91 protein-coding genes and 5 tRNA genes are annotated in these 115,343 nt (G+C 47.0%); 53 read left to right on the top strand and 43 right to left on the bottom strand.

The genetic code is table 11. The features are described 5' to 3' along the window. Window positions 1–135: 135 nt before the first annotated feature. The 4 genes from pheS (at window position 136) to lpxM (ending at window position 4,856) form a co-directional block, all read left to right on the top strand. Window positions 136–1,119 (top strand): phenylalanine--tRNA ligase subunit alpha, encoded by a 984-nt coding sequence (gene pheS, locus SHD_RS11680; protein ID WP_039978242.1) that lies wholly within the window; start codon window positions 136–138, stop codon window positions 1,117–1,119. Window positions 1,120–1,133: 14 nt separating this feature from the next. Next, window positions 1,134–3,521 carry a phenylalanine--tRNA ligase subunit beta gene (gene pheT / locus SHD_RS11675; RefSeq protein WP_023267301.1) on the top strand — a complete coding sequence of 796 codons (2,388 nt, stop codon included), beginning with the start codon at window positions 1,134–1,136 and terminating at the stop codon, window positions 3,519–3,521. Between the two features lie 3 nt (window positions 3,522–3,524). Continuing rightward, the gene (ihfA, locus tag SHD_RS11670; protein WP_011716870.1) at window positions 3,525–3,821 is read left to right on the top strand and encodes an integration host factor subunit alpha; all 297 of its coding nucleotides are present in this window, start codon (window positions 3,525–3,527) and stop codon (window positions 3,819–3,821) included. A 96-nt stretch (window positions 3,822–3,917) separates the two neighbouring features. Continuing rightward, a complete protein-coding gene (lpxM, locus tag SHD_RS11665; RefSeq protein ID WP_039978212.1) occupies window positions 3,918–4,856 on the top strand; it encodes a lauroyl-Kdo(2)-lipid IV(A) myristoyltransferase in 939 nt (312 codons plus the stop codon). A 116-nt stretch (window positions 4,857–4,972) separates the two neighbouring features. On the opposite strand, the gene hypA is transcribed toward lpxM, so the two are convergent. The 7 genes from hypA to fdhD form a co-directional block, all read right to left on the bottom strand. Then, window positions 4,973–5,329 carry a hydrogenase maturation nickel metallochaperone HypA gene (gene hypA / locus SHD_RS11660; RefSeq protein ID WP_023267299.1) on the bottom strand — a complete coding sequence of 119 codons (357 nt, stop codon included), beginning with the start codon at window positions 5,327–5,329 and terminating at the stop codon, window positions 4,973–4,975. Further along, complete coding sequence (hypE, locus tag SHD_RS11655) at window positions 5,329–6,348, bottom strand: hydrogenase expression/formation protein HypE (protein WP_023267298.1); 1,020 nt, start codon at window positions 6,346–6,348, stop codon at window positions 5,329–5,331. The genes hypA and hypE overlap by 1 nt, the downstream gene beginning before the upstream one ends. Next, on the bottom strand, window positions 6,341–7,480 hold the full coding sequence (hypD, locus tag SHD_RS11650; RefSeq protein ID WP_023267297.1) for a hydrogenase formation protein HypD: 1,140 nt from the start codon (window positions 7,478–7,480) through the stop codon (window positions 6,341–6,343). Before hypD ends, hypE begins: the two co-directional genes overlap by 8 nt. A gap of 60 nt (window positions 7,481–7,540) precedes the next feature. Continuing rightward, a complete protein-coding gene (locus tag SHD_RS11645; protein WP_023267296.1) occupies window positions 7,541–7,786 on the bottom strand; it encodes a HypC/HybG/HupF family hydrogenase formation chaperone in 246 nt (81 codons plus the stop codon). After that, on the bottom strand, window positions 7,786–8,547 hold the full coding sequence (gene hypB / locus SHD_RS11640) for a hydrogenase nickel incorporation protein HypB (protein ID WP_039978211.1): 762 nt from the start codon (window positions 8,545–8,547) through the stop codon (window positions 7,786–7,788). The genes SHD_RS11645 and hypB overlap by 1 nt, the downstream gene beginning before the upstream one ends. Window positions 8,548–8,751: 204 nt before the next feature. Further along, window positions 8,752–11,073 carry an FdhF/YdeP family oxidoreductase gene (locus SHD_RS11635; RefSeq protein WP_039978210.1) on the bottom strand — a complete coding sequence of 774 codons (2,322 nt, stop codon included), beginning with the start codon at window positions 11,071–11,073 and terminating at the stop codon, window positions 8,752–8,754. Continuing rightward, on the bottom strand, window positions 11,057–11,917 hold the full coding sequence (gene fdhD / locus SHD_RS11630; RefSeq protein WP_023267293.1) for a formate dehydrogenase accessory sulfurtransferase FdhD: 861 nt from the start codon (window positions 11,915–11,917) through the stop codon (window positions 11,057–11,059). The genes SHD_RS11635 and fdhD overlap by 17 nt, the downstream gene beginning before the upstream one ends. A gap of 161 nt (window positions 11,918–12,078) precedes the next feature. Here fdhD and SHD_RS11625 point away from each other — a divergent pair, with 161 nt between their 5' ends. After that, window positions 12,079–12,957, top strand: coding sequence for a LysR family transcriptional regulator (locus SHD_RS11625; protein WP_023267292.1), 879 nt, complete (start codon window positions 12,079–12,081; stop codon window positions 12,955–12,957). Window positions 12,958–12,961: 4 nt separating this feature from the next. Here the strand turns inward: SHD_RS11625 and hypF are convergent, their stop codons facing one another. The 6 genes from hypF to hyaA all read right to left on the bottom strand — a co-directional run bounded on the left by hypF (window position 12,962) and on the right by hyaA (window position 21,509). Further along, a complete protein-coding gene (hypF, locus tag SHD_RS11620; RefSeq protein WP_023267291.1) occupies window positions 12,962–15,481 on the bottom strand; it encodes a carbamoyltransferase HypF in 2,520 nt (839 codons plus the stop codon). Window positions 15,482–15,553: 72 nt separating this feature from the next. Beyond that, window positions 15,554–17,401, bottom strand: coding sequence for a hypothetical protein (locus SHD_RS11615; protein WP_023267290.1), 1,848 nt, complete (start codon window positions 17,399–17,401; stop codon window positions 15,554–15,556). A 3-nt stretch (window positions 17,402–17,404) separates the two neighbouring features. Beyond that, the gene (locus tag SHD_RS11610) at window positions 17,405–17,962 is read right to left on the bottom strand and encodes a HyaD/HybD family hydrogenase maturation endopeptidase (RefSeq protein ID WP_023267289.1); all 558 of its coding nucleotides are present in this window, start codon (window positions 17,960–17,962) and stop codon (window positions 17,405–17,407) included. A gap of 7 nt (window positions 17,963–17,969) precedes the next feature. After that, window positions 17,970–18,644, bottom strand: a complete 675-nt coding sequence (gene cybH, locus SHD_RS11605; RefSeq protein WP_023267288.1) for a Ni/Fe-hydrogenase, b-type cytochrome subunit — start codon at window positions 18,642–18,644, stop codon at window positions 17,970–17,972. A gap of 21 nt (window positions 18,645–18,665) precedes the next feature. Next, window positions 18,666–20,369, bottom strand: coding sequence for a nickel-dependent hydrogenase large subunit (gene hyaB, locus SHD_RS11600; protein WP_023267287.1), 1,704 nt, complete (start codon window positions 20,367–20,369; stop codon window positions 18,666–18,668). 3 nt (window positions 20,370–20,372) lie between these two features. Further along, entirely contained in the window at window positions 20,373–21,509 is a 1,137-nt protein-coding gene (gene hyaA / locus SHD_RS11595) for a nickel-dependent hydrogenase small subunit (protein WP_023267286.1), read from the bottom strand. Between the two features lie 346 nt (window positions 21,510–21,855). On the opposite strand from hyaA, the gene SHD_RS11590 reads away from it, so the two are divergent. The 10 genes from SHD_RS11590 (at window position 21,856) to SHD_RS11545 (ending at window position 33,860) form a co-directional block, all read left to right on the top strand. Next, on the top strand, window positions 21,856–22,323 hold the full coding sequence (locus tag SHD_RS11590) for a TlpA disulfide reductase family protein (protein WP_023267285.1): 468 nt from the start codon (window positions 21,856–21,858) through the stop codon (window positions 22,321–22,323). 3 nt (window positions 22,324–22,326) lie between these two features. Next, on the top strand, window positions 22,327–22,548 hold the full coding sequence (locus tag SHD_RS11585) for a DUF4266 domain-containing protein (RefSeq protein ID WP_023267284.1): 222 nt from the start codon (window positions 22,327–22,329) through the stop codon (window positions 22,546–22,548). A 76-nt stretch (window positions 22,549–22,624) separates the two neighbouring features. Then, window positions 22,625–23,971 (top strand): DUF3570 domain-containing protein, encoded by a 1,347-nt coding sequence (locus tag SHD_RS11580; protein ID WP_023267283.1) that lies wholly within the window; start codon window positions 22,625–22,627, stop codon window positions 23,969–23,971. A 123-nt stretch (window positions 23,972–24,094) separates the two neighbouring features. After that, window positions 24,095–24,997, top strand: a complete 903-nt coding sequence (locus tag SHD_RS11575; RefSeq protein WP_039978208.1) for an FAD:protein FMN transferase — start codon at window positions 24,095–24,097, stop codon at window positions 24,995–24,997. Window positions 24,998–25,007: 10 nt separating this feature from the next. Continuing rightward, complete coding sequence (locus tag SHD_RS11570; protein ID WP_039978206.1) at window positions 25,008–25,667, top strand: response regulator transcription factor; 660 nt, start codon at window positions 25,008–25,010, stop codon at window positions 25,665–25,667. 79 nt (window positions 25,668–25,746) lie between these two features. After that, complete coding sequence (locus tag SHD_RS11565) at window positions 25,747–27,177, top strand: ATP-binding protein (RefSeq protein ID WP_023267280.1); 1,431 nt, start codon at window positions 25,747–25,749, stop codon at window positions 27,175–27,177. A 398-nt stretch (window positions 27,178–27,575) separates the two neighbouring features. Next, window positions 27,576–29,213 (top strand): glucan biosynthesis protein G, encoded by a 1,638-nt coding sequence (locus tag SHD_RS11560; protein WP_023267279.1) that lies wholly within the window; start codon window positions 27,576–27,578, stop codon window positions 29,211–29,213. Window positions 29,214–29,236: 23 nt separating this feature from the next. Beyond that, the gene (gene mdoH / locus SHD_RS11555) at window positions 29,237–31,420 is read left to right on the top strand and encodes a glucans biosynthesis glucosyltransferase MdoH (RefSeq protein WP_039978203.1); all 2,184 of its coding nucleotides are present in this window, start codon (window positions 29,237–29,239) and stop codon (window positions 31,418–31,420) included. Between the two features lie 187 nt (window positions 31,421–31,607). Beyond that, window positions 31,608–33,188 carry a L,D-transpeptidase family protein gene (locus SHD_RS11550; protein WP_039978201.1) on the top strand — a complete coding sequence of 527 codons (1,581 nt, stop codon included), beginning with the start codon at window positions 31,608–31,610 and terminating at the stop codon, window positions 33,186–33,188. 123 nt (window positions 33,189–33,311) lie between these two features. Then, window positions 33,312–33,860 (top strand): DUF882 domain-containing protein, encoded by a 549-nt coding sequence (locus SHD_RS11545; RefSeq protein ID WP_039978199.1) that lies wholly within the window; start codon window positions 33,312–33,314, stop codon window positions 33,858–33,860. Here SHD_RS11545 and SHD_RS11540 read toward each other — a convergent pair. After that, window positions 33,811–34,245 (bottom strand): hypothetical protein, encoded by a 435-nt coding sequence (locus tag SHD_RS11540; protein ID WP_039978197.1) that lies wholly within the window; start codon window positions 34,243–34,245, stop codon window positions 33,811–33,813. The two genes, SHD_RS11545 and SHD_RS11540, sit on opposite strands and share 50 nt — an antisense overlap. Before the next feature lie 311 nt (window positions 34,246–34,556). Between SHD_RS11540 and rplY the strand changes: the two genes are divergently transcribed. After that, window positions 34,557–34,844, top strand: a complete 288-nt coding sequence (gene rplY, locus SHD_RS11535; RefSeq protein WP_039978195.1) for a 50S ribosomal protein L25 — start codon at window positions 34,557–34,559, stop codon at window positions 34,842–34,844. 153 nt (window positions 34,845–34,997) lie between these two features. Here rplY and SHD_RS11530 read toward each other — a convergent pair whose 3' ends face one another. Continuing rightward, the gene (locus SHD_RS11530) at window positions 34,998–39,191 is read right to left on the bottom strand and encodes a translocation/assembly module TamB domain-containing protein (RefSeq protein ID WP_023267274.1); all 4,194 of its coding nucleotides are present in this window, start codon (window positions 39,189–39,191) and stop codon (window positions 34,998–35,000) included. Next, on the bottom strand, window positions 39,188–41,044 hold the full coding sequence (locus SHD_RS11525; RefSeq protein ID WP_039978192.1) for an autotransporter assembly complex protein TamA: 1,857 nt from the start codon (window positions 41,042–41,044) through the stop codon (window positions 39,188–39,190). Before SHD_RS11525 ends, SHD_RS11530 begins: the two co-directional genes overlap by 4 nt. A gap of 120 nt (window positions 41,045–41,164) precedes the next feature. Here SHD_RS11525 and SHD_RS11520 point away from each other — a divergent pair, with 120 nt between their 5' ends. Continuing rightward, window positions 41,165–42,196 (top strand): isoaspartyl peptidase/L-asparaginase family protein, encoded by a 1,032-nt coding sequence (locus tag SHD_RS11520; protein ID WP_023267272.1) that lies wholly within the window; start codon window positions 41,165–41,167, stop codon window positions 42,194–42,196. Window positions 42,197–42,735: 539 nt separating this feature from the next. Here the strand turns inward: SHD_RS11520 and SHD_RS11515 are convergent. Next, window positions 42,736–45,447, bottom strand: coding sequence for an acetate--CoA ligase family protein (locus tag SHD_RS11515; RefSeq protein ID WP_039978190.1), 2,712 nt, complete (start codon window positions 45,445–45,447; stop codon window positions 42,736–42,738). A 274-nt stretch (window positions 45,448–45,721) separates the two neighbouring features. On the opposite strand from SHD_RS11515, the gene SHD_RS22390 reads away from it, so the two are divergent. From SHD_RS22390 to SHD_RS11465, 10 genes are read left to right on the top strand one after another with little or no spacing between them, the layout of a single operon-like run. Then, window positions 45,722–46,864: a methyl-accepting chemotaxis protein gene (locus tag SHD_RS22390; protein WP_023267270.1), complete on the top strand. Its 1,143-nt coding sequence runs from the start codon at window positions 45,722–45,724 to the stop codon at window positions 46,862–46,864. 14 nt (window positions 46,865–46,878) lie between these two features. Next, a complete protein-coding gene (locus SHD_RS11505) occupies window positions 46,879–47,163 on the top strand; it encodes an STAS domain-containing protein (RefSeq protein ID WP_023267269.1) in 285 nt (94 codons plus the stop codon). Between the two features lie 7 nt (window positions 47,164–47,170). Further along, window positions 47,171–48,847 carry a SpoIIE family protein phosphatase gene (locus SHD_RS11500; protein WP_023267268.1) on the top strand — a complete coding sequence of 559 codons (1,677 nt, stop codon included), beginning with the start codon at window positions 47,171–47,173 and terminating at the stop codon, window positions 48,845–48,847. 3 nt (window positions 48,848–48,850) lie between these two features. After that, window positions 48,851–49,216: a response regulator gene (locus tag SHD_RS11495; RefSeq protein ID WP_023267267.1), complete on the top strand. Its 366-nt coding sequence runs from the start codon at window positions 48,851–48,853 to the stop codon at window positions 49,214–49,216. A gap of 15 nt (window positions 49,217–49,231) precedes the next feature. Next, the gene (locus tag SHD_RS11490) at window positions 49,232–51,352 is read left to right on the top strand and encodes a chemotaxis protein CheA (protein ID WP_023267266.1); all 2,121 of its coding nucleotides are present in this window, start codon (window positions 49,232–49,234) and stop codon (window positions 51,350–51,352) included. Between the two features lie 14 nt (window positions 51,353–51,366). Then, window positions 51,367–51,879, top strand: a complete 513-nt coding sequence (locus tag SHD_RS11485) for a chemotaxis protein CheW (protein ID WP_023267265.1) — start codon at window positions 51,367–51,369, stop codon at window positions 51,877–51,879. 5 nt (window positions 51,880–51,884) lie between these two features. Further along, window positions 51,885–53,849, top strand: coding sequence for a methyl-accepting chemotaxis protein (locus SHD_RS11480; RefSeq protein WP_023267264.1), 1,965 nt, complete (start codon window positions 51,885–51,887; stop codon window positions 53,847–53,849). Further along, a complete protein-coding gene (locus tag SHD_RS11475) occupies window positions 53,850–54,701 on the top strand; it encodes a CheR family methyltransferase (RefSeq protein ID WP_023267263.1) in 852 nt (283 codons plus the stop codon). After that, on the top strand, window positions 54,682–55,302 hold the full coding sequence (gene cheD, locus SHD_RS11470) for a chemoreceptor glutamine deamidase CheD (protein WP_023267262.1): 621 nt from the start codon (window positions 54,682–54,684) through the stop codon (window positions 55,300–55,302). The genes SHD_RS11475 and cheD overlap by 20 nt, the downstream gene beginning before the upstream one ends. 3 nt (window positions 55,303–55,305) lie before the next feature. Beyond that, window positions 55,306–56,364 carry a protein-glutamate methylesterase/protein-glutamine glutaminase gene (locus SHD_RS11465; RefSeq protein WP_023267261.1) on the top strand — a complete coding sequence of 353 codons (1,059 nt, stop codon included), beginning with the start codon at window positions 55,306–55,308 and terminating at the stop codon, window positions 56,362–56,364. A 16-nt stretch (window positions 56,365–56,380) separates the two neighbouring features. On the opposite strand, the gene SHD_RS11460 is transcribed toward SHD_RS11465, so the two are convergent. Then, on the bottom strand, window positions 56,381–58,030 hold the full coding sequence (locus tag SHD_RS11460; protein ID WP_039978187.1) for a diguanylate cyclase: 1,650 nt from the start codon (window positions 58,028–58,030) through the stop codon (window positions 56,381–56,383). A gap of 354 nt (window positions 58,031–58,384) precedes the next feature. On the opposite strand from SHD_RS11460, the gene SHD_RS11455 reads away from it, so the two are divergent. Continuing rightward, complete coding sequence (locus SHD_RS11455; RefSeq protein ID WP_023267259.1) at window positions 58,385–59,542, top strand: DUF1570 domain-containing protein; 1,158 nt, start codon at window positions 58,385–58,387, stop codon at window positions 59,540–59,542. Window positions 59,543–59,645: 103 nt separating this feature from the next. After that, entirely contained in the window at window positions 59,646–60,095 is a 450-nt protein-coding gene (locus tag SHD_RS11450) for an SRPBCC family protein (protein WP_039978185.1), read from the top strand. Between the two features lie 158 nt (window positions 60,096–60,253). On the opposite strand, the gene SHD_RS11445 is transcribed toward SHD_RS11450, so the two are convergent. The 3 genes from SHD_RS11445 to SHD_RS11435 form a co-directional block, all read right to left on the bottom strand. Continuing rightward, the gene (locus SHD_RS11445; RefSeq protein WP_039978183.1) at window positions 60,254–61,846 is read right to left on the bottom strand and encodes an ABC-F family ATPase; all 1,593 of its coding nucleotides are present in this window, start codon (window positions 61,844–61,846) and stop codon (window positions 60,254–60,256) included. 232 nt (window positions 61,847–62,078) lie between these two features. Then, complete coding sequence (locus SHD_RS11440; RefSeq protein WP_023267256.1) at window positions 62,079–64,019, bottom strand: phytase; 1,941 nt, start codon at window positions 64,017–64,019, stop codon at window positions 62,079–62,081. A gap of 24 nt (window positions 64,020–64,043) precedes the next feature. Continuing rightward, on the bottom strand, window positions 64,044–66,881 hold the full coding sequence (locus SHD_RS11435) for a TonB-dependent receptor (RefSeq protein ID WP_023267255.1): 2,838 nt from the start codon (window positions 66,879–66,881) through the stop codon (window positions 64,044–64,046). Between the two features lie 630 nt (window positions 66,882–67,511). Here SHD_RS11435 and SHD_RS11430 point away from each other — a divergent pair. The 8 genes from SHD_RS11430 (at window position 67,512) to SHD_RS11395 (ending at window position 76,870) form a co-directional block, all read left to right on the top strand. Beyond that, complete coding sequence (locus tag SHD_RS11430; protein ID WP_023267253.1) at window positions 67,512–68,477, top strand: GGDEF domain-containing protein; 966 nt, start codon at window positions 67,512–67,514, stop codon at window positions 68,475–68,477. After that, entirely contained in the window at window positions 68,477–69,631 is a 1,155-nt protein-coding gene (locus SHD_RS11425; RefSeq protein WP_023267252.1) for an AraC family transcriptional regulator, read from the top strand. The genes SHD_RS11430 and SHD_RS11425 overlap by 1 nt, the downstream gene beginning before the upstream one ends. 393 nt (window positions 69,632–70,024) lie before the next feature. Further along, the gene (cml, locus tag SHD_RS11420) at window positions 70,025–71,233 is read left to right on the top strand and encodes a CmlA/FloR family chloramphenicol efflux MFS transporter (RefSeq protein WP_023267251.1); all 1,209 of its coding nucleotides are present in this window, start codon (window positions 70,025–70,027) and stop codon (window positions 71,231–71,233) included. 376 nt (window positions 71,234–71,609) lie between these two features. Next, a complete protein-coding gene (locus tag SHD_RS11415; protein ID WP_039978182.1) occupies window positions 71,610–72,578 on the top strand; it encodes a helix-turn-helix transcriptional regulator in 969 nt (322 codons plus the stop codon). After that, window positions 72,575–73,780 (top strand): EAL domain-containing response regulator, encoded by a 1,206-nt coding sequence (locus tag SHD_RS11410; RefSeq protein ID WP_023267249.1) that lies wholly within the window; start codon window positions 72,575–72,577, stop codon window positions 73,778–73,780. The genes SHD_RS11415 and SHD_RS11410 overlap by 4 nt, the downstream gene beginning before the upstream one ends. Window positions 73,781–73,820: 40 nt before the next feature. Then, window positions 73,821–74,078 carry a hypothetical protein gene (locus SHD_RS11405; protein ID WP_133178233.1) on the top strand — a complete coding sequence of 86 codons (258 nt, stop codon included), beginning with the start codon at window positions 73,821–73,823 and terminating at the stop codon, window positions 74,076–74,078. Further along, window positions 74,068–76,002 (top strand): ATP-binding response regulator, encoded by a 1,935-nt coding sequence (locus SHD_RS11400; RefSeq protein WP_023267247.1) that lies wholly within the window; start codon window positions 74,068–74,070, stop codon window positions 76,000–76,002. The genes SHD_RS11405 and SHD_RS11400 overlap by 11 nt, the downstream gene beginning before the upstream one ends. A gap of 85 nt (window positions 76,003–76,087) precedes the next feature. Then, a complete protein-coding gene (locus SHD_RS11395) occupies window positions 76,088–76,870 on the top strand; it encodes a CLCA_X family protein (RefSeq protein WP_023267246.1) in 783 nt (260 codons plus the stop codon). Between the two features lie 10 nt (window positions 76,871–76,880). Here SHD_RS11395 and SHD_RS11390 read toward each other — a convergent pair whose 3' ends face one another. Continuing rightward, window positions 76,881–77,834 carry a hypothetical protein gene (locus tag SHD_RS11390; RefSeq protein WP_023267245.1) on the bottom strand — a complete coding sequence of 318 codons (954 nt, stop codon included), beginning with the start codon at window positions 77,832–77,834 and terminating at the stop codon, window positions 76,881–76,883. A gap of 327 nt (window positions 77,835–78,161) precedes the next feature. Continuing rightward, complete coding sequence (locus tag SHD_RS11385) at window positions 78,162–78,542, bottom strand: hypothetical protein (protein WP_023267244.1); 381 nt, start codon at window positions 78,540–78,542, stop codon at window positions 78,162–78,164. A gap of 199 nt (window positions 78,543–78,741) precedes the next feature. Here SHD_RS11385 and SHD_RS11380 point away from each other — a divergent pair, with 199 nt between their 5' ends. The 3 genes from SHD_RS11380 (at window position 78,742) to SHD_RS11370 (ending at window position 80,738) form a co-directional block, all read left to right on the top strand. Next, entirely contained in the window at window positions 78,742–79,911 is a 1,170-nt protein-coding gene (locus SHD_RS11380; protein ID WP_023267243.1) for a PepSY-associated TM helix domain-containing protein, read from the top strand. Next, window positions 79,911–80,375: a hypothetical protein gene (locus tag SHD_RS11375; RefSeq protein ID WP_023267242.1), complete on the top strand. Its 465-nt coding sequence runs from the start codon at window positions 79,911–79,913 to the stop codon at window positions 80,373–80,375. The genes SHD_RS11380 and SHD_RS11375 overlap by 1 nt, the downstream gene beginning before the upstream one ends. A 96-nt stretch (window positions 80,376–80,471) precedes the next feature. Next, window positions 80,472–80,738: a hypothetical protein gene (locus tag SHD_RS11370; RefSeq protein WP_023267241.1), complete on the top strand. Its 267-nt coding sequence runs from the start codon at window positions 80,472–80,474 to the stop codon at window positions 80,736–80,738. Window positions 80,739–80,904: 166 nt separating this feature from the next. Here SHD_RS11370 and nth read toward each other — a convergent pair whose 3' ends face one another. From nth to SHD_RS11320, 10 genes are all read right to left on the bottom strand, one after another. Continuing rightward, entirely contained in the window at window positions 80,905–81,546 is a 642-nt protein-coding gene (gene nth / locus SHD_RS11365) for an endonuclease III (protein ID WP_023267240.1), read from the bottom strand. Window positions 81,547–81,612: 66 nt separating this feature from the next. Continuing rightward, window positions 81,613–82,311 (bottom strand): electron transport complex subunit E, encoded by a 699-nt coding sequence (locus SHD_RS11360; RefSeq protein ID WP_023267239.1) that lies wholly within the window; start codon window positions 82,309–82,311, stop codon window positions 81,613–81,615. Next, window positions 82,304–82,942: an electron transport complex subunit RsxG gene (gene rsxG / locus SHD_RS11355; RefSeq protein WP_084294871.1), complete on the bottom strand. Its 639-nt coding sequence runs from the start codon at window positions 82,940–82,942 to the stop codon at window positions 82,304–82,306. Before rsxG ends, SHD_RS11360 begins: the two co-directional genes overlap by 8 nt. Before the next feature lie 55 nt (window positions 82,943–82,997). Beyond that, window positions 82,998–84,047 carry an electron transport complex subunit RsxD gene (gene rsxD, locus SHD_RS11350; RefSeq protein ID WP_039978180.1) on the bottom strand — a complete coding sequence of 350 codons (1,050 nt, stop codon included), beginning with the start codon at window positions 84,045–84,047 and terminating at the stop codon, window positions 82,998–83,000. An 80-nt stretch (window positions 84,048–84,127) separates the two neighbouring features. Next, window positions 84,128–86,740 carry an electron transport complex subunit RsxC gene (gene rsxC / locus SHD_RS11345; RefSeq protein WP_023267236.1) on the bottom strand — a complete coding sequence of 871 codons (2,613 nt, stop codon included), beginning with the start codon at window positions 86,738–86,740 and terminating at the stop codon, window positions 84,128–84,130. A gap of 3 nt (window positions 86,741–86,743) precedes the next feature. Then, entirely contained in the window at window positions 86,744–87,325 is a 582-nt protein-coding gene (gene rsxB / locus SHD_RS11340) for an electron transport complex subunit RsxB (protein WP_011626120.1), read from the bottom strand. After that, complete coding sequence (rsxA, locus tag SHD_RS11335; protein ID WP_023267235.1) at window positions 87,326–87,904, bottom strand: electron transport complex subunit RsxA; 579 nt, start codon at window positions 87,902–87,904, stop codon at window positions 87,326–87,328. It abuts the gene before it with no gap. Window positions 87,905–88,029: 125 nt separating this feature from the next. Beyond that, a complete protein-coding gene (locus SHD_RS11330; protein ID WP_023267234.1) occupies window positions 88,030–89,934 on the bottom strand; it encodes an EAL domain-containing protein in 1,905 nt (634 codons plus the stop codon). Window positions 89,935–90,141: 207 nt separating this feature from the next. Further along, window positions 90,142–90,217, bottom strand: a tRNA-Asn gene (locus SHD_RS11325). A 47-nt stretch (window positions 90,218–90,264) separates the two neighbouring features. Then, window positions 90,265–90,340, bottom strand: a tRNA-Asn gene (locus SHD_RS11320). Window positions 90,341–90,964: 624 nt separating this feature from the next. Between SHD_RS11320 and SHD_RS11315 the strand changes: the two genes are divergently transcribed. Then, complete coding sequence (locus SHD_RS11315; protein WP_023267233.1) at window positions 90,965–91,168, top strand: hypothetical protein; 204 nt, start codon at window positions 90,965–90,967, stop codon at window positions 91,166–91,168. Window positions 91,169–91,862: 694 nt separating this feature from the next. Then, window positions 91,863–93,884 carry an excinuclease ABC subunit UvrB gene (gene uvrB, locus SHD_RS11310; protein ID WP_023267232.1) on the top strand — a complete coding sequence of 674 codons (2,022 nt, stop codon included), beginning with the start codon at window positions 91,863–91,865 and terminating at the stop codon, window positions 93,882–93,884. Between the two features lie 424 nt (window positions 93,885–94,308). Here the strand turns inward: uvrB and rrtA are convergent, their stop codons facing one another. Together rrtA and queC are read right to left on the bottom strand one after the other, a co-directional pair. Continuing rightward, window positions 94,309–94,911, bottom strand: a complete 603-nt coding sequence (gene rrtA / locus SHD_RS11305) for a rhombosortase (protein ID WP_023267230.1) — start codon at window positions 94,909–94,911, stop codon at window positions 94,309–94,311. Next, window positions 94,908–95,627, bottom strand: coding sequence for a 7-cyano-7-deazaguanine synthase QueC (gene queC, locus SHD_RS11300; protein WP_023267229.1), 720 nt, complete (start codon window positions 95,625–95,627; stop codon window positions 94,908–94,910). Before queC ends, rrtA begins: the two co-directional genes overlap by 4 nt. A gap of 188 nt (window positions 95,628–95,815) precedes the next feature. Here queC and queE point away from each other — a divergent pair, with 188 nt between their 5' ends. Next, complete coding sequence (queE, locus tag SHD_RS11295) at window positions 95,816–96,484, top strand: 7-carboxy-7-deazaguanine synthase QueE (protein WP_023267228.1); 669 nt, start codon at window positions 95,816–95,818, stop codon at window positions 96,482–96,484. 173 nt (window positions 96,485–96,657) lie between these two features. Here the strand turns inward: queE and SHD_RS11290 are convergent. From SHD_RS11290 to SHD_RS11280, 3 genes are all read right to left on the bottom strand, one after another. Beyond that, window positions 96,658–96,742, bottom strand: a tRNA-Tyr gene (locus SHD_RS11290). Window positions 96,743–96,872: 130 nt separating this feature from the next. Continuing rightward, a tRNA-Tyr gene (locus SHD_RS11285) sits at window positions 96,873–96,957 on the bottom strand. A 39-nt stretch (window positions 96,958–96,996) separates the two neighbouring features. After that, a tRNA-Tyr gene (locus SHD_RS11280) sits at window positions 96,997–97,081 on the bottom strand. A gap of 125 nt (window positions 97,082–97,206) precedes the next feature. On the opposite strand from SHD_RS11280, the gene SHD_RS11275 reads away from it, so the two are divergent. From SHD_RS11275 to SHD_RS11265, 3 genes are all read left to right on the top strand, one after another. Further along, entirely contained in the window at window positions 97,207–97,695 is a 489-nt protein-coding gene (locus tag SHD_RS11275) for a VC2046/SO_2500 family protein (RefSeq protein WP_023267226.1), read from the top strand. Window positions 97,696–97,872: 177 nt separating this feature from the next. Beyond that, window positions 97,873–98,160 carry a DUF406 family protein gene (locus SHD_RS11270; protein WP_023267225.1) on the top strand — a complete coding sequence of 96 codons (288 nt, stop codon included), beginning with the start codon at window positions 97,873–97,875 and terminating at the stop codon, window positions 98,158–98,160. Window positions 98,161–98,348: 188 nt separating this feature from the next. Further along, the gene (locus tag SHD_RS11265; RefSeq protein ID WP_039978178.1) at window positions 98,349–100,532 is read left to right on the top strand and encodes a sensor domain-containing phosphodiesterase; all 2,184 of its coding nucleotides are present in this window, start codon (window positions 98,349–98,351) and stop codon (window positions 100,530–100,532) included. 81 nt (window positions 100,533–100,613) lie between these two features. Here the strand turns inward: SHD_RS11265 and SHD_RS11260 are convergent, their stop codons facing one another. Beyond that, window positions 100,614–101,108, bottom strand: coding sequence for a YchJ family protein (locus SHD_RS11260; RefSeq protein WP_084294875.1), 495 nt, complete (start codon window positions 101,106–101,108; stop codon window positions 100,614–100,616). Between the two features lie 27 nt (window positions 101,109–101,135). Then, window positions 101,136–101,714, bottom strand: a complete 579-nt coding sequence (locus SHD_RS11255; RefSeq protein WP_023267222.1) for a YybH family protein — start codon at window positions 101,712–101,714, stop codon at window positions 101,136–101,138. A 132-nt stretch (window positions 101,715–101,846) separates the two neighbouring features. On the opposite strand from SHD_RS11255, the gene smrA reads away from it, so the two are divergent. Then, window positions 101,847–102,437 carry a DNA endonuclease SmrA gene (gene smrA / locus SHD_RS11250; protein ID WP_039978177.1) on the top strand — a complete coding sequence of 197 codons (591 nt, stop codon included), beginning with the start codon at window positions 101,847–101,849 and terminating at the stop codon, window positions 102,435–102,437. A 143-nt stretch (window positions 102,438–102,580) separates the two neighbouring features. On the opposite strand, the gene SHD_RS11245 is transcribed toward smrA, so the two are convergent. Continuing rightward, on the bottom strand, window positions 102,581–104,443 hold the full coding sequence (locus tag SHD_RS11245) for a M2 family metallopeptidase (protein WP_023267220.1): 1,863 nt from the start codon (window positions 104,441–104,443) through the stop codon (window positions 102,581–102,583). Between the two features lie 218 nt (window positions 104,444–104,661). On the opposite strand from SHD_RS11245, the gene SHD_RS11240 reads away from it, so the two are divergent. Both SHD_RS11240 and SHD_RS11235 read left to right on the top strand, forming a co-directional pair. Further along, window positions 104,662–105,300, top strand: coding sequence for a TetR/AcrR family transcriptional regulator (locus SHD_RS11240; RefSeq protein ID WP_039978175.1), 639 nt, complete (start codon window positions 104,662–104,664; stop codon window positions 105,298–105,300). A 15-nt stretch (window positions 105,301–105,315) separates the two neighbouring features. Beyond that, window positions 105,316–107,595 carry an acyl-CoA dehydrogenase gene (locus SHD_RS11235; protein ID WP_023267218.1) on the top strand — a complete coding sequence of 760 codons (2,280 nt, stop codon included), beginning with the start codon at window positions 105,316–105,318 and terminating at the stop codon, window positions 107,593–107,595. 135 nt (window positions 107,596–107,730) lie between these two features. On the opposite strand, the gene pyk is transcribed toward SHD_RS11235, so the two are convergent. Further along, on the bottom strand, window positions 107,731–109,170 hold the full coding sequence (gene pyk, locus SHD_RS11230) for a pyruvate kinase (protein WP_023267217.1): 1,440 nt from the start codon (window positions 109,168–109,170) through the stop codon (window positions 107,731–107,733). A 185-nt stretch (window positions 109,171–109,355) separates the two neighbouring features. Beyond that, window positions 109,356–110,210 carry a MurR/RpiR family transcriptional regulator gene (locus SHD_RS11225; RefSeq protein WP_011622810.1) on the bottom strand — a complete coding sequence of 285 codons (855 nt, stop codon included), beginning with the start codon at window positions 110,208–110,210 and terminating at the stop codon, window positions 109,356–109,358. Between the two features lie 312 nt (window positions 110,211–110,522). On the opposite strand from SHD_RS11225, the gene zwf reads away from it, so the two are divergent. Genes zwf through SHD_RS11205 form a run of 4 tightly spaced genes read left to right on the top strand, consistent with a single transcriptional unit; the run spans window position 110,523 to window position 115,204 of the window. Beyond that, window positions 110,523–111,995, top strand: a complete 1,473-nt coding sequence (gene zwf / locus SHD_RS11220) for a glucose-6-phosphate dehydrogenase (RefSeq protein ID WP_023267216.1) — start codon at window positions 110,523–110,525, stop codon at window positions 111,993–111,995. Between the two features lie 9 nt (window positions 111,996–112,004). Then, window positions 112,005–112,703: a 6-phosphogluconolactonase gene (gene pgl / locus SHD_RS11215; RefSeq protein ID WP_011622808.1), complete on the top strand. Its 699-nt coding sequence runs from the start codon at window positions 112,005–112,007 to the stop codon at window positions 112,701–112,703. Between the two features lie 12 nt (window positions 112,704–112,715). Then, window positions 112,716–114,542, top strand: coding sequence for a phosphogluconate dehydratase (gene edd, locus SHD_RS11210; RefSeq protein WP_023267215.1), 1,827 nt, complete (start codon window positions 112,716–112,718; stop codon window positions 114,540–114,542). 20 nt (window positions 114,543–114,562) lie between these two features. Next, window positions 114,563–115,204 carry a bifunctional 4-hydroxy-2-oxoglutarate aldolase/2-dehydro-3-deoxy-phosphogluconate aldolase gene (locus SHD_RS11205; RefSeq protein ID WP_011622806.1) on the top strand — a complete coding sequence of 214 codons (642 nt, stop codon included), beginning with the start codon at window positions 114,563–114,565 and terminating at the stop codon, window positions 115,202–115,204. Window positions 115,205–115,343 lie beyond the last annotated feature (139 nt).

Below are 115,343 nucleotides of genomic sequence, written 5' to 3'. Positions count from 1 at the left end.
TTTCTCTCCTTTTATTTCGTTATAGCTAGCAAAGCGTCTGGCATTAACGCCCGATAACCTGAGCACCCAAATAGCCTGAAAGTTTGGCGCCCATAGCACTTGTTTATCAAGCGCGACTATGCAGTGGAAGAGAAAATGCAGCAGTTAACTGAGATCGTAGAACAAGCCTTAGTCATTATTGACCAGGCCAGTGATCTAAAAGCACTGGATGATATCCGTGTCGATTACCTGGGTAAGAAGGGTAAGATCACCGACATGATGAAAATGATGGGCAGCTTAAGTCCTGAAGAAAAACCCGCTTTTGGTCAGGCGGTCAATGATGCGAAGCAGGCCATTCAACAGAAATTAACTGAGCGCATCGACGGCCTGAAAAGTGCCGAACTGGAAGCCAAGTTAATTGCCGAAAAGATTGATGTGACACTACCTGGCCGCACTATCGAAATCGGTGGTTTACACCCAGTGACGCGCACCATTGAACGTATCGAAACCTTTTTTGGGGAATTAGGGTTTTCGGTAAAACAAGGCCCTGAAATCGAAGATGATTTCCATAACTTCGACGCCTTGAATATCTCTGAGCACCACCCAGCGCGTGCCGACCACGATACGTTTTATTTTAATCCTAAGCTGATGCTGCGTACCCAAACCTCGGGCGTGCAAATTCGTACTATGGAAACGGAAAAGCCGCCGCTACGGATTATTTCACCGGGTCGTGTGTATCGTAACGACTACGACCAAACTCACACGCCAATGTTCCACCAAGTGGAAGGTTTGCTAGTGGATGAGAACGTTAATTTCGCCGAATTAAAAGGCGTGTTGCATGACTTCCTGCGTAACTTCTTTGAGGAAGATTTGCAGGTGCGTTTCCGTCCTTCTTATTTCCCATTCACTGAGCCTTCAGCTGAGGTGGACGTAATGGGTAAAAACGGTAAATGGTTAGAAGTGTTAGGCTGCGGTATGGTGCACCCAAATGTGCTCCGTAGCGTGGGTATCGATCCAGAAAAATACTCTGGTTTTGCTTTTGGTATGGGCGTTGAGCGTTTAACTATGCTGCGTTACGGCGTAAACGATCTACGTGCGTTTTTCGAAAACGACCTGCGTTTCCTGAAGCAATTTAAATAACGGAGCTGTATAGCATGAAATTTAGCGAATCTTGGCTTCGTGAGTGGGTCAATCCCGCCGTTAGCCGTGAAGCATTATCCCACCAGATCACTATGGCTGGTCTTGAAGTCGATGGCGTAGATGCCGTGGCTGCCGAGTTCAGCGGCGTTGTGATTGGTGAAGTAGTCGAATGTGGCCAACATCCAGATGCAGACAAACTGCGCGTGACTAAAGTCAGTGTTGGCAGTGGTGAGCTTATCGATATCGTCTGTGGCGCACCTAACTGCCGCCAGGGCCTGCGTGTTGCCGTTGCCATGGTCGGGGCTGTATTGCCTGGCGATTTTAAAATTAAAAAGGCTAAGCTGCGTGGTATGCCTTCAGAAGGCATGCTGTGTTCATACAGCGAGCTGGGCATCGACATCGACAGCGATGGCATTATCGAACTGCCATTAGATGCGCCATTAGGCACAGATTTACGTGAGTATCTCCAGCTTGATGACGCTGTGATTGAAGTGGATTTAACCGCTAACCGTGCCGACTGTTTAGGCATGGTGGGTCTGGCCCGTGAAGTCGGCGTGTTAAACCGTGCTGCTGTGACTGAGCCACAATGGCAAGCCGTTACGCCAACGATTGATGCCAAAGTGGCAATCAATGTGAAGGAAACCGCAGCGTGCCCTCGCTACTTAGGTCGTGTGGTGAAGAACGTGAACGTGAAAGCGGCTACGCCATTATGGATGCAGGAAAAACTGCGCCGCAGCGGTATCCGTTCTATCGACCCTATCGTCGATATCACTAACTTCGTGTTAGTTGAATTCGGCCAACCTATGCACGCCTTCGACCTTGCCAAACTGACTGGCGATATCCAAGTGCGTTTAGGCAATGGCGAAGAGAAAATCACTCTGCTCGATGGCAGCGAAGTGACCATTCCAAGCGACACCCTTGTGATTGCCGACGATGCCCGCCCATTAGCGCTTGCTGGCGTATTTGGTGGCGAATATTCAGGTGTGAGTGACACCACGCAGGACATTCTGCTGGAATGTGCCTTCTTTGCACCGTTAGCGATTATGGGTAAATCACGTCGTCTAGGTTTGCACACTGATTCATCGCACCGTTTCGAGCGCGGCGTTGACCCTGAGATGCAGCACAAGGTTATGGACCGTGCGACTCGCTTAGTGCTGGATATTTGCGGCGGTGAAGCGGGCCCTGTGGTTGAAGCCAAATCTGACGCTGACTTACCAAAGCCTGCGCAAATTCTATTGCGTCGCAGCAAGTTAGATAAAATTCTAGGTCACCATGTTCCCGATAGCGACGTGGTTGAAATCCTCGAACGTTTAGGTTTCGGCGTCGTTGCAGGCGAGGGTAGCTGGCAGGTCACGACCGCCACTTACCGCTTCGATATGGCGATTGAAGAAGACTTAATCGAAGAAGTGGCCCGTATTTACGGTTACAACAACATTCCAAACGTTGCGCCTGTGGCGTCACTACGGATGTCAGATCATAAAGAAACCGACTTAAGCCTCAAGCGCGTACGTTCGCTGTTAGTGGCCCGTGGTTTCCAAGAAGCCGTGACTTACAGTTTCGTCGATCCTAAGCTGCAAAATCTGGTTCACCCTGGTGAGCAAGCCATGGTGTTACCGAACCCCATTTCCAGCGAAATGTCGGCCATGCGTTTGTCTATGTTCACAGGATTATTGACTGCGGTTGGCTACAACCAAAGCCGTCAACAGGGTCGTGTGAGACTTTTTGAAACTGGCCTGCGCTTTGTTCCTGATATTAATGCAGAATCAGGTGTAAGACAGCAAGCAATGCTCGGTTGCGTCATTACAGGGCTTCAAAATGACGAACATTGGGCTATGGAATCGAAAACTGTTGATTTTTTCGACCTTAAAGGTGATTTAGAAGCAATTATCGGCTTGACAGTTTCCGCATCAGAATTTAGCTTTAGAGTAGCGACGCATTCTGCTCTTCATCCAGGGCAATGTGCTGAAATATTGAGAAATGATCGAGTGATCGGTCATATAGGTGCTATCCATCCTAGTTTGGAGAAGCCTTTTGGACTCAATGGTAAAACCATCGTTTTTGAGTTGGAATTGGATGCTTTATTGCATACCAGTTTACCGCTAGCCCAAGCTGTATCTAAGTTCCCGGCTAATCGTCGTGACATCGCAGTAGTCGTAGATGAGAGTGTATCTGCAGGCGATGTAATGAAATTGATAAGAAAAGTTGGCGAAAATCAGTTGGTTGGCATAAACTTGTTCGATGTATACTTAGGTAAAGGTGTTGAGCCCGGCAAGAAGAGCTTGGCGATAGCACTTACATTACAAGACACTACTCGTACACTTGAGGAAAAAGAGATCGCTGAGACAGTAGAATCAGTTGTTTCTGCCCTGAAGACCGAGTTCAACGCATCGTTGAGGGATTAAAGTATGGCACTTACCAAAGCCGAAATGGCAGAACATCTTTTTGAAACACTAGGCATTAACAAACGTGTCGCCAAAGAGATGGTTGAGTCGTTCTTTGAAGAAATTCGAGGCGCACTTGAAAGTGGTGAGCAGGTCAAGTTATCTGGCTTTGGCAACTTTGACCTTAGGGATAAGAATCAAAGACCGGGAAGGAACCCAAAAACTGGCGAGGATATCCCGATTTCCGCTCGCCGTGTCGTGACCTTCCGTCCCGGCCAGAAACTGAAAACTCGCGTAGAAGCAGCTAACGCGGGCAAGTAATTTCTTAAAGTTTGATAGGAAAGCCACTCCTTCGTGAGTGGCTTTCCTATTTTCTTCCTTTAGTAATTCAGTCTGTTACTGTCTGAGGTGATTTCTTTGTCAAGACAGCCAAAATATTTCGACCGTCGCTTCCAAATGGCCCTATTGCACCCTAAATATTGGCTCACTTGGTTGGCGATTGGCCTATTAGTCATTTTTGGGATCATGCCCGCGTGGCTGCGTGATCCTATCGCCAGAACCTTGGCCAAACTGGTGGCACCTATTGCGAAAAAGCCTATAGGCATCGCCAGAGCGAACTTAAAGGCTTGCTTCCCTGAAAAATCTGCCGCCGAAATCGAAGCTCTAATTCACGATAACGTAGAAAACTTTGTGTTAGTACTGTTATCACAAGGTGAGCTATTGGTGCGCTCTAAGGCGCATTTACGTCGCCGTGTTAATTTAATGGGCTTTGAGCATGTACAAGCGGCGCAGGCGGTAGGGCAGCCTGTGATATTTATCATGCCCCATGTGTGGCCCATAGATTATGCGGGACTAAGATTAAACCTCGACTTGCCTATGGTAACTATGGCTAAAGCCCATAAAAACGCATTATTTAACTGGTTTAACAATCGGGTACGTAGCAGCTGCGGTGGCCATGTTTATATGCGAGAAGCGGGCATTCGCGCTTTATTGGCCGAGCTTAAGCAGAACAATAGCTTTTTCTACCTGCCAGATGAGGATTTAGGTCCAGATCAAAGCGTGTTTACCCCGTTTTTAGGCACAGTTAAAGCGACATTACCTGTGGTTGGTCGATTAGCCCAAGCAGGTAATGCGCAGGTGCTACCGGTCAAAATTGGTTATAACCAAGTAACACGTCAGTTTGATTTAACCGTAATGCCCGCCATTGCCGCCGAAGATATGGTCGGTAAAGAAAGCGAAGCACTGGCACTGAATAAAGCAGTGGAGCAAGTGATCCTCGCTTACCCTGAGCAGTATATGTGGTTCTTAAGACTGCTTAAGACCCGTCCCGAAGGGCAAGCTTCGATTTATCAATAGCGACTGCTCCATATAGTGAAAGTCGCCGCGAGTAGACCAATAAAATGGGCTTTAAGTGGAATACTTAAAGCCCATTTTATGACGAGCGATGGCTTGAGTTAGAAACTCACAAACACTCAGCGCTCGTCCTCTTGCTCCATTTCAAGCTGCATCAGCAACATATCTTCGCCGTCCAATACCTGAGTTCGGTAACTATTGCATGCCGGACAAACGATAGAACGCTCTGCAAGCACAGATTCTTGGTGGCAGTCTAAGCATTTGATCACTAAGGGCTGCAATGTCATGCAAAGGGTTGCTTCACGGCAGATCCCATCGAGCTTAAAGGTTTCAAAGGCGGTCTCGAGCAAGGTGGGTTCGACACCACTCATCACCCCGAGTTTAATATCGACGCGAGTAATTTTTGTCGCTTGATTTGCTCTAGCATGTTGCTCACATTGCTCGATTAAGGCGCTGACAATGGAATATTCGTGCATTAACAAATCCTTGGTAGCAGTTCGCCTTGAGGTAAGTCTAAGTAGCGTTTGGTATTCCAAGGCGTTCTTAAGACCACTTTTCCTGGCAATTCGTCGCTGACGGTGCCAATTATTGCCGCTCGTTCACAGTGACCAAAGCGTTGCATAATTTCTAGTGCACCAAGGGCAATATCATTTGGTACGGCGAGGATAAAAGTACCTTCATTAGCTAAATCCATGGGCTCAAACCCGTAGAGCTCGCACAAGCCCTTGACCTCATCGCAGACTGGTATACTGGCTTCGTTTACTGTGATCCCCACATTGGCTGTCGCCGTCCATTCATTTAATACGGCCGAGAGTCCACCTCGAGTTGCATCGCGCATAGCATGAATCGGAATATTCGCCGCAATGAGCTGCTCAACCACGGGCCAAAGGGTGGCACAATCGCTTTGTAAAGCCGATTCGAGGGTCAGGCCTTCACGCGCCATCAGAATTGCGGCGCCATGGCAGCCGACATCACGGGAGACGATAATCGCATCACCGGGTGCAACATTTGCTGCCGAGATATTCGGGCGTAAAATGCGCCCAACGCCTGAGGTATTGATAAACAAGCCATCGGCGCAGCCCTTAGGCACGACTTTAGTATCGCCACAAACGATTCTTGCGCCGCTTTGTTTAAGTTCCTTCGCCATGCTGCGCACGATAGTGGTCAAGTGATTGAGCGAGAATCCTTCTTCGATGATTACGCTGCAACTTAAATACTGTGGCTCGGCACCCATCATAGCTAAGTCATTGACAGTGCCAGCAATTGCTAGCTTACCTATGTCACCACCAGCAAAAAACAGCGGCGAAACAGTAAAGGAATCTGTGGTAAAAGCAGTGGCGCCCTGTAGGTCAAGTTTTGCTGCGTCTTCTTCGCTACGAAGAATAGGATTATCGAACTCAGCAAAAAAAAGATCGCGGATGAGTTTGTTCATCTCTTTGCCGCCACCACCGTGGCTGAGTTGAATTGCTTTATCTTTGGTCGGGAAATCAGCCATGTTGTGGCTCCTTGCTATCTATGCCTTGATAGCGGTAATAAGCATTACAAGCACCTTCTGAGCTGACCATGCAGCTGCCTAAAGGGGTTTCGGGATTGCAGCCGCGGCCAAAGACTTTACAGTCTTTTGGTTTGGCGAGTCCACGGAGAATATCGCCGCACTGGCACGCCTTGTGATCGTCAATTTCTTTGACGGGTAATCTGTCTTTAAAGCGCAGTTCTGCATCTCTGTGGGCATATTCATCCTTTAATTGGAGTGCAGAGTTAGGAATTGGCCCCAGACCACGCCAACGAAATTGCGGCCGAATTTGGAAGAACTGATTCACTTTGGCTTGAGCGGCAAGATTGCCTTCCTCGGATACGGCGCGGCTATATTGGATATCGAGTTCAGCCTTGCCTTCGGCCTTTTGACGCACGATGCGCAGGATAGACTCCATGACATCCACTGGCTCAAAACCGGAAACGACTAGTGGTGTACCATATTGCTCAACCGCGGCGCGATAGATTTTGGCGCCACTGATCACGCTGACGTGTGCAGGGCCAATAAAAGCATTCACTCTAGCATTAGGATCGTGCATCACAGCATCAATTGCGGGCGGGACTAGGACATGGTTGATATGAAAAAACAAATTCGCCAGCTTTTCCTGTTCGGCCAGTTGCAGCAATACCGCAGTCATTGGGGTGGAGGTTTCAAAACCGATCGCGAAAAATACCACGGTTTTATGTGGATTATCACGGGCAATTTTGAGTGTGTCTAAAGGGTCATAGATAGGGCGGATATCACAGCCCTTGGCCCTAAAACTGGCTAATGAGCCTTGGGAGCCTGGAACGCGGATCATATCCCCGAGGGTTACTAAAATCACATCTTCCTGCTGAGCAAGCACTGCGGCTTGGTCGATCCGCTCCTTAGGCATGATACACACAGGGCAACCGGGACCGTGGATAAACTCGATATTCTCTGGCAGTAAATCCAATAAGCCATATTTCATGATAGTGTGGGTATGGCCACCACAGACTTCCATAATATTAATTTGTTGCTTGAGCGAGCGGGCGATTTTAGCAATATCATCCGCAAGTGAGGCTATCGTTTGAGGATCGCGAAAGCCTTGGTAAAGTTGTTTTAATTCAAGCATGTTCAGTCCTTGTCGCAGCAATACTATATCGTTGTTATTGCGTTAAACTGCGGCTATTGCTTACTGCATGGTTTCGTTTTCAAGCTTTGAGACTATCTCTTTATAGAGTTCAAGGCTTTGCATGGCATCTTCGGGATCAATCTTGTTCATAACAAAACCGATATGGATGAGTACATAATCGCCAATCGCTAAGGGTTCCGTCATTAAATGGCTGCTGACATCGCGCCTGACCCCTAAGGTGTCAACGGTGACCGATTGGCCTTCGTGGTCAACGGCAACGACTTGTGAGGGGATAGAAAGGCACATTATTGCGGCTCTCCCACTGTGGTTTGACGAAGATTCGTTTTTAACCAGGCGGCGACAGCTTGCATGGATTCGCCCTGTTTTATTGAGACTTCCAAAATCTGCGTGTCAGGATTGAGCTTTTTCAGCTGTGCTTTGGCTTCTTCAACATCGAAATCAAAATAAGGTAATAGATCGCATTTGGTGATCAGTACTAGATCGGCGCGGCGGAACATGACGGGATATTTCTCAATCTTATCATCGCCTTCGGGAACGGAGAGCAATACGATATTTTTATGTGTGCCCACATCATAGCTAGCGGGGCAGACTAAGTTGCCGACGTTTTCGACAAAGCAGATATCTAAGCCTTCCAGCGGCAGATGATGTAAAGCGCCATGCACCATAAAGGCGTCAAGGTGACAAGCGCTGCCCGTTTGAATTTGATGGGCTGTAATACCCTTTGCGATTAAACGGTCAGCATCGCGGGAGGTCTCTAAATCTCCTTCAATCACGGCGTAATTAAGCTTTGTGTATTCTTTTAAGTGCTCAAGCAAGGTCGTTTTACCGCTGCCAGGACTACTCATTAAATTGAAGGCGGTGATATTGTGCGCCTCAAAATGGGCGCGGTTATGGGCGGCTTCAACATCATTTTTATCGAGAATTTTATGGATCACCGACAAGGTTTTTTTATCATTGAGTTGAGGATTAGTGTGCAATTCCTGGTGATGCAGATGGCTGTGATCGTGGGAATGGCGGGGTAGAGAGCAACCGCAGTCTTTACACATCTTGTATTTCTCCTTGTCCAAGGTACGGTTTTTTATCGTTTACCTGACAATTTGGTCATGCTATCGAATAGGGTTAATTTGATTACGCTAATGTTAAGTGTGATACAAATCCTTAAAGGAATCTTTGATGTTCGTCAGGTTTATTAGTAAACAAAAGGCCAAAGAACATTTCTTTGGCCAGTGGGGATAACGCGCTTATGTGGCTTAGCGTTGAAGGATGTTAATTCTGTTGCTGCTCGCGGGGGTTAAGATAACGGGAACCGATTTTGAGGTCGGGGTGTAGGAACCCACGCCCACACTGTCGATGGCGACTAAGGGATTGGTCTCGGGGTAATAGGCGGCGATATTGCCCTTGGGGATCTCGTAATAAATCACCATGAAGTCATACACTTTGCGCAATTTCCCATCATTAGTAATCGATCGGATATCGACTAACTGGCCGTCGCTAAAGCCCTGCGCCTTGGCATCTTCACTGTTCATAAATAGCACATTGCGCTTGCCCTTAATGCCGCGGTATCTGTCATCCATACCGTAGATGGTGGTGTTGTATTGATCGTGTGAGCGAAGACTCTGCAGCAGCAACACTGGCAGCGTACTGGTGAGGGCCTGACTCGAACAATCGGCGAGGATGGAGTCGGGTAAAGCACAGGCGCTAAATTCTGCCTTGTGGCTTTGGGTATGCCAGTCGAGCCGCGCTGCATTATTGGTTAAATGGAATCCCGCAGGGACGTTAATTTTTTGATTGTAGTCTTCAAACCCTGCAATGGTTTGCTCAATCAAATCGCGGATCAGGTTGTAGTCATCCCTTAGGGCTAACCAGTCAATTGATTTGGTATTAGGTGTACTCATTGATGGTGGTTTCACCGCCAAGGTGGCATGCGCCATGCGCGCCACAATATCGATTTCCGACAGGCACAATGGCGAGACGGGCTCGTTCATCCCAGTAGAGGCGTGCACCATGCTAAAGGTATCTTCGACGGTGATTTTTTGAATGCCGTGTTTTTGCTTATCGAGTTCTGTGCGGCCAAGACAAGGTAAAATCAGTGCATCTTTGCCGACCTGCAAGTGGCTGCGGTTGAGCTTAGTGCTGATTTGCACATTCAACTGCGTTTTTCCCATGGCGTTATAGGTAAAGGCGCTGTCGGGCGCCGCTGCGGCCAGGTTTCCGCCAAGGCAAATTAGCACTTTGCTTTGCTCACTATCTAAGGCCTTTAAGGCTTCAACCACGTTATGACCCGCACAGCGGGGTAATTGGCAGCCCAAATACTGCTCTAAACGGTCAATAAACTCGGCTTTGGGTTTTTCGTTAATTCCCATAGTGCGGTTCCCCTGCACATTGCTGTGACCGCGCACTGGGCAGAGCCCTGCGCCAGCTTTACCTATTTGGCCGCAGAGTAGATGCAGGTTGATGATTTCGCGAATGGTATCAACCGAATGTTTATGCTGAGTGATGCCCATGGCCCAGCAGCTGATCACCGTTTTGCTTTGGCTAAAGACTGTTGCGGCTTGAATAATATCGGCCTTAGACAAGCCCGATTGGGCTTCTATTTGTTGCCAGTCGGTGTGACGAACACTCTGCTCATAGTCTGCGAAAAAGGCGGTATGGGTGGCGATAAACTCCCGGTCGATACACTTTGAGTTCGACTCAAGAATATGCTTTGCCATGCCGCGAATGGCTGCCATATCGCCGCCCAGCAGCGGCGTGAGGTATTGATGACTAATGGTAGTCGCGGCAGGGGTTAATAACTCCGTTGGGCTTTGCGGGCTGGCGAATCGCTCCAGCGCCACTTCCTTTAAGTTATTGAAGGTGACAATTTTACACCCCTGTCTCGCCGCTTTACGTAGGGCATTCATCATCCGTGGATGGTTGGTACCGGGGTTTTGGCCGAAGACAAAAATCGCCTCGGCTGCATCGAAATCGCTTAAAACGACAGTACCTTTACCGACACCAATGGCTTGGTTCAGTGCAACGCCGCTGGCCTCGTGGCACATATTAGAACAATCGGGAAAGTTATTGGTGCCGTATAGTCGGCCAAACAACTGATAGAGATAGGAAGCCTCGTTATTGGCGCGGCCCGAGGTGTAAAACTCCACTTGATTGGGATCGCTAAGGCCATTGAGCGTATCAGCAATCAGCTGAAAGGCCTCATCCCAGCTGATGGGCTCATAGTGATCGGTCGCGGCGTTATAACGCATGGGTTCGGCCAAGCGGCCCTGATATTCGAGCCAATAGTCGGTTTGTTTGGCTAACTGACGCACCGAATACTCCGCAAAAAAGTCGCGATCGACAATCTTGCCCGTCGATTCCCACGCCACGGCCTTGGCGCCATTTTCGCAAAACTGAAAGGCGCCTGCTTTGTTATCGCCCCAGGCACAACCTGGGCAGTCAAAGCCGTCGGTTTGGTTTACTCTCAGTAGGTTTTTGATATTTTGCTGGGTCTTTTGGCTGCGCAGCACATGCTTTAAGGTCGATTGCAGTGAGGGGAAGCCGCCGGCTTTGGTCGGTTTTTCAATATGAACAGGCATAAAATTCTCCGCTATTGCATTGGCATGCAAGGCTTTCATTAAATATGGAGTAGTGGATTGGCGGATCAAACTTAGGAATATGGACAAGGTTAAGCTGATATTTCAGCGCAAGTTTCACCGCGAGCTGGCTGGGTGACGCGAGACTTATCAAATGATTGGCACCATAACGCACCGCCTTTTGGATCAACTCGCTGCTGCAGCGACTGGTCATCAGCAAAGCCTTGACGCTGCACTTTTGCCGCAGTAGCGCGCCAATCAGCTTATCTAACGCATTGTGCCGACCGATATCTTCACGGCACTCAAGGATATTGCCAGCCTCATCCAAAGCAAAAGCCGCATGGATAGCGCCGCTGCGCTGCGCCTTAAGTTGACGTTCATGTATTTGTTGTTTGAGGCGGTCGACATGCTCAAGCACTAAGGGGGCGCAGGCAAGTAATGGCGGTAAATCTGGAAGGGCATGACCTAGGGCTTCCACACCGCAGATCCCGCAGCCCGTCGCGCCGACGAGCCGTCTTTTACGTTGTTTAAGGGCGATTAAATAGCGATTGGCCAAGGTGACATCGAGCATTACGCCGTCTTGGACGGGAGTGATATCAATCTCATGCACATCTTGGTCATGGCTGATAATGCCTTCGGCGAATAAGAACCCAATCACAAAGTCCTCAAAGTGATCGGGCGTTATCATCATGACCGCATAGCTGATGCCATTGAGGTTGATGGCGGCAGCGACCTCTTCAACCAGATGCGAGTAGCGGGCACTAGCATGTTGAGCCGCGTTTGGGCTGTATTGAGATTCAGGGCAGAGTCTTGGATCGTTCGCCGAATCGAGTGGGTGAGTTAGCACGCATTTCAACCTGAAATTGGATGTTGATCACATTCTAGGGAGGGTTTGCGCGCTAGGCCAATCAAACTATTTTATGGATTGATAGAAGATTTCTATTAAACTATGGATACCAATAGGGTTTGATTTTTCAGATTTGTCTAAAACACTATATCGAAAGCACTATGAATATTCGCCACCTACATTACTTCCAACAACTCGCGCAATTACAGCATTTTGCCAAAGCGGCGAATGCCTGCCATGTGACGCAACCGACGCTCTCTGCGGGGATCAGCTCCCTTGAAAAAAGCCTTGGCACTGAGCTGGTGGTGCGGGGTAGCCAGTTTGTGGCGCTCACGGATGCGGGACAGATCATGCTGCAATACGCCGAGAGAATGTTGCAGGAGCAGGCAGCGTTAAAGCAGGAGTTGAGTCTGTTTCGCGGCCAGCTCACGGGTTCGCTACGGATTGGCATAGTGCCGCAATCGAGCATCGATATCATGCCGTTGATTAAATTGTTTAATCAGGCTTATCCCAATATCAGCATCAAGTTATCTGTGATGACCAATGGGCAATTGATTGAAAACCTGAGCCTGCACAAAACCGATATCGGCCTTGGATTTGATGAGCAGCTCACCGAGGCTAATCGGCGCAGCTTTGTGTTTTATCCGCAGCGGGCCAATCAAATGGCACTGTTGTCCTGTGATTCGGTTGATGACAGTGCAAGCCAGTCCTTGTCTTTAGATGACATTGGCACGCGTCCCTTAGTGCTGCTGAGTCAAAATATGCAGTTTAGAAAATACATAGATAATGCAATGGCGCAGGCGGGGATCGATTTTAATCTGGTGCTGGAAACCGACTCATTATTCCACCTAATCGGCGCGGTAAAGCATGGCTTAGGCAGTGCTATCGTCAGCCGCGGTATTGCCGAGTCAGTATCGCAACTCTTTGGGATCCCATATCAGCTTTTGGACGGTGTCAGTACAGGGCAAACGGTCTTTATGACCCGTAAGCACAGCATAACACCCGCAATGAAAGCCTTTATGTGTCAGCTTGAGTCTTAAACCATCACTGGTTATTGTTCACGTTTTGATGAATACCATACCAAAGCTGCCCGAGGGCGATACCGCCATCGTTGACGGGAATATGTTTGTTGGGCAGCACGGTATTGCCTTGTTCGTGCAGTTTACAGAGGCAATATTCGAGCAAATATTGATTTTGAAACACTCCGCCGCACAGCACCACGGGCAGGGCTGGAAAGCGCGCGGCATAGCCACAAATGGCATCCCCCACACTATGCAAAAAGGCGCGGGCGATCTGCTCTTGCCGATGATTCGTGAGCCGGGCTTCGGTAATCAGCGTGATTATCTGTTTAAAGAGTTGGCTACTGCGCCAGATATGCGGTTCGCGTGCCGAGCTGTCACTGGATTGATGCGTCGTGTCCAAGGGCAAATCGAGCATCAGCGTGGGCAATTGCTGCGTATCGGCCCGTCTTGCCGCCGCCTCAATTAACATGCCCGCTTGACCTTCAAATTGGGTGGTGTCGATAAAGCCTAGGGCGCAGGCGAGGGCATCGAATAAGCGCCCCACCGAGGAGCTGTTAATCCCATGGCCGTTTTGCCAGATCCGATGCAGGTTGCTTAAAGTTAGCGGTGTCAGGCTTTTTAGGATGGGCAAATCTAAGGCTTGTACCGCCGCTAAACTCATTTGTTCAAATAGCAAAGCGAGCAGTAATCGTACAGGCTGCTTAATTGCCTGTTCTCCACCAAGCAAGGGTATGGCCTCGAAATGGGCAAGCCGCTCGGCACCGTTAAGGGTGGTGAGTAAGACTTCGCCGCCCCAGAGGCTACCATCATCACCTAGCCCTGTGCCATCGAAACTAAAGCCTAACACTGCATCCTGATATTGATTGATGGCCATTACGCTCAGCACATGGGCGTGGTGATGCTGCACACTAAAGGTTTGGATTGAACGAGAGTCTTCACGCAGCGTATCAAGGCGTTGCTGTTGCTGCGCCTCTGCCCAGCGCGATGGGGCATAGTCTGGGTGCTTATCGTGGACAATCAGCTCGGGGCTGAAATGATACAGGCGGGCAAAGGTCGCCAAAGTGCGCTCGAAGTACTGCTCGGCGCTGACACTAAAGAGATCGCCAATATGTGGGCTTAAAAACACATTCGAGCCAAAACCTAAGGCAATGGCATTTTTTTGTTGGGCGCCCACGGCAAGTATGGGGTGACTCAGCGGCTTGGGTAACGGAAAGCTTAAAGGCGCATATCCCCGTGCTAAACGCAGCACTTGCACCTGTGGCGCACAGCCGTTTGGCGGTTGGATAAGTTGCACTACGCTGTCATCACAGCCATTGAGGATGGGCCGATTGTGATCGACGATGGCATCGACCACATGGCCTAGTTGACTGATAAGCTCATCGCAATGGGTGATAATCGGCTCGCCCGACAGATTCGCACTGGTCGCAACTAAGGGCGCATTAAATAGCCCGAGCAGCAAATGATGCAGGGGAGTGTAGGGTAAAAAGATCCCAAGTTTGGGGATGTTAGGCGCAATCTCAGGGCTTAGATCGTGCTTATGCTGTGCTTGCATCAGTACGATGGGCCGCTCCTGCGAGCTTAAGGTTTGCCACTCCGCCTGTGTGCCCGTTACATAGTGCTTTGCCATTTCGATAGTTGGCATCATCACCGCTAGGGGCTTAGCCTTGCGTTGTTTACGTTGCCTTAATTGACTGACCGCCTGAGTGTTTCTTGCATCACAGACTAAATGGAAGCCGCCAAGGCCCTTAATCGCCAGAATTTGCCCTTGGGCAAGCTTTTCGGCCGCAGCCGACAATACCGCAAGGCTGTTATCTTGCGAAGCAGACAAGGAGTGAGGTGCGAGTAACTCGCCCTGCGGCGATTTTAAACTTAATTGAGGGCCACACTTAGGGCAACTCACAGGCTGGGCGTGGTATCTGCGATTTAGTGGATCTTGATAGGCTTTAGCGCAGTCGGGACACATGGCGAAATCTGCCATGGCCGTATGATGGCGATCGTAGGGTAAGGCATTGATAATAGTGTATCTTGGGCCGCAGTTGGTGCAATTGGTAAAGGCATAGCCATAGTGGCGATCCAGCGGATTGTGCATATCGCCTAAGCAGTCCTGACAAGTACTCTTGTCGGCCGATACGGCAACCAGCGCTGCTAAGTTATGCTCACCAGAGTCATTACTTTGGTCATCACGTTGGCTATCACTTTGAATAATACCGAAGCTAGTCTCTTCAAGCTTTACCGCTAACAGACTATGGCTAATCTGATCGATACGCGCCAGTGGCGGCGGATTGGTGGTTAGCTCGCGCACAAAGCAATCCAACTGTGCTGCGGGGCCTTGCAGCTCAATCATCACGCCATTGGCATTATTCAGCACAGTGCCGGTTAACTTAAGCTCAGTTGCCCAGCGGTATACAAAAGGGCGAAAGCCCACGCCTTGCACTATGCCCGTGATATGCAGTTGGCGGCGTTCTAGTGAAGCGCTTTGGTTAGCGGATGAGGCGGCTTTTATCAATCTCGGTCTTCTTCGCTTATCTGGTTGCATCTGCATGGAAGATAAAACACTTTATCCTCCATGCGTTAGTGCTATTTGACTATAACACTCTGATGCTTGCAGGTTTTACTAAAGGCTATTCAATTGTCGTTGTTTCACATAAAGCGCACCAACTGCAAGATTATCGCCCTCTAGCTCGAGGCTGCGATTAAGCAATAGCGGGAAGTTTTTGCCGAGTCGTAAGCTAATACGCTTGCAGAGGGTTTCGTTGGCTAACTCATTGCCAGCTAAGGCAATGTTGTGTACACCGATATTTAAATCAATGTGTTCTAACCAATTCGCGAGGTAGTCGGCAAGAGAGTCTTGCATTGCAAAGGCCAATTGCGCCGGATCGCTGTGTCCCGCAACGCGAAAACTGAGCAGTGTACCAAGGGTTTTACACCAATTTAGGCTTCGATGTGCCTCTCCTCTAGTTAGGGGATAATCGATACGCGGCGCATTTGCGCCTTGGTAACGCATGGCTGCGGCCATGAGTGCATCACTCAAATAGTCTTGTGTTTGGGTTTCTTCCTGCGGATTCAAACCAATCAAAATTGCTGCAATTGCCCATAGGCTTTGGAGATTATCTCGTCTGCCGTGAAGTTTTAGACTGAGCAGTTTTAAGTAGTCATCAGGAAACAGGCTCTTAAACTTCTGCGCGACGGCCTTTTGCGGGCTACTATCGAGTCGATGGAAAATCTCATAACCATTATCGGGCAGCTCGGGCAGGGCGAAAAACAGCGAGGTTTCCCCCTTATTATCACAGGTGGCAATTTGGCTTGGATGAGCATGGCTTAAGTAAATTACCGCCGCATTTTTGGCCTGCTTATGAGTGGTCAATTTGCCATTGAGAAGCGCAGCGAACAAGGCTGAATCGGCAATAACGTGGTCATCTTCATTGCCTTGATATTCAGAGGTATTTTCCACCCTAGATAGGGATTGAACGCTCAGTAACCCTTGGTGTGAACGGGTTTTCTTATTAGCTTGCCATTGAGCCTTGAACCCTAAAAAACGTACTTCTTCCCTTAATGGCTCTGGCGCATTGAATTGCTTAATAATAGGTAATTCTGCGTGACGAGTGTCTTGACTAAAAAGTTGAGCCCAAGCACCATCGACCCAAGCTAATTGGGGTCTGTGGTGTTGTCCTTGTAGGTAAATCCAATCGATACCTTTTTGTCGCAATACTTCGGCAAGTACCAGTACCACACGACTGTAACCAAAGCAGATATCGTATAGCGGAGCGGTCAGCTTATCGTGCTCTTGGGTAGGTCTTGCGCAAATCAGTGGTTTTTCGATACTTGATAATGCCAGGACTTGATGATCTTTCAGGCAAAAATGGGCATTGAGTGTGTTGGGGTTACAAATGAGCAACTGTGGTCTTGTTGATGAATCGGTAAAGGGGGTGAGACTGAATTGCACGTCTTCGCAGGTTAACTCCAGTGAGCCTTGGCTGATAAGCTGCGTTGCCATGGCCTTGATATCCGATAGCGTAAGCGCTTTTTGCGCGCTGGTTAAGCGCTGCTCACCGTGGCAACAAGGGCAAGTTAAATCGAGCTCGCCAAACTGCGCCGCCTGATTATCACCAAAGAGGGGATAGCACTGCTGGCAAAAAGCTGCGACGGATTTATCCGCTGGCGTCGCTTCTGCAGGCAAAATCTCCAATAATGTTCGTTGGCCTTGCGGCTCATCGATCACTTTAATGCCTGAATCGACGAGCCAAACAGAGATCAAAAAGTCTGCAGCAATCGCATCGGCCAATTTCTCAAGCTGTGTTTGTTCGCCTTGCGCTTCAATAAAGTAGGTTTGTGGGCCAAAGTCATTTTGGCTTTCGCAACCGATACTGATATTCAGTTCATCATAATTTAGGTATTGATTACATAAGTGCGCATACAAAGGCACCTGACGTGAGCAGGTAAAATCAAATCTGATGTTTTTCATCTTCTATATACTTTCACCAATTGTGACGCCACGTTTATAGGAATTTGGGATCAGCGAGTCGATACTATGCTCGGCAATGCGTGTCGCGGTGAACCCAAGGGAGGCTAAGTGGGATAACAAGGTTTGTTCCATCAAAGGTACTGCATCAGCAACCTTAGGTGTTAGCCCTAGTGTCATAGGTTCTAGCACGGTTGGCGTCACGCCCAATACAAAGGTTTTGGGTCTGTCGCCAACCATTTCCATCATATTGAGGGTTTGCAGCATTTCGACTTCATGGGCGCTGCCTTGCCAGTCGATTTCCTGCGGGGCTTTATCAAAATCAAAGAAATACACTTCGCCAGCTTCAACCCCGTTTGCATTCACGGTATCGACGACGATCAAATAATCGTATTGGCAAATAATCGGAATGAGTCCCTGAGCCAAGGTGCCGCCATCGAGCATCTCTAGCTGGTGGGACTCGTGTGTAAACTGATAATTTTCAGTGATGTAATTGACAAAATGTACGCCGATGCCTTCATCGGCGTACAGGACATTGCCAATACCTAGTAGCAATATCTTCATTGGACTCCTAGTGGTGTGAGTCTGGTTTTGGATAGTCATAACCAGAGACGATTGAGTCAACTGAGTTATGTTTGAAACGTATTCCTGACCAAACCGCCATATAGACGTGGATTACCACAAAGATAACGAATGCCCAAGTGAGGTAGTGGTGCCAAATTCTCACCTGTGCCAGTCCACCCATTTGTGCTGTGATCCAAGCTGCACTGCTCCAAAGCATACCACCCAAACCTTCGTGGTAGACGTTGGCATACAATACGAGACCCGTTATACATATCACAAGCGCAACAAAGGAGATTGCTACATAAGTCACAAATTGCAGTGGTCCGTAAACACCTGCTTTATGCAGATGTCCCATCCAAATGTAAGATTTCAGTTGGGTAATCCAGCTTTTTACGCTCATCACATCGCGAAATGAGCGTCGCTCGATATCACTACGACTGAAAAAATACAGGTAGAAGCGAGCCAAGGTGACTGCGGTAAGAACAAAACCGCAGATCAAGTGGGCAAAACGGATCCAACCTTGTACCAATACATCCGTGCTTTCGGGTGCCACAAGAAACGGCCAAGCAATATAGAATCCGGTGATTACTAGCACTAAAATGGTCAGCGCCCGTAACCAGTGGAAAATCCGTATCGCGGGACTAAAAACCAGTGTCCGAATGCGGGTTTCAGAATGGTTCATACTGTGTTCCCTCCCTCGTTGTTATTGACCATTGGGGCTGACACGGAACTCGCTCAATGCTTGACCTTTGAAATCCATTACGTGTACTGAACACGCCATGCAAGGGTCAAATGAGTGAATAATACGTATCACCTCAAGGGGTTTAGTGGGATCTTCCAGTTTTAAGCCAATCAAAGAGGCTTCATAGGGGCCAATCTTACCGTTCGCATCGACTGGACCTGCGTTCCAAGTCGTTGGCACTACGGCTTGATAGTTTTCAACGACGCCATTTTTAATCCGGATCCAGTGGCTCAACATACCGCGTGGCGCTTCAATCATCGCGTGGCCCACATATTCCTTATTCGGATCAATATGGGGTTTCACGTAGGTGGTTTCGTCTGATTGAATATTCGTTAACAGCGCATCGAAAGTTCTGAGACCTTCCTGTGCCACAATGACTGTTTGTAACATACGCGCAGCGGTACGACCTAGGGTGGTGAACAGTGCTTCAACTGGCAGACCTGTGCGGGCCAATAACGCATTCACTGCATCCACAACCACTTTATTACCGCGGGCATAACTGACTAACAGGCTGGATAATGGGCCCACTTCCACGGGTTCGCCTTGGTAACGTGGCGATTTTACCCATGAATATTTACCATCACCGTCTAAGGTTGGCAGTTTGCCGTAAACCGTATCCCGCTCTACAAAACCAGTGTAGTTAGGAATGGTTGTACCATCGTAGGGATGCTGCGGCGCATCTGCACTGTACCAGGCATGGCTGACGTCTTCGGCAATTAAATCTGGGTTAATGTCGCTTACGCCTGCCAAGTCGCCTTTCATGATCACGCCTTGGTCGAACAGGTACTCACCATTAGCCAGAACAAAATCGTTGGTTGCCATGAAGTTTTTAACATTCACGCCGCCAAGAACGCTGGCCTCAGTGCCGAACGCTTCTGCTGCCATCACGATATCCGCTTGGTAGGCTCGCAGGATAAAGTCGGTCACTATCGCGTGTTTTTGTTTCCATTCTTGCAGACGTGCAGGACTTAACATATCGCGAACAGAAGTCACACCACCGACAACTAATGATTGCGGATGGGGTTGTTTACCGCCAAAAATGGCGAGCATTTCAGCAGCAACCCTTTGTACTTCAAGCGCTTTCAGATAATGCGATACGGCAATCAGGTTTTGCTCTGGGGTAAATTTATAGGTGCCATTGCCCCAGTAAGCATTGGCGAATGGGCCAAGTTTGCCGGTTTCAACAAAGCCTTTAACACGCTCTTGCACAGCTCTTAATTCACCTTCACCCGCAGCAATGGGTTTATCGGTATATTTCAGGGCAACCTGCGCCGCTTTAGCGGGATCAGCACTTAAGGCGGAGACTACGTCAACCCAGTCTAAACCGTGTAGATGGTAGAAATGTACTATATGGTCATGCATATAGAGCGAGGTTTGCATTAAAGAGCGTAGATACTTAGCGTTTAATGGAATTTGTATGCCTAAGGCATTTTCCACCGCTTCAGTACCGCAGCGATAGTGCGAATAAGTACATACACCACAGATACGTTGCACAATTAGGCCCACGTCCATTGGCGTACGGCCTTTCAAAATCACTTCAATACCGCGCCACAGGGTAGAGGATGACCATGCCTTATTGATGACATTATTCTCATCAACTTCAACTTCGATACGTAAGTGACCCTCGATACGAGTGATAGGGTCGATAACAACGCGCTTGCTCATGGGTTATTCCTCCAGCGGCTTGGCAAAAATACTGGCAACGGCGTGGGCTCCAATGCCAACGACTGTCGCGCCTAAAATCACCGCACCGACGGTGTCTGCGGTCGCATCCAATCCATGGAGAAGTTGACGACCAAGCGGTTTTTCAAAATCGGCCATATCATCCCAGAAGTTAGGTTCTGAGCAGCCCATACAACCGTGGCCTGCTAACACGGGCCAGCTGGTATGATGGTTAAAGCGTTCGGTTGGGCAGTTGTTATAGGTATAGGGTCCTTTACAGCCCACTTTATAGAGGCAGTAGCCTTCTTTTGCACCGTGATCGCCAAACTCTTCAACGAACTCACCGGCATCAAAGCGACCACGACGTTCACAGTTATCGTGTACCCGTGCGCCGTAGGCCCATTTAGGACGGTTGAACATGTCCAGCGCAGGTAATTTGCCGAACATAATGAAGTACATCAGAGTGCCAACAATGTTTTTCTCACTTGGTGGACAGCCACCTAAGTTGATTACAGGTTTGCTGACCACTTCGTGTACGCCTTTCGCTCCAGTAGGATTGGGATAGGCAGCTTGCACACCACCGAAGGAGGCACAAGTCCCTACAGAAATAATCGCAGCAGCGCCATCGGCAGCATGCTTGATGATTTCTAAACCCGTATGACCCTTACAGCCCACGGTTAAGAAACTGCCGTTATTGGCGGTGGGAACTGCACCTTCAACGGCCAGTAGATAACGGCCTTTGTATGCTTCAAGAGCATGCTCGAGGTTTTCCTCTGCTTGCCAACCCGCTGCGGCCATCAGAGTTTCATGATATTCCAACGAGATATGATCGAAGATCAATGAATCTAAATTGGGAGTATCAGCACGAACTAAGGATTCAGAACAGCCTGTACATTCGGCCATGTGCAACCAAATTAAGGGGACACGATCGGCGAGTTCGGCGGCTTCAGCTACTAAGTTACTAAAGGGGAGCGGCAGGGCGAGCATACCTGTCACCATGGCACTCCATTTCATAAAGTCACGGCGGGTAATACCGTGTTGTTGTAATTTTTCTATCAGAGTCTGCTGTTGACGGGGAGCGAGTTGGCGCAGTTCATCTAAACGCGCCTTTCCCTGTTCATAGAGGGCTGCATGTGTGTCCATGGGTCAACCTTTTGTTGTTGGAATGTAAATTGTTAAGGGTTTACATAATTGACAGTTGAAGTTTAGGCGGTAAGCGGCTGAAAATTATTGATGTGTATCAAGAATTTCTAAGAGATGTGATGAAACTGATTTTGACATTTAATTAACATGATTCAGATCTAATTTCGGTTTTGCTAATGGGACAAAATGTCCCATTTTTGGTTTTTTTATCGCTTTGGTTCACTTTGTAATCAATGGATATGGGGGAGGATAAACATAGCGCGAGCTTAATTTATTCTTTGAAAGTTTAAGAAAACCTTAAGATTGAATTAATAAATTCAAGCTAACTGTGGCAGATGGATAGCATATGAGAAAACTATTTTTGTTCCTTAGCTTATTGAGTACAGGCGTGTTTGCCGCACCTTCGCTTGATCATCAAGTTTTTGATTCACAAAACCAAAGTGTTTCCCTCAGTGAATTTAAAGGCAAAGTCGTCTACGTGGATTTTTGGGCTTCTTGGTGTGGTCCCTGTCGCAAGTCATTTCCTTGGATGAATGCGATGCAACAAAAGTATCGCGATCAAGGCTTAGCGGTGGTGGCGATCAATCTTGATACCGACAAAGCCCTTGCTGAGGAGTTTTTAAAACAAATGCCAGCCCAATTTAGTGTGCGATTTAATCCTGAGGGGGATGTGGCACGTAGCTTCGATTTATTAGGCATGCCCAGCAGCTTTGTGTTTAATCGCCAAGGTCAGCTCGTCAAAAACCATGTGGGTTTTTATCAAGACAATGCTGCCGATTATGAACAAGAACTTGTGAGTCTTTTGAAGGAATAATGTATGCGCAAAATCACCTTGATTGCGGTTTCGTTGATAGTGGTGGGATTAACCGGTTGTACTAATTTAGGCGTTCAGCCTTGGGAAAAAGGCCAGCTAGCCCGTAGCGATATGGCGCTGGACAGTGAAAAGCTCGATCAAGCATTAGATGATCATATTTACTTTAGTAAAGAAGGCAGTAGCGGTGGACGAGCCTTTGCTGGTGGTGGATGCGGTTGTAACTAAACCTTAATTTAATAATCGCTAATACCATAGGTTTTTCGTCTAAATAAGCTTCAGTGACATAAAGGTGTCGTCAGTCATGATAAATAATAACAATAAGTTAGACTCAATACCCTCCCAAAGAACCGCTTCTAATCCACAGACAAAGAAAATCGCCAGTGCTTTAGCCTTTGCAAGCTGCGGTTTGTTCGCATCAAATGGTCATGCAACCGAGCTGGTTAAAAACGTCGATGACTGGAAAGTCGATGCAGCGCTCATGTATTACGGTGAACAGGACAGAGTGCAAGCGATAGAAGCCATTGGTAAGGCGCAGAAAAACTTTGGCGATGATAGTGTACTTGACCTTAAGCTGGTGGTTGACAGTTTAACGGGCGCGTCGGCATCCGGTGCGGTAGCGCAAAGTGATAGCCAAACCTTTACCCGTCCTTCAGGTAATGGACAATATAAAGTGGCTGCAGGTGATACGCCGCTCGATGATACCTTCCACGATACCCGAGTGCAGGGGAGTGCCAATTGGTCGCAGAAACTTAATCCCGATTGGAAAGTGAGTGGTGGTGTGTATGGCTCGAAGGAATTTGACTACATGTCTATGGGCATTAATGCGGGAGTAGAGCGGGGCTTTAACAAAGACAATACCACACTGTTTTTAGGCACAGCTTACAGCTTTGATGTAGTGGATCCCGTTGGTGGCCGGCCCGTAGCCTTATCTTCAATGGCTATTCGCGATAATTTTACCAGCGATGAAGCTTACCGCACTGCATTTGATGCCACGCGTCAAAATGGTAGTGATGATAAACAAACTGTCGATTTGATGTTAGGTATTACCCAAATATTGAACCAACGTTGGTTACTCCAGGCGAATTATGGTTTATCGAGTGTTAGTGGTTATTTGACCGATCCTTACAAGGTGCTGAGCGTTGTAGACAATAATGGTACAAGCCAAGATATTGTTTATGAAAATCGTCCAGATTCTCGCTTAAAACACAGTTTTTATGTGATGACCAAAGGGGCGTTAGATTCCGGCGTTGTTGATTTTTCCTATCGCTACAATACCGATGATTGGGATTTAACTTCGCATACGTTAGAAACACACTATCGCTATTACTTCAGTGGCAGTTTCTACGGGCAATTGCACTTACGTTATTACCAACAGTCGGCGGTGAATTTCTATCAGCCGTTCCTGCTTGCTGATACGCCGCTACCCGAGTTTGCTAGTGCCGATTACCGCATTGGTGATATGAGTGCCTATACCATTGGCGTTAAGTTTGGCCACCGTCTGTCTGGCGGCCATGAGATGACATACCGCTTGGAATACTATCAACAAGATCCGAAAAATAATGGCACCGAGCTCCCTGGTCAGTTGCAAAACTATGATCTTTTCCCAACTCAAAAGGCGATAACTGCACAGTTTAGTTATTCATTTTAAAGATAAACTATGCTACTAAGAGATTGAATAAACCTATAGTTATGGGGAGCTAAGCTCCCCATATTTGCACTCTACATAGCCATTAGGTTGAACATGTTAGTCGCCTTCAATAAGGATATAAAAATGCCAGCAGTTTCCCCTAATCAGCAATATCGACTCCTGCGTCGTGATTGGGGCTATTTAGGCGAGTTTAGGGCCATGGCGAGTCCGTGCGAGCTATTAATTGCCAGCCATGATGAGGATATCGCCTATGATATGCTCGATATGGCGGCCCGTGAGGCGCTTAGAATTGAGCAAAAGTACAGCCGTTTTATTGAAGGTAATTATTTATGGCGTTTGAATCATGCCGCGGGTAAACGCCAATCAATCGATGAAGAAACCTGGCAACTGTTAGCTTTTGCGAAACAATGCTTTGAGCTAAGTGATGGGCTATTTGATATTTCGGCATGCCCTTTAATGCAAGTGTGGCGTTTTACGCAGGACGCTAAGATGCCCGCCAAAGCGGATATTGAGGCTGCGCGAGCCTTAGTCGGCTTTGCGCGTATTGAGTTTAATTCCCAAGAGTTGCTGATGCCCCAAGGCATGCAACTCGATTTTGGTGGTATCGCCAAAGAATATGCGGTTGATAGGGTCGCCTATGAACTTGCTGAGTCCTATGCTGGTATTTCGGTATTGGTTAATTTTGGCGGTGATATTGCTTGTCCGGTGGCCAATGCTGTGCCTTGGCAGGTTGGGATTGAAGATCCAAATCAGCTCGACCATGCCGCCAAAGTGCTGGCAATCACTCAGGGGGCCTTAGCGACCAGTGGTGATACAAGGCGGTTTATTGAGGTCGAGGGTCAACGTTATGGGCATATTGTCGATCCGCGTACAGGCTATCCAGTGAGCGGAGCGCCGCGGTCGGTGACCATACTTGGGCCAAACTGCGTTACCGCAGGCATGTTAGCGACTATGGCCATGTTACAGGGCGAGCAGGCTGAAGCTTTTTTAGCCGAGCAGTCGGTGCAATTTAGTATTTTCCGATAGGGCATTATCAATGCGTATTATGTTAGTGGAAGACAACGAGTTACTGGCCCAAGGGATCTGCTTGAGCCTTGCCAAAATGGGGATGCAGGTTGATCACTTGAGCAGCTATCAACAGGCGTTAGTTGGGATTAAAAATGAAACCTTTAGTGCGATAGTTTTAGACCTAGGGTTGCCCGACGGCAATGGTAAAGATCTACTCAAAGCTTGGCGAGCTCAAGGCGTCTCGATCCCGACGATTGTGCTCACGGCCAATACTGACTTTGATACTAAACTTGAATGTCTCGATATCGGCGCCGATGATTATTTAGGTAAACCCTTCGATGTGCGCGAGTTAGCCGCACGGATCCGAGCAATTGTCCGCCGTCAATATGGTCTTGATAATAACAGCTTGAATATCGGAGCATTAAGTATTGATCTTAATACTCGCGAAGTGACTTTCCGTGACCAAAATGTGCCACTTTCTCGCCGAGAATTTCAGTTACTGCTTGAATTAGCACAATCAGCAGGCCGTGTATTAACCCGCAATCAGTTAGAGCAGTTAACCTACGGCTGGGATGAGGTTGGCAGTAACTCGATTGAGGTCCACATCCACCATTTACGTAAAAAATTAGCCAACGACTTGATTAAGACGGTACGTGGCATTGGCTACACCCTAACCGAAGTCAATTAACCCATTAAAATTGACACTCGCGCAAGGATTTAAGTGACAAACTCGGCGTTTATCGGTATTTAGTAACAGCCTTTTAGGCATGTTTACTTCCACCATAAATGACGGGGACTATGGGGTGAATCGACTCAAGGTGCTGGATGTGTACTCATTACGATTGTTATTAACCTTGCTGATGCTCTCGGGGATCTCGGTTTCTGTGGGCATTTCAAGCTGGTTCAGCACCCGAGATTCTAAGCATCAAATCGAAGAGTTGTTCGATGCGCAAATGTTGCAAACCGCAAAAATGTTAGAGCTGCTCTACCACGATGAGGCTGATTTTAAGCGCCCGCAGTTGTTGCCGCAGATCCTCCATGTACCCGATAGCCAAGTTAGTAGCTTTGCAGAAAAAGCGGATGCGCTAAAGTTGGCCTATGAGCATAAACTTGCTTTCCAGCTCTGGAGCGAGGCAGGGCAAGCGTTAGTGTTTTCGGACAATATTGGTCGTCAACCCATTACCAAATTTGTCCAGGGTTACAGTAAAAAAGTATTCGAAGGCGAATTGTGGCATGTGTTTAGCTTTTTTTCGGTCAAACACAAAGTGTGGATAGTCACCGCCCAGCAGGATGAAGTGCGCCAAGAGTTGGTTTCGCAAATTATGCATAATGCAGTCGTGGTGCCACTGATTGTGGTGCCATTAACACTGCTTATTGTCAGTTTGTTATTTTACATACTGTTTAGACCATTGAAGTCTTTTGAACGCGAGTTAATGACGCGCTCGCCTAACGATCTCACGCCACTGACCATGTCACTTCCTAAGGAACTTGTGCCTGTGCGTCGCGCGTTAAATCAGTACATTAGCAGCATTGCGCGTTTTATTGCGAGGGAACGACGCTTTAGTGCCGATGCGGCCCACGAGTTAAAAACGCCTTTATCTGTAATTAAGTTACATCAACAGGGGTTAGAGGGATTAGTGGGGGAAGGGGATGCGGAGCGCATCCACCTTGCCGCCATCGATGCCGGAGTGAAGCATATGAGTCACACAGTTGAGCAGCTTTTGCTGCTCGCACGGGTCGACTCGATTGCCGAATTGAATGTACAGTCTTATCCGCTACTACCTATGGTGGAGGATGCGCTGAACCAATTAATGCCACTGATCACTGACTATGAATGGAATATCGATGTTGATGCCGCATTAACCCTCAACTGTGATCGCTTTTACTTACTGATAGTGCTAAAAAATATCATTGAAAATGCCTGTAAATACAGTCCGGCAGAAACTGAAATTTGCATCAGTGCCGAGCAAATCATTGCAGGAATTCAAATCACGATTGCTGACCGTGGTCAAGGCATGACCATGGCGCAAATTGCTAGCGCTACTGAACGTTTTTACCGTGTAAATGAAAACGAGGGCATTGGCGCTGGATTAGGTCTATCCATCTGCCACCACATTATCGATTTACATCAAGGGCAATTAACGCTAACTCCCCGTGAAAACGGTGGTTTAGTTGTTACTCTATTTTTACCCCAATAGCGCGATTGACTGCGAGCTTGGTGCAATAAATTTTGTTGCAACATGCTCGCGTATTGGCACGTATCACCTAAGATTATTGTCAGTAGTAAGTTTGCAAAAACGCTGATTTTGTTTCTGTAATGCGAACTAGATAGCACTTTACTTACAAGCGTTACTTTTAAAGATCAAATTGGTATGTTAATTCGAATTTGATATTCTTTATTGATATAAGTATATTGCTAAATAGTATCGTGCAAAAGGAGTTAACTGCATCTTTATTTATGAGTTTTTTACTCCTTCTGATATCTTTCGCGATATGTAACAGCATGTGTTTTTTTACCATCAAACAGCGGTAAAAAAATTTCACTGTGCAAACAAAAAACGTTGATTTCTTAGTTTATTTTTAGGTTACCTATCCTATGGTTAGCTTGTTGCGTTGCCAATCGTTTAAACCTTCTTCTTCAATTATTTGCTCACTGGCACTTAGCGTAGCATTTGCGCTAGCAAGCCCTGCATTTGCTGAAGAAACAAAGCCTGCTGAAAACAAACCCGCCACACCCGTGGTGAGTCCACCTAAGGCGACGGCTCAGCCGGCGAACAAAAATCAAGTGAGATTTACTAAAACGGGCACCTTTGATGGCGATTCGGTAATGAAACTAGCGCGTAAGCTGGCTTCAAAGCCCTATGTGGCGCTCAAAGATCCGCTGCCTGCAGGTCTTGCCAAGTTAACCTACGATGAATACCGTGACATTCGTTTTAACCCGATTTCGTCTATTTGGCGCGATCAAGGTTTACCATTCCAAATGCAAATGTTTCATCGTGGCTTTTATTTTCAAGATTTAATTGAAATTGCCATCGTTGAAGCTAACCAAGCAACTCACTTAGCCTACGAGCCGAGATATTTCACTGCAGGCGAGGTTATTTCGCAGGCGTTGCCAAATGATGACATTGGCTACTCAGGATTTCGTATCCACAATCAGCTAAACACTAATGGTGTATATGATGAGCTGATGGTGTTTCAAGGGGCGAGTTATTTCCGCGCGCTTGGTAAGGGTAACTCCTATGGTTTATCTGCCCGTGGTTTAGCCTTGAAAACCGCAGACCCAGAAGGGGAAGAGTTTCCAGTTTTCCGCGCGTTTTGGGTTGAGCGTCCCTCCTACGATAGCAATCTGATTGTGGTACACGCACTGCTGGATAGCCCAAGTGTGGCGGGGGCGTATCGTTTCTCTGTGCGTCCTGGTGACAATACCCAAATCGACGTTGAAGCGACCTTATTCCCTCGCGTTGAGTTAAATAAAGTTGGACTGGCCCCAAGCACGAGCATGTTCTTGCATTCACTCAATGGTCGCCACGATACCGACGACTTTAGACCCGAAGTCCACGATTCAGACGGTTTGTTAATGTTCAACGGCCGCGGTGAGCACCTCTGGCGTCCGTTGGCAAATCCACGCCAATTACAGGTAAGTGCGTTTTCTGACAACTCGCCTCAGGGCTTTGGGTTAATTCAACGTGAACGCAATTATGCCTCTTATCAAGATCTCGAAGCCCACTATGAGCGTCGTCCTAGTTTGTGGATTGAGCCTGTAGGCAATTGGGGACAAGGCGCGGTGGTTCTGACAGAAATTCCAACAGAATCAGAAATTCATGATAATATCGTGAGCTTCTGGAAGCCGCGTCAGCCGATCCCTGCGGGCAGCGAATATCATTTTGCTTACCGTATGAGCTGGGGCGAGGAGCCAGTGGCGAAAACCAATTCCGTCGTGGTGAGTCGTACAGCGAGTGGTCGTGCTGACATCGCTAAAGCGACCCCAAGACGTTTGTTTGTTGTGGATTATCATCTTAACGGTGCCATGCCCGATGAATTACCGCTTGCGAAGGTTGAATCTTCTGGGGGCGTGATTTCAAATGTGGTTATTGCCCGTAATGCGGCAAACAATGGTTATCGCCTCGCGTTTGAGTTAGAGCCAGAAGATAAGGAACTTATCGAATTACGTGCTGAACTCAAGTTTTCTACACCGCGTCAGGTTGAAACCTGGCTCTATCGCTGGACGCTTTAAGGTCCATGACGGAGCAACTTAATATGACTTTATCCGAGAATTCGGTTCTTGAGACTGAAGTGCTCGTGGGTGGAAGCGCCATGCCTAATGAAAGGCCTGGCGCGATGGAGCCCCAAAATTTAAGCCAAATGCCTGAAGGATTCCCACGCCGTAGCACAGTGGCTAACGGCGTGCGCTCAAAAGTATCCCGTCGATTTTTGGTTGTGGGCGGCGCCTTGGCGCTGTCCGCTTTTGCTATCTATGAAATGGCTGCAGTATTCAGTATCGGAGGGATCACTCCACTCGAATATCTGATGTTGGTGCTGTTTGCGATTAACTTCTGCTGGATTGCCTTGGCGTTTTGTAGTGGTATCGCAGGCTTCGTCATGTTGCTGAAAAAGCCTAAGCCAAACGAGCTTGAGCAGACTGAGCTACATACCCGCACTGCGATTTTGATGCCCACCTATAATGAGTCGCCTGATAGGGTGTTCTCTGCGGTATCTGTGATGGCAGAAGCCTTGTCGCAAACTGGGCATGGCCATGCGTTCGATTGGTTTATCTTAAGTGATACCACAGATCCTGAAATCGCCCTGTTAGAAGAACAGGCGTTTTTAGTGTTACGCCAAGAAACCCATAAACATTCTCGCGTGTATTACCGCCGCCGTCGTAAGAACGTGGCGCGTAAAGCGGGTAACGTGGCGGATTTCTGTCGCCGTTGGGGTTCTCGTTACGATCACTTACTGGTGCTCGACGCCGACAGTTTGATGGAATCATCGACCATCACAGGCTTAGCACAACGTATGCAGGCCGATCCTGATGCCGGACTTATCCAAACCATTCCTTCGCTTATCAATGGCACCACCTTAATGGCGCGTTTGCAGCAGTTTGCGGCGCGTATTTATGGTCCTGTGATTGGTACGGGACTTGGTTGGTGGGTACAAAAAGAAGGTAACTTCTGGGGCCATAACGCCATTATTCGTACCGAAGCCTTTATGGGCGCGGCGGGTCTGCCAAACCTTAAGGGTAAACCGCCATTTGGTGGCCATATTCTAAGCCATGACTTTGTCGAAGCGGCGCTTATTCGCCGTGCGGGTTGGAGTGTGGTGATTGCTTACGACTTACCGGGCTCTTATGAAGAATGTCCGCCATCGATTGTCGATTTAGCCGTGCGCGATCGCCGTTGGTGTCAAGGTAACTTGCAGCATTCCCGTATCCTGCCGACCAAAGGCTTACACTGGGTCAGCCGTTTACACTTAATGACGGGCATTATGGCGTATTTGTCATCGCCATTCTGGTTGTTATTGATTTTAACTGGTTTGATGCTCGCCTTGCAGGCACACTTTATTCGTCCTGAGTATTTTACCGACCAATTCTCCCTGTTCCCGACATGGCCTATCATGGACTCGGACAGAGCATTGAGATTGTTCTATATCACCATGGGCGTGTTGTTTGGACCTAAAATTTTCGGCGTATTATTGCTGCTAAAAGATGGCAACTTTGCCCGCAGTGTCGGTGGTCGCATCAAGGCGATTTTGAGCGTGATATTTGAGGTGATCCTCTCGGCACTAATCGCTCCTATCATGATGTTCATCCACTGCGGAGCGGTGATGTCGATTCTGATGGGACGTGACAGTGGTTGGTCTCCACAGCGCCGTGACGATGGCAGCATGCCTTGGTTAACCCTGATCTATCGCCACCGCTGGCATATGCTGGCGGGCGTGATGTTAGGTTATGCGGCCATTTTGGACTCCTTAACATTGCTCGCGTGGATGAGCCCAGCCTTGATTGGTCTGTGGTTAGCCGTGCCGATTTCGGCGTGGACGGGTTCAATTAAGATTGGTGAGTTCTTCAAACGCATTGGTATTTTGGCCACGCCTGAGGAGCGTAATCCTGCGCCTATCTGCATCCGTGCTCAAGAGGCGCGTGCCGCCTATCAGGCGCATATTGAGCAACCTTGGACATTAGCCCAAGTGTTAAAAGATCCAGCGTTAATGGAACTGCACTTGGCTATGGTTGATAAGCAGCCACTGCGTGCGGCGGGTACACCCATAGAACCGGTTGAAGCCATTGTGCACGTAAAAGTGCATGAAGCGCAGTGCCAACAGAGTGCTTTGGCGTTATTTAACCGTCAGGAAATGGCGCTGGTACTGGCTAATCCGCTGATGCTGCGAAGTTTACAAAAGCTGCCCGAGCAGTTTGTACCGGAAGACTTAGTGTCTTTCTGCTAGTACGAACTTCAATCTAGCGTTATTTAGCTAACTTGATGAAATGCCACTGATGTCTGTCAGTGGCATTTTTGTTTTATCCCTCTGCGCATCTGCATTTCGTTAACGGCTTCAGCTATATTGAAATGAGTACTGGTGTCAGTATTCGCGGTATATTATTGCTAAGTCGATGCTGTAAAAGGGGATGTTTATGGTGATTGTCAGTCGATTAACGTCTAATCCTAATATCCAAAATTACTGCTTGATTTCTATTCGGCGAGGGTTCCTACAGATGTTGCTCATGGGTCTTGTGCTAGCGAGTACAAACGCTCCAGCACTTGAGCCTTCCGCACCGAGTGTCTACCAACTATCCGAGCAAGACTCTGCCCTTGAGCAAATATTAGGGCAAACGTTATTGCTGAGCCTTGCCAATGTTAGCCCTATTTTTAGTGCTAATTATCACCAACTGGTTGAGTGGCGGCATAAAACACTCAACAGTGAGGAGCGAGATAAACTGAGTCAAATGCAGCAGCAACTCGATCATTATTGGCTGTATCTCGATACTCAAGCTGAATGCAATACGCCTTGTGTGTCCGCAGCAAGTATTCCAAAAGATCAATATTACCTGGCTGTGATAGTCAAGCTTAAACAGTTGATGCAACAAGCGGAAAGCACTTCTTGGGACACGCTCATCCTCGAAGATAAGCTAAGTCCGGGACAGGAGAGTCCGCTTATCGAGTCGATTAAGTGGCGCCTTTTCGATTTAGGCTTTTTGCCTGATAAACTGAAAACGAGTTCTGAGTTAACCACTGAGTCGGAAACGATTTCGCCACAGGCAACAACTCATGCAGAATCAATTGCCCGACCAGAGCTTGCTGAAAGTGATAACAATCTTAAGCGTTATGATGATGAACTGGTTAGCGCAATTAAAGCGTTTCAACGTCAACATGGTTTACTGGATGATGGTGTAATTGGTAAGCAGACCCTGTATTGGCTTAATCAATCTCCCTTTGTTCGAGCCCAGCTACTGGCCAAAAATACCCTTAGACAGCAGATTTTTACGCGAACTTTACCCTCAAACTATCTGTTGATAAACATTCCGGCATTTGAGTTGCAATTGGTCGAAGAAGGGAAGGTGACACTCGATTCTAGAGTGATAGTGGGCAAAGCATCGCGACCAACACCCCTGTTAAACAGTCAAATTGCAAGTGTCGTGTTAAACCCACAGTGGCGAGTACCTCGTTCTATCATCAATCGCGATATTTTGCCTCATATTCGTCACGATGGTCATTACCTGCAGGACCGCGGGTTTGATGTGTACGATTATGACGGTACGCGAGTAGAGCATTCGCCGCAGGAATGGCAAGCCTTAGCCGCTGCAAATTTTCCCTATCGTTTAGTGCAACGTCCAGGGGAGAAAAATGCTTTAGGCCGATATAAATTTCATTTCGACAATAGTTTTAGTGTGTATTTACACGGAACTTCTGAGCCAAGTCTCTTTAAAAAGACCAATAGGGCCTTATCATCGGGTTGCATTCGGGTTGAAAAGGTCGAGGAGTTGGCACGCTGGTTTCAGACTCATTTAGTGAAAGATACGCGCCTTTGGGACAAATTAATGTCCAATACGACTCAATCTCAATGGTTCGCTTTGTCTGAGACCTTGCCTGTTTACACTGTTTACTGGACGTCATGGCTTGATGAGCATGGCAAAGTACAGTATCGGAATGACATTTATCAATTAGAAGCAGATTTTAATCTCGCTGTAACGGCATCAATTTTTCACATACTCTAACGGGCTGAACTTTTTAGGGATTTAGATATCTGAAACAGAGTGTGTTTGCCAACGCTTGATCTGAGCGGCAATTCAGTATAATTTGCGTTTTTAGTGTTCAAAAAGAGTACAAAAGGTGATCATGTGACGTTACTTTGTCCTGCCCGTAGGCAGTTGTTGTTAGGCCTCAGTGGTGTGGCATTGTGTTCTTTGATTCCGTCTAAAGCTTTAGCCAGTCGCTCTACTAAAGGGGTTCGCGAGCTGAGTCTCTATAATCGTCATACGGGTGAACATAATAATGGAAGTTATTGGATTGACGGTCATTATCAGAGTGAAGTATTGAATGATTTTAGCCAGTTACTGCGTGACCATCGCCAAAATGTTGCAGCGCCTATGGATAAACGTTTATTCGATCTACTGTTTTCACTCAAGAGTACGTTAAATACTGATAATGAGATCCATGTGATTTCAGGCTATCGCTCGCCCAAAACCAACGCGATGTTGGCTAGCAAGAGCGGTGGTGTTGCTAAGAAAAGTTACCATATGCAAGGGATGGCAATGGATATTGCTATTCCAGGTGTGAACTTAAAGACCCTTCGCGATGCGGCGTTATCGCTTAAATTAGGTGGAGTGGGTTACTATCCTAAGTCGGGTTTTGTGCACGTTGACTGTGGTCCCGTTCGCCACTGGTAGTCTGCTCGTTTTGCAGTGAGAGCTGCTGATAAAACTGCAGCTCGAGTGCTTGAATCTCCTGCAAATAATGTCTTAACAGCGGTAAAAATTGCTGCCCTAGCTTGTTCATTTCCCTGCGCTGTTGCCAGTCGTTAACATGTTGATTGAGGCAATGAGAAAACTTAAATTGTCTGATCCGTTGCTCTTCAACGGCCGAGGACTCACAAAGCTGCATTAACATCAGCAAACTTCGATTTTTTTGTTGGGTACAAGCAAGCAGTTCCAACAATTTCAACTCGATGGTGGTTTGTTGATAGGGGACAGTTTCGATCAGTGAGACGAGTTCACGGGCTAATTGGCAGGAGAGTCGATTGTCTTGTTGCAATAAATACAGCTCGTGACGCATGTTTTACAAGGCTGAGATGACAAAATTTGGCAGAGCTTAACAGGCATCGAATGGCTTAAGTGTGATCAAGATCGCGTGTTATTTGATTCAGATCAAAGGCGTTTCGCCTATGTAACAGGCCGCAAACAAGTTTTCCAATTCAATAAATACTCTTTGTGATTTATAACGATAGCCGTTCAGTACCGTTTATGCTTAAGAGTGGTGCTGTCCTTGTACCTGCCGAGTAACTGTGTTAGTATGCGCGCGCTTTATATGAGTCACCATTGGTCGAAAATGGTGGCATTTTTACTCTAAATTTAAGTGAGAAACACATGTCTTACACTATCCCAGCACAAACCCGCACTGAAATAGGGAAAGGTTCGAGCCGCCGCCTACGTCATGCAGGTCAAGTTCCTGCTGTTATTTACGGCGCAGGCAAAGAGCCAGTTTCAATTGTTTTTGATCACAAAGACATCATTAACATTCAAACTAACGATGATTTCTACACTTCTGTACTGACTATCGTTTTAGATGGCAAAGAAGTGAATGTTCGTGCACAAGCGATGCAACGCCATGTGTTCAAACCAATCATCGAACACGTTGATTTCGTTTACGCTTAATTGTCGTGATTGAAGCAAAAAGCGCCTTAATGGCGCTTTTTTTGTCTCTATTGACTCGCCTCAAATGCGTTAACATGCCCTAGTTAGGTGCTGAGTCCTAACTTTGAAACAGCCGCGAAGCATAACAACGCGGCTATGTCGTTTTTAATTTAACTATTTGATATTAAAGTTGTAATAAATATCTAGGGATTGGCCTAAGGTGCCTGATACCGTCTCCAAATAGAGCTGGGATAACAGATAATATCTCACTGTCATCTCATAACCAGGGTTGAATACGCCAACGCCGTATTTCACCATTAAGTTATCACCAATAAAGCCGCTGATCGCCACGCGACCTTCATCGTTAGTGTCGAGCTGTACGTTGGAGAAACCGAATTCTTCAATAATCCCAGCAGCGGTGTTGCCAATATTATTGATAGCGCCACCGCCGCCTACCTGTGAACTTAATCCGAGTGCTGCGCCCATCATTAATGAGTTATTCTGCTCGTTATTACTGCTGTTAAAACCGCTGCCTTTGATAATGTAAGACAGGATCTCCGCTTGCTCCTTCGCAGGGTTTGAGAACAGCGTCACAACGGGGCGAGCAGGTGTGCCAGTGACACGGACACCGGCAACTAGATCCTCACTCTTAATTTCACGAATAGCTTCAATATTTAAGTTAGGGACTGAGGTTGGGCCGACAAACTGGACTTCACCGGTGCGGATCTTCAGGGTTTGTCCCATAAACTTATAGCTGCCTTGTTTGACTTTAATATCGCCAAAAAGCAAGGGGGGACGGAATGCCTGTTGTTGAAGTTTTAAGGTCCCTTGCAGCTTACCTTTAAGGCCCATACCATCCACTTTTAAGTCGTTACCGACATTAATATTCAGATCCGCCACAATCGCATAGGGACTGGCTTTAGGTTGCGCCGCGGCAATCGAGTCATCGAAGACCACATCTTCCGACAGGGCAACACCACCTTCGGCGAGTTGGACTATCTTGATATTACCCGAAGGCACATCGACAACCCCTTTGACTTCAAGCTGTTGACTACTAAAGGCGATGGTGAGATCGGGTGAGACATCGAGCAGTGCCAAGGGCGGTTGGATCACGGCTAATTTGTCACCCTTTATCGCAAGCTCGCCACTAAATTGGCCTTGAGGCCAGCGCATATCACCCGTCACTCGACCTAATCCCGTACCCATCATCCAACGGCCTTTGAGGGACGCCTGTTGACCACCAAGATCCATCGACATATCGATTTTATTGACCAAGGTTGGGTTTGCGGTTAAGGCGAGGGCACCTTGGGTGAGGGACACATTGCCCGATACCTCTGGCGCATTTAAGGTGCCAGCAAAGTTTAATTTGCTGGTCAGTAAACCTTCGAGGGTATTGAGCTGTGGGAAAAACTCGCCTAAGGGTTGTAGGTTAATTTGTTTGATATTGGCATAACCTGACAAAGCCCTGTCTGGGGTCACGTTAACGGTAAATTCACTCTGCCAACTAGCAACTGCTTCTGATTCAAAGTTAATCGTTGATGTAAGGCGTTTAGCATCCAAATTTGCCTTTAACGCGAGCTGTTGATACTTGATGGTGACTTCACGGTTTTTAGCGCGTTTAAGCTTGATGCTACCGGGAGTAAAATTAAAGTCGACATTAGCGGTGGGTTTACGTCCCGCCGCCCAAGCAAAGTTTGCTAAGAGTGAAGAACTGCCGTCCCATTGCATATTGTCTGGTAATACAGGCACTAACAACTTACCTAAATTACCTACATAGCTGATCTGGGCATCGCCAGTTTTGCCAATTGTGACTTGATTATCGAGGCAAACCTGACTGTTGGGGTTCACTAGACAGAAAGGGCTAATATTACCTTTGGATTTGTTTTGGTCCCACGCAATAAAAATGTCCTTATCAATTTCCCAGCGACCAACAGGGGTTGCCAAGTTGATTTTATTCACTTGAGCTTTTAACTGGGATTTTTTCATATCGTATTGGCTGCTCACGCCAAGCTCGAGTCCTAAATCCCCTGTGGCACTCAGCGTGAGTTTTTGGTTTTGAATATCACCCTTACTGCCCAAGATGACAGTATCTAGACTCTGTGAGCCGAGTTGTAGCGCCTTGGACTTGAGTGAAAGGGCAAACTCGTGTGCATCCAAAGGTTTATAGTAAGCCTTGAGTGTTGACTCCCTGAGTTTAATATTTTGATGCACCAGATCGACCAGTTGCGCGGTTAGCTCAAGTTGTGGATGTTTTTCATCCCCAGTGACATTGATATCTGCCTGCAATTGGCCGCTGGCTTGGGGTAGCCATAAACCGAAATCGGGGACTTGCAGCTTGCCCTCAATGTTCCAGGTTTTGTTGGTTTCGCCCGCTAAGGTTAAGGTTGAACCCAGTACCTTAGCATTGACCCCTTTGGCGCTGATATACAGTTTATCGTTTATGCTGACATCGGCTGTGATATCAAACGGATAACTCTGCATTGTGCCTGACAGTTGAGTGTCTGTTAGCGCCACTTGCCACTGTTTATCTAGCAAACGCCCAGTTGTCTGTAATTGTCCCGAGATTAAACTGTTTGGCAGGCTGCTCGTTGCACTTGTAGCGGCTGTTGTTGTCGTTGGCGCTGGCGTATTTGTTGTGGCAGGCGCGGACTTATCGGTATTTGTGCTCGGCGCTTTAGAGTCCTTTTTAGCTGTCGTTTCAGGCGTCTGTGCGGTTTCCGGCAGGGTGATTTCCTGTAATTTCAGGTTATCGAGCAATACCTTGGCTTTCCAAGTGATCGCCTTAGCGTAATCTAGCTCACCGGTGACATCGACCGAACCTAGCTCGCCCTTTGCAATAAACTGCTTAATATCGAGCTTCGCATCCTGATGATGGAGTTCACTGCTGATGGCTAAGACTTTATGGAAAGGTGTGGTGACATTTCCATTGAGCGTCGCCGCTTGCTGCGTGAGGGAGCCTTGGGTGTCGAGGTTAAGGTCGCTGACGAGATACTCGGCATGTTGCAGTGGCCATTGTGCGCGGGCTTTCTCTAGTTTGACCTTGTAGGGCAGCATGGGATCTTTGAGGGTCAATTGTCCATTGAGACTAAAATCGACATCCCCATTGGCAAGGGCATGGATCCCAAGCTGTCCGACGCTTTGGCTAAGCGTTAGGTTTAATTGTTGATGGGTCAATTCAGGCAACTCGGCAACCTGAGTCACATTGGCCTTAACCTCAAGCGCGAGCGGATAGTCCTGTTCGAGGGCGAGTTGGCCCACCACAGAAACTTCGCCATAACTATGGGCAAGCAGCAGTTTTTCTAGAGTTAACTGATACTTGGCAAATTGACCTTGAAGCTCAATATGGCTAAATAGATCTTCGCGCGGACCAATCTGTAAACGGCTGTTGTCTAAACTGAGGTGCTTGACATCCACCGGAAAAGGCATAAAAACCTGTGGTAAATGGGCAAGAGCCCATTCCTCTGAAGATGCTTGCTTGTTGGCGTTTTCATCCGTTTGTTTATCTGCAATGGGTTTCTCAGTGGAAGCTTTAGCGCTTGTTGCCACCACTGCGGTTGCTGATTTTTCTGTCTCAGGCTGAGGAGGCGTAGCCGCTGCGCTCGTGGTTTCTGCCGCTGTAGTTGTCTCAGTTGCCTTGGTGTCAGTAACTTGTATGCCTGCGCCTTGAGGAGTTGTGGCTGGTGTGTCTGGCACAGAGCTGTCGTCGGTTGGAATTAACACGGCCAAGCCTTCACTGCTAAGCTGCTCGACTGTCAGTCCTTCGGCAAACCAAGTAGCGGCGGTCTGAATATGATTTGCCGAAAAGCGCATCTTATCGACCGAAATATTGATGTTATTCAGTTCAGCGCTGTCGAGTTTGATGCCAAAGGGCAGAACCAGTTCACTCGGCTCATCATTTTCGGGGGGGACGTCGACTTCTGCACCGCCGGCGCTTAAGGTCTCGGTATCGATATTGACATCGATTTGGCTCGCCGTTAGAGCATTCACGCACAGCTGTTTTTGTAGCAGACATGTGGGTTGCCATGCCAAATGTAAATCCTTGAGCTCGACCTTAATCCCATCCATCGACCAACTGGCGTGGGCTAAGGTGAGATCTTTATTTAAGGAGCCAGAAGTGTAGGTGAGCGCCAGATCGGGCACAAACTTATCGGCTAAACCCACACTTATCCGCGAGCCAATTTCAGTCCCTAGCAGTAATGCGGTTAGCACCAAAAGACTTAAGGGAACGTAAACAATAATCCGCGTGCAGAGTTTAAATATTTGCCAAATGCGCAGCTTAAGCGTTTTGGGCTGCACGCATGTTGGATTTTGCTCTAAAGAGGATTGCTGCTCAGGTGCATTAGGTTCATGGATAGGGGGCTGACTCATAGCTCTGTCCCCATGGTTAAGTGAATGCGCCATGAGCGGTCAATGGTGTCTGTCTCTTTCAAACCAACCCCTAAATCTAACTTAATTGGGCCAATGGGGGAGATCCAATGGATACCTCCGCCCACTGAGACCACAGGTTCAAACTGGTTGTTATCAAAGGCGTTACCCGCATCGACAAAGGTGGCAACACGCCAAGTCGGGGTGACGTAATATTGATATTCCAAACTGCCAACCATGAGATAGCGCCCACCGATAACCTCACGATTAACTTTTCCATCTGCATCGAGGTAATCGAGATAAGGACCAAGCTCTTGATAGCCATAACCACGTATGGTTTGGTCGCCACCGGCAAAGTAACGTAGCGACGGCGGGATAAAGGCCAGCTCATTTTCATTGGCTAGGTTGGCGGCGAGATCCATACGCGCCACAATTCTGTGGTTATCAAAAAAGGTATCAATCCACTTAAACTTGGCCTGTAAACGGGCAAGGCGGGTTTCTGAGCCCAAATAAGGATCGGCATAATCTAAGCTATACATTTGCCTAAAGCCGGACTTAGGATCGAGTGAGTTATCACCACGGGTGGTTTTAGAAAAGTTAATTCCCGCCAGATAAAAACTAGGGCTGTAATCGATGTCAGATTGAGTATATTCCTCGCGAATCGCATCGAGGGAATAACTCATGAGCCATTGATTATCTAAGCGTTGTTGCCTAAGTAGCCCGAGCAAATACTTGGTCGACTCCAATTGCCCTGTGTTGCGAAAATCGCGGTTTTCTGGCTCGTAAATCTGGGTAACCCCGTATTTATCTCGCAACAAGCCTAAACGAATTTTGAGTTGATCGTCTAAGGGATGCGTCAGTGGAATCGTATAAGTAGTTAAAAACTTGGGCCTATCAGGAGACCACTCCAAACTGGTCTCCTGAGAATGACCGTACTTATTGACTTGTGGTGTGCGCCAAGTGACCCGCACCCTAGGGTCGAAGGTTTTATCGGCGCTTTGGCCTATATCGCCACCGAGACCTAATTCAATCGAGTGGCTGGCTTTATTGGTGAGTTCTACCTTTACTGGCAGTTGATTATCCTTTGCCTGATCGACCTGAGGGATCACTTTTATATTGGCAAAATAACCCGTATCCAACAACTGGCGGTTAAGTGCACTGACACGGCGGGTCGAATAGGCCGCATCTTCCTTAAAGGGAATAAGCTTAGTGAGGATATCCGGCTCTAAAGTATGTCCATCAAAACTCACTTGACCAAAGTGGTAACGTGCGCCGGAGTTAAAATGCAGGCTAATTTGCGCCGTGTTTAAATCGCGGTTGATTTTGATTTGCGACTCGGTGAATTCGCCATCGAAATAACCTCTTGCCAGGGCAAGCGTCACCAGTTGGGATTTCACATCGGAATACACCCCATGGTTGAGCGTATCTCCTGGCTTGATATTCACCTCCGCCAGCCACTTATCGAAGGCGCGGTCGTCGAGCATATCGCCGGAAAAATTAATGTCGACCCATTGAACTTTAACTGGCTCACCCGCTTTGACCGTGAGTTTGAGCTCCCACGGGCCTTTGTCCTTTTCGACTAACTGTTCTTCCACTTCGCCATGGTAATATCCCATGGACTCGAGGGCGGTGGTGACATTGTCTTCGACGTTAAATAAGAAGGCTCGGCGCTGCACTTCGGAGTCTGGCATCGCGCCTAAGTGGGCGAGAATGTTACGCTTTAGGGCTTCGTCGACCCCGTTGACAGAAAGCGTTAAAAAGTTATCGGCGGCCATAGTCCCCGATGTGACTAAACTCAGGCCAAGAAGCAAATGAAGACGAAAAGATAATGACGTTATTTGCAAGAATCGCTGCACTTTATAATCCCTGTGATGTGAGTTCATTGTCGCCAGAATGGAGGTAACAGGCAAGGAGATGATTGAAATTAGTCATTGAAATGGTTACAAAGGACGCTACTGTTTAAGGGGATGTAAATAATGAAAATAAAATTAGCCACCTTTAGTTTAATTCTCTCGAGTGCACTTTTTATGTCACAAAATACCCATGCGAATGAAAAACCTTTTGCCATTGCGATCCACGGTGGCGCGGGCACGATTTCCAAGGCTAATCTCACACCTGAGCTGCGCCAGGCCTACAAAGACAAACTCAAAGAAGCCGTTGATAAAGGCTCCAAAGTGCTCGAGCAGGGTGGCGATAGCTTAGTTGCGGTGCAAACCGCCATCAATGTATTAGAAAATAGCCCGCTGTTTAACGCCGGTGTCGGTTCGGTTTACACCTATGATGGCGGCCATGAGTTAGATGCCTCCATTATGGATGGTAAAACCATGAATGCGGGCGCCGTAGCGGGCGTGCGCCATATCGCTAATCCTATCGATTTGGCCCTAGCCGTGATGAATAAGTCCGAGCATGTGATGCTCTCGGGCGCAGGGGCCGAGGAGTTTGCCTTAACCCAAGGTTTTAAACTGGTACCTAACAGCCATTTCGATAGCGATGCACGTTATCAGCAATTACTCGATGCCAGGCAAAAACTGCAGGCGGCTGAAAAATCAGACCAAATTGCGGGGATTGAGATGAAAGATCTCGATTATAAATTTGGCACCGTCGGCGCTGTCGCCTTAGATAAAAACGGCAACTTAGCGGCGGGCACTTCTACTGGTGGGATGACGGCTAAGCGCTTTGGTCGGATTGGGGACTCGCCCGTGATTGGTGCTGGCACCTATGCCGAAAACGGCGTTTGCGCTGTATCGGCTACTGGCCATGGTGAGTTTTTTATTCGCTATCAAGTGGCGGGCGATATCTGCGCTAAGGTGAAGTACCAGCAAAAATCCATTATTCAAGCGGCAGATGAAGTGATTAATCAACGCCTTATCACCGCTGGCGGCTCTGGTGGTGTGATTGCGGTCGACCACAGAGGCAATATTGCCACGCCATTTAATACCGAAGGTATGTACCGCGCTACCCGTAGTAATGGCGAGCCAGCCCAAGTGATGATTTGGCAGGATCAATAGGCCTGTTTCCGATAAGAACGCTTAGATTAGCCTGATGACACTGACGGTATTGGCTTGGTGTTTTCACCTTGTTTGCCCCGATATGTCGAATAACAATGCAGTACTGACCTAACTCTGCATAAATGCCGAATTGTTGAAAACTCCTGAATGGTCATTAAATCCTATTTTTATTGGCTAATTTATTGAAAATTTTTAATTTTAGCTTTAGTCGCCCAACGAATAAGTGCCACAATGGTGGCACTTATGCTAAGTCATATTGACGTTTCTGGTTTTTTTGCAGCAATTTGGCTGGCTTGTATACAAGGCTGAGTCCGTGCAGTGTCGTTATTCTACATAAACGGACGATAACGCAGCAGAAACGCCAGCCAAATGCTGCCCGAAGAGTTCGTCTGGCAAGCCCTTGCTATCATAGCCGCTCGTCATTTGAGTAGAATAACGACACATCATTCCTCGTTTCGCGAGCATGTGCTTGCCAGAACGAACAACACCAAATCTCGAAACGTCAACGCGCCCTAGGTTAACCTAATATATTAAGCCCATCAGGAATGGGTTGGGGTATCACTTTTCAAATCCATATGCATTTTGATCAAATGTTCTTCCATATCGAAGGTCACTTTAAAACCTAAGCTCTTGGCAAGGCTTGCCATATTGCGGTTTTCAAACATGGTAAAGCCGGTTAGCACAGGTGTGTCATTGGCTTGATAGTATTTAATCAATTTTTCGAGCAGTAATTTACCCAGCCCAATACCTTGGTGATCGCCCCGCACCGCCATGGCAAATTCGGCTTCAGTATTGTCGGGGTCGATGGAGGCCCTTACCGCACCTAGGGTTATGTCATCACCGTCCGGCCCTTTAGCTGTGGCGATAAACGCCATTTCGCGGGCGTAGTCGATTTGGGTCAGTACCGCCATTTCCTCGTGGGTCATCTTAGAGCGCACGCCAAAGTAGCGTTTGTACCTATCTTCATCGGAGAGGGAATTATCGAAGGCCAAATGCTTGGGCTCATCCTCGGGCAGGATGGGACGCAGCATGACCTTAAGGCCATTTTTAAGCTCGGCAAATTCCTCTAATTCTTTGGGATAGGGCATGATGGCAAGACGCGAGGTGTTATCGGTATTGGCATCGTGCAGACGGATATTCACATCAAGCAGGGTGATGTTTTCCCCCGCCGCTAGCACAGGGTTAAGATCTAACGATGCTATCTCTGGGCAGTCAATGACGATGTGGGAAATTTGCGTCAGCATTACGCACAGGGCGTTCATATCCAGCCCCAGCGGTAAATGCCTGTCCTTTAACTTATGGGTCTTTAAAGCTTGGATCACCATGTAGCGGGCCAGCGCCATATTGAGTGGGGGTAAAGCCACGGCCGCGTCCCTTGTGGGATCCCACTCAGAACCGCCTTCACCTAAACAGATGGCCGGACCAAAGACGGGATCGCTGATTACGGCGACCCGAATTTCCTGCGCGCCCGCGGTCAATGCCATCTTTTGCACTATCATGCCCTCGATAATCGCGTCGGGATTGGCCTGATGCACCCGCTGAGTAATCGCATTAGCGGCATGGCGAATATCTTCCGCCGAGGTGAGGTTAAGCATAACGCCGTGGACATCGGATTTATGCAAAATATTCGGTGATTGCACCTTGAGCGCGAGGGGATAACCCGCCTCATTCGCAATGGCAACGGCCTCATCGGCGTCTTTGACAAACCAAGTGTCGATAGTATTGAGGCCATAAGCGCGTAAAATCGGGCTGGCTTCGTGGGTTTCAAGTACCGCTTTGCCCTTTGCCTGCGCCGCTTGCAGCAGTTTTCGCGCCGTTTGGCTATCGGTTGGAATATTGTCGGGGATAGACTGCGGCACTTCCTGCAGCAGTTTTTGGTTACGGCGATATTCTACCATATGCATAAAGGCACCGACCGCACCTTCGGGGGTGCGATAGGTGGAGATGCCACCCTTGGTAAAGCGCTTGCGGGCCTGGTAGGCCGAGTCTTCACCGCTCCAGTTGGTGAGGATATTTAAGCGGTTTTTCTTCGGATGCGCGTGGATCACCTTAATTAAGGCATCGGCAATTTCGACACTTTCGCCAAGGGCTGAGGGCGAGTGCAGCACTAAGATTGCGTCTAATTCTTCACTATCCATCAGGATATTAAGTGCGCTGGCGTAACGGCTGGCGTTGGCATCGCCGATAATATCAACGGGATTTTGTTTCGACCAAGTACTGGGCAGCACGGCATCGAGTTTGGCGATGGTCTCTTGGGATAACTCCGCCAGTTTACCGCCGCGCAGAATAAGTTCATCGACGGCCAATACCGCAGGGCCGCCACCATTACTGATGATCCCTAATCGCTCGCCTTGCAATGGATTAGAGTGGGCGAGGCTTTCCACTGCGGCAAAAAGTTCAATCAAATCATTCACCCGCAGCATACCAGCGCGCCTAAAGGCGGCTTCGTACACGGCATCGTTACCGCCAATGCCACCCGTATGCAACTTGGCAGCACGTACTCCTTCGGCGCTGCGGCCTGATTTAATCACTAATATGGGCTTATTGCGGGAGGCGGCGCGGGCGGCGGAGAGGAAATGGCGTTTCTCATTGACCGAATCGATATACAACATGATGGCGCTAGTACGGCTATCGCGGCCGAGGAAATCGAGTAACTCATCGAAGTTAATATCGGTGGCATCGCCAAGGGAGATAAAGGATGAAAAGCCAATACCTTTGTTGTTTGCCCAATCCAGCACTGTGGTACAAATCGCCGCCGACTGCGACACAAAAGCAATTTTGCCGGGCAGGGCGCTGGCGTGGGCCAAGCTGGCATTGAGCCCTAACGGCGGCAATAAAATACCTAAACTGTTGGGACCAAGGATACGCATACCATAGCGTTTAGCGTGTTGCATGGCTAAGTCGAGCAGGCTGACACCTTCTTCATTCACCTCCTGCGCCATGCCGGATGCCATGATAATCGCCACTTTACAGCCGAATTGGGCCAGAGTTTCGACGATGGCGGGTACACGAGTGGCGCGGGTACAAATCACCGCTAAATCGGGCTTTATCGGTAAGGCTTCGATATTGGGATAGGCAAGTACCCCCATCACGGCACGGTATTTTGGCGTCACGGGCATGATGGGGCCAGAAAATCCGCTGGAGAGCAGGTTTTTCATCAGCACATTACCGGCGCGTTTCTCACTATTGGAGGCGCCAATAATGGCTACGGATGTGGGTTTAAATAAGGAGTGTAATGTACGTTGACTCATAAATGATCCCATCCCAGTCGAAGACATCGCCAGTGTAACCTAGGCTTATGTGACTGCCCAGTTTAGATTTGAGTAATCAGAAGTCAGTTTATTAGTAAATCATCAAGTTAACTGGGCTGGCTATCATACTTTTATGCCAAACTTAGCTTTGTGCGCATTAAATCAATGCTTTTTAGAACTATGTTCTAACAAAGATAAAAATTTCTTTATCTGTTTGAAAAGCCCTGAATATCAAACTACTTTTTAATCACAGAACAATTCTCGCGAGGAAAGTATGGAATTTAGGGATGGTGTTATTGCTTTATTAGCCGTTGCAGTTGGATACGCGATTGGTTTGATAACCTTCTGGGTTGTGAGTCCGATCCTATCCGTTGCAATCATGCTTTTGTGGCAAGTTTACCGAAATAGGCAAACTCAAAAGGCGTCAGTCTCTACTCAAACTTCGCAAGATAAAGCAATAAACCTCGATTGGCATACTCATATGCAGCTCTACCAAGAGGCCATTGCTACTGTTGATGAATGTGAAGCCAATATCAATAATGTTCTTACCGTTCAAAATGATGCTGTAACTTTGCTCGGAGATTCGTTTGATGGACTGGGTCGTTTAATGACGGAGCAAACAGGCTTTATTTCCGATCTTGTCAAAAGTACTGATGATGCAGAAATCTTTCACTCTGAACAAATGAAACAGTTCGCTAATAACACCTCGCAAACACTTGAGCGCTTTATCCAATCCACTATTGAAATGTCAGCTTCAACGATGGAACTACTTGAAAAAGTAAATCTTATCTATGAGTCAATGCCTCAAGCAATGAAGGCACTACAGGACATAGACCAAATCTCTTCACAGACAAATTTATTGGCATTGAATGCCGCAATTGAGGCTGCTCGTGCGGGGGAGGCGGGCAGAGGATTTGCAGTTGTTGCTGATGAAGTGCGCGCGCTTTCAAATCGAAGCGCGGGTTTTAGTGATGGTATACAAAAACAACTACGATCCATTCAATCGCAAATTGAGCAATTAACTCAGCATGTGAGTAAAGTCGCAGCGCAAGATATGAGTTATATTATTGATGCTAAAAAAGATATTGATACAGCGCTCAAACAAATCATCATTAAAGCAGAAAAGGACTCAAAGGTCATTGCACGGATAGATTCGTCAGCACATGAACTTGAAACTGCTATCTCAGATACAATAAGAGGTTTGCAGTTTAGCGATATCACTTCCCAAAGTCTCACCTATACCAATCAGTCATTGCATCATTTAAAAGATGCTCTCAAGCAAGTCACCACAATGTCACACGAAGAATTTGGCGTTGCAGGTGAAGCTGTGACTGAAAAAATAGGCCAGCGCCGTAATGAAAAACATAATCCTGTTTCAAGGAATGAAATAACGAGTGGTGAAATAGAACTCTTTTGAATGGATAGCAAGTTATGTCAAATATTCAGATTATAGTTTTACCAGAACGTTTTGATTTTTATTATCACAAAGCGTTTACGAGTGACTATCAGCATGTTTTAAGTCTTAAGGATATTAATCACATCATTCTCGACTTTAGCCGAGTGCTATACCTTGATAGTTCCGCACTTGGCATGATGGTGTTACTTCACCGCAAAGCACAAGAGCGGGGATTAACCACAGCGATAAAGGGCGCGCATGGCCAGGCGGAAGAAATTTTAAAAGTCGCCAACATGCAAAAAATTTATATAATTGAGTAGTATATCTATGTCAGGGCATTTAGCGATAAATCATTTTGTATTGGTAGTTGACAATGATGCTGTTGTTAGCCAATCCATTAGTGATTTTATTCATAGCAAAGGTTATAGCGTGATTGTCAGTGACAACCTTGAAGATGCTTTTTTTGAAATATCGCTGAATAAAATTGACTTAATTCTAGTGAATTATTTCCAACCTGATGGAACAGCGATTACGCTACTTGAACATCTAAAGTCTTTGAATAAAGAAATTCCAGTAATTGTTATTAATGATAAAAAAGATCCGCAAGCATTTTTAGGCTGTTTTGAAATGGGTGTACTAGATTTTGTTGTTAAACCCATTAATGTTGAGCTTTTTTGGTATAAGGCTGAATGTTTGTTAACTCGAGTTCAACTACAACAAAAAGTTAAACAACAAAGTAGTGAACTTGAGAAAATGCTCTATGAAAAGGCTAGGGAAGAGCAAATGGCTCGCCATATTTTTGAGCATTTGGTCAATATCGATAATAATCATTTCGATTTTATAAAAACTTTTTGTCAGGCAAGTGCTAATTTTAGCGGCGACATTCTATTAAACGGTGTTTCCCCTAATGGGAATTTATTTTTAATGCTTGCGGATTCTACCGGGCATGGTCTCAGCGCTGCCATGCCAATTATGCGCGTGGCGAGTACCTTTAGAGCAATGGTTTCAAAGGGATTTTCATTAGTTACCTTGATTTATGAACTCAATGAAAAAGTGTATCACGAGAATCCAGAAGATAGGTTTGTTGCTTGCATCATTCTTGAGGCGGATTTTTTTAGGAATAAATTATATGTCTGGAACGGGGGGATGCCCCCCGTTTACCTCCATTTAGAACATGAATTAAGTAATGATAAGGCATTCAACTCGACTAATATGGCATTAGGTATTCTTCCCCCGAATACTTTTGTTGCGGATATTTTCTCTATTGATTTACCAAATCATGGATATGCATGTTTATTTAGTGATGGGCTTATTGAACAGCATACATTAGAAGAGCAGCCATTTGGCATTGGTCGACTACAGTCTTTGTTTGACGAAAAATTAGGTGATTTAACACACTATCTAACCGATAGTTTTGAACAGTATTTTCAAGGCAAACACATAGCCGATGATATTACTGTTTGCACTCTTGATTTTGAACGTTTGTATCAATGGCATCAAACTCGGGATTTTAAAGAGTTAACTTCAAACCTGAATGGTGAGTTTAGTTGGGATATTAAAATATCAGGCGCGATGTTATTGAATGCTGATTATCTCAGTACCCTAAACCAATTCCTAAGTGTGTTTGGTTTTGCCACTAATTTTTGCCAAAGAGTGTTCACTGTAGTTGCCGAACTATTTAGTAATGCAATAGATCATGGAGTGCTAAAATTAGACTCTAGACTAAAGAATGATCCTGAAGGCTTTGAATTGTACCATAGTATAAGAGATGGCTATTCAGAGCGTCTTAGTGCGGATGATTGGGTAAAGGTGAGTATCACTTGGAATCATATGAGCGAGCTAGTTATTACTGTTGCGGATAGTGGTAAAGGTTTTACTGGCTTCAACAGAAGTATATCTGGTTATCCCGAGCTTTCGGGTCGAGGGCTATCATTGGTGAAAACCTTATGTAAACAGTATGAGTTAATTTCACCGGGTAATATCACTAGAGTAGTAATGGAATAGCGCATGAGTAAAAAAATATTAATTGTTGATGATTCGGCCGCCATTAGACAAATGGTAGAAGCGACGTTGAAATCGGCGAGTTATCAGGTCACTTTAGCGAAAGATGGTCGAGAAGCTCTCGATTTATGCGCAAGCCAGCGCTTTGACTTTATTTTGACCGACCAAAATATGCCGCGTATGGATGGATTAACTTTGATTAAATCCTTACGGGGAATGCCTGCTTTTATGAGAACGCCCATCATAATGTTAACTACTGAGGCGGGGGATGATATGAAAGCACAGGGTAAGGCGGTTGGCGCTACTGGGTGGATGGTTAAACCCTTTGACCCGCAAAAGTTACTAGCCATCACAGCCAAAGTGCTGGGTTAAGGTAATGGGGGCACTATGTCCATTAATATGGCTGAGTTCCACCAAGTGTTTTTTGAAGAAAGCCATGAGCATCTTGAAAACATGGAGCAGTTGCTGATTGCCTTAGACATTCAGTCCCCAGATCCTGAGGAATTAAATACCATCTTTCGCGCGGCGCACTCCATTAAAGGGGGGAGTGGTATTTTTGGGTTCACAGCTTTGACGAGTGTGACTCATGTGATGGAAAATTTGCTCGATAAAATCCGAAAAGGGACTTTTGAGTTATCTTCAGGGATCATTGACTTGCTTTTGAAGACGGTTGACACCTTGTCCCATATTCTTAGCCTTTACCGTCAGGAAGCGCCAATTGACTGGCAGCAGGTCGAATTTGCCAAAAATCAGCTCGTAGCTGCATTGAATGGAGAGTCTTTTTCGGCAGTAAGCCCTAAAGACTTGTCAACGCCTGTGATTCAAGCCATCACCACAAATTCAAATCAACTCGAAGAAGCGCGCACGAACCAAGCCCCAGAGGAGGATATGGGTTTTGGTTTTTTTGAAGAGGATGTTGAGCTCAGTCTTGCGGTTGAAAATCAAGATTTTGGCTTTTTCGATGAGGCTTATACCGCTAAAGAAATTGGTATTGACTCGCTTTCGCAAACCAATGTCAGGCCCGAACCCATTTCCACAGCAGCGGATGACAACGACTTAGGTTTTGGTTTTTTTGAATCTTTAACGCCTGATAGCATTGACAGTGAGCTTGATGCGATAGTCCAAGTGCAAACCGGTAAAACCCCGCCTGCGGCTGACTCCACTACCGCGCAGACGAATCATGTATCGGCATCAAAACTTCCACAATTTACTGGAAAGAATACTGAGAAGGTAAAAGCGGAAGCCTCAGTGCCAGTCAATCCTATCCAACCATTAATGCAAGAACCCGCGACTGCGACCAAACCAATTCATCTCCAAACGGTGGCAAAAAAATCAACAGCTACTAGCCAAGACGCTACATTAAGAGTCGAAACATCGAAAATCGATACATTAGTCAATCTAGCGGGTGAATTAGTCATTACGCAATCCATGCTAACTCTGATTGGTAACGAGTTAACTGGCGAGTTAGGCGAGAGACTCAAAGCCGCACTGATGGAACTAGAGCGAAATACCCGAGAGATGCAAGAGGCAGTGATGTCTGTCCGTATGCTGCCGGTTTCTTTTGTATTCAATAGGTTCCATCGTCTTGTGCGGGATTTATCGGAGCAGCTTGGCAAAAATGTCAATCTTGTGATTGAAGGTGGTAACACTGAAATTGATAAGGGCATGATTGAAAAGCTAGTCGACCCGCTCACCCATCTTGTGCGTAATAGCCTAGACCATGGAATTGAAAAACCAGAGGTCAGGCAGTCGTTAGGAAAACCTGAGGTGGCAGAGTTATCACTCAGAGCAAGCCAACGGGGGGGAAGCATTGTTATAGCCGTGCATGACGATGGGGCGGGCTTAGACCGCGAAAAAATCTTACAAAAAGCCCGTGAGAATAATATGCCCGTCGCTGACAACATCAGCGACAAGCAGATATGGCAATTAATTTTCACGGCAGGCTTTTCGACTGCTAAGGAAATTACCGATGTGTCTGGGCGTGGCGTCGGTATGGATGTGGTACGTAAAAATATAGAAGCATTAGGTGGCCGAATCGATATTGATTCCGTTGCTGGGCAGGGAGCGACGTTTGAAATCCAATTACCACTAACCTTAGCCATTGTGGATGGCATGAGTGTGAGTGTTGGTAATCAAATTTATATTTTGCCTCTAGTGCATATTATTGAGTCAATACAGCCACAACCTGAGCAGCTTAAGTTTTTGTCACAAGAGAGATTAATAAGGGTACGCGAGGAATATTTACCCTTATTGAACCTCTATCAATTAATGGAAATTGAAGCAAAGGCGAAGCGACCCGAAGAGGGCATAGTGGTGCTACTCGAAAGTAATAATAAGCGTTTTGGACTATGCGTCGATGCTTTGGTAGGTCAACAACAAGTCGTTATAAAAAGCCTAGAAAAACATTATCGTCGTATCCCCGGCGTCTCAGGTGCGACCATCATGGGAGATGGCAGCGTTGCTTTGATACTCGATGTCGAATCACTTTCACAACAAATTAAGAATTAACTGAGGACTATCTCATGGAAAGCCGCGCATCACTCTCCGCTAAATCCGAGTTAAGTGCCCATGATGAAGTAGAGTTTTTAAGTTTTGTTTTGGGCGAAGAGCATTATGCCTTGGACATCATGTCAGTAAAGGAAATCAGGGGCTATGAACCCGTGACAAAAATAGCTAACGCACCCAGTTTTATCAAAGGGGTACTTAATCTGCGTGGCGATATAGTCCCTATTGTGGATCTAAGGATGAAATTTAATGTCGGCACAGTCACTTATGATGAATTTACTATTGTCATCATGCTGAATGTCTGCGACCGAATCGTAGGCATTGTGGTCGATGCAGTCTCTGATGTGATTAAGCTGTCGAGTGAAGCCATTTTACCTGCACCGGAATTTGGTGCTGCCTTTGATAGTCGATATCTCAAAGGACTCGCCACCGTTGAAGAAAAAATGATTATTTTAGTCAATATTCAGGCGCTTATCAGCAGTGATGAGTTGGGGCTAATTGATACAAACAGTCTTTCAGATCAGGAGTAAACATTATGGGTATCCTTGATATTTTTGGTAATACCGAAGAGCGCCAACGTAGAGATGAAGAGCGCCAACGCTATTTCCAATTACTCGATAATAGCGGTAATAATTTTATGATTGCCGATAGCGACCGCAATATCATTTACGCAAATAAAGCCGTGCTGAGTATGTTGTCAGAGGCGGAGGCCGATATCCGTAAGCAGTTACCGCAATTCTCGGTTGCGAAGATCGTTGGGAGTAATATTGATATTTTCCATGTAAATCCTGCTCACCAGCGCAATATGCTTGAAAGACTTTCGCAGTCCCACACGGCGCAGATTAGCATTGGTAAACGCACCTTTAAATTGATACTTACACCTATTATTTCCCGTGAGAATAAACATTTAGGTACGGGTGTTGAATGGATTGACCGTACCGAAAGCATTGAAGCTGAGCGCGCAACGCAACGAATATTAGAGGCGCTGAACAATACCAGTACCAATGTGATGATCGCCGATGCGAGTCGCACGATCATTTATATGAACCGTTCGGTAGAAGCGATGCTACGTCGTTCCGAGAGTGAGATTCGCCAGGTGTTACCTCATTTTTCGGTGGATAAAATCGTCGGCAGTTCAATGGATATTTTTCACCGTAATCCCGCCCATCAGGCGAACTTACTCGATAAACTCGACCGCAAGTATGAATCACAAATTCAAGTCGCCAGTTGTCATTTTCGTTTAACTGCCAGTCCGATTATTTCTAAGTCGGGTGAACGCTTAGGTTCTGTGGTGGAATGGCTAGACCGAACAGAAGAAGTCCAAGTTGAGCAAGAAATTGCCCGAATTGTGGCCGCTGCCGCTGCAGGTGATTTTTCAAAACGCGTTGATAGTCAAGGTAAACAGGGCTTTTTCTTAATGCTTGCAAATAGCCTTAATTCCTTGATTGAAACCTCGGATCGTGGGCTTCAGGATGTCGCGCGTGTGCTTATGGCGATGGCAGATGGGGATCTGACGACCCGCATCTATAATGAGTATGAAGGGACCTTCAATGATTTGAAAAATTATTCAAATCAAACGGCTGAAAAATTGTCCTTCATGATAAGAGATATTCAAAAAGCGGCAGATACCATTAACACCGCATCTTCAGAAATCGCTCAGGGTAATGCCGATCTGTCTAGTCGAACAGAGGAACAAGCCTCTAGTCTGGAAGAGACGTCAGCCAGCATGGAAGAGCTAACCGGCACTGTTAAATTAAATGCGGATAATGCAAGCCAAGCAAATGCTTTAGCTTCTAAGGCGGCTGATGTTGCCGAAGACGGTGGTGAACTGATCCAGCAAGTGGTGCAAACCATGGCATCGATTAACGAATCGGCACGTAAGATTGCCGATATTATCGGTGTTATTGATGGTATCGCCTTCCAAACCAATATCTTAGCACTTAACGCTGCGGTAGAAGCGGCAAGGGCGGGTGAACAGGGGCGGGGTTTTGCTGTCGTCGCATCTGAAGTACGAAGCTTGGCTCAACGCTCTGCAAATGCCGCTAAGGATATCAAAGCCTTGATTTCTGACTCTGTTAGCAAAATTGAGAGTGGTAATAGCCTGGTTGGTAAATCAGGCGACACCATGAAGGAAATTGTCATTGCCATTAAACGTGTTAACGACATTATGGCAGAAATTGCCTCTGCATCGAATGAACAGGCAATCGGCATTGATGAGATAGGTAAAGCCGTCGTACAAATGGATGAAATGACGCAACAGAATGCTGCTCTTGTGGAGGAAGCCGCTGCGGCTGCAGAAAGTATGCAATCTCAAGCGCAGCAACTGGCTGATAGTGTATCGAATTTTAAAGTTGACGAAGAAAGCGATGCTGCACCCCGTGCCAGTGAGTTAAAAAAACTCACGGGTAAATCTTCAGCTTTAGCGCGGGTCTCCACAAAACCAAAGGCAATGGCGCCAAGGATAAGTAAGGCTGATCAAGATGAATGGGAAGATTTTTGATTGAGTGAACTTAGACCCTTAGGCAAGGAATACATTTTTACTTCGGCTCATTTCAATACCGTGAAATCGCTGCTTTATCAATTTGCAGGGATAAAGTTAGCCGAGAGTAAAGATGCCATGGTGTATAGCCGATTAGTTCGGCGGATCAGGGCTCTCAAATTACCGGGTTTCTCGGATTATTTTGACTACTTGCAAGCCAATGAAAGTGAGCATCAAGAGTTTATAAATGCGCTTACCACCAATCAAACGGCGTTTTTTCGTGAACCGCACCATTTTGAGGTGTTAAAACGCCATTTGCAGGCCCATCCGCAAACTAAACGAATTTGGTGTGCGGCGAGTAGTACAGGTGAAGAACCCTATTCAATTGCAATGGTGGTTGCAGAGCATTTTGGTCGATTTAATACGCCAATTGAGATTATTGCTTCTGATATTGACAGTGCTGTATTAAAAAAAGCGCAGTTGGGGATCTATCCCATAGAAAGAATAGAGACAGTAAGTGACGAGCGGAAAAAGATGTTTTTCCAGCGAGGTAAAGGGGCACAACTCGGTAATGTTCGCGTTGTACCCGAATTAAGGCAAATGTTGCAGTTTACGCGCATCAATTTAGTTGACAACTTTTGGTCAATAAAGACGCCGATCGATATTATTTTTTGTCGAAATGTAATGATTTATTTTGATAAAGCAACGCAAGAAAGCATTTTAAAACATATGATGCTTTCGCTTGCTGAGGATGGATTATATATCGCGGGACATTCTGAAAATTTTAATATGTTTCCGCAAATTATAACACCAGTGGGACAAACGACTTATAAAGCCGTAAAGGGAAGTGTGAGTGCAAAAACCGAATATTGAATATCCAGCTGCGGGCCCTAATCGGTATTTTGATCACTTGTTTGACTGTGAAGCGGTGAAAATTCTACCTGGTGAGTACTATGCTACGCGTGAAGACACCTTGATTGTTACCGTTTTGGGGTCATGTATTTCCGTTTGTCTTTATGATCTTGAACGGAAAATTGGTGGCATGAATCATTTTTTATTACCCAATGACAATGGCCATGGTACTGGTATTTTAACTGATTCAGCCCGTTATGGTGTTTATGCAATGGAGTTACTTATCAATGAGTTACTAAAGTTAGGTGCTCGACGACACTTTCTTGAAGCCAAAGTTTTCGGCGGTGGCAACATGTTATCAGGGTTAACCGTTCAGAATATTGGTGAACGTAATGCCGAATTTGTTCTTGAATATTTGCGGATGGAGCAAATTCCGGTTATCGCGGCGGACTTGCTCGATATTTATCCGCGGAAAGTCTACTTTTTTCCTGATTCTGGACTCGTTAAAGTAAGGAAAATTAAGACGATGCATAATAGCACTATCATGGACAGGGAAAGTGAATATCGCTTACGGATTAAAAATCTTCCTCGGGGAGGAGATGTTGAACTCTTTGGTGATTAAAAGATGACGATAAAGGTCTTAGTGGTCGACGATTCTGCGTTAATTCGCAGTTTATTGGGAAAGATGATTGAGTCTGATCCCGAGATGTCTTTGGTCGGTATGGCTGCGGATGCTTACATGGCCAAGGACATGGTGAATCAATTTCGCCCAGACGTGATCACCTTAGACATTGAAATGCCAAAAGTAGATGGGCTGACTTTTCTTGATCGATTAATGAAGGCAAGGCCAACTGCGGTGGTGATGATTTCAGCGCTCACCGAAGAAGGCGCAGATGCAACCTTCAATGCATTGGCTTTAGGCGCAGTAGATTTTATACCTAAACCTAAATTAGATTCGCCGCAGGGATTTAATGAATATCAGGATTTGATCCTCGAAAAGATCAAATCGGCAGCCAGAGCCAAATTGCTTAAAGCGCCGCAAATACCTGCCACTAATGCACCTAAATCGAGTATTAAACCCGCTCTAAGCCAGCGCACTGTCAATACCCAGTTGGTCGCGATTGGGGCTTCAACGGGGGGCACTGAGGCGATTTTATATCTTTTACAGCAATTACCTGCCGTGATGCCACCGATTGTAATCACCCAACATATGCCTGCGGGCTTTACGCGCACCTTTGCAGAGCGACTAAATAAGCTCACTCGCCTGAAGGTTAAGCAAGCGGAAGATGGGGAGAAGTTGTTACCCTGCAATGCCTATGTGGCGCCGGGGGATATGCATCTCGAAATCATTAAGGTTGGAGGTAGTTTTAAAGCAAAGCTTAGCCAAGGTGAAAAAATCAGTGGCCATAGGCCGTCAGTGGATGTGCTATTTAATTCGGTAGCCCAATATGCAGGGGCCAATGCCACAGCCGTTATTTTAACAGGGATGGGAAAGGATGGTGCCGATGGGATGGAAGCAATCGCAAAACATGGTGGCAAAACCTTTGCTCAGGGAGAACAAAGCTGTGTTGTGTTTGGCATGCCAAAAGAGGCTATTAAACGTGGCGTGGTTCACCAGGTGGTTGAACTGCCACAACTTGCAGACAAGCTATTGAATTACCTTGCCTCACTCAGTCGTGACTAAAACTAAGATGCTTCGCTTAGATCGACTCGCTATTTTTTATTAAGGTAGTAACAAGGCGGTTTCTGCCAGTTCGTTTAGCTTCATATAGATTTTTATCAGCTAGTAATAAACAGTCCTGAAACTCTTCACACTCTGTTGAAAATGCCAAGCCACCGCTTAACGTCACCTTAAACTCTGCGCCTTCTTCAACAAAAACAATATGGCTGAAACTTTCGCGGATCGCATTGAGTTTTGCAATGGCAAGTGGGGCGGGCATATCCGGTAACACCAGCATAAATTCTTCACCTCCATATCGCCCCATAAAATCCGTCGGACGTAGGGATTGTTGCAACAAATGTGCAAAGGCTAAGAGCACTTTATCGCCGCCGGAATGGCCGTAGGTATCGTTGACTTGTTTGAAGTGATCCAAATCCAGCATGGCAATACACACAGATTGATTAACGCGTTTGGCGAGATTAACACTACGGCGAGCCGCAACGAGAATTTGGGTGTGGTTGAGTAAGCCCGTTAAACTATCACGGCTCGCGGAACTTCGAATATCATGGCCTCGCTGGGCACGGGAAATTACCTGGGTCACAAACAAACTCGGTGCTGTTTGTTTAGAAATTAAATCATCAGAACCTGCTTGAATAATACTGACCTTGTTTTGCATCGTGTCATCCGAGCTCAATACTAAAATTGGGCTCGAAGTATATTTATCTAGCTGACGGATCATTTTCGCGAGTTCTAATCCATTTACCTCTGGCATATAGAGATCGAAAATAAACAAATCTGGCTCAAATTGCTCAAGTGTCGGTAAAACTTGTTCAGGTTTAGTCATCCCCCGTACCATCAGACCATGGCTTCGTAATAGGCTAGAAAAATAGTCCACCATAGATTGTTGATCATCCACTAAAAGTACTTTTAGTGGCGGTTTTTCGGACATTTTTAACCATTGATGAATTTTGCGTACTAATAACGTAGTTTCAGCTGGCTTGACAAAATATTCACTGATATTGGCGCGGATCGCTAATAAGCGCATATCAAAATCACCGCGGGAGGACAGTACAAATACACGAGTATTATGTTTCTCAAACTCAGTTGCGGCTTCAAATAAAGCTTCTTCGGTATAATCGGGCAAAATGAGATCTAACAATATTAAGTCAAATGGCGTTGAGTATTGCACCTTGAGAAAATCGGTAAAGTTCAAAAAATGCTGCACATTAAAACCAAATTCATGCAGTTGTTTAGTGATCATGGCCCCGACATTACTATCGTCTTCAATAATGGCGATACAGTATTCATGCCGTGCTTTTGAGGGTTTATAGGGACTTTGCTGCATATTGGCTTCGACTACGGGCGCAGCAGGTTGATACTGTAGATTATTTTGCAGTAACTGGTGGAAAAGCGTATCTAGGCCTTTGATCACATTTAGCGTGGGCGCAGGGGTGTCGAGAAGATTTTTTAATTGAAGCTCAAGCTTACCAACAATATCTTTGGTTTCAGTTAAACCAAAGGTTTCACAGGAGCCCTTCAAATTATGCACTTCACGGTACACTGCCGACAGCATATGGCCTTGCCAGTTTTTACGGAGTGAGATCCATAACGTAATGATTTGTTTCTTTTTATCTGGTAAAGCATGTAAGTACTGACGTTTTAATTGTTCTAAGGATTCTTCAAGACTCATAAAACCATCACCATGATAAGAGTTTCCAGAATAAACTGCTGCACCGCTGCTGCGTATGCAATACCCCTTAAGGATAAATTCACCCAATTCATTTAGTTGTATTTTGTTGGGTACCTTATGAGTGTAAACCAAGGGAGAAAAAATGCGGGCAAAACAAGTCTTTTATCGTGGATTATTTGTTTCGCGTTAGTGAGTATCATAGTGTTGCGTATTTTAAAATGTTGTAGCTTGTTGGCCGATCAAATAACTTATTGTTTCAAGGTATCTTTACATTCACTTTTTGGCGTAGTGAAGACAAAGTTCATGAATTAACTCGTTAGGTTTAACTAAATCAAATTGAAGAGAGTGGTGGCAATGGAAAGCCGCACAAAGCGTATTTTTGTAACGTTATTTTCAATGGCCATTATCGCTTTGTTAGTCGATTACTTTCACTACCAAGGCCGATGGAGTCGCATTGAGGCCAGCCAACTAGTGACTAACATTATGGAGCCCATTCACCATTACTGTTTAGCTAATCAATGGAACTGGTGTTCGACATCAAAAGAGTTACATTCCACTATGGGTCAAACAATACCTCAGATTGTGGAAAATGAGTCACATCAAATGGAGTATGGTGGATGTGATACCTTAGTTATAAAACAAGCGGAAGAGGCTCAGCAAAAAAGTAGAGGAATATATACTTGGGTTGATGAAAAAGGGCTGACACATTTCTCCGATAGTAGCCATGCAATGAAGGATAGTCAGCTGACACATTATACCGAGCCGCAATATAGTTTTGAATTGAAGATAGATTCATTGGCTACGACCCCTCCGCCATTTTTTCGAGATCGCCTCAGCGCAACGATTAAAGACATTGATAGTATTTACCGAAAATACTTACCCAAACGTCAGCTTCATCCAATCAAAGTCAACTTAATGCTGGCTGGAAACCTGTCTGCTTATAACAAATTAAAGGCTCGATATGCTTCTCAAGTAGGGGCAAGCCAAGGATTTTATTCCGGTCAACATAATCTGGCTGCCGTATGGCATCGTGAAGATTCCCAAGCATTTAGAACGGCGATCCATGAGAGTGTTCATGTGATGAATGCTGGACAATTTGGTGATACGCCTCACTGGTTAAATGAAGGACTTGCTGAGTACTTTGAATCTTCAGAATTCTTAGAAACCGTTGAGTTAAATACTCGCTATGAATCAATTATTAACAATAATACTCGGAACAAGTCGAATATGGTTTTTGTGGATGATGAGGCTCATTTATCGATGGGACTTGTTGAGCTACTTGCTTCAGAACAAGATTGGCAAGGACAGAAGCAAGATGCGCTCTATCAACATTCTCATAGCTTTGTTCGCTTCTTGTTTCACCATAAAAATGGCAAACAGTTGTTAAGAAAGTTATTTGAGCACCTTAGTGTGCAGCGTTGTGGAACTAAGAATGTTGACGAAATACTCGGTTCTTATCCAGGTGGGATCAATCAATTGAATAGAGATTGGCTGGGATGGAGGCAACGATAGATGGGCATTTTTACAATAGAAATTAGCCGTTCAACTATAATCTTGCTATGTGCTGGTGCTAAATACAGATAGTAATTTCAACGTCATTTTGAAGGATAGGGATATGTCGGATAACACTGGTACTGTGAAGTTACATAGAGTGCTGCGCGCGCCCGCGGCGTTAGTCTATAAGGCCTTTACCGATAAAGCGGCGTTAGAGCGTTGGTTACCGCCTTACGGCTTTGTGGGGACGATTTATGAGTTTGAATTGGCCGTTGGGGCGGGCTACAGCATGAGCTTTACCCAATTTGCGACGGGATACAGCCACTCCTTTAAGGTGGTTTATACCGAGCTTATCCCCAACAAATTGATTAGACATACTGACCAGTTTGATGATGAGAATCTGCCGGGTGTGATGCAGGTGACTATCGAATTAACCGAGGTTTCCTGCGGTACCAATTTGCAGATCATTCAGGAGGGGATTCCAGCCGTTATCCCTGAGGAGATGTGTTATTTAGGCTGGCAGGAATCATTACAACAATTAGCGGCTTTGGTGGAAGCGAAAACCGAGTAACGCAGTCAGTCACTGCGTATATGAAAGGGTGATACAAAAGGGTGGTATAAAAAAGACGCTAAGCTCGAGTCGAGTGAAGCGTCTTTTCTTTGAGTCTTTTGAAGTCCCTTTAGCAAAAGGACGTTTATCAAAAGTGCTTTTGCAAAAGCCGATGGCGATTAGGCACTGGCAAGGTTTGCTAGATACTCATCAAAAGTCCCCTGGAAATTCACCAATTTTCTATCCCGAATATCGATAATGCGGGTCGCTAACGAGGACACAAATTCGCGGTCGTGGCTGACGAAAATCAATGTGCCTTCAAAATCTTTGAGGGCATTATTTAAGGATTCAATCGCTTCCATATCCATATGGTTGGTCGGCTCGTCCATAATGATGACGTTGATATCTTGCATCATTAACTTGCCGAAAATTAAACGGTTTTTCTCACCACCTGAGCAGTTTTTGGCTTTTTTGTTGGCATCATCTTCGGTAAACAGCAAACGACCTAACATGGCACGTACCATCAAGTCGTTGTGTTTTGGCTGACGCCATTGGTCCATCCATTCAATAATAGTCAAATCATTATCAAAATCGCTGGTGCTGTCCTGTGGGCAGTAACCAATGGAAGCGTTTTCGGACCACTTAATCGTGCCTTGATTATGGATTAACTCATTGACTAAACAGCGTAATAGGGTGGTTTTACCCACACCGTTCTCGCCGATAATCGCCAGTTTTGCGCCGGCTTCGAGGATTAAATCGCCACCTTCGAATAGCAACTCACCGTCAAAACCGTGGGCCAAGTTTTCAAGGATCAGCGCCTGACGGTGCATTTTCTTACCCGGCGCGAAGCGAATCGATGGCGCGATACGGCTGGAGGATTTGACTTCATCCAGTTTAATTTTGTCCATGCGCTTGGCGCGTGAGCTAGCCAGTTTTGCCTTAGAAGCGTTAGCGCCAAAGCGGTTAACGAAGTCCTGCAGCTCTTCAATCTCGGCGCTCTTTTTGGCGTTGCTCGACAGTAATTGTTCGCGCTGCAAGGCCGATTGCTCGAGGAAGTATTCGTAGTTGCCAGGGTAAATCCGCAGCTCACCGTAATCGATATCCGCCATATGAGTACAGACAGCATTTAAGAAGTGCCTGTCGTGGGAAATAATGATCATGGTGCATTTGCGCTTATTCAGCTCAGTTTCGAGCCAACTGATGGTGTGAATATCCAAGTTGTTGGTGGGCTCGTCGAGCAGCAGAATATCTGGGTTCGCAAACAGTGCTTGGGCTAATAGCACGCGCAGTTTCCAACCGGGGGCGACCTGTGACATTGGGCCATAGTGGAAGGATTCTTCGATACCGGCTTCAATCAGAATTTCGCCCGCGCGGCTCTCGGCGCTGTAGCCGTCCATCTCGGCAAATTCACTCTCGAGATCGCCCACACGCATACCGTCTTCTTCGGTCATATCGGGTTTGGCATAAATCGCGTCACGCTCTTGCTTGATTTTCCACAGCTGGGTATCGCCCATGATCACTGCATCGATAACCGTGTATTGCTCGAAGGCGAATTGATCTTGGCTTAGGGTGCCCACCTTTAAACCCGGCGTGATCGACACGTTGCCCGAGGTCGGGGCGAGGGCGCCGCTTAAGATCTTCATGAACGTCGATTTGCCGCAGCCGTTTGCGCCAATCAAACCATAACGGTTGCCGTTGCCAAATTTTGCCGAGATATTTTCAAATAATGGCTCTGGGCCGAATTGCATGGTGATATTTGCGGTAGAGATCAAGGGTATGTCCTAGGAAAAAGTCGTTAATAACGGCTTAAAAAGCTGACAACCGCAAACAGTATTGCAATATCGAGCTAGTTATTGGCCAAATGATTTGGGCGCGGAGTATAGCGATTTCAGACTCAAGATGCGAGTTTCAAGCAAAAAGGTTCAAGGCAAAAATAAACCGAGCCACTCGGACTCGGTTATCATTCCTCTCGCCAGAACATGCGGCATTCAACTGGCTCAATACTCAGTTAAGCGATAATTTCTCGACAATACTGTGCCAAGGCAGCCATTTAAAAGATTGATTATTATCCGGTAAATGATTGTGTCCATCCTGTACCACCAGCATTCCCTGTTGCCATGCACCCGTGCCAACGCTTAAGTGAGTCACGGCCAAACCATCGGTCTCGCTACTGCCATCGATACTGGTTTCGCGGCCATTTTCCGTGCCGTTAAGGTTGACTCCAATACGGAACTTGCCTAATTGGGCGTAGGGCGGCTGTGCCTGATACAGCAAGTAACTGTTGTCGCCTTGGCTGGACACCACCAGCAGATCCTGCTTTTTACCGTGAATATTGGCGCCTTGATAGAGTGAAATGCCTTCAACATCGGGGACTAAGTCGCCCTCGGCTTTAATGATGAGTTCACCTTGGGTACCGCCATTGGCCTTGGCATTAAAGCGCCAAATGCCTTTGTCTTCTTCACCGATAAACAGCGCGTGCTGAGCCTCATCGACTACACAGCCTTCGACTTGGCTTGGGGTATGGATATCACGCACCAGTTTGATACTTGGGCCATTTACCTGCCAATCGACGCGGTATTGGGCGATGCGGCCGGACTTTTCGTTGGCGAACACATACAGAGTATCGGCATCTTGATACAGACACATGCCATAAATATCCACCATATTGGTGGCTTGATTGGGATACTCACTTAACTTGCCCTGAGCATCGATTTCATAGAAGGCGAGGCTGTCGTTATCCCTTAAGGTCGCCACGGCGATATCGCGTTTTTTTCCGCCCAGCATCACTTGCTGGCGCAAATCGACGTTATTGCTGCGACCCGACGGCAGGGCTTGAACCTGCTCGCCACGCATATTAAAGCTCAATAGCCCCCAACGTTTGTTGGTGCCAAGTACTAGGCTTTTTTCCGGTTCAGTTGGATGCACCCAAATCGCTGGATCGTCCATGGTATCGCCGGGTCTATCGGATGGGGCGCTTTCAACCCAAGCAGGGATTTCGATGATGTTATCGCTGGGCTTGCTACTCGCTTTAGTCAGGGCTGCAGGCAAGACTGCTTGGGTAAATAAATACTGATCGGTTTTATCATCATAGAGGGCAAACTGGATTGCCCTGTTGGTGCCAGTTCCGTTTAGATAACCACTGAACCCTTGTACCTTCCCTAAGTTGTAGTTTGCAATCGGCTGTTGATCTAAGGTCAGGGTACCTTTTTTATCGCTTAACAATAACTTGCCATCGATGACTTGCATGCCCGCGATATCATTATTGAGGGCGGCGAGAACCAACTTCGCGCTATTGTCGGCAAAGGGGCTGGCATCAAATTGCCAAACACCGGCTTCGGGCTCACTCACTAACAGTTTGTCGCCATCGATGGCGCAGCTAGTGCTGTTGACGGGGATTGCCTGACTGCGCAGCTTTTTGGGCATAAAGTGCCCGGCATCACCTAACAGCCATTGCTCGCTATAACCGTCTTCGCCGCCAAACCAAGCGTAGATATTGCCATCCTGCGGCCTTGGCTGAATACAGATCCAATTGATTTCAAATGACGCCATCGGCAGTAGTGGCAATACATTGGTCGCGACTTTGCCTTCTATCTGTTTGATCATGATAGGGCGGATGCGATCGGCGCGGCGATCGAGCGTTAAGGCATAGGGATCGCTAAAGGCCAACAGTTCAAATTCGCCTTTGACTAAGGTTTTGGCGGCGGGCAGTGACGTTTTATCCGCGTTTGGCATGCTTTGTAGCATCAAACCAGTTTTTTCACTGACCCAAAGCCAATCAACGGCAGGGATTACTGCGTTGTTATCCTTGGTAAACAGCAAGGCTTGGGCTTGGCTGCCCTTGTGGGCCGGGGCTGTGATCGGTTGAGCTAAGGCACTCAAGGGCGCACTGATAAGGCCTGCTAAGCTAATGGCTATGGCACTAATTTTAGTAAATGTTGTTGTCATATCTTTGTTCTTTTTAATAGGTGATTAATAGTTGGTGTACTGCACGCCTAACTGGAAAGTGCGGCCATAGGCTTCGTATTGGGCGTTGTAGCTGCTGTCACCCGTATAGCTGTAGTAGGGCTCGTCGGTCAGATTCACCCCTTTGAAATACAAGGTTAAATTGCTGGTTAGATGGGCCTTAGCGACAAAATCCCACTGCAAGTGATTGTCTTGATAGAGATCGTAGCGCTCATCACTGAGCTCAGTGACTTCCTGTAAATATTCGGATTTATAGGCTGCCGATAACCAGACACTGGCGTAGCTATTTTCATAGCCAAGTGACAGGTTTGCGGTGAGATCCGATTGGCTCGGCATGGGAATATCGCGGCTCAGTAATTGGCCATCCTCCAGCCAACTGATCTTGGCGCTGGAATCCGTATAAGTGAGGTTAGAGTTGAGCACCAGCGCATTAAAGGGCTCGGGCAAAAAGCTAAACTCTTGCACATAGCTGAGTTCCACGCCGTAGATGTCGGCGCTGTCGCCATTAACAAAGGTCACGGCGCTATGGGCATCGATGTAATCGCCACGGCCAGCTAAATCCGCCTGATAGATAAAGTTGTCGATATCTTTATAAAACAGTCCCGCCGAAATTAAGCCAATATTGCCGAAGTAGTGTTCGAGGCTTAAGTCAAAGTTCATCGATTCGAGCGACTTAAGCTCTGGATTGCCGAAGGTTAAATCGATATCGCCATCATCCTCTTCGAGCAAATATCCCGGCGCTAATTGGCCGAACGTTGGGCGGACTAAGGTGTTGGTCCAAGCGGCGCGTAGCACGGTATTGTCGCTATAGCGGTAAGTGAGATGCAGTGCGGGCAGCCAATGATCCTCATCGCGGGAGTGCTTGATGTCGATAAACTCGCCCTTGGCGCCATCGTAGCCGTAGCCGCTAGAATCCCATTGATTTTGCTCGAAACGCAGCCCCGTTAAGATACGCAGTTTATCGATATCGATATGGCCCATTAGGTAGGCGGCGTTGATATCTTCGCTGATATCAAAGTCGTTAATGGTGGACTCGATATCATCGCGATTGCTTTCGGCATCGAGGCTATCGATAAGCTGCCACAGTGGCGTAGCATCGATCCCGCTGCCAAAGCGGCCGAGACCGTAGTCAAGCTCATTGCCCGCATATTGACTCAATAGCAAATCGTCATCGCTCACGCCTTGATCGCCTAAGTCGCTGTAGATCCAGATATCTTCGCGATTGGATTTATCGCGGCGGCTCAGCTTGACGCCGGTTTTTAGCTCGACACTGTAATCCGCGAGGGTTAGCTGGCGGGTGAGATCCAGTTGACCACTGTTAATGGTGTCTTCGGCCTTGGAGGCGGCGATTTCAATCTCATCTAACTCAAAGTTAGCGTTTTGAAAGTAATCTTCGGGGGCGATGATTTGTGGCTGCTGAGTATTGCGAAAGCCCGTGTTATCAATCTTGGCGACAAAGTCGGCGCCGGCGATATCCCGTGGTTTTTCGGCGCTGGCGGTGCTGTGGCTCGCTTGATAGTCAAAGGTCCAACGTTCGAAGCGGGTTTGACCGCCCAGCACAAAGGAAGTGATATTTTGGTTCTCGGTGCGTGATTTTAGCGAGCGGGTAGTTTTGCCTTGGCTGAGGGCATTGGCTTGCTGCGGCGATTTCCACTTAGTTTTTGAGCTGTTACGGGTTTCGGTATCATCAAACTCACTGTAAAGGGTGCGCAGATACAGATCGGTATCATCGCTTGGGCGATAATCGAAGTTCACGCCTATGCCTAAACGTTCCCGATTGATTTCATAATCCCGCGCGTCGATGGATTCAAGCGCCGCATCTTCAAAGCCGTTATCCCCGGCAAATTCCCATTTACCGCCGGTTTCGACGTTGTCTGAGCCAAAGTCGCGGTTATACCAACTGGCGCCTATGGCTACCCCTAGCTTGTCGGCAAAGATATCGCTGTAGCTGGCAGCGAGTTTGGGATTAGTATTGTCGGTTAAGGTATCTTGGCTCGCCTCAGCGTTGAGGTTGAGATAAGTATCATCGCGATCGAAGGCCGACAGGCTTTTAACCTCAATGGCGCCGCCCAGTGCATCGGCATCCATATCCGGCGTTAAGGTTTTACTCACTTCTACCGACTGCAAGAGATCCGATGGCACTACATCGAGGGCAACCGCACGGCGATCGCTTTCGGGTGAGGGTAAGCGGGTGCCGTTCATCGATACTGAGTTATAGTCCGGCGCCATACCGCGTACGCGTACAAAACGACCTTCGCCCTGATCCCGCTCGATAGATAGCCCAGGCACCCGCTGCAGCGATTCACTGATATTGCTGTCGGGGAAATTCCCCAGCACATCGGCACTGACCACGCTCAGCACATTGTCGGCGCCGCGTTGGCGGTTCATGGATTTACTTAATGCGCCTTGTTGGCCGACGACACGGATATGCTCCACATCATCTTGGCTGCTTAAGTTGATATCTTGCAGCGTGGTTTGTTTATCGCGAATGCTAACGCTATGTTCCAGCGGCATAGCACCGAGGTAGTTGACCACTAAGGTGTAATCGCCATCCTGCACGCCGACAAAGAAGAAACGGCCATCGCGGCCAGCCTGTTGGCTCAGGTTGAGCTCTTTTAAGGTGACGGTTGCGCCAGCAAGAGGTTGCTGACTGACATTATCGCGAATTTGACCTTCAAGCTTGCCAACGGCAAGGACGTTAGTGCTAAAGCCTGCGACCATCATAGCCAAGCTAATTGCCGACAGACGTGCAGCCAATCGGGTTTTAGGAATGGCGTGTGGCTTTCGAGGCGCTCGGGAGCTTTGTTGTAACTCTTGTTGTAATGGCGTGGTACGAGATTGCATCTTGAGTTCCGTTTAAGTTGTTTCTGTTGAGTGTTATTGCAAGCCTTGGGTGAAGGCCTATTTGTGATGGCGGCCAAGTTAGGGGAGCAAAATGTCAGATTTGTGACGGGATAATTGATCTGCCGTATTTGGCGGTTGTTAACGTCCGAAAATGGCGGTTTTCGGCAGTGAGTGAGCCAAAATGACGCTGAAACATCACCGCAAAAAATTGGCATGGATTAGTCAAAGTCGTTCAGGAATGATGCAGATATGAAGATTGCTATTTAAGATAATATCTTAATTTATAAAGCATTATATTGCTTTTGGTCATAAGGCAATGATTTTCAGCAAAGGTCTCGTTAAGTCCGCGCAGGCATGGAATTCAGCATCAATCAGCTCAATATGGGGTTTTTATCCGTACCACTCAAAAGTGCCTGAGCTAATTTGCCGCTGTAGTCGGCACGAATATTATGTGGTTAAGGTTTTTATTATATTAAATTCAATGCATTAAGCTTTATTTGTTTATGTTTGTCAGCTTAGCGCCACTAAATGGCGTCACGGCATTGTCATAAAAGCCCGCTAACTTGCCATCCCATAAAGCATTAACGTTGTATTTGCCCCATTTGGGCTTCACAGAACAAGGTGTGTATTTTGGGAACTCCTGCAAAATCATTACGGCTCGCCAGCGTCTATGGCTTAAGTCTGCTTATCATCTTTATCGTGCCGCTGTTTCTTTGGCAAAGTACCACGGCCAAGACTGTGGCGGCGGTGGATTGGTTCGATGTCACCACCGAGGGCGCCTTATTTATCCTCGGTATGTGTTGGTTGATGGTGATAGTGTCTGTTCGCCCTTCTGGTAGAGTGACAAATCTGTTGATTGCTGGCCTCTCAAGTTACTGCTTGGGCTGCTATTTAGATTTGTTAGATGAGATTTTTATCGTCAAAACTATCCCAGTGTATAACTGGTTTGAAAAGATGCCGACGCCAGTTGGGCTATTGGTGCTGACCTGTGGCCTATGGCTATGGCGCGATGAGCAAACCGTCGTCAATCGCCAGTTGCAAACTCGGGAGCAATTTCACCGCGAACATCAGTTAACCGATGGCTTAACCTTGCTCAATGATGCTAAAGCCTTTGAACATCACTTAATAAAACAATTATCGCAAAATCAAGCGTTTGGTCTGATTATGCTTGATATCGATAATTTTCATCAATACAACCAAAATCAAGGGGTGGAAGAGGGTGATAGGCTCTTGTCGCAGTTGGCATTGTGGCTCAGCTCAACCCTTAGGAATCAGGATTTAGTCTGCCGCTACGCAGGCGATCGCTTTATCATTCTGTTGCGCGGTGCTATTCCGCCCTTAGTGAGTGTGATGGCGGAGCAGATACAGCAAGGTATTGGCGCGTTCGGTTGTAGCGCCTCCGTGGTTTGGGCATTGCCTTCACCTAAAGTGCTGCCATTGCAAACGCATAAAGCGCATGCAAAGGAAGAGGCCGCTACGCTGCTTCAATTTTTGAATCAAAAAATGTCACAGCAAAAAGAGTGTCGCAGTCCGGCCGCTACACAGGCTCAAGCGTGTGACACGCAAAATCCGTCGACCTTGAGTGAGCTTAACTGATGCGCGCGCTCGCCACTTGGCAGGATAAATGTATCGATAGCCAATTGCTGGTGGCGAGCATAGTTGGGCTTTTTAAACAGCGTGGGCTCGATAGCGATAAGTTGCTAAGGGGTACAGGGATTTTTACCGCGGACATTCGTAAACCCGATCACCTTATTAGTCCAAAGCAGTTATCTCGACTGCTGGACAATGCCTTATCCCTGTGGCCAAGTGGAGATTTAAGTTTCTTATTGGGTCAGCTGTGGCTACCATCCCAAAGCGGCGCGCTCACGGCGGGGATATTTTGTGCGCGAGATCTGAAGTCGCTCGGGCATTTTTGGCATAAATATCATTGGCTCACACAACCTTGGTTGCAAACTTGGCGCTGGCAGGGGGAGCAGGAATGGCACTTTCTATTAAGCCTCGACCTAGGCATGCAGCGGCACAAACAGTTTTTCATTGAATTAAGCCTGTCGTCCCTCACGGCATGCTGCAAACAATTACTTGGTCAAGCATGGCGCGGCTGTATCAGTTTTCCTTACCCCGCACCAGCGAACTTAGCACATTACTATAAGTATTTCGGCACTGAGTTAAGCTTTGATGCGCCCCTTTGCCGAATTTCGATGGCAAAATCCCTGTTGTGCCAACCTCTGTTGTTTGCAAGCCACTTAGAGGCCCATGCGATCGATTTTACTGGCTCCAAATATACCGAGCAGCTGAATAAGCCCGCTGCGTTGCAACCTTGGGAGCACCCTCATGCGAGCACATTGGATCGCCATTTTAACGAGCCGCTTGCGAGTACTGTGTTAGGGCCGCAATTGACGATGGCCAAAAATGCCCGTCAAGCTCTGCTCGCGCATGGGTTTCGCCACGGATTAGCGGCTGGGATCCGCCTTAAATTGATGCAGAAAACATTGAGCCTGCCGGAAATGGCACAGTTGCTGGAGATAAGCCCTGCCACGTTAAAACGGCGTCTTGGGGAGATGGGGCTGAGTTACGGGCAATTAGTCGATGAATCCCGTTTGATTAAGGCGCTGTATTTTCTTGCCGAGCCAGAGCAGGATGCTAATAGCATTGCGCATTCCTTATCCTTCAGTGACGCCAGTAATTTTAGGCGTTCCTTTAAGCGCTGGACCGGCCAATTACCCGCCTATTTCCGCTTTTGGCTCGCCTAAGCGAGCGCGATAAATATTTACGGCTCAAAACAGTAATAATTTCACCTGTTTTGAATGGGTATTCGCGATTTTGCATAATGGTTAGAAAAATCCCCGGGGTTATAGTTTTATTTATGCAAATTTAAGCATACCCAATCATTTGTAAGCGCAGTGGCGATTGGGTGCTGATTGGGGAATAAGTCATAGTAATCGAGGGGGGATTTGTGGCATGATCCGCCATCTTGTGCTGCAAGAGGCATGGTGACTCGTGCGGTAACAGGCGTTGTAATAAACACGCACACAGAACAGTAGTAAATCATTTTACAGGTTAAAAACGGAGGTTAAAGATGAAGAGGGCGGTGCCTTTTATCCAATTATCGCTGTAAACATTCATAGCAATAATTGGATTTTAACATGACAAAATTTAATCAAAACCCGCAAGACCGCAAATGGGATTACACCTTTGCGTACTCACTTCTATTACTCATTCCCTTCGATTTACTCGCTTCCCTAGGCATGGATCTGTATCTGCCTGCCATCAATGATATTCGCCAGAGCTTTAGTGTTAGCCAAGATCAAATGCAGCTGACTTTAACCCTGTATATGGCGATTTTAGGCTTAGGCCAGTTGTTATTTGGACCGCTATCCGACGCAATTGGACGCAGGCGAGTGGTGATTACCGGAGCCTTAGTTTACGCAGGTTCCAGTTTGGCGATGGCATTGACCGACAGCTTCAATGTGTTTTTGCTCCTTAGGATTGTGCAGGCCTTGAGCGCCTCTGCCGTGCTGGTGGCGGCATTTGCGACCGTGCGAGATGTGTTTGCCGATAGGGAAGAAGGTGTCGTTATCTACGCCATTATGGGCTCAGTGCTCGCGGCCGTGCCTGCGGTAGCGCCTTTTATTGGCTCGCTTATCGATGGACTTTGGCACTGGCGAGGGATCTTCTACACCTTAGCGATATTTGCTGCCCTAGTTGGTTTGCATGCCTTACTGAAATGGCCTGAAACCCGCCCAGCACAGACCCATCCCTTTGAATGGGAAAGATGTTTTAACATCATTCGCGCTAAGGCGTTTTTAGGCTATACCTTGGCCTACGCCACGGCTATGGGGGCCTTCTTTGTCTATTTTTCGGCATCCCCCAGCATATTGATGGACAAATTAGGGCTCGATAAAGTGGCTTTTAGCCTGTGGTTTGGCTCGGTTGCGATAGTCACGATAATCACCACTCGCTTTGTTAAGCGTTTCGTCAAACGTTGGGGCACACAGGGCACTGTGCTGAGAGGCTTGATCGGCATGATGCTAAGCGGCGGCCTATTGTATGGGCTGGAATGGCTAAATGGACTGAGTTTACTTGGCTTTATGCTGCCCATGTACTTCATCGGAGTGCATATCGCCTTAACCTGTGCCGTAACCGCTAATGGTGCTTTAGCGGCGTTTTCCCATTCTGCGGGGCTGGCAACCGCTCTGTATTATGCCATTGAGAGTCTGTTCTTAAGTGCCTTAGTCAGTCTGTTGATTTGGCTGTTACCTTCGGGTACTACGCTGGTGATCTGTTGTTATATTTTGATCTCGGCGTCACTATCACTGCTATTTATTCTCTCCATTAGAGCGGATAACCAATAGTTTCAGCTCAGTTAGCGTCCATTAAAAGCCGAGAATAGCTCGGCTTTTTTGCATGCTTTATTGGTTTTTATTTGCTCGAAATTACCGTACGTATCACTAGACACTTTTTTTGGTTACCCAATGTTACTGTGCCATGGTTTTAGGCAAAAGTTGGCATTTATACTGCAAATTCTATGGCTAAAGCATGGTTACGACTCGGAGCAAATGGAGGGACAAGTGATGCGAGAAGACAAAATCACGGGTCTTTACTTTGTAGAAGCACAGCAACGCATTTGGATTATTTATACCTTGAGACATCCAGAGCCAATAGATGATGTGAACCATGAGACCTATATGGAGCTTCTTGAGAAAATAAAAAAGACAAATGGAACACGCTATGATTTGTACGCCTATCTCCTATCCAAGCAAAACCAGTGCACAGACATTCTCCAATTTCTTAAAACACACCCGCACTGAAAACCAATTATCTCAAGAGGATTTGTGTTGCCTGCTGCGGCAAAAGAGTTGCCTGTTCGATAGCTTAGATGCCATCACTATCAGCCGCTGGGAACGCGGGGTAAATATTCCCTCCTTGGCTAAACAAGCTGAGATAGTTGAGATTTTCGGAGCGGAATTATTTGATATTTATCGCGAAGATAAAACCTTTATTCATGAAGGCTTAGCGCTGATCAATTTATTTGAGTCCAGTATTGAACGCAGCGAGCATCCTTATTACCGAAATAAACCCTATCGTGTCGAGTTTATCGATAGTCAGGATGATAACTTTATGACCTTGCTGCAGTTAAGTTTGGTTTATGAGAGTAATCCACGGCTTTCTTTGGCGAATCGTCAATTATCTCAACCTTTCTTTTGTGGATTATCGCTGGTGGTCGCCTTTAGTTTTGGTGAGCAGATCGTGGGGCATAGTTTGTTTTGCCGCACTCAGGCTAAGGTTGCCCTCGAATTTATGAATGATGAGGTGGATTTATTTGAAGTCATAGGTCATCACTCCCAATCGATTCCCGATACCTTGATGGTGTTTTCATCCTTTGGGGTAACGCCACATATTGAGAATTACATGATGTCTGTTTACCTCCATAAGATGGCTTTAAGCCGCTCAATTAAATACCTGAGTTTTAGCATCTGCGATGAAACTTTAAAGCGTAAACTCACTCAGTTTAAATTACCGCTTTTTAAGATCCGAACCTTAGACAACTATCATAAGCCCATAAAAAACTACTCTTTTTTTGCTAGTCGAACCGAAGTGATGGCGAATCGAAATTTGCTGAAATTGTCGGTTATCCCTTCGGCTAAATCACAGACAATCGATCCCATTTTCTTTATGCAGTTAGGGACCAGCATATGAATATACTCATCATCGATGATCAAAAATTTATCCGTGAGACGCTCAAAGCGGATATTCATCGGTATTTAGCGGAGGACGAGATCCATATTTATGAGGCGAGTAATGGCAACCAAGGGATAGAGTTGCTGATGGCGCTGGATGTGTCACTCGACTTAGTGATTATCGATTTAAAAATGGAGCAGGGCGATGGTATTGCGGTCATTAATATGTTGGCGACAACGCCTCGTTGGCTAACAGTGCCGATTGCGGTGATCAGTTCTTCAGATAAACGCACGCTGGAATTGGTTGACTGCATTATTCATACCCTGAGACTCAACTTGGTTGGTGTGTTTGCCAAACCAGTTAATGCGAGCGATATCTTAACCCCATTATTGGCGACGGAAGCCGAAGCAAATACGGCGCTAGATATTCAGGCCAATCGACGCCATCGACATACCAATATCAATGTTCAACAACTACTTAAAGATGAGCAGTTGATCCTTTGTTATCAGCCTAAAATTAATTTAACTACCCAAGAAATTATGGGATTTGAGGTGTTATCACGACTGTGCGACCGTCATCACGGGTATATATACCCCGATGCGTTTTTACCCTTAATCAATCAGCAGGGGCTAAATAGCGTTTTCACTCGTATGGTGATTTCTCAAGCCCTGCAATGTTGGGTTCGTCAGCCCCTATTAGCCCAGTTTTCGCTATCGATTAATATCACTGCTGACGATCTTACCTGTGATGAGTTGATTGAATATATTATCGAATCGAGCCGGAACCATGATGGTGTTAAGTTGATTTTAGAGTTAACCGAATCCCAAGAGATCATTAATCAGGACAGGGTGCTCAATTCAATCGCACGGCTGATTATTAACAATATTGATATTTCCCTCGATGATTTTGGTAAAAGTTATTCCACCTACGATCGCCTTGATGCTATTCCGTTTAAAGAAATCAAAATCGATAAAAGCTTTGTTTCTGATATGGATATCAATCATCAACATTACTTGATTGTGGAGTCGACGATTGCGCTCGCGCAGAAGATGCATGTCAAAGTGGTCGCAGAAGGTGTTGAAACGGCGGCGATTGCGGGTATTTTGTCAGCATTGGGCTGTGATGTGGCGCAAGGCTATTTATACAGTCCTCCTATTGAAGGTCGCTATCTGATTGATTGGATAGGCCAATATCAGAGCGAGTTAGTGCATGGACAATGATGAACTTGAGTGCACAGTTCGGCGAGCGGTGTTGGGCTTCATGAACCAGTATCCCCCCATTCAGCAACAAGTACTTAGACAAGCTTTACTCACCGAGCTTGAAAGTCTTCACTATCAACTGTTGCAGTTACAAGCAGGTGAAACCACATCTGAGATTAAGCATGCGTTTTGGGGGATGAGTAGTTATCTAGACCTGCACGAGACTTTTGCATTGACGAGTTTAACAACCGTTTCAGAGTTGAACGCGCAGGTAAGCCTGTTGTTGGCCGTGGTTCGAGAACTATGTCATGGGCAGTAGATTGACTCCGAGTATTCATCTGTTCTCAGGATTACTGGTCACTCTGTTGCTTATTGGTTTGACGTTGGCGCATTCGATAAATGAATTTAAAACGGTTTATCAAAAAAAGGCTCAAGCGGTATTTGCCTCATCCCAGGATATGTTTTTACAGCATCGAATAATGTTGGATGCGCTGCGATCGTTTTTTCATGCCTCTGAGGCGGTGTCACCCCAAGAGTTTGAAATCTTTGCTAAGGATCTATTGAGGATAAAATCGGCACTGGCTTTTACCTTAACGCCGGCGCTTCAACTTGCGTATCTATCCGATCCTGCTCAGTCCGCTGAGCTTAATCGGCTGCAACTGTTTCGTACCGAGCAAGGTGAACTACAGGCACAATTAAGGGATTATCTCCTTGTCGCCGTTAAGATTGACGAGCCTAATATGCCGTATCTTATCTATGCCATCTCACAAAAAAGAATATTGAGCCGCATCGATCAAGAACAGAACGTTTGCGTCACCTATCAGTTTGAGCATTCGATAGTGCGAAGTTCAGCCTGTGATAGGCCTCCAGCAGTGGGTTTTTGGCGACTATTTGCTTACTCAGATGAGCAATTTGTGGTGCTCAGCGAATATCAGACTCAATTTAATCTACAGGTTTACTACCAAGTTCATCGCGCCGAAGTGATTGAAGTTTTAGTGATTATTTTTTCTATTGCATTGCTTGGAAGTGCATTTTCCATACTGTGGTTTGTTAAAGCGAAACATAGGCAAGTGGTAGAGCGTATTGAGTGGGAAAATCGCTCTAAGTTAGCGCTACTTGCCAGTATTAATCACGAGATCCGCACGCCAATCAATGCGTTACTTGGCTATAGCAAGATGTTAAAGAAAACACTCGCAGCACGTCATTCCACGCCAGTCCAAACTGATGCAGTAAATCATCATGAGCAAGCGCTCAGTGCAATCACGGATAAGATGATTTGGTCAGCTAATTTACTTTACTCGGTGGCTGAAAATACCTTGAATTACAGTAAAGCCGAGGTTGGGAAGTTAAAGTTAGACCAACACCCCGTAAACCTTAGGGAATATGTCGGACGGATCCAGGAATATTACCGAGCTTTTAATCGCACTTCGGGGAAAAAACTGACCGTAACGGTCAGTGATTCTCTACCCGATTGGCTGGCGCTTGATGGCACTAAGCTATTCCAACTCGTCACCAATATTATTAATAACGCTTTTAAATACAGTACTGGTGATCAAGTGCATTGTTATATCGATGTACACTCTTCATCAACACATGACTCGACATCAGCCAAGTTAAGGATATTAATCCGTGATTTTGGTGAGGGCATGTCTTGGCAGGCAAAGCGGGCGTTGGACGATCCCTTTATTCATCAATCGGTATCAAGTCAGGGCATCTCTGGAATGGGGCTTGGGTTATATACCTGTAAGCGTCTCTTAGAGCAAATTGGTGGGAAATTACGTTTACGCAGCCAGAAAGGGCGGGGAACGATTGTTTTGCTGCGTTTTCCCTGTCAGTTAGATTGTCAGGTGCCAGAGCCAACCAACCATTATGTCAAGCAGCCGTTACTTTTAGTGGATGATAATTTATTTAACCTTGAGATTTGCCGCAGTGTGCTCGAGTCGCATTTTACGTATATTCACAGTGCTGATAGGGCTGAAGAGGCCTTAAGATTATTTCAGAGCCTGCGACCCGCTATTGTGATTGTCGATTATTGTTTAAAGGATTCGGACGGGTTAGCGTTAATTAAGCAAATGGTTATCGCGCAGGCAGAGCATTCATGGGCATGTCAGTACTTTCTGTTATCTGCGAATGATTGCCACGAGATCCCTGATTTGGCGCAGTTTCCGGAGGTCATCTTTATGCAAAAACCCTTTAGTATCGAAGTATTCTTAAGCAAATTAGCAACGGTTTCACAGCGGTAAGATTGTTGTTCCTTAAGCTATAAATCGGTTCATCTTTCACATAGAATCACTCCCATACAATGTTTACCCATGATGTTAACGGATAGTGTTAATCCATCAACAATATACCCGCCATGGCCCCGATTATCGCTTTGGGGAGCAAATGACCTTTCTGGATGTCAAGCAAACCTTTGGCTTTAGTCATGTGCGTGTAGGGCGTTGGGTCACACGTGAAGAGTCCTTAATCGCCGCGAATTTAGTGTTTGATTCATTGGCTGATCTTGCCTTTATCCTCAATTTACCGCCGTTGACCTTAGGATTGAGGCAAACCTTAAGCCTTGCCTTTGGTCATGGCGGGCAAAAGGGTGTGCAGGCCCATTATGCACCGGGATTGCGAGAACTGGCGTTAGCGAAAAATGCGGGTGCTGGGGCGCTGGCCCATGAGTTTTGGCATGCGTTTGACCATTATGTGGCGCCCAAAGCGTTTTCACGAACTACGGGGCGATTTAAATGTGCCAGCGATCTCTGGCTTGCCGATCTGCCGCTCATTGAGCATCCGCTAAATCAGCGTTTAGCCGAAATTTTTCGGGTGACATTGCTCTCTGAGGACAATTTGGAGCCAAGCGATTATGTCCGCCGCGCCATAGCTTTAGATAAGCGTTACGGCGCGCAGTATTTTGCCAAACCCACCGAAATGATGGCTCGCGCGTTCGAAGCTTGCATTGAATCCTATCAAGGGATCCAAAATTCCTATTTAGTCTCTGGCACACGCTATTCTGCACTGGCGAAGGAAGGGGCTTATCCCGATGAGCAGCATAGACAAGGTATCTTTAATGCTTTGATTGCCTATTTTGAGCCATTAGGCATGGCCTTAGGAAAAACGGGATAAATCTGAGGCGCTAGTCTGCGAGTTGCTGCTGGCAGTAGGCCAGCTGGTGACGGATCGCATCGAGATATTGCGAGGCATGATAGTCCATTAGATACCAAGGGCTCGTTTGGCTTTCGGGAAGATGATTAAAGAATAATGGCTCGCTCGCTTTAAGCTTGCTGTGATCGGCACATTGTTGCCAAATATGATAAGGCGTGTGTGCAAGCTTGGCTAAGTGCTGACGTAGCCTGTGCTTATCTTCTTCGCTTAGCCTTGAGGCGAGGTTGGATTGTCTGAGTAATTCCAACTGTTCGAAGGGATCCTCACATAAAGTCTGTTTATTTTCACTGCTATCGGTTTCTCTCGCTTTATCTGTCTCACAGTCCTTGGACATTGGCTCCCAAGGCATCAAGGTAAACTCCGGCCAATCTAGTCGGTCACGCAGCAGCGTTTTAGCGATTCTTCTTTCTCCTAGCCAGTTATGCACCATGCAGGGTAAATGGTGTGTATCCGGCAGTTCAATACTTCGCCGTAAGCTCGGCAACAGCGACATACGCTGAACTTGCACGTGTTTCGCCAATTGCAGCATGAGTACAACTGTCGTTAAGCCTGAAGATGGCCAACAACCAAGGGATGCGGTGAGTTCGGTGGCGACTTGGGTCAATGCTTTTGCTAGTTGTACAGCTTGCGGATGACCTTGCACTTCAAAGGCATACTGCGACTCGGCAAAGCCGCCATTGGCAATATTGACAACTTGACCTTGAGGAGCATTCTGCTGCGACCATTGTGTGCCATTAAAGATAAAGGTGAGGCCTTCGGCTGCAGGTTGCCACTCGCCAGAGGCATTACCAATAATGGTCACTTGGTCAAGCTTAAGTTGCTCAGCGAGTGTGCAAAGGCAAATCTTGGGTTGCGGTTCAGCCAATTGACGGCGCATATGCGTATGGGATTGAGGCGCATCGGCTATGGGCAGTGAATAGGACATACTCGCAAAGACTCTTTAACATAAAGGCGGGTATTGTACTGGAACTTCTGTTTTGACTAAAGAATTATTCCGTTGAAAAGAGGGTGGTAAATGTTAATAAAATTTCATAATAACAGTATGTTAGACTGTTTTTAATTAGGTTTAATTGTTCAAATAAGCATCCGCACATTTTTATCGAGACATCACTGCATTTAACATTGTCACGACGCTATGGATTTGAGTCTTTTAAAGTCTTTGAGCGGCCTTAAGTTGAGTTTAATTATGCAAAATAGCAAGTTATCCGCCATTTTGACGATGTTTCTCGCTCTTTTTCAATAACAGCAGTGGTTATTTCGAGAAACTTCTGGACGGCAGAAAAGGGGATTTCCCCTCCTGATTAAAGTGCGCAATTATTTCTATGATCTGCGGATGTCGGGTTATTTCTTCCACACTCTTGCCTGAGTCAATTAGCGACTCGATTTGTTGAACCCTGTCATTGGTGTTTTGCTGAAAGCGACGCAGCAAGGCTTTATTCCTTGATTTTCTATGGCCTGGCACGATAAGGCTGTCCTCATTACCTATCGCTAAAATATGGTTTAAGGCGGTATTCAACTTACTAAGACCACCCCCATAAAAAGTGGCCTGCGAGTTGCTATCGACACTGATGTTACTGGCTTGAGCAGTCAAACTAAATGTTAACAAGATTAGCGGAGCGAGTAACTGTTTCATTTTTCAATCCCCTTTGATTGAGTGTGACTAAACCAGAGGTTATGTCTTACCGACGCTATCTCGGCGTAAGCCTTCAGGTAAGTTTGCTGATTTGTGATAAATCTTATAAAACGAAAGTATTATTAATATGCTGTATTGATAATAATTCGCATTAACTTTACACTTGTGTAATTCTAAGAAAGGTAGGAAACAATTCCCCATGGCGAAAATAAGTAATCGCTTCTGGTTTATGTTGCACGGTTGGGTGTCATTACCCATCTGGATTTTATTCAGTTTTATCTGTTTAACGGGTACTGTTGCTGTGCTTAGCCATGAGTTGACTTGGCTTACCAATCCAGCTGCTCGTGCAACAAATCCTAACGAATTACCCGCAAAACCCGTCGACGAGTTGATGCTGGTGGTCGAAAAGGCCTATCCAAATGCGCAAGTGATGGGTGCTATGACCTTTGAGCCTTACTTAGTCAATGCCATTACCTTTACCGATGCCGATAAACCCTATGCCATTGCTTATGTGAATCAATATACGGGTGAGATCCAACAAATAAATGAAGGTATAACTTTTATCGGTTTTATGCGTTCCTTACATGGTTGGTTGTTGTTTCCTTGGCAGGGCGGTTATAGCGTGGGTTATTACTTAGTGTGCTCTATGGCACTCTTGATGCTCGCCTCATTGGTAACGGGACTCATCGTTTATAAGCGTTTTTGGCGCAGCTTTTTTGCCCCTAAATTGCGGCTAACCCAAGGGAAGAAAACACTCTTGTCGGATCTGCATAAATTATCCGGCGTCTGGTCGATTTGGTTTATCGCGATTATGAGTCTTACAGGGCTGTGGTATTTAGTCCAAGCCATCTTCTGGCATGCAGATATTGATATCGAGCCCCATGCGCCAATGATTGCCGCCGAGCAAGTGCCGCTAGTAGAAGCTGGCGATCTAAAAGTGCCAAGCGCCAATGTCTCTTTTACTGAGGCCTTAAGTTTAGCCAAGCAGCGTTTCCCCGATTTTCAACCAAGCTATGTGATGCTGCCTGAACATCAACGGGATATGTACCATTTAAGCGGCAGTGGCGATCATATTTTTTACGATCAATATTCCTATAATCTCAGCATTAACCCATGGACTGGCGAAATTGCCAGTGCTACCTCGCCAGAAACCATGACAGGCATGCAAACCTTAATGCATATTGCCGATCCGCTGCATTACGGCACCTTAGGTGGCATTTGGACTAAATTGATTTGGTTCTGCTTTGGGCTGGTACTTTCTGGGATGTCGATCACTGGTTTTATGATGTGGGGATTGCGCCATGTTCGTGCCTTTAAACAGGCCGAAACTAAAGACTTAGCTGCAGATATGATAGGGGAGGCTCGCTAATGGCACCATCGGTATTTTGGTTAAAGCATAAATATAAGCTCAGTGGCTTGATTTTGATTTTACCCTTAGTGTTTCTCTATCAGTCGCTTAGCCCAAGCTTTCCGCCCGCTTGGCCGAGCCAGCAATTAGGTGAATTTAAAATCGCACCAATGCCTTTAGATTTAAAGGCACCTTATAAGCACCATGATGATTACGTAAAGGATTTTATGTTGATCTTTGAACAGGGTGATGTGGCCCATATTCGTCAAGGGTATGCCAATATCGGCCCAGAGGCGTTGCCATTAGAAGCATTGCAAAAAGGTGAAAATGGGGTTTTACATGGGAGTAAACATGGCCAGCATGTGCATGCGATAACCGGCGCTAAGTTGGCGGCAACGGACAGCCTGTGGGTGTCAATTCAAAATTGGCAGGGCGAATGGTTGGTTAGCCAATGGCCTGTCCCCGAGGCGGTGTTAGTTCAGTAATACCGCTAGCAAATTGTTTGCAGTAAAACCGCCCTCAGGTGCAAACTGTGCCTGAGGGCTATTTTTATCGGATAGGCTGACTGCAAAGGATTGGATATGGAATTTACTCAAGCAGAACTTACGCTTATCGCTGCCGCGAAACAAAAAGTGCAAATGGCGCAGCGGGTGCGTGTTGGGGTGATTATGTTGCTTATCTTTGGCACACTTACGTTGCTCGCAGGATTTTGGAGTCACCCGTACGCGATTTATATTGCCTTTGCGCTAGTTGTTTTTGCGGTCGCATTGCCACAGTTTGGCCAAGGGCCAAAATATGAAGAATTGCTCGCCCTATTGCAGCAAAAAGCCGCTCAGCAAAACGATTAATCTGCACTACAGGGCTAATATCAATAGGGCTAATAACAGTGTTAAAGACAACGCTAATAACAAAGGGCTTTCAGCTTAACTAGCCGAAAGTATTCTCTAGCCTGAAAGCCCTTGTTACTTACTCATTCCGTTAGTTAGAGTGCTTAACGACCGCATTGTGGAGCCCTTATTCTTCGGGATAGACCTTTTCCTTAAACTCGCAAAGATCTTCAATAATGCAGCTACCGCAGCGGGGTTTGCGGGCAAGACAAGTATAGCGGCCATGCAGAATAAACCAGTGGTGCACATCGACCTTAAATTCGGCGGGAACAACCTTTAACATGCGCTCCTCGACTTCTACCACGTTTTTACCGGGGGCGAATTTAGTGCGGTTTGCCATGCGAAAGATATGGGTGTCGACGGCGATGGTCGGCCAGCCAAAGGCGGTATTGAGTACCACGTTAGCGGTTTTACGACCAACGCCAGGGAGCGATTCTAGCGCCTCTCTGTCCTCAGGGACTTCGCCATTGTATTTTTCAATTAAGATTTCACAGGTTTTAATCACATTGATGGCCTTGTTGTTATACAGGCCAATAGTCTTGATATATTCCTTTAATCCCTCCACGCCTAAGGCATAAATGCTGTGAGCGGTATTAGCCACTGGAAACAGTTTGTCGGTCGCCTTATTCACGCTCACATCGGTCGCCTGTGCCGACAAGGTCACCGCCACCAGTAATTCAAAGGGACTGGAGAAATTCAGTTCTGTTTCGGGTTTGGGATTGTTTTCACGCAGGCGGGTGAGGATTTGGATGCGTTTTTGTTGATTCATAGTGATCCTTGGAAGTAGTGGGTTTAACGCTAAACCCACTACTTAAGCTGTTATCTCAATAAGGGCTTAACTCACTTTGGTGATCCGTGCCCGTGTTACGCTTGGCTGCACTGCTGCTTCGGGTTGACGCTCTTTAAGCTTTTTATCGATAACGTTTTTCAGGGCAATAAGTAGGCCCATTACAATAAAGGCGCCGGGCGGTAACATCGCCAGCAGGAAGGGGGTATCGACTTGCCATACCTGCATCGTTAAGGCTTTTGCCCATGGGCCGAGCAGTTGGTCTGCGCCATCAAACAGGGTGCCTTGGCCGAGAATTTCCCGCGTTGCGCCAAGGACCGCTAAGACTAAGGTAAAGCCAAGCCCCATCATCAGTCCATCGAAGGCGGCGCTAAAGGCATTATTACGGGAGGCAAACGCTTCGGCGCGGCCAATTATAATGCAGTTGGTCACAATCAGTGGCAAGAAGATCCCTAAGGACATATACAACCCATAGGCATAGGCATTGACTAACAGTTGCACCGCCGTCACCAGCGCCGCAATGATCATCACAAACACGGGGATACGGATTTCCTTGGGCACATAGTCGCGCACTAACGAAACCAAAACGTTTGAGCCAATCAGCACCAGCATTGTCGCGATACCAAGGCCAAGGGCGTTGGTGAGGGTCGCGGTTACGGCCAGCAGTGGGCAAAGCCCCAACAGTTGCACCAAGCCGGGGTTGTTTTTCCAGAGTCCTTGCCAGGCAATTTCGCGATAATTAGTCATGTTTGGCCTCACAATTCAGTGGTTGGCTGAAAATCTCTGCTTGATGCTGAGTAAAGTACCATACAGCGCGTTTAACGGCTTTCACATAGGCGCGTGGTGTGATTGTCGCACCAGTGAACTGGTCGAAATCACCACCGTCTTTTTGCACTTGCCATTGCTTGTCATCTTCAGATGTCAGCACTTTTCCCACAAACTTAGTGACCCAGTCGGATTTACGTAACTCGATTTTATCCCCGAGGCCCGGAGTTTCTTGGTGGGAAAGTGTGCGTACGCCTAACACTTCACCTTGAGTGTTGATACCTACGATCAGTTTAATATTACCGTTGTAACCATCGGGGGCAATGGCTTCGAGAGCGATAGCGACGGGCTTACCCGCAGCGGTGGCAATATAGGCAGGCAAGGCATCGTCAGTGCCGAGCGCCTCTTTATTTTGCAGTAATGTGCACTGCGCGGTCAGCTCATTGTCATGGAGATCATCGGGGATCAGTTGATGTAAGATGCCCATTAGTTCTTTCTGCTGTTGCAGCTTTATTTCATCAAAGGTCTGTTGATTAACCACAGCCACTAAGCCGGTGCAGAGCAGGGCAAATAGAGCAAGTAGCAGACCATTTTTAATCATTGGATTATTCACTTTTATTCCTCAAGAATCCTTGTTCAAGCTCGCTTGATTCTTTTATGCCACAGGCTTAGCCCGCAGAGTGGCCATAGGTGCGCGGACGCACATAGTAATCAATAAATGGCGCGCACAGGTTTGCGAGTAGCACGGCAAAGGCAAAGGCATCGGGATAGCCACCTTGGGTACGGATGATATATACCAAGACACCAATTAATGCGCCGAAAATTAAACGGCCTCGTGGACTGGTCGCCGCGGTGACGGGATCGGTCGCGATAAAGAAGGCGGCGAGCATGGTCGCGCCTGAGAATAAATGGAACAGCGGGCTTGCCTGCATATCGGGTGACAGTAAAAAGCCGATGCTGGATGCCACAAATAATCCCACCAACACGCCTGTGCTGATATGCCAGCGGATGGCTTTTAATTTAAGTAGCACTAAACCGCCAGCCAAATAGGCTAAATTGACCCAAAACCAACCCACGCCAGTGCCGCCATCGAATATGCTTTTGGCCAAACTCTCAGTGGTAGTCAGCCCTAGAGACAGATCGGTTTTGAGGGTATCGAGCGGTGTTGCCATACTGATCCCATCAATCCCTAAACGGAATTGATCCATCCCACCATGAGCACCAACGTTGAAGATCAGTTGCAAGCTATCGATAACACTTGGGGTATTGAGCGCAACCGTACTTGGTGCAATCCAGCTAGTCATCTGCACAGGGAAGGAAACCAGCAGTAACACATAGGCGGCCATCGCGGGATTGAACAGGTTATGGCCTAGGCCACCGTAGAGATGCTTGACGATAACAATCGCAAACACTGTACCCATAACGATCATCCACCAAGGTGCTAGCGGCGGGATCGCAACCCCGATTAAGATTGCCGTCAGCATGGCGCTGTTATCGCTTAAACTCGCTTTAATGCTGCGGTTACGCAGTTTCATCACCGCGGCTTCACAGCTTAAGGCTACGATAATTGCCAGTAACACTTGAATAAGCGTACCCCAGCCGAAAAAGGCGCATTGCACCACAAGTCCGGGTAACAAGCATAAAATGACCCTTTGCATAACCGTTGAAGTATGCATATTACGGGTAACATGGGGTGATGAGGCTATTTTAAACGCCATTGTGATCCCTTTTATCTAATCCTGAGTCACTGATTTTTAAGCTAATCATTTTTAAAGCACTGAGGTTAAAACCCGCAGTGCTATTCATTTGCATCGCTGTTAGCATTCGCTTCTCTGGCCGCTTTTTTGGCTTTAGCACGAGCAACCGCCGCAGCGACCTTGGCCTTTTTCTCATCCTCAGGACTGAGTGATGCGCTTGGTTCAGTGGCTGAGCTTAATTCATTGCCTGACACATTGGTCGATTCTGGCTTGGCGTCTGCTACTAGCTCGGGCTGAACTTCGGCAACCTCAGTCGATTCTACCTGCTGCGCGGCGGCCTTTTTGGCTTTTGCGCGGGCAACGGCAGCAGCGACTTTGGCTTTTTTCTCATCTTCAGGACTGAGTGGCGCGTTTAGATCAGTAGCTGAGTCTGATTTATTGCCAGATTCATCGTTTAACTCTGGCTTAGCGTCTGCTGTATGCTCGGGCAGAACCTCGGTAACCTCACTCGATTCAGCCTGCTGCGCGGCGGCCTTTTTGGCTTTTGCACGGGCAACGGCAGCAGCGACTTTGGCTTTCTTCTCATCCTCGGGACTGAGTGATGCGCTTGGTTCAGCATCTAAGCTTGATTTATTGCCTGATTCATCGTCTGAATCATTGGTCGATTCTGGTTTAGCGTCTGCTGTATGCTCGGGCAGAACCTCGGTAACCTCACTCGATTCAGCCTGCTGCGCGGCGGCTTTTTTGGCTTTCGCACGGGCAACGGCAGCAGCAACCTTGGCTTTTTTGTCATCCACTTCCGCGTTAGCCGTCGTTTCAGTTGCTGGCTTATCTGTGTTGTCTGTCGCGATGTCAGTGTCGCCATTGGCATCTGAGTCGGCTTTTAATGCGGCTTTTTTCGCTTTGGCGCGAGCGATGGCTGCGGCGACTTTATCTTTTTGTGATAAAGACTCGGATTGCTCAGTTGGCTCGCTTGGCTCAGAAGAAGCTGTTTGCACAGAAGAGACTGCTTGTTGAGACGATTCTGCTTCATCGGCCCCTTGAGCCGCAGCGGCGGCTTTCTTGGCTTTGGCTCGAGCAATCGCAGCGGCAACGGCCGCCTTACCCTTAGGCGCCTCAGTGCTGCTTGCATCAGCCGCAACGACCTCGACCGGCGTGTTATCGGCAGTGGTTTCTGCCGCAGCCGCTTTTTTGGCCGCAATCCGCGCCATGGCTTCGGCGACGGCATTCTTATCCGTTGAGGTCATGGTCGCTTGGCGACGCGCGGCGGCTTCTTTAGCCTTGGCTTCGCGGGCGAGTTTTTCTTCCTCGAGGCGTTGAATACGCGCCTCGAAACGTAGTTTGGCGCGCTCGGCTTGATGTTTTTCATCGGCGGCTTGTTTTAGTGCCGACTTAGCGATGCGGTAGTATTCCACCAGTGGAATATCACTGGGGCACACATAACTACAGCAACCGCATTCGATACAGTCCTTAAGGTTGTAGCTGGCCGCCTTGTCATATTCTTCCGCTTTTGCATGCCAAAACAGTTGTTGTGGTAGCAGGAGTGCAGGGCAGGCATTGGCACATTCGCCGCAGCGGATACAGGCCTTTTCCTCTGGCGTGGTTCCAATCTCTTGACTGCTGGGCACCAAAATACAGTTTGTGCCTTTTAAAATAGGCACTTGGATGGTTGGTAACGCATGGCCCATCATAGGACCGCCAATAATCACTTTTTGATCGGCTTCGGCGTGAAATTCAGTGTGTTTGAGCACATGTTCAACGGGCGTGCCTATGGGTAACCAATAGTTGCCGGGCTTACCGACATTTTGCCCGGTAACTGTCACCACACGTTCAATTAGTGGTTTACCTTGAGTCACGGCTTGGTGAATCGCAAACGCGGTACCGACGTTATGCACGACAATGCCAAGCTTAGCGGGGATGGAACCAGATGGCACTTCACGACCGGTGATGATTTGGATCAGCTGCTTTTCACCGCCAGAGGGATACTTGGTTGGGATAACTGTTACTCGAGTGCTGCCTGTAGGGAGCGTGGAATGACTCACCGCCTGTTGCATGGCTTTGATGGCTTCGGGCTTGTTGTCTTCAATCGCAATCACAATACGCTTGGGCGCTAGGAGGCGATGGATAATCCCAATACCCGCCAGAATGTCTTGGCTGTATTCGCGCATTAAGCGATCGTCGGCGCTGATATAAGGCTCACACTCCACGCCGTTGATAATCACTAATTCGATTTCACTGACGGGATTAAGCTTGATATGGCTTGGGAAGGCGGCGCCACCCATGCCGGCTATCCCTGCGCCATGGATTTTGGCAATTATTTCATGATTACTGAGCTCAATTGAGCCTGGCGTTAACTCGCACCAGCGGTCTTCACCATCGGCGGCAATCACGCAGGTATTGACCGGCAAGGCCGAGGCGTGGTTACTGGCTCTTGGTTCAATGGCGACAACAGTGCCAGAGGTTGGCGCGTGCACGGGCAAATGCCAAATAGAGGTGCCTTGAGTTAATGGCGTACCTTTTAATACTTTGTCACCTACTTTGACCGCAAGGGTGCAGTTTTCGCCCACCTGTGGTACAGGCACAAGGTATTCCTGCGCTAATGGCAGTTGGCTAATTGGCGTGGTGTTGGAGAGGAATTTGACTTCAGGCGGATGAATGCCACCGGGTGAGCGCCAAAGGGTTCCTTTATCTAATTGATCTAATAAAGTCAGCACCGCTTATCCTCTCTTTTCTTCGTGCGGGGTCTCTTGGATAAGAGTCACGGGAATGGCGTTTAAGCGCCAGTTCCAGTTTTTCAGATTTTGGCCCACAGGGATCATATCGATACAGTCAACGGGGCAGGGTTCGACACAGAGATCGCAGCCAGTACAGTCGGCGGTGAGCACGGTGTGCATGAGTTTACCCGCACCAATAATGGCATCGACTGGACAGGCCTGAATACACTTAGTGCAGCCAATACATTCATCTTCGCGAATGTAGGCGACTTTTTTGACTTGGGACTGAGCCTCGGCGTTGAGCGGCTCGGGCTCGACACCCATTAAGCTGGCGAGCTTTTCCATGGTCGCAGTGCCGCCGGGCGGGCACTTGTTGACTTTATCGCCATTGGCAATCGCTTCGGCGTAGGGGCGGCAACCGGGATAACCACATTGACCACATTGGGTTTGTGGCAAAATCGCTTCGAGTTCATCGACAATGGGATTGCCTTCAACCTTAAATTTTAAGGCGGCAAATCCGAGTAATACCCCAAAGAACAATGCCAATAGGGTTAATAAGATAACGGCAATTAACATGGTGGACATCTATTTAACCAATCCTGTGAATCCCATAAAGGCTAAAGACATTAAGCCTGCGGTGATCATGGCGATGGCACCGCCCTTAAACGGCATGGGCACATCGGCAGCCGCTAAACGTTCGCGCATCGCGGAAAACAGAATTAACACTAAGGAAAATCCCACAGCAGCGCCAAAACCATAGATAGCTGATTGAATAAAGTCGTGTTTTTCGTTCACGTTTAACAGTGCAACACCTAATACTGCGCAGTTAGTGGTGATCAGTGGCAGATAGATACCGAGGGCGCGGTGTAAAGCCGCACTGGTTTTTTGCACCACCATCTCAGTAAATTGCACAACCACGGCAATGACCAGAATAAAGCTCATGGTACGCAAGTAGCTAAGGTCAAAGGGCAATAACAGATATTGATTGACGAGGTAACTAAGAATGGAGGCCAAGGTCAGCACAAAGGTGGTGGCCATAGACATGCCGATAGCGGACTCCAATTTGCTGGAGACCCCCATAAATGGACATAAACCTAAGAATTTCACTAAAACGAAATTGTTGACCAGTACAGTGCTGATCAACAACAGGAGATATTCACTCATCTGAATACTTGTCTAAACGGATCTTGGCCGTATTATCGACTTTTCCGTTTGCATAAACAACATATAGAATGCAGGGTTAACTATCTTTACTGTAAATTTGAGTGCTCCGTTAATCTTTGGTTGGCTTAAATTTGATCAGTTAAAGTAATCGCTTGAGGCTGAGCGATGTAATAGCCCTGCAGACCATCGACGAGGAGTTTTTCGAGGGTCAATTTTTCCTCCTGACGCTCGACACTGGTGGCGATCACACGGATGCCGATACGTCTTGCTACATCCACCATCATCCGCACAAAGAACTTATTATTGCTGTCTTCATCGATTGATGAGGTATAGCTACCATCGAGCTTGATGTAGTCTGGGCGCACTTCGCTGAAGAATTTGAAGGAGGTAAAGCTCATCCCAAAGCGCTCAATTGAGACCCGTGAACCGACACTGTGTACTTCACGGACAAACTTATAGCTTGCCCCTAAATTAGCCTGCATGCCGGATTCGTTTAGTTCAAAAACAAGGCGAGAGGCGATATATCTGTGCTTGCCAAGAATATCTTTTAACCAGCCAATAAACAGCTCTTGATGGGCTGAAAAGGCGCTAATATTGATACCGAAGTTACCGCTAATTGTGGGGTTTTCCTTAAGCATTTTTAATGTACTTATCACCACCAATTTATCTAATTCGGTGCTCATGCCATGGCGTTCAGCCATCGCGATAACCGTCGTCGTGGGTAAAAACTTGCCTTCACTATTGTAAAACCGCGCGAGTAGCTCACGGTAAACTTCGACATCGTTACGACAAGGTTGAATTGGCTGCTGAAAAAATTTCAGCGCTTGGCGGGTAATTAAGTCATTGATCGCCATTTTCCAACGATCGTCACCAAATTGTTCATCGCCATTGAGTTTTTCTTGAATATGGAAACTATTAGGCCCGAGTGTTTGCGCTATGCTCACCGCGGTATCGGCAAGGGTGAGCAGGTTGACTGGATCTGTACCCTGTTGATAAGGCACTAAACCAATGTGTGCAACCGATTCAGCCTTGGTCATTTGCTGGTATTCATCGAGAAATACTTTGAGTTGCTCTAAAAACTTAGGGCCATCTTTTAACACTAAGTCAGGCAAAAATACCGCAAAATCGGCACTGGATACGCGGTAGCATTCGGCATCGGCGTATTTTGAACACGCTTTGCGAATACAATTAGCCACACTTGACAAATAGTCATCACCAGCAGAACGCCCCTGTAACTGATTAACATGAGCAAGTTCAGTGGCTTTGACCATGGCGAGTAAGCCCAACTGCGGAATGGCGCGATTACTGATACTTTCTAATTTTGTAGTAAAACGAGGACGGCTACCGAAACCTGTAATCGGATCTTGGTAAGCTACCTTATGGAGTTTTTGGTTCTCTTGGGTGAGATTATCCATTTGCGATTTTAACTGCGTACGGCAGTCTTCTAAGGCTAATCTCACTGGCGCCATTTCACCATTGAGCTTAGAAGACTCAATAGCAGAGAAACTCATTTCAGGGATATGGGAAATATAGTCAGCTGCATAACGGATAGCAGATTTTAACTTATTGATAAGTAGTATAAATATGGCCATTAAAACCATATAGGTGAGTAACAGTACTATGCCTAATTGTTGGGTATTACTGATAGCGTTTTCGATAGCTTGGTCAGCACTTAGTTTCACCTGTAATCGACCCGTAGCCAGCTTTTGCGTATGAGAAAGATCTAAAGCAAATAAGCTCGCTAATGGATGTGCACTTTGGGTATTTAATTCACCCTGAGTGTAATTAAGTTGGCCGTCGGTATCGTCGATATATTGAAAAAATTGCAATGGATAGTGTGCTGTAATGCTTTGGTACAGTTCGGCACCATTGCCTTGCCATTGGGCAAAATTACCCATGTATTGTCGGAAATCATTGAGCTCTTGCTGTTGCTGCATCTGGAGCTGGTTATTTTCGTTGTGATAAATCCAGCCAAATAGTCCTAAAAAAATCAGCAGTAAAAAAATGGGATATGATTTAGACATCGCCATAAAATTCGCTCTCAATTTGTCAAAGTATGGGCGATAAGCTATTGCATGGGATGATGTGCAATATTCCTATCTGCGTGATGATACTCGGAATTTTAGTTAACAAACTGCTCACAGTGTAACCGTATTTAGCGTAAAACAGAAATGAAAACACGCGGCAACAGGACGAGTTATTTGAGCTTGGAGTAGGGAGGTTAACAAGAAATAAAGTGGCTCCCCTGACTGGACTTGAACCAGTGACATACGGATTAACAGTCCGCCGTTCTACCGACTGAACTACAGGGGAATCGTTAGTTACCTAACTGCATCCTCACTTTTATCGAGATTGAAACTTGGCTCCCCTGACTGGACTTGAACCAGTGACATACGGATTAACAGTCCGCCGTTCTACCGACTGAACTACAGGGGAATCGTTTATTTCGTCTCGATGACTCGTTGAGAACGGAGCGCATAGTAAAACGCTCTTTGGGTGGAGTCAACTCGAGTTACTAAAAAAAGTGTAATTATGCTGTTAAGTGCTCATCTAATGTGCATTGCGGTGTAGAAATCAGCATTTTGATGAAGAAATAACTTATGTTTTCGTAAGATAGCGTGTGCATACCGCTAAACACATTTGGCTATTTATCCGCAGATTTTAGTCGCCATAGTGCTTAATTGGTTAAATTGACAGCAGTTATTGGGTTGGGCAGATAATTTGGATACTTTAAAAGTATGCTCTGCACGAGAAAAACCAGCCAAATATTGCCCGAAGGGTTCGTCTGGCAAGCCCTTGCTCTGACTTTCTGTCATAAGAGCCGCTCGTCATTTGAGTCGAATAACGACACATCATTCCTCGTTTCGCGAGCATGTGCTCGCCAGAATGAACAAAATCGAATCTCGAAACGTTAACACGCCCTAGCTATGCAGCATTGAACTTGTTCTTTGCATTGTGACGAAGCCATTTAACTCAAACAGGTCAAGTATCCTTACCGTGATAGGTAGGCGCCATTTTTAACGATAAGTGGCATCTAAAACATCCTGAGAGGTGATAACTATGGCATTAAGTCGATTAGTACAAGCGGAAGCCTTATTTCAGCAATCTTTGATCTTAGATGTCCTGGGTCAGTATCGTGAATTGTCTATGCATTTAGATGATCCTGATTTTCAGAAAATCCAAGATTTAGCCAAAATTCTCTTTGTCGTTGCATCGGCGGACGAAGTGATTTTTGCCGCCGCACAGGCTGAGAACTTAATTTAACGCAGCTATCTGAGTACTGATAAATCAGCAAAACGAACCCGATATAAAGGAGTTGTCGACATTAATATGGCGTGAATGGGTAAACGCTGTCATTTTATTCTACGATGCTAGAGTTTAAGCATAATGCTCGGCCATGTATCAGATTTTTAGAATGATCGAGGCTGTAACAAGTAGTAACATTTATCAAATGTAATTAAATTACCAAAGCCCTTCTTCCACTAACATTAGGGTGAAATACTCCTCAATCCCTCATGGTTTCTCACTTATTTCGACTTATCAACAAATTCTGTGGATAACCCTGTGAGTTGCGGCTTGAAACCGTCAGCAAAGCCTTGCTGTGCGGGCGATGGACTTAAATTGCACTATTTTGGCGATAGTTTTTTTAAGCTTTATTTTTCAAATAGATAATAATTGCAAGTCTTATCTTTTTTAGACTCGGGTTAGGTTGCAATTTTGTAAGCAAGTGAAAGTCAACTCTTGTGTATTAATTTGGCATTTCTCCTGAATTTTAGGGCGTTTTATCGCCAATTTGCGTGCGAAAACACCGTAGTCAAAAAATTTCATTTTTTATCCATTAAAATGTCACGCTTCTTGGGTATTGCAAGCGAGTGCTTGTAATTGAAAAGGGATAACTGCTGGAGCTTAATGGGCGACTTGATTAGAATGAGTCGACTAACCACAAGGATATGTTCGCGTGTCAGAATCTGTTTTTCAGCTTGAATCCCAATTCGCCCCCGCAGGGGATCAGCCAACGGCCATCGCTAAGTTGGTCGATGGCCTCGAATCTGGCCTAGCTTGCCAAACCCTTTTGGGGGTGACGGGCTCGGGTAAGACATTCACCATCGCCAATGTGATTGCCCAGCTTGGGCGCCCGACGATTATTATGGCGCCAAATAAGACGCTGGCGGCGCAGCTTTATGGCGAGATGAAAGAGTTTTTCCCCAATAATGCGGTGGAATACTTTGTCTCCTATTACGACTATTACCAGCCAGAAGCCTACGTACCCGCATCGAACACCTTTATTGAAAAGGATGCGTCGGTGAACGCCCATATCGAGCAAATGCGCCTCTCGGCCACGAAAGCACTGCTGGAGCGCAAGGATGTTGTGTTAATCGCCTCTGTATCGGCAATTTACGGCCTCGGCGATCCCGATTCCTACATGAAGATGCTGTTGCACCTACGCCAAGGCGATACCATGGGGCAGCGGGATATTCTTAAGCGCCTGAGTGAGCTGCAATATACCCGCAACGATCTCGAGTTGCAGCGTGGTACCTTCCGAGTCCGTGGTGAAGTCATCGATATTTTTCCTGCTGACTCGGATCGCTACGGTATTCGGGTAGAGCTATTTGACGATGAAATTGAACGTTTAAGCGAGTTTGACCCGTTAACGGGGCAGATAGTTAAGCGTATTGCGCGCACTACTGTATATCCGAAAACCCACTATGTGACGCCGCGTGAAAAAATCCTCGAAGCGACCGAATTAATTAAGGAAGAGCTGCGCGAGCGTAAGCAGTATCTGCTCGACAACAATAAGTTGATTGAAGCGCAGCGGATCCACGAGCGGGTGCAATACGATATCGAGATGATGGTCGAGCTGGGCTATTGCTCCGGTATTGAAAATTACTCTCGCTACTTGTCGGGTCGTGCACCGGGTGAAGGACCGCCGACCTTGCTCGATTATTTACCCGCCGATGGTTTGTTGATTATCGACGAGTCCCACGTCACTGTGCCGCAAATTGGTGCCATGTATAAGGGTGACCGTTCCCGTAAAACCACGCTTGTGGAATATGGCTTCCGTTTACCTTCGGCGCTCGATAACCGGCCATTGAAGTTTGAAGAGTTTGAGCAATTGATGCCGCAGACCATTTATGTGTCGGCAACACCAAACCCTTATGAGCTGGATAAGAGTGGCGGCGAGATTGTTGAGCAAGTGGTGCGGCCAACTGGCTTGCTCGATCCCGAGTTGGAAGTGCGTCCGGTCAGCATTCAAGTGGACGATTTACTCTCCGAGGTGGCCAAGCGCGTTGCCGTCAACGAGCGGGTGCTTGTCACCACCTTAACCAAACGCATGTCGGAGGATTTAACCGAATACCTCGACGAACACGGCGTCAAAGTCCGCTACTTACACTCTGATATCGATACCGTGGAGCGGGTGGAGATCATCCGCGATTTGCGCCTCGGTAAGTTTGATGTGCTGGTCGGTATCAACTTGTTGCGTGAAGGTTTAGACATGCCCGAGGTTTCCTTGGTCTGTATTCTCGATGCGGATAAGGAAGGCTTTTTACGTTCGGAGCGTTCGCTGATCCAGACTATTGGTCGCGCAGCGCGTAACGTCAATGGCAAGGTTATCCTCTATGCGGATAGGATCACCCAGTCGATGGCCAAGGCGATGGGCGAAACCGAGCGCCGCCGCGAGAAACAACACGCCTACAACCTTGAGCATGGCATTGTGCCAAAGGGCGTGGTCAAGCGTATAACCGACGTGATGGATGTGGACGATGGTAGAGACACTGAAAAGGGGTATAGCCAATCGTCACTGGATAAAGTGGCTGAACCTAAAGCGAAACGTTATCAGGCCGATGCGGCGCAGTTAAGCCATGATATCGACAAGCTCGAGAAGCAAATGCATGAGCATGCGCGTAACTTGGAATTTGAACAGGCGGCGGCCCTGCGTGATGAGGTGAAACGTTTACGGGAGTTGCTAATAACGGCTTAACCCAATCTGTGTCTTAGCTGAGTTAGATGCAGGACTGCGATATTAATCAAGCAGATACCAAGCTTCACTACCTAATAAAAAGCCGCCAACACAACAACGTGAGGCGGCTTTTTTATGACATGTTTTTATCAAAACAGGAGAAATTAGCGCTGCGTTTCCTTGGCTAATCTAGGGCGTGTTGACGTTTCGAGATTAGATTTTGTTCGTTCTGGCAAGCACATGCTCGCGAAACGAGGAATGATGTGTAGTTATTCTACTCAAATGACGAGTGACAAAGAGCAAGGGCTTGCCAGGCGAACCCTTCGGGCAGCATTTGGCTGGCATTTCTGCCGCGTTATCGTCCGTTTATGTAGAATAACTACACTGCACGGACTTTGCCTTGCATAAAAGCCAGCCAAACTGCTGCAAAAATAACCCTGAAACGTCAACACGCCCTAATTCGTTGGTACACAAACACCATAAGTGCGCAGATTAAGCCACAGATCAGGCCGACTAAATGCGCCTCGGTGGCGACGCGTGCACCAATCATGGCGGTCACATCATCACTGGCACCATAGAACTGTTCATGGCCGACTTTAACTATCACGCCGAGCAACAGCAAATAACCCGAGCGCATTTTGCGGCGAATATCCTGCACTGCACCAACGGTGAATAGGCCGTGTAACATGCCACTTAGCCCCACATAACCTAATAGCTGCGGATAACCCAGATACAGGCCAATGCCTTCAAATAGACAAAGCAGGATAAACAGCGCGGTTAAGCCCTTGAGCCGGTAATGAAAGTGGTGCAAAAACAACACTACCCATAATCCCGCGAGGTTCATCAGCAGGTGCCAATGATTGGTATGCAGCAGATTGCCTGTGAGCAGGCGCCACCACTGACCGTCACTGATGGCGCTGCGGCGATAGGCCAGCAGGTTATCTATGCTCGGGGTAAAAAGCCCCGCAATATATAAGAGCGCGCAGAGCAGGCTGACGATAAGCGCCAGCCAATAGGGGCCGAGTTTTTTTAACGTCAACAGTCTCACGCCTGCGGTTTACCCGTTTCAGTTGCCTTGTCGAGCGAGGCCATTACCTCTGCTTTATTTTGCAGATAATCCTCTAAGCCCCGTTTGCGAAGATGGCAGGCTGGGCAGTCACCGCAACCATCACCGACAATGCCGTTATAACAGGTCAGGGTATGGTGGCGAACTAAATCGAGTTGCTGGTATTTATCGGCCAGCGCCCAAGTTTGGGCCTTATTAAGCCACATTAATGGCGTGATGATCTCAAGCTTTTTGTCCATGCCTTGCACCAGTGCCGATTCCATCGCGCGGACAAAGTCGTGGCGACAATCGGGATAACCCGAAAAATCGGTTTCACACACGCCGGTAATAATCGCCTCGGCCCCTAATTGATAGGCGTAGATCCCCGCCAAAGTCAAAAACAGGATATTGCGGCCCGGCACAAAGGTATTGGGTAAGCCATTTTCCATTAATTCGTGGGACACGGGGATCGCATCGCGGGTGAGGGCTGAAATGGCTAACTCATTGAGTAAGCTAACATCCATCACTTTATGGCTAGTGATCTTTAAGCGCTTGGCGAGGGATTTGGCAACTTCAATTTCTTCACGGTGACGTTGACCATAATCGAAGGTGATCCCGTGGACTTCATCAAACTGAGTTAAGGCTTGAATAAGACAAGTCGTTGAGTCTTGTCCGCCACTGAAAACCACTACCACCTTTGAAACTGACGCTGCTGACATAGGATCCACTTAAATTGACACATAAAATAGGGCGTAAGTGTAACTCAGGCGCTAGGGCTTGCAAACTCTTTGCTGGCGCGTGGCGACGGGGATATTGCTTTTGGGAACACTATGCGTGAGGCGGTAAAAACTTGCAGCTGCAGCTAAAATCCTCTATAAATGCCGCCCCAGAAAAACGGAACGCAAGCATGAATTACCCAGTCAACGAAGTCTTTGAAACCATTCAAGGTGAAGGTGTCTTTACCGGAGTGCCCGCCATTTTTGTACGTTTACAGGGTTGCCCTGTGGGATGTGCTTGGTGTGATACCAAACAGACTTGGGATCTGCTTGAGGAAAACAAGGTGTCACCCGAACAAGTGATCACCGTCGATGGTTCCGTGGGGCGCTGGGCTAACCATACGGCGCAGAGTCTTATTGAGGCGTTCAACGCTAAGGGATATACGGCACGCCATGTGGTGATCACCGGTGGTGAGCCTTGCATGTACGATCTGCATGAATTAACCCACACGCTCCATGCTGCTGGCTTTGCCACTCAAATCGAGACCAGTGGTACCTTTGAAGTGAAGTGCGATGCTGATACCTGGGTGACTGTCTCGCCAAAGATCAATATGAAGGGTGGTTATAAGGTGTTAGCGCAGGCCTTGAGCCGCGCCAACGAGATAAAGCACCCGATAGCAACCGAAAATCATATCGATGAACTCGATGAGTTACTCAAAGGGATTGATGTGTCAGCGAAAACGATTTGTCTGCAACCCATCAGCCAAAAACCAAGGGCGACGGAATTAGCGATGAAGGTGTGTATTGCCCGCAACTGGCGTTTATCGATTCAAACCCACAAATACCTGAATATCGATTAATGGCCACTTAGCGCTGCGCACTTTTCTTTAACGCTCCGAATGGGGCGTTTTTTATCAGCAAAATCTATGGATTAAAGGTAATAGGATTAAGCGATAGAATAAGTTTGAATAAGTGGGAGTACGAGTGAGAAAACTTGGTGAATAACGCGAGAAAAAGTGTGATAAGAAAGAAATGGTGGAGGGAGAAGGATTCGAACCTTCGAAGGCGGAGCCGTCAGATTTACAGTCTGATCCCTTTGGCCACTCGGGAACCCCTCCACATATTTTCTTCAACTTTTAAGTCCGACTCATCGAGTCTGATTTAAAAGTTATCTTAAATCTTGGCCGGATTTAAGGGTAGAGCAAGTTTACAGCAGACCAACGATTTTCGAACCATACAAGATAAAAGTGGTGGAGGGAGAAGGATTCGAACCTTCGAAGGCGGAGCCGTCAGATTTACAGTCTGATCCCTTTGGCCACTCGGGAACCCCTCCACGAGTATCTTTTATAGCATCGTTAATTGTTAGTGCAAATGGTGGAGGGAGAAGGATTCGAACCTTCGAAGGCGGAGCCGTCAGATTTACAGTCTGATCCCTTTGGCCACTCGGGAACCCCTCCTCAATTGCGGCCGCCATAGTAGTCAGAAACCTTTGGCATGTAAAGTCTAAATATGAAAATTTTCCTAAAGTTCTGGTTCAACTGGTCGATTAACTAACAACGAGTTGTTTTAATGATGTTTTTTTATGCAAATCGATGTTCCTTTAATCAACGAAGCCCAAATAGGCTCCCGCTTAAATGCGGCAATAGAACACAACAGGCGAGGAGAGTTCGCCCTGTTGTTATCGCTATTGTCTGCAGATGCGAGGGACATGGCGCAGTTTCAATGGCAAAAAGAGCTCGATAATGCAGAAAAATTTCAACGTCAGTTTGAGTTACCGCCGAAGCAAGCACTTTTGGCAGATTTATCGACGGATAAGAATGTTATCGACAACAGTGCCGTTTTTGCAGAGCAAGGGGCGAGGGCGTTTCAGTTGCAACAGGCATTGCGCCCTGAAGCGTTAGTGATCCGTGGTGGCGAGCCTATTGCCATGGCTGAAGCCTTGAGCAACTGCGATCTCACCACACGTCTGCGCCAACGTGGGCAGTTGCCATCCCCTAAAGTGGATGTAATGCATTTTGCCGATCAACTGGCCATTCAACGTAATCTTGTGCCACTCCTTGCGAGTGCTTAAGTCTGTTTTTATACATATTTTCTTGTCTAAATTACCGCCACTAGTGTCGATACACAATAATAAGCGTGAGCTAAAGCTGAGTCTCTATTACCACAGTTACCTATAATAAAGTGTTATTGATGCAGGTTATGTATCACCCTTAAATAAAGCTATATAGCCATTAAAGAGGAAAAACAGATGAAAGGTATCATTGCAGGACAAGCGGCAACCGTGAACGATACTTGCACCGATTGTGGCAGTTTTGTGGATATAGGAGCGGTAATTGATGAACAAGATACTGCTCTCGAGTTGACCTTTACCGGGGCGCAAGCTGAGGTTGATGCGACCAATATGCTGGAACGGGCTCAAGCACGTTTTAGCCAAACTCAAGGGAATATTGTGCCAAATAATGCGGGTGCAACGTTAACACTCGTTTTTGATGTCAGTGTTGAGAAGATGATTTTCCAATTAGAAAATGGGCTATAGCACGATCTCTGTGATACAAATCAGAGTTAATTTGTAATAAAGTGTGGCCGATGTTGCTGTTTTACATGTAGATGTGTAATCTGCGTCAGCAAAAATAATGATAAATCGGCTCCATTAACTTGCCTATTTTTGGCGTGTTAGTCGCAGCAGTACCGTTTTACCCAACACGAAGTTTTGTAGGGATCAGAGTGAAGCGACGTCAGCATCAGCATTTATTAGAATCTTTAGTCCATTCTTCGGCTAAGCAGCAGGGGGACTTTACTAAAACGGCAGAATTAGCCACTGAGTTACTCTGCCAGAATTTAGCTGTTTCGCTGGTGTCGGTTTGGATTTTTTCCGCCGACCAATCGAGCCAGTCCCTTGTTGCCCAATTTGGGGCCATGGCGCTGCAAGATACTCATCGTCCGCATTCATTAAAGCTTATCCCACGCTATTTAACCGAACTCAAAAATCATCGTCATATTGATGCGGGCAACACCTTAATTGACCCGCGCTTGACTGAGTTAGTCGATAGCTACTTTATCCCTAGGCAAATTTTATCTAGCCTAGATGTGGGGATCCGGATTAATGGTCACCTTGAAGGCGTGCTCTGCATTGAACGCGCGCAAGTCACTCACCATTGGCATGACAGCGAAATTCATCTTGCTTGCCAAATGGCCGATCAGCTGGCCTTAACGCTAGCTACCAAACATACCTATGATAAAGAAGAGCGCCTAAGCTTATTTCGCTGTGCAACTGAGCAGTCACGCCAGATGAGCATGCTCATCAATCTACATACTGAAAAAGTAGAGTATGTAAACCAAGCCCATGAGGACATCACGGGTATTATGCGTGACAAGAGCATAGGTTCTAATTTACGAGATTTAGCTTTTTTTAAGCAGCACAATGAATTAGCAGAACAAACGCTCGCGCAGATTTTCAGAGGCGAGCAGGCCAAAGGCGAAGTGCAATTCAATCGTGCTGATGGAAGTCGATATTGGCTTAAGTATGTGGTCAGTCAATTCATCACCGATCGCGGCAATCATTATGCCTTAGTGTCGGGCGAAGAAAGTACGGATGAACACAACTATAAGGCGGAGCTTGAGCGTTTAGCTTGGCGTTGTAGTCTCACTGGGCTGAATAATCGCAGTCACTTTAATCGGGTTTTAGAGAAAACCACCAAGGGGTTGTTGCTGCTCGTCGATTTAGTCGCCTTTAAACGATTTAACGATACCTATGGTCACGAAAATGGCGACAGCTTGCTGATCGAAATTGGTCGGCGCTTAAAACATTTCTCTGAAATCAATAAAGCGACAGAAATCGCCCGTGTCGGTAGTGATGAGTTCGCCGTGTTACTCACCGATGATAATGCGGTTTACGATCTCGATTATTTCAGTACCCGTCTATATCAGCATTTAGCCATGCCGATTTTAATTGGTCGTGAGCAAATTGAACCTAAACCCGCACTGGCGGTTGTCGATATCGCCTCAGTGGCGAATCTGTTCGCGCCGCTAACCTGCGCCGATATCGCGGTGCAATATGCGAAGAAGAAAAAGGGCACGGCCATTCAAGTGTTTAATAGCACTTTGCTCAGTGCCTTTAAGGAAGATGCACAAATAGAGCGTGATTTGCATAGCGCCATTCGCGGTCGCCAATTTGAACTTTATTATCAGCCCTTACGGGATCTGGAGCAGCGGACTTATATCGGTGCTGAAGCTTTGATCCGTTGGCATCATCCGAAAAAAGGTGTGCTGTATCCCGGCGCCTTTATCGATATTGCCGAGCAATCTGGGATGATCAACGCCATTGGCAGTTGGGTGCTTGAGGCAGCGTGTCGACAACTCAATATTTGGCAGCACCATAATGCCGATTTGAGCATGCATGTTAACGTTTCTGCACGGCAGTTTTTTAGCGGGAACCTATATGAGCAAGTCTGGCAACTGCTGACGCGTTATCGTTTAAAGCCCAAAACCCTGATCCTTGAAATCACCGAGACGGAATTAATGGGCGACATTCGCCATGCCACGCTCTTATGTCAAGAATTGGCCGAACTGGGTGTGGGGCTGGCCATCGATGACTTTGGCACGGGCTACAGTTCGATGCGTTATCTTAAACAGTTCCCGATCAGTAAGTTAAAAATTGATCGCTCCTTTATCTCCGATCTCACCATTAGCCGCGAAAGCCAAGAAATCGTCTCGGCCATTATTGCAATGGCAAGCGCGCTCAATATTTCCTTGACTGCAGAAGGGGTTGAAACCGCCGAGCAGGAAGCATTTTTAGCCAAGAGTTTTTGTCATCAGGCGCAGGGATATTTATACAGTCCAGCGCTGCGAGAGCCCGAGTTTGCACAATTCTTATTGGCCGCGAAAGAACCTAGTCTTGTCACCCATTAACCATTCAGATTAGCCGTTCTGGCGATATAAAAACAAAAGGCAATCAATCGATTGCCTTTTGTTTTATCTGTTGGTACTTGGTTAATCCTTCATGCAGCACTGCTTAAACTTTTTACCGCTGTGGCAGACGCAGGGATCATTGCGTCCCGGTAGTTTGGCATGCATTTGATGGCCTTTAGTGTAAAACCAACAACCTTGCTCGAAGATAAACTCCGAGCGCTCGTAAATGGCATCAATCGCGCCACTCATTTTATACCACGCCTTAAAGGTTACAGTACCGTGTTTGCTGCCATCGGGGTGAATGGTTTCATCGGCGGATAACACATCAAGCCCTAACCATTGGGGATGGGGACCTTGTTGGAGCTGTTCAAGGGTTAAGCCATCGAGGTAATCTGCATGGTGCGTTTTGATAATATAATCAAAATTTTTCAACACAAAGGCGCAGTAGCGAGAGCGCATTAATTGCTCAGCACTACTCGCCAGTTGTGCGCCGGAATCGAGGCCTAGATGCAGTGCTTGGCAGCAGTCTTGGTAGGATTTTTGGCTGCCGCAAGAGCAGTTTTTATCGGGTGTTATATTCATAATACTTTAAAAAATAATCAATTACTGCTTTTTCTTTTGACTATCAGGCAACGGCGGGAACTGACGGCCATAGTAAAGATTGGGCACAGGTTTGGCATTCAAATAGAAGCTTGGTTCGGCACGGTTATTCATATCCAGAGTAACGTTCCAGCGCTGTTGAGAGTCTTTTTGAGTGCCAATTACAAATTTGCCCGCAAATTCACTCACAGGTTCACCTGTCTCTTCAGCGGGGTAAAAACGCACTAGATAATAGCCAGTGTCGAACGCGCTGTTGCCCGATAACTTACGGTTAAGCACCCGAAAATCGATATCGATTCGGGCCTTTTTATTGCGGATTTTATCGAAAAATCGCTGGTAAATAGCAACGATACTCTCGCGCCCATAATAGATTTCTTTACTTTGACTTTCAGAGAGATAGCTTGCGTCTTTCGAATAGATTTCTGCGGTAACCTCGGGGTCAAGCTCGGTAAATGCTTTAGTGAACAGCGGATAATTGGCATTGATCAGCTGATCGGTAGTCGTGGTAGTTTTGGCTTTTGTGGGAGTAGCAAAGCTTGGAAGCGACAATAGGCATATCAGGGCTAGCAGCAAAAATCTCATTACATTATTCTAATCAAGCATTCATGGCGCCACTATAATGGAGGTGCCCGCTGAACTAAAGGGTTGAATGTTTACAAAGTGTGTTTCTGTTCTAAAAGTACACACTGAGCGTTAAGAGTGGAGGAGCTTGCCATGCTAGATGATGAATCGGCACTGTTTTTTGAAGAAATGGCGGGAGTTGTGCCACTTAAGGGCGATGTTAAGGCGGTGAATCTACAACCTAAGGCATTAACGGATGAGCAGCTTCAACGCCGTGAAGCGCTGCAACGTGAAGCCTATTTGGCCTGTATGCCCTTGGATTTAAGCTTGATCCCGATTATTGCGCCCGATGATATTGCTAGTTTTAAGCGCGAAGGGGTGCAGGGGGCGGTATTTAAGCGCCTAAGGCTTGGGCAATACAGCATTAAGATGGAGCTAGATGTACATGCCTACCGTTTGAGTCAGGCCCGTGAGGCGTTGCTCAATTATTTGCTAGCGGCGCAGGCCCATGGTGAACGCTGTGTCATGCTTATCCATGGCAAGGGCCATAACAGTAAACCCGTGGCCGGACTGCTAAAATCTGCTGTCTGCCATTGGTTATCTCAACTTGATATGGTACTGGCCTATCATTCGGCGAAAACCGAGCAGGGCGGTACGGGCGCCTTGTATGTGATGCTAACTAAATCCGAACAGCTTAAGATTGAGAATAAAGAGGCAAATCGTAAGGGAATGGGTTGGCGTTAATAGGTTTGTGAGCGCATTGATTTTTCTGATAGTTACTCGCGTTCGTTATTAATGCCGAAGCTTAAAAAGAAAATGCCCAACATCGTTGGGCATTTTTATCGGTTTAGTTTAAGGCGCGGATATAACTGGCACTTGAGGCTTAATTACCAGCCACATTGACGATTCGCCGCCGTGTTTTGCTCATCGAGCCAGATTTTAAGCGGCGCAAAATAATCGAGCACGGCTTTGGCATCCATTCCCTCGGTACCCGTTACTTCTTTTAAGGCAACAGGCCAAGGTTGGCTTGCACCCAGCTCTAACATTTTATTGAGTTTTTCCCCAGCGGCTTGATTGCCATAAATACTGCATCTGTGCACAGGCCCTTTATCGCCAGCGGTATCACACAGCGCTTTATGGAACTGGAATTGCAGAATATGCGCGAGGAAGTAGCGAGTATAAGGCACGTTACCGGGCACATGGTACTTGGCACCTGGGTCAAAATCGGCTTCAGTGCGGTCTGTCGGCGCCTTAACGCCTTGGTATTTCTCCCTTAATTCCCACCAGGCTTGGTTATATTGCGCTGGAGTGATTTCACCGCTAAAGACTTTCCAGCGCCACTGGTCAATCATCAAACCAAAGGGTAGGAAGGCGATTTTATCCAGAGCTTGCTTTAACAATAAGCCAATATCCTTGGAAGCATCGGGCACGTCTTCGAGCAAACCAATCTGTTTTAGATAGCTTGGGGTGATAGATAGCGCGATTGTGTCACCAATGGCCTCATGGAAACCATCATTGGCACTGTTTTTAAACAGGAAAGGCTGCTGTTTATAGGCACGTTGATAGAAGTTGTGTCCAAGCTCGTGGTGAATAACGGTAAAGTCTTCAGCGGTTTTCTGGATACACATCTTGATGCGAATATCGTCGAGATTGTCTAAATCCCACGCCGAGGCATGACAAACGACATCACGATCCTTAGGTTGTAAGAATAAAGAGCGGCTCCAGAAACTGTCCGGCAGCGGCGCAAAGCCTAACGAGGTGAAAAAGCTTTCAGCTTGTTTGACCATCTTGTGCTCATCATAGCCTTTCTGCTCGAGCAATTCTGTCACGTCGTAGCCAGGATCGGCATCGTCTGGGGCGACGAGATCGTACACATTACCCCATTGCTGCGCCCACATATTTCCCAATAAGTGGGCGGGAATAGGGCCTGTTTTTGGCGCGATAGCGTCACCGTATTCGTTATTCAGTTCGCCGCGAACATAACAATGCAGGGATTCGTAGAGGGGCTTAACTTGACCCCATAAACGGTCCAATTCCTGCGAAAATTCATCGGGTTTCATATCGTATTGGCTGCGCCATAACTCAGAGAGGTTAGCGTAACCTAGATCTTTTGCCCCTTCGTTGGCGAGTTCGACTTCACGTTGAAATAGCGGGCGCATCGGTTTTGCAATTTCACGCCAGCCTTTCCACGCCTCAAGCAGCTTGGCTGGGTCTCGCGATTCCGCCATCAGGCTCGACAGCTCTGGCTGGGTCATACACTTGCCATCGGCGAAACAGTATTTGCCTTTCCCGTAGAGTCCATTGAGCTCGGAGCTGATTTGCGCGAGCTCAGCATTTTTTGCAGGATCAAGCGGCGCGGGTAACACGAGTGCGCTGCGCAGAATATTCAGTTTGCGGGCATTGGCCGGATCGAGTTCCACATTGGCGTATTTGGCAGCTTCGGTAGCGAAGTTGACCGAAGCGGCACTGACTTTTTCACCCACTGCGGCCGATAGCGCAGCGGTATCTTCGGTGATGAAGTTGCTGTAAATCCATTCGGCGCGATTCGCTTCGATAGAGAGCTGTGCCATCTGGGCTTCAGCATCTTGAATAAAGGCGATGGCCTGTGCTTTATCGGGGGCGGCATTAGTTGCAGCAGGTGCCGCTGCAGTAGCTTCGGCCTTGCTTTGGGCATCATTACAGGCGGTTAAGCCTAAGGTGAGCGCTATAGTGAGTGCGAGCGTGGTGGGACGATTCAATAGAATAGCCATGTATTGCAGTCCTTTGTTGTTTTTGTGTTAAGCATTCTACCTAAGCACAGTGTTTTTTGCACAGGACTTGATGACTTTTCATGGTTTTTTGCAACGGATGTGAGTGGGCTGTTAATCCATGCCAGCAAGGCGCAGCTTATTTGGCCATTTTTCGTTTGACAACTCCCATACCAATGTTTAATTTAAACGAGTGTTTTAAATTAATTCAAGGTCACGGAATGGCAAGTCGATCCGATACAAAAACGAGAATACTTGATGCCGCAGAGAAGCTTTTTGCCGAAAGGGGGTTTTCTGAGACGTCATTGCGACTTATCACCAGCAAGGCGGAGGTTAACTTAGCCTCGGTGAATTATCACTTTGGCTCTAAAAAAGAGTTAATCCGCGCCGTGTTAGCCCGTTATTTAGACGTATTTATGCCCGCCGCATCGACGGCCATAAAGCGTTTACATACTGCGCCAACACAGGCTTCGTTAGAGGAAATTCTTTCTGCATTAGTCGATCCATTATTGGATTTGAACGAGCTGCGCACCGAAGGCACGACAATTTTCCTGCAATTGCTGGGTCGCGGTTACATTGAAAGCCAAGGGCATCTGCGTTGGTTTATCACTACCCATTATGGGCAGCATTTAGACACCTTTGTGAAAGCTGTTTCCGCCAGTGCACCGCATATTCCTCCTGCTGAAATGTTTTGGCGCTTACACTTTACCCTAGGCACGATTGTTTTCACTATGGCGTCAGCCGATGCGCTGAATGATATTGCCGCGGCCGAATTTGGTGAGCATAACGACATCGAAGCCGTGATCCGTAAAGTGATCCCCTACATGGCTGCGGGCGTATCAGTTCCCGTGGCTTCTTAATAAAAGGTCTTGATTATGTTGACGATTATAATTATTGCCCTGATTGCGATTATTGCGCTGTTTGCAGTAAAAAGCCTTCGGATGCAATTTATCACCCAGCCAGTTTTTCACTTCTTTAAAAAAGTATTACCGCCATTATCCGATACCGAGCGCGAAGCGATGGAAGCGGGCGATGTGTGGTGGGAAGGCGAGCTATTCCGCGGTAATCCTAACTGGAATACCCTGCACAGCTACGGTAAACCCACTCTTACGGCTGAAGAGAAAGACTTTATCGATAATCAGGTGATGACTGCCCTGAAGATGATCGATGATTTCGACATCGTGCATAACCGTAAGGATTTGCCACCAGAGCTGTGGGACTACTTTAAGAAAGAAGGCTTCTTTGCGCTGATCATCCCGAAAAAGTTTGGTGGTCGTGCGTTTTCTGCCTACGCCAACTCAACAATTGTAAGTAAATTAGCCAGCCGTAGCGTGAGTGCTGCGGTCACTGTGATGGTGCCAAACTCATTAGGCCCTGGCGAGCTTTTGACTCACTATGGCACTAAAGAGCAAAAGGAGCGCTGGTTACCTGCATTAGCTAAGGGGGATGAGATCCCATGCTTTGCATTAACAGGCCCAGAAGCGGGCAGTGATGCGGGCGCAATCCCCGATGTGGGCATTGTTTGCCGCGGTGAGTTTAACGGCGAAGAAGTCTTAGGTCTTAAGTTAACCTGGGACAAGCGTTATATCACCCTTGCTCCTGTGGCTACCGTATTAGGTTTAGCCTTCCAGATGCGTGACCCTGATGGTCTGCTTGGCGATAAAAAGAATTTGGGCATTACCTGCGCCTTGATCCCAACCGAGCATCCAGGTGTAGTGATTGGCCGTCGTCATAATCCGCTGAACATGGCGTTTATGAACGGAACCACTAAGGGCGAAGAAGTCTTTATTCCGCTGGATTGGATCATCGGTGGCCCAGAGTTTGCGGGCAGAGGCTGGCGCATGCTGGTTGAATGTTTATCGGCGGGTCGCGGTATTTCTCTGCCTGCATTGGCTACGGCTTCTGGCCATATGGCGACCAAAACCACCACGGCTTACAGCTATGTGCGCCATCAATTTGGTATGGCGATTGGCAACTTTGAAGGTGTTCAGGAAGCGCTGGCGCGCATTATCGCAAATACCTATCAATTGGAAGCGGCGCGCCGTTTAACTACGACGGGTATCGATCTTAAAGTTAAACCTTCAGTCGTGACGGCGATTGCCAAATTCCACATGACTGAACTGGGCCGCGCGGTGATGAACGATGCGATGGATATTCAGTCGGGTAAGGGCATCCAATTAGGACCTAAAAACTACTTAGGTCACCCTTATATGTCGAATCCTATTTCGATCACCGTTGAAGGGGCGAATATTTTGACGCGTTCCTTGATGATCTTTGGTCAAGGTGCGACCCGTTGCCATCCTTATGTGTTGGCTGAAATGGAAGCCGCGGCGATGGAAAACGAGCATGATGCGCTCGAGCGTTTCGACTCGCTGTTAATGGGCCATATGGGTTACGCCACTCGCAACGCGTTCAGTGCCTTATTCAACGCCTTGACTGCCAGCCGTTTCGGCAGTGCGCCAGTGAGCGGCGAAACCAAGCAATATTACAAAGACATGTCGCGCATTTCATCGGCATTAGCCTTGATGACAGATATTTCAATGCTGATCATGGGCGGCGATTTGAAGCGTAAGGAAATGCTGTCGGCACGTATGGGTGATGTGTTAAGCCAGCTGTACTTAGGCTCTGCCACCTTAAAATTGTTTGAAGACAATGGCCGTCAACAGGACGATTTACCCGCGGTGCGTTATGTGATGGCAAATCGCCTACATTTAGCGGCTAAAGCGCTCGAAGAGGTGATCCGTAACTTCCCGAACCGTCCATTTGCCTGGTTGCTACGTGCGCTGATTTTCCCAATCGGCAACCATTTCAACGCCCCGAGCGATAAAATGGCGACCGAATTGGTCTCTGGCATGCTAAAACCAAGTCCTGCCCGTGAACGTATTACTTTCCTATGCCCTGAGTTTGAAGGCGATGTGGGTGGTATTGCAGAGGTTGAACAGGCCTTCGTGGCGCAATATGCCTGTAAAGATATTTACAAGAAGCTCAAGAAAGCACAACGCGCCGGTGAGTTGCCAGCCAAAGTGCCTAATTTGGTGTTATTTGCTAAAGCGTTGGAGCAGGGCACGGTTACTGAAGATGAGCATCAAAAGCTGTTACATGCCGATAAGCTGCGTTTAGCGGCCATCAATGTGAACGATTTTGAAGCGCTATAATCGGGTCGGCTAGCGCGACTACAATCGTTTCTAGCCGTGACAAGTGATAAAAAAACCACCTCAATTGAGGTGGTTTTTGTTTTTAAGCTTGATGACTCTTAGCCTTTACGTCTAGCTAATGCCAATCAACAAAGATTAAGCAACGATCAACACTTTACAAGTGTTAGTGCCGCCGATGGTTTCCATCGCATCGCCCTTGGTCATTAATACCAAGTCGCCGCTTTGCAGGTAACCCGCAGTTGTTAATGATTCCAGCGCTTTTTGCGCTAATTCATCGGCAGGATAAATGGTTGAGTCGAAGTAAATCGGTAACACGCCACGGTACAGTGCCATCTTCGCTAGGGTTGTCTCATGACGTGATAGACCTAGGATAGGTAAAGATGAGCTGATACGTGACATCAGTTTAGGTGTTGCGCCAGACTCAGTTAAGGCGATAATCGCTTTAACGCCTTCTAAGTGGTTAGCGGCATACATTGTCGATAGTGCAATCGTTTCTTCAACTGAAGTGAAACGTGCATCTAATCTGTGCTTAGACACTTTCACGCTAGGGTGAGATTCGGCACCGATACACACATTTGCCATCGCCTTCACGGTTTCTTCTGGGAAGTCACCTGCTGCAGTTTCGGCAGACAGCATCACAGCGTCAGTACCATCGAGTACGGCGTTGGCTACGTCCATAACTTCCGCACGCGTTGGCATTGGGCTCGAAATCATTGACTCCATCATTTGAGTCGCAGTGATCACGATTTTATTCAGTTGACGAGAGCGAGCAATAAGCTTTTTCTGCACTGCAACCAGTGCCGCATCACCAATCTCAACCCCCAAATCACCACGGGCAACCATAACGACGTCAGAGGCTAAAATCACATCATCCATCGCTTCTTCACTAGCAACGGCTTCAGCACGTTCTACTTTTGCTACGATCAGTGCATTGCTGCCAGCTTGTTGCGCTAAAGAACGCGCGTATTCCAGATCGGCGCCGCTACGTGGGAAAGACACTGCTAAGTAATCCACTTGGATCATCGCCGCAGTCAGAATGTCTGCCTTGTCTTTTTCAGTCAGTGCCGCAGCCGATAGGCCACCACCTTGTTTGTTGATCCCTTTATTGTTTGATAGAGGGCCAGCAACGGTAACAGTCGTGTGCACTTTACGACCTTCAACGCGTTCAACACGCAGTTGCACACGGCCGTCGTCGAGCATCAGGATATCACCAACATTCACATCGTCTGGCAATTGCTTGTAGTCGATACCGACTTGATTCTCGTCGCCTTCGCCTTTGGGGAGTTCAGCGTCAAGAATATAAGCTTGGCCTAATTTCAGTTGGACTTTCTTGTTGTCTTTAAAGGTAGATACACGGATCTTAGGACCTTGTAAGTCACCTAAAATAGCAACATGTACACCTAATTCTTTTGCAATTTCGCGAGCTTGAGTAGCGCGTTTGAGATGATCTTCGGGGGAGCCGTGGGAGAAGTTTAGACGAACAACGTTTGCACCTGCCGCGATAATACGGCGTAAGTTATCGTCACGGTCAGTGGCGGGGCCCAGAGTGGTGACGATTTTGGTTCTGCGGAACATAAGATACTCCGTTAAAGTTAAAAAAATCTTGGGACTATATTAGCATGCAATTCCAAATTATGTAGTAAAGTTACAATCAAATTGATCTAAAGTTATGTTTCAAATTTGTGAGGTATCGCTGAAATTTGCTTTAAAAAAGGCTAGACGGACGATTTGCACTAGCCTTTTTTAAGATAGGAAGTGAATTACAGTATCGGATCTTTATTGATACGAGACTCTTTCAACACTTCTTTCACACGTTTTAAATTGTCACGGAAACGCGGGCCGCGGCGTAGGGTAAAACCAGTCGCCAATACATCTATAGTCACCAATTGCGCTAAACGCGAGGCCATGGGTAAATACATATCGGTATCTTCTGGCACTTCCATCGTCACGGGCAGTGTACATTCCATGGATAACGGTGAGTTACGAGCCGTAATACCAATCACTGCCGCACCGTTTTCTCTCGCTAAACGCGCTATTTCAATCAATGACTTAGTGCGACCAGTATGGGAAATCAGCACCACAACGTCGCCTTCATTGCTGTTAATGCAGCTCATGCGTTGCATCAGAACATCGTCAAAACAGATGACAGGCACATTAAAACGGAAAAATTTATTCTGGGCGTCATGGGCAACAGAGGCCGACGCGCCTAAACCAAAGAAGGAGATGGTTTTGGCTTGAGTCAGAATATCCACTGCTTTATTGATGGCAGTGACGTCTAAGCTTTGACGCGCGGTATCTAAGGAAGCCATTGAAGATTCGAAAATTTTTGTCGTGTAAGACTCAGGAGAGTCATCTTCTTCGACGTGGCGGCTCACATAAGGTGTACCGTTAGCGAGACTTTGTGCCAGATGTAACTTAAAATCAGGAAAGCCTTTAGTATCTAAGCGGCGACAGAAACGGTTCACAGTAGGTTCACTGACATCTGCCATCTTAGCTAAAGTGGCGATGCTGGAGTGAATAGCCGTTTGCGGAGAGGCTAAGATCACCTCTGCAACCTTGCGTTCTGACTTACTAAAATGGGTGAGGCTTTTTTGAACCTTTTCTAGGGTATTCATACGCGTACGTCCGCTAAATTGAGAATGTAATTTTATTTATTTTTGTTTAGTGCTGTTGATCTGTTTCAGGATCTCACTAATCGACATTGCTTAAGTAAGTTTTAAGTACATTTTTGAAATAAGAATTTACTATCATCAGTAATTTAAGCACAAAAAGCATATCAGATTTATGCCCTAGGTGCCTAGTTAGCAAGATTGTTAATATTGATAAAAATAGATGCATTTAACAAATTCTGTTGTTATATTACAACAAAAGTGTGGACTTCTTCATTGGCATGAAGGGACACGACATACAAAGGAGAGCGTAACGCAATGGGCAAAACAACATCAGGCGCCAAAGCTTGTGACTTCGTACTCTTTGGTACTAAAGGCGACTTGGCACGACGCAAGTTGTTACCTTCTTTATACCAGCTAGATAAAGCTGAACTTCTAGATAAAAACACCAAAGTGATTGGGGTTGCTAAAGATGAGTTCAGTCAGGATGAATTTAGAGAACTCGTCATCCTTGCGCTAAAAACCTTCGTTAAAGAACCCCTCTGCGAAGAAACACTCCAACGCTTCTTGTCCCGCTGCCATTATGTCGGCACGAATTTTACTGAATCAGCAGGCTACAGCGCCTTCCATGAATTGCTCAAACCAGAAGAGCGCGTCATGGTCAGTTACTTTGCCACCCCCCCTGCGATTTTTGGCGATATCTGCCGCTGTTTACACGAACAAAATCTTATCCATAGCGATTCTCGCGTGGTACTCGAAAAGCCCATTGGCTCCGATCTCGCTTCTTCCCGCGTGATTAACGATCAAGTTTCTGCCTACTTCAAAGAAAACCAAGTTTATCGTATCGACCATTACTTAGGTAAAGAGACGGTACAAAACCTGATTGCGCTGCGTTTTGCTAACTCGTTATTCGCGTCTAAGTGGGATAACCGGACCATTGATCATGTGCAGATCACCGTTGCCGAAGAAGTGGGTATCGAAGGCCGTTGGGGTTACTTCGATAAAGCCGGTCAGATGCGCGATATGATCCAAAACCACTTACTGCAAGTGTTGACACTGGTTGCGATGGATCCTCCTGTTAACTTAGATGCCGACAGTATTCGCGATGAAAAAGTGAAGGTTCTTAAGTCGCTGCGCCCAATCAATGCCGACAATGTGTATGAAAACACTGTCCGTGGTCAGTACAGTGCGGGCTTCCTCAAGGGCAGTCCAGTGCCAGGCTATTTAGAGGAAGAGGGCGCCAACCTTCAGTCCCACACCGAAACCTTTGTGGCGCTGCGTGTTGATATCGACAACTGGCGCTGGGCAGGCGTGCCATTTTATCTGCGTAGCGGTAAACGCATGCCGTTCAAGAGCTCTGAAATTGTGGTGTATTTTAAAAATCCACCACACAACTTGTATCGCTCAAGCTACCGTAACTTGCCACCTAACAAGTTAACTATCCGTCTACAACCACACGAAGGGGTTGAGATCCAGATGATGAACAAGGTGCCGGGGCTAGAGCAGAAACAACGTTTACAAACCACCAAACTCGACTTGAGTTTCTCGGATACCTTTAAAAACGAGCGTATCGCCGATGCTTACGAGCGTCTGTTGCTCGAAGCCATGCTCGGTAACCAAGCGCTGTTCGTTCGCCGCGACGAAGTGGAACAAGCTTGGACTTGGGTGGATGGCATCATCCAATCATGGGAACAAAGCAACGAGAAACCGAAACCTTATCCTGCGGGCACTTGGGGACCTGTAGCGTCGGTCGCGCTGATCACCAAAGACGGCCGTTCGTGGGATGAATAGGGGGCTTCGATGATTAAAGAAACCGTATTTAAATCCTTTGATACACCCGCAGCACTTGAGCAACAGTTGGCGAATAAGATCGCCAGCCAGTTGCAAGAGGCCGTGGATGCCCGTGGTAAGGCAAGCTTAGTCGTCTCCGGCGGCTCAACACCACTGAAACTGTTTGAACTCCTCAGCATGAAATCTATCGATTGGAGTGATGTTTATGTCACGCTCGCCGATGAGCGCTGGGTAGATGTGGAAGACAGTGCATCGAATGAGCGTTTAGTGCGCGAACATTTACTGCAAAACCGTGCGGCCAATGCCAAGTTCCGCGGATTGAAGAATATGTTTTCCACCGCAGAAGCGGGCGCAGATATGACAGCCGAGTCGCTGTCTAATTTCCCGCGTCCCTTCGATGTAGTGGTGCTGGGTATGGGCAATGATGGTCACACTTGCTCATGGTTCCCTTGCAGCGCCGAACTAAATGATGCCTTGAGCACTCAAGCCCTGTGTGTGGCAACCAATCCCACCACGGCGCCCCACGGCCGGATCACATTATCTAAGAATGCGATCCTCAATAGCAGACAGATTTATCTGCATTTGGTCGGGGAACAGAAATTATCCGTATATCGTCAAGCCTTAGAAAATGATGATGTTAATGCTATGCCCATCAGAGCCGTGTTAGCGCAGCGTAAAACGCCCGTTGACGTGTTCTGGAGCGCTTAAGGAGTCACTCTCATGCACTCAGTCGTTCAATCTGTTACCGACAGAATTATTGCCCGTAGCAAAGCATCTCGTGAGGCGTATTTAGCCGCGTTAAATGATGCTCGTAACCATGGCGTACACCGTAGCTCGTTAAGCTGCGGTAACTTAGCCCACGGTTTTGCTGCTTGTAGTCCAGATGACAAAAATGCATTGCGTCAACTGACCAAAGCCAACATCGGGATTATTACCGCATTCAACGATATGTTGTCTGCGCACCAACCCTATGAAACCTATCCTGAACTGCTGAAAAAAGCCTGTCAGGAAGTGGGCAGTGTTGCACAGGTCGCTGGTGGTGTACCAGCTATGTGTGACGGTGTGACTCAAGGTCAACCTGGGATGGAACTGAGCTTACTGAGTCGTGAAGTGATTGCTATGGCGACGGCGGTGGGCTTATCCCACAACATGTTTGATGGCGCCTTATTGCTGGGTATTTGCGACAAAATCGTGCCGGGTTTATTGATTGGCGCCTTAAGTTTTGGTCATTTACCCATGCTGTTTGTGCCCGCAGGCCCAATGAAGTCGGGTATTCCTAACAAGGAAAAGGCCCGTATTCGTCAGCAATTTGCCCAAGGCAAAGTCGATAGAGCGCAGCTGCTTGAGGCCGAGGCGCAGTCTTACCACAGCGCTGGCACTTGTACTTTCTACGGTACGGCGAACTCGAACCAGCTGATGCTCGAAGTCATGGGGCTACAATTACCGGGTTCATCCTTCGTGAATCCTGACGATCCACTGCGCGAAGCCCTGAATAAAATGGCGGCCAAGCAGGTGTGTCGCTTGACCGAGCTGGGCACTCAATACAGCCCAATCGGTGAAGTGGTTAACGAGAAATCCGTGGTGAACGGTATTGTGGCGCTACTGGCAACCGGTGGCTCAACTAACTTGACCATGCACATTGTGGCGGCGGCGCGTGCGGCCGGCATTATCGTGAACTGGGATGATTTTTCTGAATTATCTGACGCGGTTCCGTTACTGGCCCGTGTTTATCCAAACGGTCATGCGGACATTAACCACTTCCACGCCGCGGGCGGTATGGCTTTCCTGATCAAGGAATTACTCGATGCAGGTTTGCTGCATGAGGATGTTAATACTGTGGCAGGCTTTGGTTTACGTCGCTACACCCAAGAGCCCAAATTACTCGATGGCGAGCTGCGCTGGGTCGATGGTCCAACCGTGAGCTTAGATACCGAAGTGTTAACGTCTGTCGCTTCGCCTTTCCAAAACAACGGTGGCTTAAAACTGCTTAAGGGCAACTTGGGTCGCGCTGTGATTAAAGTCTCAGCCGTACAAGAAAAACACCGTGTAGTTGAAGCGCCTGCCGTGGTGATTGACGATCAAAACAAACTCGATGCGCTGTTTAAATCTGGCGCGTTAGACCGAGATTGCGTGGTAGTGGTTAAAGGCCAAGGGCCAAAAGCCAACGGTATGCCAGAGCTGCACAAGTTAACGCCGCTGTTAGGTTCTTTGCAGGACAAAGGCTTTAAAGTGGCACTGATGACCGACGGTCGTATGTCGGGCGCATCGGGCAAAGTACCTGCGGCGATTCACTTAACGCCAGAGGCTATCGATGGCGGGCTGATTGCTAAAGTGCAAGATGGCGATCTTATTCGTGTCGACGCGCTGACCGGTGAGCTGAGCTTATTAGTTTCAGATGCCGAACTTGCCGCGAGAACCGCCGCTGAAATCGATTTACGCCAGTCACGCTATGGTATGGGACGTGAGCTATTTGGGGCACTGCGTTCAAATTTAAGCAGTCCAGAAACCGGTGCGCGCAGTACCAGCGCCATTGACGAACTTTATTAATACAAAGGAAGAATACCGCAATGCTTGAGAATAACTGGTCATTACAACCACAAGATATTTTTAAACGCAGCCCTATTGTTCCTGTTATGGTCATTAACAAGATTGAACATGCGGTGCCGTTGGCTAAAGCCTTAGTCGCTGGCGGGATCAGCGTGTTGGAAGTGACATTACGTACTCCATGCGCCCTTGAAGCTATCACTAAGATCGCCCAAGAAGTGCCTGAAGCGCTTGTCGGTGCAGGCACCATTTTAAATGAAGCCCAGCTCGATCAAGCGATTGCTGCCGGTGCGCAATTTATTATTACCCCAGGTGCAACGGTCGAACTGCTTAAAGCCGGGATGCAAGGCCCAGTGCCTTTGATCCCTGGTGTTGCCAGCATCTCCGAAGTGATGACGGGCATGGCGCTTGGTTACACTCACTTTAAATTCTTCCCGGCGGAAGCCTCGGGTGGTGTGGACGCGCTAAAAGCATTCTCTGGCCCATTAGCAGATATCCGTTTCTGCCCAACGGGTGGAATTACGCCAAGCAGCTATAAAGATTACTTAGCGCTGAAGAATGTGGATTGTATCGGCGGCAGCTGGATTGCCCCAACCGATGCGATGGAGCAGGGCGATTGGGCTAGAATCACTCAACTGTGTAAAGATGCGATTGGCGGGCTCTAAACCGCTTAAGTGTTGATCTCACAGATAATAAAAAACCACCTTGCGGTGGTTTTTTATTTTTAGCCCAAAACCACCTACTTCAGTAGGTGGTTATCATCATTTGAGGCTTTGCCTGTATACCTACCCATGTTAAATGCAT

It is taken from the genome of Shewanella decolorationis S12 (assembly GCF_000485795.1).
Lineage (GTDB): Bacteria > Pseudomonadota > Gammaproteobacteria > Enterobacterales > Shewanellaceae > Shewanella > Shewanella decolorationis.
This window is presented reverse-complemented; position numbering and strand designations above follow the sequence as displayed.

Bases quoted from the DNA above. Each gene is read 5' to 3' on its own strand.
- pheS (WP_039978242.1), top strand. From the start codon at position 136: ATGCAGCAGTTAACTGAGATCGTAGAACAAGCCTTAGTCATTATTGAC.
- pheT (WP_023267301.1), top strand. From the start codon at position 1,134: ATGAAATTTAGCGAATCTTGGCTTCGTGAGTGGGTCAATCCCGCCGTT.
- ihfA (WP_011716870.1), top strand. From the start codon at position 3,525: ATGGCACTTACCAAAGCCGAAATGGCAGAACATCTTTTTGAAACACTA.
- hypA (WP_023267299.1), bottom strand. From the start codon at position 5,329: ATGCACGAATATTCCATTGTCAGCGCCTTAATCGAGCAATGTGAGCAA.
- hypE (WP_023267298.1), bottom strand. From the start codon at position 6,348: ATGGCTGATTTCCCGACCAAAGATAAAGCAATTCAACTCAGCCACGGT.
- hypD (WP_023267297.1), bottom strand. From the start codon at position 7,480: ATGCTTGAATTAAAACAACTTTACCAAGGCTTTCGCGATCCTCAAACG.
- SHD_RS11645 (WP_023267296.1), bottom strand. From the start codon at position 7,786: ATGTGCCTTTCTATCCCCTCACAAGTCGTTGCCGTTGACCACGAAGGC.
- hypB (WP_039978211.1), bottom strand. From the start codon at position 8,547: ATGTGTAAAGACTGCGGTTGCTCTCTACCCCGCCATTCCCACGATCAC.
- SHD_RS11635 (WP_039978210.1), bottom strand. From the start codon at position 11,073: ATGCCTGTTCATATTGAAAAACCGACCAAAGCCGGCGGCTTCCCCTCA.
- SHD_RS11625 (WP_023267292.1), top strand. From the start codon at position 12,079: ATGAATATTCGCCACCTACATTACTTCCAACAACTCGCGCAATTACAG.
- hypF (WP_023267291.1), bottom strand. From the start codon at position 15,481: ATGCAGATGCAACCAGATAAGCGAAGAAGACCGAGATTGATAAAAGCC.
- SHD_RS11615 (WP_023267290.1), bottom strand. From the start codon at position 17,401: ATGAAAAACATCAGATTTGATTTTACCTGCTCACGTCAGGTGCCTTTG.
- SHD_RS11610 (WP_023267289.1), bottom strand. From the start codon at position 17,962: ATGAAGATATTGCTACTAGGTATTGGCAATGTCCTGTACGCCGATGAA.
- cybH (WP_023267288.1), bottom strand. From the start codon at position 18,644: ATGAACCATTCTGAAACCCGCATTCGGACACTGGTTTTTAGTCCCGCG.
- hyaB (WP_023267287.1), bottom strand. From the start codon at position 20,369: ATGAGCAAGCGCGTTGTTATCGACCCTATCACTCGTATCGAGGGTCAC.
- hyaA (WP_023267286.1), bottom strand. From the start codon at position 21,509: ATGGACACACATGCAGCCCTCTATGAACAGGGAAAGGCGCGTTTAGAT.
- SHD_RS11590 (WP_023267285.1), top strand. From the start codon at position 21,856: ATGAGAAAACTATTTTTGTTCCTTAGCTTATTGAGTACAGGCGTGTTT.
- SHD_RS11585 (WP_023267284.1), top strand. From the start codon at position 22,327: ATGCGCAAAATCACCTTGATTGCGGTTTCGTTGATAGTGGTGGGATTA.
- SHD_RS11580 (WP_023267283.1), top strand. From the start codon at position 22,625: ATGATAAATAATAACAATAAGTTAGACTCAATACCCTCCCAAAGAACC.
- SHD_RS11575 (WP_039978208.1), top strand. From the start codon at position 24,095: ATGCCAGCAGTTTCCCCTAATCAGCAATATCGACTCCTGCGTCGTGAT.
- SHD_RS11570 (WP_039978206.1), top strand. From the start codon at position 25,008: ATGCGTATTATGTTAGTGGAAGACAACGAGTTACTGGCCCAAGGGATC.
- SHD_RS11565 (WP_023267280.1), top strand. From the start codon at position 25,747: ATGTTTACTTCCACCATAAATGACGGGGACTATGGGGTGAATCGACTC.
- SHD_RS11560 (WP_023267279.1), top strand. From the start codon at position 27,576: ATGGTTAGCTTGTTGCGTTGCCAATCGTTTAAACCTTCTTCTTCAATT.
- mdoH (WP_039978203.1), top strand. From the start codon at position 29,237: ATGACTTTATCCGAGAATTCGGTTCTTGAGACTGAAGTGCTCGTGGGT.
- SHD_RS11550 (WP_039978201.1), top strand. From the start codon at position 31,608: ATGGTGATTGTCAGTCGATTAACGTCTAATCCTAATATCCAAAATTAC.
- SHD_RS11540 (WP_039978197.1), bottom strand. From the start codon at position 34,245: ATGCGTCACGAGCTGTATTTATTGCAACAAGACAATCGACTCTCCTGC.
- rplY (WP_039978195.1), top strand. From the start codon at position 34,557: ATGTCTTACACTATCCCAGCACAAACCCGCACTGAAATAGGGAAAGGT.
- SHD_RS11530 (WP_023267274.1), bottom strand. From the start codon at position 39,191: ATGAGTCAGCCCCCTATCCATGAACCTAATGCACCTGAGCAGCAATCC.
- SHD_RS11520 (WP_023267272.1), top strand. From the start codon at position 41,165: ATGAAAATAAAATTAGCCACCTTTAGTTTAATTCTCTCGAGTGCACTT.
- SHD_RS11515 (WP_039978190.1), bottom strand. From the start codon at position 45,447: ATGAGTCAACGTACATTACACTCCTTATTTAAACCCACATCCGTAGCC.
- SHD_RS22390 (WP_023267270.1), top strand. From the start codon at position 45,722: ATGGAATTTAGGGATGGTGTTATTGCTTTATTAGCCGTTGCAGTTGGA.
- SHD_RS11505 (WP_023267269.1), top strand. From the start codon at position 46,879: ATGTCAAATATTCAGATTATAGTTTTACCAGAACGTTTTGATTTTTAT.
- SHD_RS11500 (WP_023267268.1), top strand. From the start codon at position 47,171: ATGTCAGGGCATTTAGCGATAAATCATTTTGTATTGGTAGTTGACAAT.
- SHD_RS11495 (WP_023267267.1), top strand. From the start codon at position 48,851: ATGAGTAAAAAAATATTAATTGTTGATGATTCGGCCGCCATTAGACAA.
- SHD_RS11490 (WP_023267266.1), top strand. From the start codon at position 49,232: ATGTCCATTAATATGGCTGAGTTCCACCAAGTGTTTTTTGAAGAAAGC.
- SHD_RS11485 (WP_023267265.1), top strand. From the start codon at position 51,367: ATGGAAAGCCGCGCATCACTCTCCGCTAAATCCGAGTTAAGTGCCCAT.
- SHD_RS11480 (WP_023267264.1), top strand. From the start codon at position 51,885: ATGGGTATCCTTGATATTTTTGGTAATACCGAAGAGCGCCAACGTAGA.
- SHD_RS11465 (WP_023267261.1), top strand. From the start codon at position 55,306: ATGACGATAAAGGTCTTAGTGGTCGACGATTCTGCGTTAATTCGCAGT.
- SHD_RS11460 (WP_039978187.1), bottom strand. From the start codon at position 58,030: ATGAGTCTTGAAGAATCCTTAGAACAATTAAAACGTCAGTACTTACAT.
- SHD_RS11455 (WP_023267259.1), top strand. From the start codon at position 58,385: ATGGAAAGCCGCACAAAGCGTATTTTTGTAACGTTATTTTCAATGGCC.
- SHD_RS11450 (WP_039978185.1), top strand. From the start codon at position 59,646: ATGTCGGATAACACTGGTACTGTGAAGTTACATAGAGTGCTGCGCGCG.
- SHD_RS11440 (WP_023267256.1), bottom strand. From the start codon at position 64,019: ATGACAACAACATTTACTAAAATTAGTGCCATAGCCATTAGCTTAGCA.
- SHD_RS11435 (WP_023267255.1), bottom strand. From the start codon at position 66,881: ATGCAATCTCGTACCACGCCATTACAACAAGAGTTACAACAAAGCTCC.
- SHD_RS11425 (WP_023267252.1), top strand. From the start codon at position 68,477: ATGCGCGCGCTCGCCACTTGGCAGGATAAATGTATCGATAGCCAATTG.
- cml (WP_023267251.1), top strand. From the start codon at position 70,025: ATGACAAAATTTAATCAAAACCCGCAAGACCGCAAATGGGATTACACC.
- SHD_RS11415 (WP_039978182.1), top strand. From the start codon at position 71,610: ATGATTTGTACGCCTATCTCCTATCCAAGCAAAACCAGTGCACAGACA.
- SHD_RS11410 (WP_023267249.1), top strand. From the start codon at position 72,575: ATGAATATACTCATCATCGATGATCAAAAATTTATCCGTGAGACGCTC.
- SHD_RS11405 (WP_133178233.1), top strand. From the start codon at position 73,821: ATGAACCAGTATCCCCCCATTCAGCAACAAGTACTTAGACAAGCTTTA.
- SHD_RS11400 (WP_023267247.1), top strand. From the start codon at position 74,068: ATGGGCAGTAGATTGACTCCGAGTATTCATCTGTTCTCAGGATTACTG.
- SHD_RS11390 (WP_023267245.1), bottom strand. From the start codon at position 77,834: ATGTCCTATTCACTGCCCATAGCCGATGCGCCTCAATCCCATACGCAT.
- SHD_RS11385 (WP_023267244.1), bottom strand. From the start codon at position 78,542: ATGAAACAGTTACTCGCTCCGCTAATCTTGTTAACATTTAGTTTGACT.
- SHD_RS11380 (WP_023267243.1), top strand. From the start codon at position 78,742: ATGGCGAAAATAAGTAATCGCTTCTGGTTTATGTTGCACGGTTGGGTG.
- SHD_RS11375 (WP_023267242.1), top strand. From the start codon at position 79,911: ATGGCACCATCGGTATTTTGGTTAAAGCATAAATATAAGCTCAGTGGC.
- SHD_RS11370 (WP_023267241.1), top strand. From the start codon at position 80,472: ATGGAATTTACTCAAGCAGAACTTACGCTTATCGCTGCCGCGAAACAA.
- nth (WP_023267240.1), bottom strand. From the start codon at position 81,546: ATGAATCAACAAAAACGCATCCAAATCCTCACCCGCCTGCGTGAAAAC.
- SHD_RS11360 (WP_023267239.1), bottom strand. From the start codon at position 82,311: ATGACTAATTATCGCGAAATTGCCTGGCAAGGACTCTGGAAAAACAAC.
- rsxD (WP_039978180.1), bottom strand. From the start codon at position 84,047: ATGGCGTTTAAAATAGCCTCATCACCCCATGTTACCCGTAATATGCAT.
- rsxB (WP_011626120.1), bottom strand. From the start codon at position 87,325: ATGTCCACCATGTTAATTGCCGTTATCTTATTAACCCTATTGGCATTG.
- rsxA (WP_023267235.1), bottom strand. From the start codon at position 87,904: ATGAGTGAATATCTCCTGTTGTTGATCAGCACTGTACTGGTCAACAAT.
- SHD_RS11330 (WP_023267234.1), bottom strand. From the start codon at position 89,934: ATGGCGATGTCTAAATCATATCCCATTTTTTTACTGCTGATTTTTTTA.
- SHD_RS11315 (WP_023267233.1), top strand. From the start codon at position 90,965: ATGGCATTAAGTCGATTAGTACAAGCGGAAGCCTTATTTCAGCAATCT.
- queC (WP_023267229.1), bottom strand. From the start codon at position 95,627: ATGTCAGCAGCGTCAGTTTCAAAGGTGGTAGTGGTTTTCAGTGGCGGA.
- queE (WP_023267228.1), top strand. From the start codon at position 95,816: ATGAATTACCCAGTCAACGAAGTCTTTGAAACCATTCAAGGTGAAGGT.
- SHD_RS11275 (WP_023267226.1), top strand. From the start codon at position 97,207: ATGCAAATCGATGTTCCTTTAATCAACGAAGCCCAAATAGGCTCCCGC.
- SHD_RS11270 (WP_023267225.1), top strand. From the start codon at position 97,873: ATGAAAGGTATCATTGCAGGACAAGCGGCAACCGTGAACGATACTTGC.
- SHD_RS11255 (WP_023267222.1), bottom strand. From the start codon at position 101,714: ATGAGATTTTTGCTGCTAGCCCTGATATGCCTATTGTCGCTTCCAAGC.
- smrA (WP_039978177.1), top strand. From the start codon at position 101,847: ATGCTAGATGATGAATCGGCACTGTTTTTTGAAGAAATGGCGGGAGTT.
- SHD_RS11245 (WP_023267220.1), bottom strand. From the start codon at position 104,443: ATGGCTATTCTATTGAATCGTCCCACCACGCTCGCACTCACTATAGCG.
- SHD_RS11240 (WP_039978175.1), top strand. From the start codon at position 104,662: ATGGCAAGTCGATCCGATACAAAAACGAGAATACTTGATGCCGCAGAG.
- SHD_RS11235 (WP_023267218.1), top strand. From the start codon at position 105,316: ATGTTGACGATTATAATTATTGCCCTGATTGCGATTATTGCGCTGTTT.
- pyk (WP_023267217.1), bottom strand. From the start codon at position 109,170: ATGTTCCGCAGAACCAAAATCGTCACCACTCTGGGCCCCGCCACTGAC.
- SHD_RS11225 (WP_011622810.1), bottom strand. From the start codon at position 110,210: ATGAATACCCTAGAAAAGGTTCAAAAAAGCCTCACCCATTTTAGTAAG.
- zwf (WP_023267216.1), top strand. From the start codon at position 110,523: ATGGGCAAAACAACATCAGGCGCCAAAGCTTGTGACTTCGTACTCTTT.
- pgl (WP_011622808.1), top strand. From the start codon at position 112,005: ATGATTAAAGAAACCGTATTTAAATCCTTTGATACACCCGCAGCACTT.
- edd (WP_023267215.1), top strand. From the start codon at position 112,716: ATGCACTCAGTCGTTCAATCTGTTACCGACAGAATTATTGCCCGTAGC.
- SHD_RS11205 (WP_011622806.1), top strand. From the start codon at position 114,563: ATGCTTGAGAATAACTGGTCATTACAACCACAAGATATTTTTAAACGC.